The organism is Pseudomonas umsongensis, from assembly GCF_012647205.1.
Taxonomy (GTDB): Bacteria; Pseudomonadota; Gammaproteobacteria; order Pseudomonadales; family Pseudomonadaceae; genus Aquipseudomonas; species Aquipseudomonas umsongensis.
In genome coordinates this window covers 1246200-1361542 of sequence record NZ_CP051487.1, presented here as the reverse complement: position 1 = coordinate 1361542, position 115343 = coordinate 1246200, and the positions used below count along the sequence as shown (strand labels likewise).

Here is a 115343-nt window from a genome sequence, read left to right as displayed (position 1 = left end):
CGTTGATTTCGTTGCTCGAAGCCCATCAACCGCCGAATACAGCTGTTTGGGCGCTGTATCCGCAGCAGCGGCATTTGTCGCCGAAGGTGCGCAAGCTGGTGGATTATTTGAAGGAGGGGTTGGCCGAGAGGCCGGAGTATCGAACCTAAGATCAAAAGATCGCAGCCTGCGGCAGCTCCTACATTGAATGCGGTCTACTGTAGGAGCTGCCGCAGGCTGCGATCTTTTAGCGGCGGTTGGCCCAACGTTGTCTCAACCACTCGAGGTCTTCAGGGCGAGTAACCTTGAGGTTGTCCGACCGTCCTTCAATCAAGCGAGGAGCCAGCCCGGCCCACTCCATGGCGGAAGCCTCATCGGTAATCACGGCTTCAGCCACCAGGCTGTCCGCCAATGCCCGATGCAACGCACCGAGGCGAAACATCTGCGGCGTGTAGGCCTGCCAGATCACACTGCGATCCACGGTTTCGACCACACGACCGTGCTTGTCGACCCGTTTGAGCGTATCCCGCGCCGGAACCGCCAGCAGTCCACCGACAGGATCATCCGCCAACTCCGCCAGCAGCTTGTCCAGATCGTTCCGACTCAGGTTTGGCCGTGCGGCATCGTGAACCAACACCCAATCCTCATCATCGGCACCTTGGGCATGCAAATGCAGCAATGCGTTGAGCACCGATCCGGAACGCTCGGCGCCACCCTCGACCCGTGTTATACGCGGATCGCCGGCAAGCGTCAGGCTCGACCAATAAGGATCATCAACAGCAAGACTGACCACCAGGCCTTTCAGGCAAGGATGATCGAGAAAACAGCCAAGGCTGTGTTCGAGAATAGTGCGCCCGCCCAGTTGCAAGTATTGCTTGGGACGGTCCGCGGCCATACGGGCACCGACGCCCGCGGCAGGAATCACGGCCCAGAAGGCCGGCAGAGACAGGTTCATTGCGCCAACTGGTAAAGGGTTTCACCGTCCTTGACCATGCCCAACTCATGGCGAGCCCGCTCTTCAACGGTCTCCATGCCCTTTTTCAACTCACTGACTTCCGCGTCCATCACGCGATTACGCTCCAGCAATGTCTGGTTCTCGGCCTGCTGATCCGCAATCTGCTGCGTCAGCTCAGCCACTTGCGCCAGACTGCCATTACCCACCCACAGGCGGTATTGCAGGCCAGCCAGCAACAGGAGCAAGACGAGAAACAACCAATTGGGACTGCGCATCGAATATCAGGTATCCAGTGAAAAAAGACAGCCATACCAAAACGTGAAGCTACTGATAGCACGAAGCCTGGAAGAACCAGGCTTGTGCTTTCAAGGCATCAGATTAGTGGCAAAAGCGTCGCTGTTGCGATTTTTCCGACACAATCCGGTGTCTTTTTTACCAGCCAGTGCCGTGCCTCACCAATACGCTCCTTTTTGACGAGTGACTGTTGTTGTCAGACAAGGCGCCGCGACGAGTCATAGCTGGCTATGGCGAGGAGCGGCAACGCAGTATGACGACAACAGGCACCGTCAAAAATGAGCAGTATTGGCGAGGCACGGCACTCTATCAACCGCGGAATTCGCTGCGGCCGTTGTACTTGGCTTTACCGTTCAACTGCTCTTCGATACGCAGCAGTTGGTTGTACTTGGAAACGCGGTCGGAACGGCACAGGGAGCCGGTCTTGATCTGGCCAGCCGAAGTGCCCACGGCCAGGTCGGCAATGGTCGAATCTTCGGTTTCGCCCGAACGGTGCGAGATCACGGCGGTGTAACCGGCGGCCTTGGCCATCTGGATGGCTTCCAGGGTTTCGGTCAGGGTGCCGATCTGGTTGAACTTGATCAGGATCGAGTTGGCGATCTTCTTGTCGATGCCTTCTTTCAGGATCTTGGTGTTGGTTACGAACAGGTCATCGCCTACCAGCTGGGTCTTCTCGCCGATCTTGTCGGTGAGGATTTTCCAGCCAGCCCAGTCGGACTCGTCCAGGCCATCTTCGATGGAGATGATCGGGTAACGCTCGGTCAGGCCTTTCAGGTAGTCGGCGAAACCTTCAGCGGTGAACACCTGGCCTTCGCCGGACAGGTTGTACTTGCCGTCTTCGTAGAATTCGCTGGCTGCACAGTCCAGGGCCAGGGTCACGTCGGTGCCCAAGGTGTAACCGGCGTTGGCCACAGCTTCGGAGATCACTTTCAAAGCGTCTTCGTTGGAAGCCAGGTTAGGTGCGAAACCACCTTCGTCGCCCACTGCAGTGCTCAGGCCACGGGCCTTCAGAACAGCCTTGAGGTGATGGAAAATCTCGGTGCCCATGCGCAGGCCTTCCGAGAAAGACTTGGCGCCAACCGGCTGCACCATGAATTCCTGGATGTCGACGTTGTTATCGGCGTGCTCGCCACCGTTGATGATGTTCATCATCGGAACCGGCATCGAGTAAACACCCGGGGTGCCGTTCAGGTTGGCGATGTGCGCGTACAGCGGCAGGTCCTGGTCCTGTGCTGCTGCCTTGGCCGCGGCCAGGGAAACGGCGAGGATCGCGTTGGCGCCCAGGGAACCTTTGTTTTCAGTACCGTCGAGCTTGATCATCGCCAGGTCGAGGGCTTTCTGGTCGCTTGGGTCCATGCCTTTCAACAGGTCTTTGATCGGACCGTTGATGTTGGCCACGGCCTTGAGTACACCCTTGCCCAGGTAACGGCTCTTGTCGCCATCACGCAGCTCGAGCGCTTCACGCGAGCCAGTGGAAGCACCGGACGGCGCGCAAGCGCTGCCGATGATGCCGTTATCGAGAAGCACATCCGCTTCCACGGTGGGATTGCCACGGGAGTCGAGAACTTCACGACCTTTGATGTCGACGATTTTAGCCATTGTTGTAAACACTCCAAAGTTGACGAAAACGACGCAGCTAGAGGAAATCTTTTACCGTCGGCAAGTGAGTTGCAGCGGGCAGGCTTGCGGACGATAAGGATCAGGCCCGAGGGCCTGAGCATTAAATCGTGCGGTACTTTACCGGAGAATTGAGGATTACGCGGTTTCTACCGTCGGAAAACTCTTCACCAGTTCGTCCAGGGCTTTGAGCTGGGCCAGGAATGGCTCCAGTTTGTCCAGGCGCAAGGCGCAAGGACCGTCGCACTTGGCGTTGTCCGGATCCGGGTGGGCTTCGAGGAACAGGCCCGCCAGGGACTGGCTCATGCCGGCCTTGGCCAGGTCGGTGACCTGGGCGCGACGCCCACCGGCGGAGTCGGAACGACCGCCAGGCATTTGCAGCGCGTGGGTCACGTCGAAGAACACCGGGTATTCGAACTGCTTCATGATGCCGAAGCCGAGCATGTCGACGACCAGGTTGTTGTAGCCGAAGCTCGAACCACGCTCGCAGAGGATCAACTGATCGTTACCCGCTTCCACGCACTTACTCAGGATGTGTTTCATTTCATGAGGTGCGAGGAACTGGGCTTTCTTGATGTTGATCACCGCGCCGGTCTTGGCCATCGCGACCACGAGGTCGGTCTGGCGAGACAGGAAGGCCGGCAGCTGGATGATCTCACAGACTTCAGCGACGACCGCGGCCTGCTCCGGCTCGTGGACGTCGGTGATGATCGGCACGCCGAAGGCTTGCTTGATGTCCTGGAAAATCCGCATGCCCTCTTCCAGGCCGGGACCACGGTAAGAGGTCACGGAGGAACGGTTAGCCTTGTCGAAGCTGGCCTTGAACACGTAAGGGATACCCAGTTTCTGGGTAACCTTCACGTACTCTTCACAGACCTGCATCGCCATGTCGCGGCTTTCCAGCACGTTCATGCCACCGAACAAAACCATTGGCTTGTCGTTGGCAATCTCGATATCGCCTACGCGGATGATCTTCTGCGCCATGGGGTTCAAGCCTTCTTCTGGTGTTGAGCCAAAGCTGCTTTAACGAAACCGCTGAACAACGGGTGGCCGTCGCGAGGCGTCGAGGTGAACTCAGGGTGGAACTGGCAGGCGACGAACCATGGATGATCCGGGGCTTCAACCACTTCAACCAGAGCGCCATCGCCGGAACGGCCGGAGATTTTCAGGCCGGCTTCGATGATCTGCGGCAGCAGGTTGTTGTTCACTTCGTAGCGATGACGGTGACGCTCGACGATCACGTCCTTGCCGTAGCAGTCATGGACCAGGGAACCCGGCTCCAGCAGGCAATCCTGCGCGCCGAGGCGCATGGTGCCGCCCAGGTCCGAGGCTTCGGTACGGGTTTCGACGGCGCCGGTGGCATCTTCCCACTCGGTGATCAGGCCCACGACCGGGTGACCGCTGGCACGATCGAACTCGGTGGAGTTGGCGTCTTTCCAGCCCAACACGTTACGAGCGAACTCGATCACGGCCACCTGCATGCCCAGGCAGATGCCCAGGTATGGAACCTTGTTTTCGCGAGCGTACTGGACGGCAGTGATCTTGCCTTCCACGCCACGCAGGCCGAAGCCGCCAGGCACCAGGATCGCGTCGACGCCTTCGAGCAGAGCGGTGCCCTGGTTCTCGATGTCTTCGGAATCGATGTAGCGCAGGTTGACCTTGGTGCGGTTGCTGATACCGGCGTGGCTCATCGCTTCGATCAGCGATTTGTACGCATCCAGCAGCTCCATGTACTTGCCGACCATGGCGATGGTGACTTCGTGCTCAGGGTTGAGCTTGGCGTCGACCACGGCTTCCCATTCGGACAGGTCGGCACCGCCGCATTGCAGGCCGAAACGTTCGACGACGAAATCGTCCAGGCCCTGGGAGTGCAGGATGCCCGGGATCTTGTAGATGGTGTCGGCGTCTTCCAGCGCGATCACCGCACGTTCTTCAACGTTGGTGAACTGCGCGATCTTGCGACGCGAAGAAACATCGATCGGGTGATCGGAGCGGCACACCAGCACGTCTGGTTGCAGGCCGATGGAGCGCAGCTCCTTGACCGAGTGCTGGGTTGGCTTGGTTTTGGTTTCGCCAGCAGTGGCGATGTACGGCACCAGCGTCAGGTGCATCAGCATCGCGCGCTTGGCGCCGACTTCGAAACGCAACTGGCGGATGGCTTCGAGGAACGGTTGCGACTCGATGTCACCCACGGTGCCACCGATCTCGACCATCGCCACGTCGGCATCGCCGGCGCCCTTGATGATGCGGCGCTTGATTTCGTCGGTGATGTGCGGGATCACCTGGATGGTTGCACCCAGGTAGTCACCACGACGCTCCTTGCGCAGCACGTGTTCGTAGACACGGCCGGTGGTGAAGTTGTTGTTCTGGGTCATGGTCGTGCGGATGAACCGCTCGTAGTGGCCCAGGTCCAGGTCGGTCTCGGCGCCGTCGTGGGTGACGAACACTTCACCGTGCTGGAACGGGCTCATGGTGCCCGGGTCGACGTTGATGTACGGGTCCAGCTTCAGCATGGTGACCTTAAGTCCCCGCGCCTCCAGGATGGCCGCCAATGATGCCGATGCAATGCCTTTCCCCAATGAAGAAACAACACCGCCCGTGACGAATATGTAGCGCGTCATGAAAAACCCTAGAAGTCTGCGTTAAAGCGGTCCGAGCCGCCGGGGAAAGCGAAGGAAGGCCGAAGCCCCCGATCACCTGCATTAATCACAGTGCACCTTTCAAAAAAACCGCCGCGTTGGGACAGACCGGGAAATGAAACACCGGTTCGTTGCTCGCTACACATTTTTTGGAATCGCCCAGCAAAGACTGCTTGGTAATCGGCAACTCCTGCAATTCAGGCGAATCCACAGAAGTTGTATCAAGAAGGGAGCGTAGTCTACCGGAAAGCCCCTTTCAGCTCAAACCTTGATCTTCGCCTGGTGGTTGCCAATGTAAATGCCAGTCACCCTGGGCCTTGCCGTCCAACCCCGGCAGGTTCGCCACCGCCAGCAATTGCTCGCCCTTGTACAGCAGCGGCAATCTGCCGCGCACGAACTGCGGCACCGCGGTTTCATTGAGCAAACGCTTGAGATCGCGATGCCCACGACCCGGCAGAGCCATCACCTCGCCCCCCTCACGATAGCGGATCTGCAGTATGCCTGCGGGGATTTGTCCACTGAGCGTGAGTACGCCGTTATCGGGCAACACCAGCGGCTGCGCGGGTTCAAGCCATGCTCCAGGCGCGGGCACCGCGCGCAACCAGGCACCGGATAACCACCAGATACGCCCACCCGCCCGATGCAGCTGGCCATCGGCGAGGCGCCAGATCGGCCGGGCGTCGCCGGTGGCATCGCGTAAATCGACCCAACCCGACCAATGGTCACTGTCCGGCAGTCGGGTCAGGGGTTCGAGCCAATGGCTGAGCGCATTGCGCTGGCGAGCGGCGGAGAGTTTTTCCAAGGGAGCGAGGTCGAGCGACGGCAGACCCAGCCAATCGAAATCACTTGGCGTGTTCGCCTGGCTCAAGTCGATTTGCGCAAGATCATCGAGCAATCCCTGCGCCTCACTGAGATGCGCAGCACTGCGAGCCATGGTCACGAGTGCCTGTGGCCACCGCGCAGTCAATGCCGGGAACACCTGATGACGCAGGTAATTGCGCGAGAACTGCCGGTCTTGATTGGAAGGATCCTCGATCCAGCTCAGCTTGTGTTCCGATGCATAGGCTTCCAGCTCAGCGCGCGTAACATCGAGCATGGGTCGCAACAGATGCCCTTTTCCCAGAGGACGCTGGCGCGGCATCCCCGACAGACCCCTTACCCCGGCGCCGCGCAACAAGCGAAACAGCAAGGTTTCCGCCTGATCGTCACGGTGCTGGGCCGTCAGCAGCACTTCATCGGCTTGAGTGACCTCACTGAACGCCGCATATCGTGCATCGCGGGCGGCTCGCTCGAGGCTGGCGCCGGGTTGCACTTTCACGCGGACGACGTGCAGCGGCACGCCCAACGCACCACAGACCGACTGACAGTGATCCGGCCATGCGTCGGCCACAGCCTGAAGGCCGTGATGGACATGGATGGCGCTGAGCGCAGGCAGGGACTGGGTTTTCGCGAGGTGTGCGAGAAGGTGCAGGAGGACGGTGGAATCGAGACCACCGGAGAAGGCGATGCGCCAGGTTGTGGCGTTGCGCCACGGCTTTAGATTCAGCAGGAGCCTGGCAGATAGATCGATATTTGAAGGATTCATAGAGATCGATCACTTCACTAGATCCCTGTAGGAGCTGCCGCAGGCTGCGATCTTTTGATCTTGCTTTTTTAAAATCAAAAGATCGCAGCCTGCGGCAGCTCCTACAAGGGTACCGCGAGGTCTGTTACAGACCGTAGCTCATCAGACGCTCGTAACGACGATCCAACAGCGCCTTGTGGTCGAGCTTCTTCAGCATCGCCAGTTGCGTGCTCAGCTCGGCACGGATCGATGCAGCCGCAGCCGCCGGGTCACGGTGAGCGCCACCCAGGGGCTCGCCGATCACTTTATCCACGATACCCAGGCCTTTGAGGCGCTCGGCGGTGATGCCCATGGCTTCAGCGGCGTCCGGGGCTTTCTCGGCGGTTTTCCACAGGATCGATGCGCAACCTTCCGGCGAGATCACCGCGTAGGTCGAGTACTGCAGCATGTTCAGCTGATCGCAAACACCGATCGCCAGCGCACCACCGGAACCACCCTCACCGATCACGGTGGCGATGATTGGGGTTTTCAGGCGCGCCATCACGCGCAGGTTCCAGGCAATCGCTTCGCTCTGGTTACGCTCTTCGGCGTCGATGCCGGGGTAGGCGCCCGGGGTGTCGATGAAGGTCAGGATCGGCATCTTGAAACGCTCGGCCATTTCCATCAGGCGGCAAGCCTTGCGGTAGCCTTCCGGACGCGGCATGCCGAAGTTACGGCGAACTTTTTCGCGTACTTCGCGGCCTTTCTGGTGGCCGATGACCATCACAGGCTGGTCCTCCAGACGGGCAATACCACCGACGATGGCGGCGTCGTCGGAGAAGTGGCGGTCGCCGTGCAGCTCATCGAACTCGGTGAAGATGTGTTCGATGTAGTCCAGGGTATAGGGACGCTTCGGGTGACGCGCCAGACGCGCGATCTGCCAGCTGGTCAGCTTGCCGAAGATGTCTTCGGTCAACGTGCTGCTCTTGTCTTGCAGGCGGGAGATCTCATCGCCGATATTCAGCGAATTGTCATTACCGACCAAGCGCAACTCTTCGATCTTGGCTTGCAGGTCGGCGATCGGCTGTTCGAAATCCAGAAAATTCGGGTTCATAGGCGTCCGTCTTGGGTCGGCGTCCAAGGGAGCTTGGGCCGGCCGGTTGTCTATTCGCGCCCTACCATAAGGGAGAGGCGCGCTAAGGTCGAGATTAAAAATTCTGCTCAAGCCCAGGGTTGCGTAATGTCACCCTGACCTTAACGGTATTGGAGGAAGACGTTGTCTCGCCCGAACTGGTCACGCAGGGCTTGAATCAACGCATCCGCCGGGTCGATTCGCCAGCCTTCGCCGAACTGCAGCAAGGCTTTCGCATCGGGACTGGTGTAGTCCATGGTAATCGGGCACGCACCGCGGTGACGCTTCAACAGCTCACCCAGCCAGCGTAGCTGATCGCCCTTGAGATCCTTGGCATGCAGCTTCAGGCGCAGGCTTTCGGCCAGGTTGGTGCGCGCATCTTCCATGCTCATCACCCGCTTGACCCGTAACCGCAGGCCGCCGGAGAAGTCGTCGTTGCTGACTTCGCCTTCGACCACCACCATCGCATCGGTCTGCAACAGCGATTGCGCGGAATGGAACGCATCGGCAAACAGCGATGCTTCGATCCGCCCCGAACGGTCGTCGAGGGTGATGAAGCCCATCTTGTCACCCTTTTTATTCTTCATCACCCGCAGGGCGATGATCATGCCGGCAACGGTCTGGGTATCGCGCGCCGGCTTGAGGTCGATGATGCGCTGGCGGGCGAAACGGCGGATTTCGCCTTCGTATTCGTCGATCGGGTGACCGGTCAGGTACAGGCCCAGGGTGTCTTTCTCGCCCTTGAGACGTTCCTTGAGGGTCAGTTCCTTGGCTTTGCGATGATTGGCGTAGACGTCAGCGTCTTCTTCCACGAACAGCCCGCCAAACAGGTCGGCATGGCCGCTGTCGTGGGTCCGGGCAGTTTGCTCGGCGGCCTTGATTGCCTCTTCCATCGCGGTCAGCAAGACCGCGCGGTTACGGTCGATATTGGCCTGGTAGGCTTTGGCTTCGTCATGGAAGTACGGCCCCAGGCGATCCAGCGCACCGCTGCGGATCAAGCCGTCGAGGGTCCGTTTGTTGATGCGCTTGAGGTCAACCCGGGCGCAAAAATCGAACAGGTCCTTGAAGGGACCGTCCAGCCGCGCCTCGGTGATCGCCTCTACCGGGCCCTCGCCCACCCCCTTGATTGCGCCCAGGCCATAGATGATCCGACCTTCGTCGTTTACCGTGAACTTGAACTCGGAAGTGTTCACGTCCGGCGCGTCGAGACGCAGCTTCATCGTGCGCACTTCTTCGATCAAGGTCACGACCTTGTCGGTGTTGTGCATGTCCGCCGAGAGCACTGCGGCCATGAACGGTGCCGGGTAGTGCGCTTTCAGCCACGCGGTCTGGTATGACACCAGGCCATAGGCCGCGGAGTGGGATTTGTTGAAGCCATAACCGGCGAATTTTTCTACCAGGTCGAAAATGTTACCGGCAAGGTCCGCATCGATGTTGTTGGTGGCACAACCTTCAATGAAACCGCCGCGCTGCTTGGCCATTTCCTCGGGCTTTTTCTTACCCATCGCCCGACGCAGCATGTCCGCACCGCCGAGGGTGTAGCCGGCCATGACCTGGGCGATCTGCATCACCTGTTCCTGATACAGGATGATGCCGTAGGTCGGGGCCAATACGGGCTTGAGGCCTTCGTACTGATAGTCGGAGTGCGGGTACGCCAGCTCGGCGCGACCGTGCTTACGGTTGATGAAGTCGTCCACCATGCCCGATTGCAGCGGGCCCGGACGGAACAGGGCCACCAATGCGATAAGGTCTTCGAGGCAGTCGGGCTTGAGCTTTTTGATCAGCTCTTTCATGCCGCGCGATTCAAGCTGGAACACCGCGGTGGTTTCAGCTTTTTGCAGCAGCTGATAGGTCGGTTTGTCGTCCAGCGGGATGAACGCAATGTCCAGCGGCGGTTCGTTGACCTTGGCGCGGTCGCGGTTGATGGTCTTCAGCGCCCAGTCGATGATCGTCAGGGTTCGTAGGCCGAGGAAGTCGAACTTCACCAGGCCGGCCGCCTCCACGTCGTCCTTGTCGAACTGGGTTACCAGGCCATCGCCGGCTTCGTCGCAATAGATCGGCGAGAAGTCCGTCAGTTTGGTCGGCGCGATCACCACGCCACCGGCGTGCTTGCCGACGTTTCGCACAACGCCTTCAAGTTTGCGGGCCATCTCCCAGATTTCTGCGGCTTCTTCATCGACCTTGATGAAGTCACGCAGGATCTCTTCCTGTTCGTAGGCCTTTTCCAGGGTCATGCCAACTTCGAACGGGATCATCTTCGACAGGCGATCCGCCAGGCCGTAGGACTTGCCCTGCACCCGCGCCACGTCACGGACCACCGCTTTCGCCGCCATGGAACCGAAGGTGATGATCTGGCTTACGGCGTTACGGCCGTATTTTTCAGCCACGTAGTCGATCACCCGGTCGCGACCGTCCATGCAGAAGTCGACGTCGAAGTCGGGCATGGAGACCCGTTCCGGGTTAAGGAAACGTTCGAACAGCAGGTCATATTCCAGCGGGTCGAGGTCGGTGATCTTCTGCACGTAGGCCACCAGCGAGCCGGCACCCGACCCCCGGCCGGGGCCTACCGGCACGCCGTTGTTCTTGGCCCACTGGATAAAGTCCATCACGATCAGGAAGTAACCGGGGAAGCCCATCTGGATGATGATATCCAGCTCGAAATTCAACCGGTCGACGTAGACCTGACGCTTGGCCTCATAGTCTTCGGTGGTGTCCTTGGGCAGCAGGACGGAGAGCCGCTCTTCCAGGCCATCGAACGAAACTTTGCGGAAATACTCATCGATGGTCATGCCATCGGGGATTGGGAAATTGGGCAGGAAGTGCGTGCCCAGCTTGACCTCGATGTTGCAGCGCTTGGCGATCTCGACGGTGTTTTCCAGCGCCTCGGGAATGTCGCTGAACAGCTCGGCCATTTCCTCGGCGCTTTTGAGATACTGCTGATCGCTGTAGTTCTTCGATCGTCGCGGGTCGTCGAGGGCACGGCCCTCGCCGATGCACACGCGGGTTTCGTGGGCGGCGAAATCTTCCTGTTTGAGGAAACGCACGTCGTTGGTCGCGACCAGCGGTGCGCCGATTTTCTCGGCCAACGCCACGGCGCCATGCAGTTGTTCTTCATCGTTGGGGCGGTTGGTGCGCTGGATTTCCAGATAGAAGCGATCCGGAAACACGGCCATCCATTCACGCGCCAGGTTTTCCGCTTCTTGCGGGTTACCACTGAGCATGGCCTGGCCGATCTCGCCCTCTTTGGCCGCAGACAGCATGATCAGGCCATCGCTGGCCTCGGCCACCCATTCGCGCTCAATGATGATCGAGCCATTGCGCTGACCCTCGATGAACCCGCGAGAAATCAATTCGGTGAGGTTGCGATAACCCGCGGCGTTCATCACCAGCAGGCTGATCCGGCTCAGGGGGTTATCCGGGTCCTTGTTCGACAGCCACAGGTCAGCGCCGCAGATCGGCTTGATCCCGGCACCCATGGCGTTTTTATAGAATTTGACCAGGGAACACATGTTGTTCTGGTCAGTGACCGCTACGGCAGGCATGTTCATGCCGACCAGGGTCTTGACCAGCGGTTTGATCCGCACCAGACCGTCGACCAGGGAGTATTCAGTGTGCAGGCGTAGGTGAACGAATGAAGCCGGCATAGTGATCCTGCGTTAAGTCATGAAAACAACAAGGCCCGGATTGTACCGGGCCTTGGTAAAAAAAATCAGCCTTACAACTAACTCTCGATGAGACTCTCCCGAGCCTCATAAGCCAGCCGCACCGGGGCAAAGGAGCGTCGGTGAATCGGCGTCGGGCCCAGACGAGCCAGCGCTTCCAGATGAACGGGCGTCGGGTAGCCTTTGTGTCCGCCGATGCCGTAACCGGGGTAGATCAACTCGAAAGCCGCCATTTCACGGTCACGACTGACCTTGGCCAGAATCGATGCCGCGGCGATGGCCGGTACCTTGCCATCGCCCTGCACCACGGCTTCGGCGCGCATCGGTAATTTCGGGCAACGGTTGCCGTCGATCATCGCCAGTTTCGGCTGGATGTGCAGCCCGGCAACCGCGCGCTGCATGGCCAGCATGGTGGCGTGAAGGATGTTCAGCTCGTCGATCTCTTCGACTTCGGCGCGGGCAATGCACCAGCTCAGGGCTTTTTCGCAGATTTCGTCGAAGAGCTTTTCGCGGCGGGCTTCGGTGAGTTTCTTCGAGTCGTTGAGACCGAGGATCGGACGATTCGGATCAAGGATCACCGCCGCCGTCACCACCGCGCCACAGAGCGGCCCGCGACCGACTTCATCGACTCCGGCTACCAATTCTTCAACCTCCGCGACCAAGGTGAAATCCAGCCCCATCTGCATACTTTCTTTACTCATTTTACCGGGTCGATCAGGTTCAGCACTGCATCCGCAGCCTGGTTGGAGGCATCCAGACGAAGGGTCCGGTGAATTTCATCAAAACCGCGGGTTTGCTCTTCACCACCTTCGATCAGTGGCGACAAGGTTTGGGCCAGCGCTTCAACTGTCGCATCGTCCTGCAACAACTCAGGCACCAACAGGCGTTGGGCCAGCAGGTTCGGCAAGGACACGTAGGGGCTTTTCACCATGCGCTTTAGAATCCAGAACGTCAGCGGTGCCAGGCGATAGGCTACGACCATCGGTCGCTTGTACAACAACGCTTCAAGGGTTGCTGTACCGGAGGCAATCAGCACAGCGTTGCACGCCGCCAGCGCCAGATGGGACTTGCCGTCGAGCAAGGTCAGCGGCAAATCGCGACCGGCCAACAGCTCTTCAAGCTGTGCCCGGCGTTGCGGATTCGCGCAAGGCACGACAAACCGCACTCCGGGGCGCAGGGCCCGCAGGCGTTGGGCCGTATCGAGAAACAAGGCGCCGAGACGGCCGACTTCGCCGCCACGACTACCGGGCATCAACGCAACCAACGGCCCGTCAGGCAATCCCAGTTCGGCCCGCGCAGCAGCGCGGTCGGCTTCCAGCGGAATGGCATCGGCCAAGGTATGCCCGACAAACCGCACGGGCACGCCTTTCTCTTCGTAGAATTTCGCTTCGAACGGGAACAGCGTGAGCATCAGGTCGCAACCTTCGCGAATCTTCAGCACGCGCTTCTGGCGCCACGCCCAGACGGACGGGCTGACGTAATGCACAGTCTTGATCCCGGCCTGACGCAGCTTTAGTTCGATATTGAGGTTGAAGTCCGGGGCGTCGATACCGATGAAGACATCCGGCTTCGCGGCGATCAGGTCGGCTACCAGCTTTTTTCGGCGTTTGAGTAATTCACGCAACCGACCCAGCACTTCGACAAGGCCCATGACCGACAGGCGTTCCATGGGAAAATAGGACACCAGGCCTTCTGCCTGCATCAATGGGCCGCCGACACCGATGAATTCGACCACCGGATGGCGCGCCTTGAGCGCACGCATCAGACCCGCACCCAAAATGTCGCCGGAAGCCTCGCCCGCCACCAGCGCAATACGCAGATTGGCCATGATTAGCGGGTGATGCCGCGGGTCGAGGACTGTATGGAGTCGCGGAACACTGCCACTTCCGGGAACTGGGCAGAGGACTCGGCCAGTTCGGCGAGCGCTTGCTCAACCGTCAGCCCCTGGCGATAGACCACCTTGTAGGCACGACGCAGGGCGTGGATCGCGTCCTCGCTGAAACCGCGACGGCGCATGCCTTCAAAGTTCATGCTACGGGCTTCAGCCGGGTTGCCGAACACCGTGACATAGGCCGGGACGTCCTTGCCAATGGCGGTCCCCATGCCGGAAAAGCTGTGGGCGCCGATGTGGCAGTACTGGTGAACCAGGGTGAAACCGGACAGGATCGCCCAGTCATCCACGTGTACGTGGCCGGCCAGCGCCGTGTTGTTGACCAGGATGCAGTGGTTGCCGATAACGCTGTCGTGACCGATGTGCGCATAGGCCATGATCAGGTTGTGATCGCCCAGAGTCGTTTCTGAACGATCCTGGATGGTTCCACGGTGAATCGTCACGCCTTCGCGGATGACGTTGTGGTCACCGATCACCAGGCGGGTTTCCTCGCCTTTGTATTTCAGGTCGGGCGTGTCCTCACCTACCGAGGAAAACTGGTAGATACGGTTGTGCTTACCGATTCGGGTCGGGCCTTTGAGAATAACGTGTGGCCCGATGACCGTTCCCTCGCCGATTTCCACACCTGCGCCGACGATCGACCACGGGCCGACCTCGACACCGTCAGCCAGGACGGCTGTCGGATCGATGATTGCGCGAGGGTCGATCAAACTCATAGTTTGCGTTCCGCACAGATGATTTCAGCGGAGCAGACCGGCTTGCCATCGACCGAAGCCTGGCACTCGAACTTCCAGATCTGACGCTTGCAGCTGATGAACTTGGCCTCGAGGATCAGCTGATCGCCCGGCAATACAGGCTGGCGGAAGCGCAGCTTGTCGGAGCCGACGAAGTAGTAAAGGGTGCCATCGGCCGGTTTCACGTCGAGCATTTTGAAACCAAGGATCCCGGCAGCCTGAGCCATCGCTTCGATGATCAGAACGCCCGGCATGATTGGATGCGCGGGGAAGTGACCATTGAAGAACGGTTCGTTGATGCTGACATTCTTGTAGGCGCGAATGCGCTTGCCTTCCACATCCAGATCCACGACCCGGTCCACCAGCAGGAACGGGTAACGGTGAGGCAGGTATTCGCGAATCTCGTTGATGTCCATCATTTCGGGGGGAAGCCTATGTAAAGATTGGGAGCGCGCGACTGACGCACACTCCGCTAGCAAATCAAGGACGCAGTCTAGCGGCTGTGCACACTTGATATGGAAATGGTATCAGCCATCTGATGAAGCATTACCGCCAGGGGTCACTTCCCCTGTTTGCTTTTCCAGCTGTCGCAGACGTCGCGCGATGTCATCGAGCTGACGAATACGTGCCGCGCTTTTGCGCCATTCGGCGGCTGGCTGCATCGCCGTACCGGAGGAATAGGCACCCGGCTCGGTGATCGAGTGGGTCACCATGGTCATCCCGGTGATGAAAACGTTGTCGCAAATATCGATATGCCCCACCAGCCCTACGCCACCGGCGAGCATGCAGTGCTTGCCGATCTTGGTGCTGCCGGAAATACCCACGCACGCCGCCATGGCGGTGTGATCACCTACCTGGACGTTGTGGGCGATCTGAATCTGGTTGTCGAGCTTCACGCCGTTGCCAATGACGGTATCAGCCAGCGCACCGCGGTCAATGGCGGTGTTAACGCCAATTTCCACGTCGTCGCCGACCAGCACACCACCAATCTGGGCGATTTTTTGCCAAATGCCTTTCTCGTTGGCAAAGCCAAAGCCTTCACCACCAAGCACTGCACCTGACTGAATCACCACCCGCTTGCCGACGCGCACGTCGTGATACAGCGTGACGCGCGGGGCAAGCCAGCCTCCCTCGCCAATAACGCTACGGGCACCGATGAAGCAGTGCGCCCCCACGCTCGTACCGGCAGCAATATGCGCCCCGCTTTCGATGACCGCAAATGCACCGATACTCGCCGTCGGATCGACCACCGCATCCGCCGCAATCACCGCCGTCGGATGAATTCCGGCCGCCGCCTTGGGCTTTGGGTCGAACAGGTGGGAAATACGCGCGTACGCTGCGTAAGGGTCAGGCACCACCAATACATCGCCGGCAAAACCTTCGGCATCAGCGGTCTTGAGCAACAACGCTGCCGCCTGACTGCCTGCCAGGTATTTGCGGTATTGGGGGTTTGCGAGAAAGCTCAACTGAGTTGGGCCAGCCTCCTGCAAGGTGGCTAGCCCAGTAATTGCTTTCTCCGGGTCGCCACGTAGCGTGGCGCCGAGGAACTCGGCCAGCTGGCCGAGCTTAATGGTCACGGTCATGGATTACTTCAGCTGATTCATGCGCTCGATGACCTGGCGCGTGATGTCGTACTGAGGCTTGACATCAATCACTGCACCACGCTCGAAGACCAGGTCAAAAGCACCTTTCTTGATGACTTCTTCCACAGCGCTGTCCAGTTTCGGCTTGAGCTGCTTCAGCATTTCACGGTCGGCAACGGCTTTGGCTTCGTTCAGTTCCTTGGACTGGAACTGGAAGTCACGCGCCTTTTGCTTGAACTCAAGCTCCAGACGCTCACGCTCGCCTTGCTGCATTTTGTCGCCACCGGCCATCAGGCGATCCTGGATGCCCTTGGCGCTGCTTTCCAGCGTCTTGAGCTTGCTCAGCTGAGGGCCGAATTTCTTCTCGGCATCCACGGCGTATTTCTTGGCCGCATCCGACTCCAGCAGAGCCATCTGATAGTTCAGAACAGCGATTTTCATGTCGGCAAATGCCGGGCCTGCAACCAGTACGGAAGCCAGGAGAACCAATTGAGTCAACTTACGCACGATGCACTCCTACAAAATCCATTGTCGTTATCTTGGGGCAGACGCTTAGAACGTCTGGCCGAGGGAGAATTGGAACACTTGAGTTTCAGCGTCATCCGGTTTCTTGACTGGCATGGCCAGCGCAAAGCTCAGAGGACCCAGTGCGGTGACCCAGGTCACACCCACACCGACGGAACTGGCCATATTGCTCAGACTGATGTCGTTGCACTTGGTGTTGGACTTCGTGCCATCAGCGTTGGTGGTATCAGAGCACGACGAATCGAATACGTTACCCACATCCCAGAATACCGAAGTACGCAGGGAACGCTGGTCCTTGACGAACGGCAGCGGGAACAGAACTTCCACACCACCCTGGATCAACACGTTACCACCGAACGGCAGCGGATCCTGGTCCGGGTCGAACGCAGTGCCAGGGTTCTTGCCGGTACTTGGCGTACTGCGAGGACCCAAGGTGCTGTCCTTGAAGCCACGAACCGAGTTGAAACCACCAGCATAGTAGTTTTCATAGAATGGCAAGCCATCGGTCGAACCGTAGCCATCGCCATAACCCAACTCGGTGTGCAGGCGCATGGTGTAGTTGTCACTCAAAGGCTGGAACAGTTGGCCACGGTAATCGAGCTTGAAGAACGACAGGTCGCTGCCCGGCGTAGTGGTTTCCAGCACGAGGCTCTGGGAATGGCCACGCGTCGCCAGTACACCCTTGTTCAAGGTGGACTCGGACCAACCGGCCGAAGCCTTGAAGTTCAGGTACTTGTCGCCTTCCTTGTTAACGAAGTCGAAAATCTCGTCAACGGTATAGACACCGGTCTTGATCTCGTCCTGCTGGGCCGTCAGGCCGAAGGTCAGGCGCGAAGTCTCGCTGATCGGGTAGCCGACGCTCACGCCCGCACCCAGGCTGTCCACGGCATAGCTGGCAACGTCGACGTCGAGGTCGTCGTAGTCAGTTGTACGATAGAAGGCGTTGTAACCCAGGCTCACGCCGTCGGCAGTCCAGTAGGGGTCGACATAACCGAAGTTGTAGCGACTCTGGTATTCACTGCGGGTCAGGCCGATGCTGACCTTGTTACCGGTACCCAGGAAGTTGTTCTGGGTGATCGAACCACCGAGGATCAGGCCCGCGCTCTGGGCGAAACCGACGCTGGCGGTGATCGAACCGGATGCCTGCTCTTCAACGCTGTAGTTGACGTCTACCTGGTCATCGACACCCGGTACGGCCGGGGTTTCAACGTTGACTTCCTTGAAGAAGCCCAAGCGCTCCAGACGAGTCTTGGATTGGTCGATCAGGTAAGTCGACGCCCAGCCACCTTCCATCTGGCGCATTTCACGGCGCAGTACTTCGTCTTCCGACTTGGTGTTGCCACGGAAGTTGATGCGGTTCACGTAGGCACGCTTGCCTGGATCGACAGCGAAGGTGATGTCTACGGTGTGGTCGTCATCGTGGGGCTGAGGAACCCCGTTGACGTTGGCGAAGGTGTAGCCCTCGTTACCCAGGCGACGGGTGATCAGCTCGGACGTGGTGGTCATCAGCTTGCGCGAGAACACCTGGCCTTTCTGCACCAGCAACAGGGACTTGACCTGGTCTTCAGGGACTTTCAGGTCACCGCTGAGTTTCACGTCACGAACGGTGTACTTGTCACCTTCGTTGATGTTGACGGTGATGTAGACGTGCTTCTTGTCCGGGGTAATGGACACCTGGGTCGAAGCGATATCCATGTTGATGTAGCCACGGTCCAGGTAGTAGGAACGCAGGCGCTCCAGGTCACCGGAGAGTTTTTCACGGGCGTACTTGTCATCGTTCTTGAAGAACGACAGCCAGTTGGTGGTCTTGAGTTCGAACAGGTCGATCAGGTCTTCATCAGGGAAGACCGTGTTGCCTACCACGTTGATGTGCTGGATAGCTGCAACGGTGCCTTCGTTGATGTTGACCTTCAAACCAACGCGGTTGCGCGGCTGCGGCACCACTTCGGTGTCGACGGTAGCGGAGTAGCGACCCTGGGCGACGTACTGGCGCTGCAGCTCGTTACGTACGCCTTCGAGGGTGGCGCGCTGGAAGATCTCGCCTTCGGCCAGACCGGATTGCTTGAGGCCTTTCATCAGGTCTTCGGTGGAGATCGCCTTGTTGCCCTCGATCTCGATACTGGCAACCGACGGACGTTCGACTACCGTGATGACCAGGACGTTGCCATCGCGGCCCAGCTGGATATCTTGAAAGAACCCGGTTTTGAACAGCGCACGAGTGGATTCCACCAGGCGTCGATCATCCGCCTGTTCACCGACGTTCAACGGCAAAGCACCAAAGACGCTACCCGCGGAGACCCGCTGGAGGCCATTGACGCGAATATCAGAGATAGTGAAGGACTCGGCGTGAACTTCGGCGATCATCAATACGGTGAGAACCGCAGTTAGCAGCAGACGTTTCATGAAGTCCTTTCTTATTCCAACTGGCAATAAACAAACTGCCGCAAAATGCGGCAGATTCGCAATTCAGCGACGTTACAGACGACCCAGATCATTAACCAGAGCGAGCAACATCACTCCGATTACCAAACTGATGCCAATCTGTATCCCCCAACCTTGCACCCGATCCGACAAGGGACGACCACGCGCCCACTCAATCAGATAAAACAACAAATGCCCCCCATCCAGCACAGGAATGGGCAGCAGATTCAGAACCCCCAGGCTAATACTCAGATAAGCAAGGAAATTCAGGAAATCAGCGACGCCCGACTGGGCCGAAGCGCCCGCCACTTTAGCAATGGTTATCGGTCCACTCAAGTTTTTTACCGAGAGCTCGCCGAACAACATTTTCTTCAGCGAATCGAGGGTCAGCAGGCTCATCGTCCAAGTGCGTCGAGCCCCCTCCCCCACGGCTGCCAACGGCCCGTAACTGACTTCGCGAATCATCTCTGGTGGCCAATCGACCGCTTTCACCCCCGCCCCAAGGTAACCGGTGGGCGCCTTGCTTTCGCCACGGGCAGCCAACATCACGGGGATGTCGATTTGAGCACCGTCACGCTCAACCCGCAGCATGATTTTGGTATCAGGATGCATACGGACCGTATCGACGACCTGTTGCCAGTCATCTACCGCCTTGCCATCTACTGCCAACAGTCGGTCGCCGGTCTTCAGGCCAGCAGCCTTGGCCGGGCCTTTGGAATCCAGCTCAGCCAATACCGGCGGCAATGCCGGGCGCCATGGACGAATACCCAGTGAACGAATCGGGTCCGGCTCATCAGCACCCTTGAGCCACTTGTCCAACACCAGCTCACGAGGCGAATCCACGGTGGATCCCTGCTCACGAACCAGCAGTTGCAGGGAGCCGCTTTCACCCAGGCGACGGACCAATTGCAGATTGACTGCAGCCCAACCTGAAGTCGGCTCGCCGTCGATGGCAATGATTTCCTGGCCGGCGCCCAGGCCCGCCTTGGCAGCAAGGCTGCCGGATTCGACAGCACCGATGACCGGGCGAACCTGCTCGGTACCGAGCATCGCCAACGCCCAGAAAAACACCATCGCCAACAAAAAGTTGGCAATCGGCCCTGCCGCCACGATCGCAATGCGCTGGCGCACCGATTTACGGTTGAAGGATTGATCGAGCTGATCGGCCGGCACTTCACCTTCACGCTCGTCGAGCATTTTCACGTAGCCGCCCAGTGGAATGGCAGCCACCACGAATTCAGTGCCCTGCTTGTCGTGCCAGCGCAGCAGCGGCATGCCGAAGCCTACGGAGAAACGCAGCACCTTGACCCCACAGCGTCGCGCGACCCAGAAATGGCCGAACTCGTGGAAGGTGACCAGCACGCCCAAAGCTACCAGGGTGCCGACAATCATATAGAGCGCGCTCATTTATTTTCTCCGCATTCCTATCCAGGCCTGCAATCTTACCGCCCGTGACGACTCAACCATTGTTCGGCCAGCACACGCGCCTTGGCGTCCGCCGTGAACACCGCATCAAGATCATTCACTACAACCACCGGCTCGAGATTGAGTACTTCCTCGATGATACTCGCGATTTCCAGGTAACGAACCCGTCCGTCGAGAAAGGCCGCGACGGCGACTTCATTTGCCGCATTCAACATCGCCGGAGCGCTGTTGCCCGCCTCGGCTGCCTGCCGAGCCAGGCGCAGGCACGGGAATCGATCTTCATCAGGCGCCTGGAAGTCCAGGCGCGCGACGGCAAACAGGTCCAGCGGCGGCACGCCTGAGTCAATTCGCTCAGGCCATGCCAGCGCATTGGCGATCGGGGTTCGCATGTCCGGATTACCCAACTGGGCCAGTACCGAGCCATCGATGTAGTCGACCAGCGAATGAATCACACTTTGGGGGTGAATCACCACTTCAACCTGGGACGGCTTGGCATCGAACAGCCAGCAGGCCTCGATCAATTCAAGCCCTTTATTCATCATGCTGGCCGAATCGACCGAGATCTTGCGCCCCATGGACCAATTAGGGTGGGCACAGGCCTGCTCCGGCGAAACATGCGCCAGCTCGGCCATGGGCGTCTGCCGGAACGGACCGCCAGAAGCGGTCAGGAGAATGCGACGCACGCCGACCGCGTCCAGGCCTCGGGCTGAATCCCGGGGCATGCACTGGAAAATCGCGTTGTGCTCACTGTCGATCGGCAGCAATACCGATCCACTCTTGCGTACGGCCTGCATGAACAACGCGCCGGACATGACCAGCGCTTCCTTGTTGGCCAGGAGGATCTTCTTGCCAGCCTCAACGGCCGCCAGGGTCGGGCGCAAGCCCGCCGCGCCGACGATGGCCGCCATGACCGCATCGACTTCAGGGGCGGCAGCAACCTGACACAACCCCTCCTCCCCCACCAGAACCCGAGTCGACAGGCCCGCGGCGCGCAGATCATCCTGCAAACGGCGGGCAGCTGCGGTTTCAGGCACTACGGCAAACTGTGGGGCGTGACGCACGCACAGCGCCAGCAGTTCGCTCAGGCGGCTGAAACCGCTCAAGGCGAAGACTTGATAGCGCCCAGGGTGGCGGGCGATGACATCCAGGGTGCTCAAACCGATCGAGCCCGTGGCCCCCAGGACGGTAATCTGTTGAGGACGGCTCACGGCGCAGCCATCCACAACAGCACTGCGAACACCGGGATCGCCGCGGTCAGGCTGTCGATGCGGTCCAGCACGCCGCCGTGCCCCGGCAACAGATTACTGCTGTCCTTGATCCCGGACTGGCGCTTGAACATGCTTTCGGTGAGATCACCCACCACCGAGACGAACACGATCAGCGCAGCGCCGATCAAGCCCTTGAACAATTGCGCCACTGTCCAGTCACGCACCAGGGCAACCAGGGTGGTGATCACCAGGCTCAGGGCCAGGCCACCGTATACACCTTCCCAGCTTTTACCCGGGCTGACCTGCGGCGCCAGCTTGCGCTTGCCGAAAGCACGTCCCGAGAAGTAAGCACCGATATCGGCACCCCAGACCAGCACCATCACCGCCATGATCAGCCAGTTGCCCAACGGGTACTGCTTGATGTGCACCAGGCCTTGCCAGGCCGGCAACAGGATCAACAGGCCGATCACCAGCTTGCAGGCAGCGCTCGCCCAATGCTCGCTGGAGCGCGGGTAGGTCAGCACCAGATAGGTCGCCACCGCCCACCAGAGCACCGAAGCACCCAACACCCATGGCGCGAGGCCAGGCAGGATGTACATGACGAACAGCATCAATGCGACGGCGGCGGCATAGCCGGCACGAAACGCTTGAGCAGTGAAACCGGCCAGGCGCGCCCATTCCCAGGCACCCAGGGTCACGACCAGGCCGATGAACAGCGCAAAAGCGGAACCTTCCAGCAGAAAAAACCCACACAGGGCAATCGGCAGCAGGATCAGCGCGGTGATGATACGTTGTTTAAGCATTAAACCCGGGCTCCAGCCTCGACCTGCTCGCTCGTTTTACCGAAGCGGCGCTGGCGAGATGCGAAATCGGCCAGCGCATTGCGCATGGCGTCGTGTTTGAAGTCCGGCCAGAACAGGTCGGAGAAGTACAACTCGGCGTAGGCCAGTTGCCACAGCAGGAAGTTACTGATGCGATGTTCGCCACCGGTACGGATGCACAAGTCCGGCAATGGCAGGTCGCCTGTGGCCAGACAGGTTTGCAGCAGCTGCGGCGTGATGTCTTCCGGCCGCAGGTGCCCGGCCTGGACTTCACGCGCCAGGCGCTGCGCGGCTTGCGCGATATCCCACTGACCGCCGTAATTGGCGGCGATCTGCAGGACGAAGCGATTGGCGCCGGCCGTCATGGCTTCGGCTTCACGCATGGCAGCCTGGAGTTCCGGATGGAAGCGTGAACGGTCGCCAATAATGCGCAAGCTGATGTTGTTGTCGTTGAGGCGCTTGGCCTCTCGACGCAATGCCTTGAAGAACAGATCCATCAAGGCACTGACTTCATCGGCGGGACGCTGCCAGTTCTCACTGGAGAAGGCGAACAAGGTCAACACCTCGACCCCCGCCTCGGCGCACACCTCGATGACCGCGCGCACCGCATCCACACCCGCTTTATGCCCGGCAACACCCGGCATAAAGCGTTTTTTCGCCCAGCGATTATTACCATCCATGATGATCGCGACATGGCGCGGCACCGTGGACGGTGCAACCTGCTTGGTCTTTTCCATGAAAACGCGACCCTTATACGGCCATCAGGTCTTTTTCTTTCTGCGCCAGGTTCGCGTCGATTTGAGCCACGTACTTCTTGGTCAGATCATCGATTTCGCCGGTTGCGCGACGCTCTTCGTCTTCGCTGATTTCCTTTTCCTTGACCAGATCCTTGAGCTGGCTGTTGGCATCGCGACGGATGTTGCGCACGGCAACCCGGGCATCCTCAGCCACGTCACGCGCCTGCTTGGTGAAGCCCTTGCGGGTTTCCTCGGTCAGGGCCGGCATGGAGATCAGCAGCAACTCACCCAGGTTGGTCGGGTTGAGGTTCAGGCCGGCACTGCCGATGGCCTTGTCGACGGCGCCCAGCATGTTGCGCTCAAAGGCAACCACTTGCAGGGTACGCGCATCCTTGACGGTGATGTTCGCCACTTGCTTGATCGGGGTATCGGCACCGTAATACGGAACCATCACACCTTCCAGGATGCTTGGGTGCGCCTGGCCGGTACGAATACGACCAAAGTTGTGCGCCAGCGACTCCACGGACTTCTGCATGCGCTCTTGAGCGTCTTTCTTGATTTCGTTGATCATTGTTGGCCTTCCTCGATCAGGGTCCCTTCAGCGCCACCATGCACGATATTCAGCAGGGCGCCGGGCTTGTTCATGTTAAATACGCGCAACGGCATCTTGTGGTCGCGGCACAGGCAAATGGCCGTCAGATCCATCACGCCCAGCTTGCGATCCAGTACTTCATCGTAGGTCAGATGATCGAACTTCTCGGCATGCGGGTCTTTGAATGGGTCAGCGGTGTAGACGCCATCGACCTTGGTTGCCTTGAGCACGACATCGGCGTCGATTTCAATTGCACGCAGGCAGGCAGCCGAATCCGTGGTGAAGAACGGGTTGCCGGTGCCGGCCGCGAAAATCACCACATCCTTGGAATTCAAGTGGCGCATGGCCTTGCGGCGATCGTAGTGATCGGTCACGCCAACCATGGAGATGGCCGACATCACGATGGCCGAGATATTGGCACGTTCCAGCGCATCGCGCATGGCCAAGGCGTTCATCACAGTGGCCAGCATGCCCATGTGGTCGCCCGTGACCCGGTCCATGCCCGCCTTGCTCAACGCTTCGCCGCGGAACAGGTTACCGCCGCCGATCACCAGGCCGACCTGGACACCGATGCCAACCAACTGGCCGACTTCCAGCGCCATGCGATCCAGAACTTTCGGATCGATCCCGAACTCTTCCGAGCCCATCAGGGCCTCGCCGCTAAGCTTGAGTAGAATGCGTTTATAGCGAGCCTGATAACCACTGCCCTGCTGAGCCATTGCGAATCTCTCCTGCGGCGTATTTTAAAAAATTCTTTGCGAGCTGTTTTCAGCTGGCGTTCACTCTAGCGTGGCGCTGCTTCAGCGCCATCGGAACATGGCTTTGTAAGCCAGTTCCAAACGGAAACCAATAAAAATTGGTTACCCATCTGAAAAGAGGCTGCGCGCGTGAGCGGGCAGCCTCTTCAGGGCGACAGTTAAAAAAACTGTCTTATTGCTTGGCGGCAGCCAGCTGTGCGGCAACTTCTTCAGCGAAGTTGTCCACTGGCTTCTCGATGCCTTCGCCGACTTTGAAGTAGGTGAAGGAAACGATTTCAGCGCCAGCTTTCTTGGCCAGGGCACCCACGGTGAGCTCTGGGTTCATTACGAAAGCCTGCTCAACCAGGCTGGCTTCAGCCAGGAACTTGGTGATACGACCAGCAATCATCTTCTCGACGATTTCAGCAGGCTTGCCTTTCATCTTGTCTTCGTTCAGCTGCAGGAATACAGCTTTCTCGCGCTCGATGGCTTCGGCAGAAACCTGCGATGGCAGCAGGAATTCAGGGTTGCTTGCCGCCACGTGCATGGCGATCTCTTTGGCCAGCTGAACATCGCCGCCCTTGAGAACAACAGCAACACCGATCTTGTTACCGTGCAGGTAAGTACCCACCACGTCACCTTCAACGCGAACCAGGCGACGGATGTTGACGTTTTCGCCAACTTTGGCCACCAGGGCTTCACGAGCCGATTCCTGAGCGGCGATCAGCGGAGCTGCGTCGGTCAGTTTTTCAGCGAAGGCTTTTTCTACGCTGGCAGCTACGAAGTTCTTGAAGTCGTCTTGCAGGGCCAGGAAGTCGGTCTGCGAGTTCACTTCCAGCAGTACGGCGGACTTGTCGTCGGCCTTGATGGCGATTGCGCCTTCAGCGGCAACGTTGCCCGCTTTCTTGGCAGCCTTGATGGCGCCCGAAGCACGCATGTCATCAATGGCTTTCTCGATGTCGCCGCCGGCCTTGGTCAAGGCCTTTTTGCAATCCATCATGCCTTCGCCGGTACGCTCGCGCAGTTCTTTGACCAACGCTGCAGTAATCTCTGCCATTTCAAAATTCCTCTTGGATAGGTTATCAACCATTCCACCCGATCGAACGGGCGTTCAATTCTTCCCGAACCACCCTTGTTAGCTGCCGCACGTTACAGATAGAGCAGTGGGCGCCGACAAACGGTTTTCGAGGTGGCAAAAAGGGGGCCAAGCCCCCTTTTTGCTTACTGAGTCAACGCCAGGGCGTCAATTACTCAGCTGCAGCTGCCGGAGCTTCTTCAACGAAAACTTCGGTGCCGCCAGCAACGTTGTTGCGACCACGGATAACAGCGTCAGCCATCGAACCCATGTACAGCTGGATAGCGCGGATTGCGTCATCGTTGCCTGGGATGATGTAGTCAACGCCTTCCGGGCTGCTGTTGGTATCGACTACGCCGATAACCGGGATGCCCAGCTTGTTGGCTTCGGTGATCGCGATGCGCTCGTGATCAACGTCGATAACGAACAGAGCGTCTGGCAGACCGCCCATGTCCTTGATACCACCCAGGGAACGATCCAGCTTTTCCAGGTCACGGGAGCGCATCAGCGCTTCTTTCTTGGTCAGCTTGGCGAAAGTACCGTCTTCGGCTTGTACTTCAAGGTCACGCAGACGCTTGATGGAAGCACGGATGGTTTTGAAGTTGGTCAGCATGCCGCCCAACCAGCGGTGATCGACGTACGGCGAGCCGCAACGTGCTGCTTCTTCAGCAACGATCTTGCCAGCGGAACGCTTGGTGCCGACGAACAGAATCTTGTTTTTGCCCTGGGCCAGGCGCTCTACGAAAGTCAGAGCTTCGTTGAACATTGGCAGGGTTTTTTCAAGGTTGATAATGTGAATCTTGTTACGCGCGCCGAAAATGTATTTACCCATTTTCGGGTTCCAGTAACGGGTCTGGTGACCGAAGTGCACACCGGCCTTCAGCATATCGCGCATGTTGACTTGGGACATGATAGTTCCTTAATAAGTCGGGTTTGGCCTCCACGTATCCCAATGACCAACCACCAGCATTTCGCTTGCGGCACCCAGGTCATCGTGTCGACACGTGTGTGGATTTAGGCTTTTCGGGGCATCCCCGGAAAGCGGCGCATTTTATACCACAAGGCAGGAAAAAACGGAACCCGGATTCTGAAATCGAGGCGAATGCACAACACCATCCCTTGGAATCGGCCCAGAATGCACCATTCTATAGAGAGAAGCGATCTACAGAGCCGCGGATTCGCGTTGATCGTCTGTTAGAATCGCGTTTTTCAGGGCTGCGAAGATCGATCGCGCAACGCCCTTTTCGTCTGGAAAGCGCCATCGAGCGTAGAGAGAGCCTGTATGACCGTCACCCTCAAAACCCCAGAGGACATCGCTGGCATGCGTGTCGCCGGCAAACTGGCCGCCGACGTGCTGGAAATGATTGCCGAATATGTCAAACCGGGCGTCACCACCGATCAACTGAACCAGATCTGTCACGACTATATCGTCAACGAGCAGAAGGCCATCCCTGCCCCGCTGAACTACAAGGGCTATCCGAAGTCGATCTGCACCTCGATCAACCATGTGGTCTGCCACGGCATCCCGAACGACAAGCCGCTCAAGGATGGCGACACCCTGAACATCGACGTCACGGTCATCAAGGACGGCTACCACGGCGACACCAGCCGCATGTTCCACGTCGGCAACGTGCCGGTCTGGGCTGAGCGCCTGTCGCAAGTGACCCAGGAATGCATGTACAAGGCGATTGAAATCGTCAAGCCGGGGTGCCGCCTGGGCGACATCGGTGAAATCATCCAGAAGCACGCCGAGAAGAACGGCTTTTCGGTGGTTCGCGAGTTCTGCGGCCACGGCATCGGCAAGGTGTTCCATGAAGAGCCGCAGATCCTGCACTACGGCCGTGCCGGTACCGGCATGGAACTGAAGGCTGGCATGACCTTCACCATCGAGCCAATGATCAACCAGGGCCGCGCCGACACCAAGGTACTGGGCGATGGCTGGACCGCGATCACCAAGGACCGCAAGCTGTCGGCACAGTGGGAACACACCTTGCTGGTAACCGAAACCGGCTACGAGATCTTCACCCTGCGCAGCGATGACACCATCCCTCGCGTTTCGGCCTGATCCCGTCACCGTATCCAGCCTATAGAAAGGAAAGCAATCGATGCCGCAGGTGGATCCAGAACTCTTCGATCGCGGCCAGTTCCAGGCTGAACTGGCCCTGAAGGCCAGCCCGATCCCGGCCTTCAAGAAGGCGATCCGCCAGGCTCGCGAAGTGCTCGACGGGCGCTTTCGCAGTGGCCGGGAGATTCGCCGCTTGATCGAGGACCGTGCCTGGTTCGTCGATAACATCCTGCAAAAGGCCTGGGAGCAATTCAGCTGGAGCGAAGACGCCGACATCGCGCTGGTCGCGGTCGGCGGCTACGGTCGTGGCGAATTGCATCCTTATTCCGATATCGACCTGCTGATCCTGCTGGACAGTGCGGACCACGAAGTTTTCCGCGAGCCCATCGAGCGCTTCCTGACCCTGCTGTGGGACATTGGCCTGGAAGTCGGCCAGAGCGTTCGCTCGGTTGACGAGTGCGCCGTCGAGGCCCGCGCTGACCTCACGGTTGTCACCAACCTGATGGAAAGCCGCACCATCTGCGGTCCCGAACACCTGCGCCAGCGCATGCTGGACGTCACCAGCACCGCACACATGTGGCCGAGCAAGGAGTTTTTCCTGGCCAAGCGCGCCGAGCAGAAAGCCCGTCACCACAAGTACAACGACACCGAGTACAACCTGGAACCCAACGTCAAGGGCTCGCCCGGCGGCCTGCGGGATATCCAGACGATTCTCTGGGTGGCCCGTCGCGAGTACGGCACCCTGAACCTGCGGGCACTGGCCGGCGAAGGTTTCCTGGTCGAAAGCGAAAACGCCTTGCTGGCCTCCTCCCAGGAGTTCCTGTGGAAGGTGCGTTATGCGCTGCACATGCTCGCCGGACGCTCCGAAGACCGCCTGCTGTTCGATCACCAACGCACCATTGCCGGGCTGCTGGGATTTGAAGGGGACGACGCCAAGCAAGCCGTCGAGAACTTCATGCAACAGTATTTCCGCGTGGTCATGAGCATTGCCCAGCTCAGCGACCTGATCATCCAGCACTTCGAGGAAGTCATCCTCGCGCCTGAGGATGCGGCACCGCCACAACCGGTCAACTCACGATTCCAGTTGCACGACGGCTACATCGAGGCGCGTAACGACAATGTGTTCCGCCGCACGCCGTTCGCCATGCTCGAAATCTTCGTGCTGATGGCCCAGCAACCGGAAATCAAGGGTGTGCGCGCCGATACCATTCGCCTGCTGCGCGAAAACCGGCACCTGATCAACGACGATTTCCGCAACGACATACGCAACACCAGCCTGTTCATCGAGCTGTTCAAATGCAAGATCGGCATCCACCGCAACCTGCGCCGGATGAACCGCTACGGCATTCTCGGGCGTTATCTGCCGGAATTCGGTTTCATCGTCGGCCAGATGCAGCACGACCTTTTCCACATCTATACGGTTGACGCCCACACCCTGAACCTGATCAAGCACCTGCGTAAGTTGCAGTACACCCAGGTTTCGGAAAAATTCCCGTTGGCCAGCAAGCTCATGGCCAAGTTGCCCAAGCCTGAACTGATCTATCTCGCCGGCCTGTACCACGACATCGGCAAGGGCCGGCATGGCGATCACTCGGACATCGGCGCGGTGGACGCCGAGGCCTTCTGCCAGCGCCATCAGCTGCCGGTATGGGACAGCCGCCTGATCGTCTGGCTGGTGCAAAACCATCTGATGATGTCGACCACGGCCCAGCGCAAGGATTTGTCCGATCCCCAGGTGATCCATGATTTCGCCCAGACAGTGGGCGATGAAACACGCCTCGATTACCTGTATGTGCTGACGGTCGCCGACATCAACGCCACCAACCCGACCCTGTGGAACTCCTGGCGGGCCAGCCTGCTGCGCCAGCTCTACACCGAAACCAAGCGCGCCCTGCGTCGCGGCCTGGAAAACCCGGTGGACCGCGAAGAACAGATCCGCCAGACCCAGAGCGCCGCACTGGACATCCTGGTGCGCGGCGGCACCGACCCGGACGATGTCGAGCAGTTGTGGGCGCAACTGGGGGACGACTATTTCCTGCGCCACACCGCCGGCGATGTCGCCTGGCACAGCGATGCGATCCTCCAGCAGCCGGCCGACGGCGGGCCGCTGGTACTGATCAAGGAAACCACTCAACGCGAGTTCGAGGGCGGCACGCAAATCTTCATCTACGCGCCGGACCAGCACGATTTCTTCGCCGTAACCGTGGCCGCGATGGACCAGCTCAACCTGAACATCCATGACGCCCGGGTCATCACCTCCAGCAGCCAGTTCACCCTCGACACCTATATTGTGCTCGATACCGATGGCGACTCGATCGGTGATAATCCGGCACGGGTCAAGCAGATCCGTGACGGCCTGACCGAAGCCCTGCGCAATCCGGACAATTACCCGACCATCATCCAGCGCCGAGTGCCGCGCCAGCTCAAGCATTTCGCCTTCGCACCACAGGTGACGATCCACAACGACGCCCAGCGCCCGGTGACCGTCCTGGAACTGACTGCCCCTGATCGCCCTGGCCTGCTGGCACGGGTCGGCACGATCTTCCTGGAGTTCGACCTGTCGCTGCAGAACGCCAAGATCGCCACCCTCGGGGAGCGCGTGGAAGACGTGTTCTTCATCACCGACGCGAACAACCAACCGTTGTCCGACCCGTTGTTGTGCAGTCGCTTGCAGGATGCAATCGTCGAACAGTTGAGCGTCAACCAGGAACCCGATATCAAACTGTCGCGCATCAGCATTTGAATTAAGTATCTCCCCTCTGTAGGAGCCGGCTTGCTGGCTCCTACAGAGTGCAGGTCTTCACATTGAACGAGATCCATCGATGAACAACGCTCTGACCCAGCTCCAGCCCTACCCGTTCGAGAAGCTCCGCGCCCTGCTCGGCAGCGTCACGCCAAACCCGGACAAACGCCCTATCGCGTTGTCGATCGGCGAACCGAAACACCGCTCGCCAAGCTTCGTCGCCGAAGCCCTGGCCAGCAACCTGGATCAGATGGCCGTGTACCCGACCACCCTCGGCATCCCGGCCCTGCGTGAAGCCATCGCCGCCTGGTGCGAGCGCCGCTTCGGCGTTCCGAGCGGCTGGATCGACCCGGCGCGCAACGTGCTGCCAGTCAACGGCACCCGTGAAGCGCTGTTCGCGTTCACCCAGACCGTGGTCAACCGTAGTGACGACGCGCTGGTGGTCAGTCCGAACCCCTTTTATCAGATCTATGAAGGCGCCGCGTTCCTCGCCGGGGCCAAGCCGCACTACCTGCCGTGCCTGGACGAAAATGGCTTCAATCCGGATTTCGATGCCGTTTCGCCGGACATCTGGCAACGCTGCCAGATCCTGTTCCTGTGCTCGCCGGGCAACCCAACCGGCGCGCTGATCCCGGTCGAGACCTTGAAAAAGCTGATCGCCCTGGCTGACGAATACGACTTCGTGATCGCCGCGGACGAGTGCTACAGCGAGCTGTATTTCGACGAACAGACGCCGCCACCAGGCCTACTCAGCGCTTGCGTGGAACTGGGCCGCAAGGATTTCAAGCGCTGCGTGGTATTCCACAGCCTGTCCAAGCGCTCCAACCTGCCAGGCCTGCGTTCGGGCTTCGTGGCCGGTGACGCTGACGTCCTCAAGGGCTTCCTGCTCTACCGCACTTATCACGGCTGCGCGATGCCGGTTCAAACCCAACTGGCCAGCGTTGCCGCGTGGAACGACGAAGTGCATGTGCGCGCCAACCGTGCGCTGTATCGCGAGAAGTACGACGCGGTGCTGAAAATCCTCAGCCCGGTGATGGACGTGCAACGCCCGGACGGCGGTTTTTACCTGTGGCCGAATGTGGCCGGTGACGACGCAGCCTTCTGCCGCGACCTGTTCGAGCAGGAGCATGTGACCGTCGTGCCGGGTTCCTACCTGTCGCGGGATGTTGATGGCGTCAATCCGGGTGCCGGGCGCGTGCGCATGGCATTGGTTGCGCCGCTGGCGGAGTGTGTAGAGGCCGCAGAGCGAATTCGCAACTTCATTGATGCACGCAGTAAATAACAATGAGTTCCCCTGCACCGTGCAACGCGGTGCAGGCCAACTTAAACAACTTCACACCCAACAAACTAAACTTATACGCGCAACAAACTGAACAATTAACAATCTAGACAACCCCCTACCCACCCTTTAATTTGAGGCCTCACTCACAGACCACTAAGCACAACCAAATGAATCAACTTAAATGCTGCAAAACCATTGCAACTTCCAACCCGGCTGCCTCTTATCAAGCCGCCATCAATGAGCACCCCTCTAACGGAGTCACTCACGGCAATCGTAAAAAGCGCAGTATCAGCGACCACACCAAATATTGGAAGCCAGGGAAAACCCTGAGAATCCTGATCTTCGAATACAATGAACTCTCTTTTGCCGCGGTAAAAAACGCTGCAAGCAAATGGCTGCCGTACATCAATCTCAATTTCGAATTCATTGAAATGGATGAACAAGACATTTTTTCTTCGGAAGAATTCCTGGGTGACATTCGCATCGACTTTCAACCCTCGTTCGATAATAGCGGCGGTTCAAGAATCGGTACCGACGCGATTACCGGCGACCCCCAAGCGCCGTCCATGACCCTGGGAACCAAATTTTCCTCTCCCTATTTCGAATATACGGTTATTCATGAATTTGGGCATGCACTCGGATTGGGTCATGAGCATCAACATCCAGATGCAGGGATACCTTGGGACCGAGAAAAAACATACGCCCACATGATCAGCAGTACGTTTACCAGAGCTGAAGTTGATGCCAATGTCTTTCCCTTGGAGCGCAGTGCCTTTCAGGCTTTCACCCCCTATGACCGGCATTCCGTAATGCACTATGAAGTCCTCAACGAACTTACCGTGGGTGACTGGCATCAACCTCTAAACTTGCATATCAGCCAAGGCGACATTGCGGCCGTGCGCATGATTTACCCATAACCGCGCCAGCTCGACAATCCGCTTACTTTACCGCCCCCAGTTTAGCCTCACTCAAGTCCAGCTCACCCAATACCTCGCGCAACACGTCATCCCCAATCTGGTGATGACGACTAAGGCTATACAACTCCAGGCGCTGCGCTCGCAGGGCCTTCAAACGCAGGCGCCGTTCCAGCAAGTCCATTTGAAAGGCCAGTGCCTGGGCTTCGGCCGAGTCATTGAATACTTCAAGCTGATGCCGATACTCGGACATGATCCGCGCCTTGAGTTCTACCGCCAGCGCCGCTTGAGCGGCGTCCTGTGGGTTGACCTCTTCGGTTTCGAGGGCATGAATGGCCGCTTCGGCGGTTTTGCGCCAGGCGTCGCGCACTTCATTGCGGCGCTTGTCGTCCGGGCTTTTTTCGATGCCTCGCAGCAGCAACGGCAACGCCACGCACGCGGCGATCAACGACAGCAAAATCACCCCGGCAGCGATGAAGATCAGCAGGTCACGCTCGGGAAATGCCTCTGCCCCCATGAACATTGGCACCGACATCACACCCGCCAATGTTACCGCCCCGCGCACGCCACCAACGGTCAGTAACCAGCAGGAGCGCGCGCTCGGCACCCGGGTGATCTCATCCTTGCCGCGCCAGCGCCGCAGCACAATGGACAGGCGCCAGATGCTCTGCACCCAGACGAACCGCAACACCAGCAGCACCAGGAAAATCGCCAGCACATCGACACAGCGATAAAACAGCGTCGGCCACAGCGAAGCTTCATGGCTGGCCACGGCTTTGATGATGTCCGGCAACTGCAAGCCCAGCAGCAGGAAAATCAAGCCATTGAAGGCGAACTCCAGCAGTGACCAGACGCTGCGATTGAGCAACCGCGTGTTGGTCTGGCGCGGCAGCAGATCGAGCCAGCTTTGCATCATCCCCGCCGCTACCGCCGACAGAATGCCCGACGCTCCCACGCGTTCGGCGAGCACGTAGGCGGCAAATGGCAGCAACAACATGAAGACGACGTGGGTGGCCGGGTCATCCCAGCCACGGGCGATCATCCACGAGCGCAGGCGCCCTACCAGCCAGCTCAACGCCACGCCAATGGCCAGACCGCCGACCGCCACCAATACAAAGGTGACACTGGCGTTGGCCAGCGAAAATGCCCCGGTCACTGCCGCCACCAGGGCGAACTTGAACGTCACCAGACCCGAGGCATCGTTCATTAACGCCTCGCCCTGCAGCATGTGCATCAAGGGCGTCGGCAAGCGATTCTGAGAGATCGCCGACACCGCCACGGCGTCCGTGGGCGACAGCACCGCCGCCAATGCAAACGCCACCGGCAACGGGATAGTCGGCAGCAACCAGTGGATGAAATACCCGGCACCGACCACGGTAAACAGCACCAACCCCACGGCCAGGGTGAGGATCGGTCCACGCAAACGCCAGAATTCACGTTTGGGCATGCGCCAGCCATCGGAAAACAACAACGGTGGCAGGAACAGAAACAGAAACAATTCAGGATCCAGCGCCACATGCAGGCCGAGGGTCGGCCAGGCAAGCAAGGCACCCGCGGCAATTTGCACCAACGGCAACGGCAGCGGGATCACCCGTCCGAGCAGGCGCGAAACACCTACCAGCATCAACAGAATCAGAACGGTGTAGGCGGTTTGCATAAAGCGTGGTTCCCGGACAATCGACAGCATTGAAGTGCCATATTAGCCGCTTAGACTGTGCGCTTGCCCTTACACCTATGTCGCACCCTGTCACAACTGTATTCCCAGGGGTTTTGTCCTTCAGCCGCCGCGAAACCATCCGGCCATGGCATAATCCGGCACCTTTTATTTCCAACACCTGTAAAGGGGGCGATTCCTTGACCGTTTCAAGTAAAACGTTGCACCTTTTCGGCATCAAGGCGTGTGACACCATGAAAAAGGCGCGCACCTGGCTTGATGAACACGCTGTCAGCTATGACTTCCATGATTACAAAGCGGTCGGTATCGATCGTGAACACCTGACCCAATGGTGCAACGAGCACGGCTGGGAAGTGGTGTTAAACCGTGCAGGCACGACCTTTCGCAAGCTCGACGACGAACGCAAAGCCGATCTCGACCAGTCGAAAGCCATCGAACTGATGCTCGCACAACCTTCGATGATCAAGCGCCCGGTGCTCGATCTCGGTGACCGAACCCTGATTGGCTTCAAGCCAGATATCTACGCGGCCGCGCTCAAATAAGCAGCCCGTTTCAATTTGCTAGAGGTATCAACATGTCCACTACCCTGTTCAGCCTGGCCTTTGGTGTCGGCACCCAAAACCGTCAAGGCGCCTGGCTGGAAGTGTTCTACGCACAGCCATTGCTCAACCCGTCTGCCGAACTGGTCGCTGCCATTGCGCCGATCCTGGGCTACACCGAAGGCAACCAGGCCATCACCTTCACCACCGCGCAAGCTTCGCAACTGGCTGAAGCCGTGAAAGGTGTCGACGCTGCCCAGGCCGCCCTGCTGACCCGCCTGGCCGAGAGCCACAAGCCGCTGGTCGCCACTGTCCTGGCCGAAGACGCACAACTGACCTCCACGCCTGAGGCCTACCTCAAGCTGCACCTGCTGTCCCATCGCCTGGTCAAGCCACACGGCCTGAACCTGGCTGGCGTGTTCCCGCTGCTGCCAAACGTAGCCTGGACCAGCCAGGGCGCCATCGACCTGTCCGAACTGGCCGAGCATCAACTCGAAGCCCGCCTGCGCGGCGAGCTGCTGGAAGTGTTCTCGGTGGACAAGTTCCCGAAAATGACCGACTACGTCGTACCGGCCGGCGTCCGTATCGCTGACGCCGCGCGCCTGCGCCTGGGCGCCTACGTGGGCGAAGGCACCACCGTAATGCACGAAGGCTTCATCAACTTCAACGCCGGCACCGAAGGCCCGGGCATGATCGAAGGCCGCGTCTCCGCTGGCGTATTCGTCGGCAAGGGTTCGGACCTGGGCGGCGGCTGTTCGACCATGGGCACTCTCTCGGGTGGCGGCAACATCGTGATCAAGGTTGGCGAAGGCTGCCTGATCGGCGCCAACGCCGGTATCGGTATCCCGTTGGGCGACCGCAACACCGTTGAGTCGGGCCTGTATGTGACTGCCGGTACCAAGGTGGCGCTGCTGGACGAGAACAACGAGCTGGTGAAAGTTGTGAAGGCCCGTGAGCTGGCCGGCCAGGCCGACCTGCTGTTCCGTCGCAATTCGCAAACCGGTGCCGTGGAGTGCAAGACCCACAAATCGGCGATCGAATTGAACGAAGCGCTGCACGCTCACAACTAAGCGTCAGTCGATTCCTGTAGGAGCGAGCATGCTCGCGATGAACGTCAACGATAACGCGGGGCACCAGACACCCCGTGTCGTCCAGGCGTCCATCGCGAGCATGCTCGCTCCTACAAGGGTCAGGCGTAAAGGCCGAACAACATGACGATTCTCTCCCCCTGGCGCGCCGACTTTCCGGCCATCGCCGCCCTGCAACGGCAAGGTCAGACCTATCTGGACAACGCCGCCACCACGCAAAAACCGCAAGCCCTGCTCGATGCCCTGGCGCATTACTACGCCAACGGCGCGGCCAACGTGCATCGGGCACAACACCTGCCCGGCGCCCATGCGACCCAAGCATTCGAGGACAGTCGGCGCAAAGCCGCGCAATGGCTCAATGCCGGCGACCGCGGGCAAATCATCTTCACGCACGGTGCGACGTCCGCGCTGAACCTCCTGGCCTATGGCTTGGAGCATCTTTTCAATCCAGGCGATGAGATTGTCATCAGCGCCCTGGAACATCACGCCAACCTGCTGCCGTGGCAGCAACTGGCGCAGCGCCGCGAGCTGAAACTGGTGATCCTGCCACTGGATGCCGACGGTGTGATCGACCTTGACGCTGCCGGACGGTTGATCGGCCCACGCACGCGGCTGCTAGCGGTCAGCCAGCTGTCCAACGTCATCGGCGCCTGGCAACCCCTGCCCCCGCTGCTGGCGCTGGCCAAGGCGCATAACGCCTTGACCGTGATCGACGGCGCCCAGGGCGTGGTCCATGGTCGGCATGACGTGCAAGCGCTGGGGTGCGACTTCTATGCATTTTCCAGCCACAAGCTCTATGGCCCTGATGGCCTGGGCGTACTGTTTGGGCGCCATGAAGCGCTGCAACAGCTACGCCCCTGGCAGTTTGGCGGCGAAATGGTGCTGGACGCCAACTATCACGACGCCCGCTTCCGCCCTGCACCGCTGGGATTCGAAGCCGGCACGCCGCCGATTTCCAGCGTTATTGGACTGGGGGCAAGCCTGGATTACCTTGCCGGGCTCGATCAGCACGCTGTTTGCGCCCATGAATCGGCCCTGCATGACTATCTACTCAAGGGGCTCGCTGCACGTAATGGCATCCGCCTGTTGGGCAAGCCGCAAGTGGCACTGGCGAGCTTCACCATCGAAGGTGTACATAACTCGGATCTGGCGCACCTTCTGACCGAACAGGGCATTGCGGTCCGCGCCGGTCATCACTGCGCCATGCCGCTGCTCAAAAGCCTGCACCTGGCCGGAGCGATTCGGGTGTCGTTGGCGCTGTACAACGACTCCGAAGACCTGGAACGGTTCTTTGAAGCGCTGGATCAAGCACTGGAGTTATTGCGATGAGCCTTCCCGCTGAAGCCGTGGACGCGCTGCAAGCCTTTCAAGATCTGCCGGGCTGGGAACAACGGGCGCGCCTGCTGATGCAGTGGGGCGAGCGCCTGCCCGTACTGAACGAAGTAGAAATGTGTGACACCAACCGGGTGCACGGCTGCGAAAGCCAGGTGTGGCTGGTGGGCGAACTGAAGGATGGCCACTGGCAGTTCAGGGCCAACAGTGATGCACGGTTGATTCGCGGATTGGTGGCGTTGCTGCTGGCGCGGGTCAACGGGTTGTCGGCGAATGAGCTTCAGCAGGTGGACTTGGCGGACTGGTTCAATCAGCTGGGGTTGGGTCGCCAGTTGTCCCAGTCGCGCAGCAATGGCTTGAATGCGGTTTTACAACGGATGCGTGAACTCGCCGCCTGACTGATCATTCCCACGCTCTGCGTGGGAACGATCGGAGTCAGGAAGGTTTGACGCGCTCCGCCGGCCGCCGCACACCCGCCACGATCTTGTCCACCGCCTTGGTCGCCGCGACCATGCCGAAGGTCGCCGTCACCATCATCACCGCGCCAAAACCACCGGCGCAGTCAAGCTTCACACCATCACCGACGAAACTCTTCTGCAGGCAAATGCTGCCATCGGGTTTCGGGTAGCGAAGTTGCTCGGTGGAGAACACACACGGCACGCTGTAATGACGGGTCACGGTGCGCGAAAAGCCATAGTCGCGGCGCAAGGTGGAGCGCACTTTCGACGCCAGCGGATCATTGAACGTACGGTTGAGGTCGCAGACCTGGATCAGCGTCGGATCGATCTGCCCGCCCGCGCCGCCGGTGGTGATGATCTGGATCTTGCGCCGCTTACACCAGGCAATCAGCGCCGCCTTGGCGTTGACGCTGTCGATGCAGTCGATCACGCAGTCGATGTTCGGCGTGATGTACTCGGCCATGGTCTCGCGGGTGACGAAATCCGGCACCGCGTGCACCGTGCAATCCGGGTTGATCCCGCGCAAGCGCTCGGCCATCACTTCGACCTTGGGTTTGCCGACGGTGCTGTCCAATGCGTGTAACTGGCGGTTGGCGTTGCTGACACAGACATCGTCCAAGTCGAACAACGAGATCTCGCCGACACCGCAACGGGCCATGGCTTCCGCCGCCCAGGAGCCGACGCCACCGACGCCAACAATCGCCACATGCGCCGCGCGCAGGCGCTCAAGGCCCTCGATGCCATACAAACGGGCGATGCCTGCAAACCGCGGATCTTCTGTACTCATGACCATCACCTCAAAAACCGGCGCGCAGTATAGGGCTTCGTCGCACGAAATTTTAGGGTTCGAGCGGTTAGTGTAAGAACTTATGTGAAAGTGAATTGCCCAATGTCGGGTAATTCCCTGTCCGCTATAGGTTCAGAGAATGCCTAGTGTAGGATTCGCCCCCCTTGGCGGTCCGACCGTTCCTTCGTTCCACAGTCTTTGGAACCCGAAATAACTATGTCATCGCGTAAATTTGGACTCAACCTGGTGGTGGTGCTCGCCATCGCTGCCTTGTTTACCGGTTTCTGGGCGCTGATCAATCGCCCGGTAACCGCTCCCAACTGGCCCGAACAGATCTCCGGCTTCTCGTACTCACCTTTCCAGCAGGGTCAATTCCCACAGAAGGAGCAGTATCCAACCGACGATCAAATGCGTCGTGACCTGGAGATAATGAGCAAGCTGACGGACAACATCCGTACTTACTCGGTCGACGGTACGCTGGAAAACATTCCCAAGCTGGCGGAAGAGTTTGGCCTGCGGGTGACACTGGGGATCTGGATCAGCCCGGACCAGGAACGCAACGAGCGGGAAATCACCCGTGCCATCGAAATCGCCAATTCTTCGCGCAGCGTCGTGCGCGTCGTTGTAGGTAACGAAGCCATTTTCCGTAAGGAAATCACCGCTGCCGAACTGAGTGTGATCCTTGATCGCGTCCGCGCCGCTGTGAAGGTGCCGGTGACTACGTCCGAACAGTGGCACGTCTGGGAAGAACACCCCGAACTGGCCAAGCACGTCGACCTGATTGCCGCGCACGTGCTGCCTTACTGGGAGTTCATCCCGATGGACAAGGCGGGACAGTTCGTCCTCGACCGGGCCCGCGACCTGAAAAAGATGTTCCCGAAAAAACCGCTGCTACTTTCCGAAGTGGGCTGGCCAAGCAACGGCCGCATGCGCGGAGGCGCCGATGCGTCGCCGGCAGACCAGGCGATCTATCTGCGAACCCTGGTCAACAAGCTCAACCGCCAGGGCTTCAACTACTTCGTGATCGAAGCGTTCGACCAGCCGTGGAAGGCCAGTGACGAAGGTTCGGTAGGCGCCTACTGGGGTGTGTTCAACGCCGCACGCCAACAGAAATTCAACTTCGAAGGCCCGGTGGTCGCGATCCCGCAATGGCGCGTGCTGGCCATTGGCTCGGTGGTATTGGCGCTGCTGTCGCTGACCCTGCTGATGATCGACGGCTCGGCCCTGCGCCAACGTGGTCGCACCTTCCTGACTTTTATCGCGTTCCTTTGCGGTTCGGTGCTGGTGTGGATCGGTTATGACTACAGCCAGCAATACAGCACCTGGTTCAGCCTGACGGTGGGCTTCCTACTCGCCCTTGGTGCACTCGGGGTGTTCATCGTGTTGCTGACCGAGGCCCACGAACTGGCCGAAGCCGTGTGGATCCACAAACGGCGCCGGGAATTCCTGCCGGTGGTCGGTGATTCAAACTATCGACCGAAAGTCTCGATCCATGTGCCGTGCTACAACGAGCCTCCGGAGATGGTCAAGGAGACCCTCAACGCCTTGGCCAATCTCGACTATCCGGACTTCGAAGTCCTGATCATCGACAACAACACCAAGGACCCGGCGGTCTGGGAACCCGTGCGCGACTACTGTGAAACCCTCGGCCCACGCTTCAAGTTCTTCCACGTCGCACCCTTGGCCGGTTTCAAGGGCGGTGCGCTGAACTACCTGATCCCCCACACCGCCAAGGATGCCGAAGTGATCGCGGTGATCGACTCCGATTACTGCGTGCACCCCAACTGGCTCAAGCACATGGTGCCGCACTTCGCCGACCCGAAAATCGCCGTGGTGCAGTCGCCGCAGGATTACCGCGACCAGAACGAAAGCACCTTCAAGAAGCTCTGCTACGCGGAATACAAAGGCTTCTTCCACATCGGCATGGTTACCCGTAACGACCGTGACGCGATCATCCAGCACGGGACCATGACCATGACCCGGCGCTCGGTGCTCGAGGAACTGGGCTGGGCCGACTGGTGCATCTGCGAAGACGCCGAGCTTGGCCTGCGAGTGTTTGAAAAAGGCCTGTCGGCGGCGTATTACCACGACAGCTACGGCAAGGGCCTGATGCCCGACACCTTCATCGACTTCAAGAAACAGCGATTCCGCTGGGCCTATGGCGCGATCCAGATCATCAAGCGTCACACCCGCAGCCTGCTGCGCGGCAAGGACACCGAGCTGACCCGCGGCCAGCGCTACCACTTCCTTGCGGGCTGGTTGCCCTGGGTCGCCGATGGCATGAACATCTTCTTCACTGTCGGCGCGCTGTTGTGGTCGGCGGCGATGATCATCGTGCCGCAGCGGGTCGATCCGCCGTTGCTGATTTTCGCGATCCCGCCCCTGGCGCTGTTCGTGTTCAAGGTCGGCAAGATCATCTTCCTCTACCGACGGGCGGTGGGGGTGAACCTCAAGGATGCGTTCTGCGCGGCACTGGCGGGACTTGCGTTGTCGCACACCATCGCCAAGGCGGTGTTGTACGGTTTCTTCACCAGCAGCATTCCGTTCTTCCGCACGCCTAAGAATGCCGATAACCACGGCTTCTGGGTGGCGATTTCCGAGGCCCGCGAAGAGGTGTTCATCATGCTGCTGTTGTGGGGCGCGGCCCTGGGGATCTACCTGGTGAACGGCATGCCGAGCAACGACATGCGTTTCTGGGTAACCATGCTGCTGGTACAGTCGCTGCCGTACCTGGCGGCGCTGATCATGGCGTTCCTCTCCTCCCTGCCGAAGCCGACCGCCGAAACCGAAACGGCGCCAGCGGTCTAATTCTTCACCGATGCACTAAACGGCGGCCAATGGTCGCCGTTTTGCTTTAAGATAACCGCCATTTTGCAGGGGCTACGGCCCAATGGCCGGACCTGATCCCTGTGGGAGCGAGCCTGCTCGCGAAGGCGTTGTAACAATCAACGTTTATGTTGACTGACACGCCGCCTTCGCGAGCAGGCTCGCTCCCACAGTGGGTCCGCGCCCACATTCATGATTTCCGGAGTTTCCCATGACGGCCCACGCCGACCTTTCGCCGACCCTTCAACTCGCCATCGACCTGATCCGCCGTCCGTCCGTGACGCCGGTCGACGCCGATTGCCAGAAGCAGATGATGCAGCGCCTGGGCGATGCCGGTTTCATGCTGGAACCGATGCGCATCGAAGATGTGGATAACTTCTGGGCCACCCACGGCAAACACGACGGCCCGGTACTCTGCTTCGCCGGTCACACCGACGTGGTGCCGACAGGTCCCGTGACCGCCTGGCAAATCGATCCGTTCAACGCAGTCATCGACGAACACGGCATGCTCTGCGGCCGTGGCGCGGCAGACATGAAAGGCAGCCTGGCATCCATGACCGTGGCCGCCGAGCGTTTCGTCGCCGATTACCCGGATCACAAGGGCAAGGTCGCCTTCCTGATCACCAGCGACGAAGAAGGCCCGGCGCACCATGGCACCAAGGCCGTGATTGAACGCCTGGTCGCACGCAAGGAGCGCCTGGACTGGTGCATCGTCGGCGAACCGTCGAGCACCACCCTGGTCGGTGACGTGGTCAAGAACGGCCGTCGCGGTTCCCTCGGCGCCAAGCTGACCGTGCGTGGTGTACAGGGCCACGTGGCCTACCCGCACCTGGCCAAGAACCCGATCCACTTGGCCGCTCCAGCGCTGGCGGAACTTGCCGCCGAGCATTGGGACCACGGCAACGATTTCTTCCCGCCGACCAGTTTCCAGATTTCCAACGTCAACTCCGGCACCGGCGCGACCAACGTCATCCCGGGTGACCTGGTCGCCGTATTCAACTTCCGCTTCTCCACCGAGTCGACCGTCGAAGGCCTGCAAAAGCGTGTCGCCGACATTCTCGACAAGCATGCCCTGGACTGGCACATCGACTGGGCACTGTCCGGCCTGCCGTTCCTCACCGAACCGGGCGCGCTGCTCGACGCCGTGTCCTCGAGCATCAAGGACATCACCGGTCGTGAAACCCAGGCTTCCACCAGCGGTGGCACTTCCGACGGCCGTTTCATTGCGACCATGGGCACGCAAGTGGTCGAGTTGGGGCCGGTCAACGCGACCATCCACCAGGTCAACGAGCGCGTGCTGGCGGCCGACCTCGATGTGTTGACCGAAATCTACTACCAGACCCTGATCAAGTTGCTCGCCTGATGCTCGCTTGCCCGATCTGCAGTGAACCGCTGAGCGCGGTGGACAACGGCGTGGCCTGCCCCGCCGGGCATCGTTTCGACCGTGCGCGCCAGGGTTACCTGAACCTGTTGCCGGTGCAGCACAAGAACAGCCGCGATCCTGGGGATAACCAGGCGATGGTCGAAGCCCGCCGCGACTTCCTCAACGCCGGCCATTACGCGCCGGTGGCCAAGCGCCTGGCGGAACTGGCGGCAAGTTACGCGCCACAGCGCTGGATCGATATCGGTTGTGGCGAGGGCTATTACACCGCGCAAATCGCCGACGCCTTGCCGGACGCCGACGGCTACGCCCTGGACATTTCCCGGGAAGCGGTCAAGCGCGCCTGTAAACGCAACCCCAAGCTCACCTGGTTGATCGCCAGCATGGCCCGCGTGCCGCTGGCATCGGGCAGCTGTCAGTTCCTGGCCAGCGTCTTCAGCCCGCTGGATTGGGACGAAGCCAAGCGCCTGCTCAGCCCCGGCGGCGGCCTGATGAAAGTCGGTCCGACCAGCGGCCACCTGATGGAGCTGCGTGAGCGGCTGTACGACGAAGTCCGCGAGTACATCGACGACAAGCACCTGGACCTGGTGCCTGAAGGCATGGCGCTGGCTCACAGCGAGACCCTGACGTTCAAACTGACGCTTGCCAGTGGTCAGGACCGGGCGAACCTGTTGGCCATGACCCCCCACGGCTGGCGCGCCAGTGCCGAGCGCCGGGCAGCAGTCATTGAGCAGGTCGAGCCTTTCGAAGTCACCGTATCGATGCGCTACGATTACTTCGTACTTCAATAACTTCAACCATTTTTGGTCTTGGGCAACGGCTCAAGACCGGCTAAATCCGCGAATGGATTTTTCAGACACGCAGTGAGGACATCCATGCGCCAACCCGATATCGAGATTTACCTGAAAGACGCCGACGTCGACCACAAGGCCATCTCGGCCTGGCTCGGCGCGGCATTGGGCCCGTGCACCGACTGGGTCCAGAAAGGCCAGACCTACAAGTGCAAGGCCGGCAACGTGCCGGTGACCTGGTTGCCCAAGGCCGTAGGAAAGTGGAACAGCCTGTATCTGGAAAGCGATCAGACGCCGTGGGAAGACGACATCGCCTGCGCCCGCGCCGCCTTTGCAGCGTTGAACGTCGAAGTGCGCTGCGCACCGGGTAGCTGGGTCGAGGAAGAAGGTGAAGAGACGGCGGATCGCTGGATTCGCATCAGCGCCGACGGTGAAGAAGAGATCACCTGGAAAACTGCTTAACCGCCAAAGATCGCAGCCTGCGGCAGCTCCTACAGGGTTATGTGTACACCTGTAGGAGCTACCGCAGGCTGCGATCTTTTGATCTCAGGATTACAGCCCCACCACATCCTCAGCCTGCAAACCCTTCTCGCCGGTCACCACCCCGTACTCGACCTGCTGGCCTTCAGTCAGCGAACGGTGTCCCTCGCCGCGAATCGCGCGGTAATGCACGAACACGTCCACCCCGTCCTCGCGTTGAATAAAACCGTAGCCCTTGGCGTCGTTGAACCACTTCACATTGCCGGTTTCGCGCGTTGCCATGTCAGTACCCCCTTGTTTTTATTTTGAGCGCCCGAGTATATGACAGGCGCAGAAACTCTCAACTACAGATTGGTTGAGCGCTTTTTTGCCGATTTTCGACGAATCCGGCACACTGTCTCCCGCCCGAGCAAACGCTCGGTTTTATTCACTCACGCAGAAGCCGTATGACCCGCTCCCCGTTCCGCCGTCTTGTGTTTGGCACCCTGCGCCGACTGTTGTACCTCTGGGTTCGCTCGGAGACGATCAACCAGTCGTCGTTCACCCTCAACCTCGACCGCAGTCGCCCGGTGTTCTACGTCCTGCAAAATCCTTCGTTGACCGACCTGGCCGTGGTCGACACCGAATGCACCAAGGCCGGCCTGCCGCGTCCGGTGCTGCCGGTATCGGTGGGCAACCTGTTGGAACCGGCCGCGTTCTTCTACCTGACACCGGACCCGGACTGGCTCGGGCGCCAGGACAAGCGCGGCGCACCGCCCACCTTGACCCGCCTGGTCAGTGCCTTGAGCCAAAACGCCGCCGAAGATGCGCAGATCATTCCGGTCAGCGTGTTCTGGGGGCAGTCGCCGGACAGCGAAAACAGCCCGTGGAAACTGTTGTTCGCCGACAGTTGGGCGGTCACCGGGCGCTTGCGCCGCCTGCTGAGCATCATCGTGCTGGGGCGCAAGACCCGCGTGCAGTTCTCCGCGCCGATCCACCTGCGTGAACTGATCGAGCACGACAAAGGTCACGAGCGCACCGTGCGCATGGCCCAACGAATTCTGCGGGTGCACTTTCGCAACCTGAAAGCCGCGGTCATCGGTCCGGATATTTCCCACCGTCGCAACCTGGTCAAGGGTCTGGTCAACCAGCCGCTGGTAAAGCAGGCGATCCTCGGCGAAGCCGAGCGCGAGAACATCTCGCCGGAGAAAGCCAAGGCCCAGGCCCTGCGGTACGGCAACGAGATCGCCTCGGACTACACCTACACCGCCATCCGCTTCATGGAAGTGGTGCTGAGCTGGTTCTGGAACAAAATCTACGATGGCATCAAGGTCAACAACATCGAAGGCGTACAAAAGGTTGCCCCGGGTTACGAAGTGATCTATGTACCCTGCCATCGCAGCCACATCGACTACCTGCTGCTGTCCTACCTGCTGTTTCGCAATGGCTTGACCCCGCCGCACATCGCCGCCGGGATCAACCTCAACATGCCCGGGATTGGCGGCCTGCTGCGCCGTGGCGGCGCCTTCTTCATGCGCCGCACCTTCAAGGGCAATCCGCTGTACACCTCGGTGTTCAACGAATACCTGCACACCCTGTTCACCAAGGGCTTCCCGGTGGAGTACTTCGTCGAGGGCGGCCGTTCGCGCACCGGGCGCATGCTGCAACCGAAAACCGGGATGCTGGCAATCACCCTGCGCAGCTTCCTGCGTTCGTCACGCATGCCCATTGTCTTCGTGCCGGTTTACATCGGCTACGAGCGCGTGCTGGAAGGCCGGACCTACCTGGGCGAGTTGCGTGGCGCGAGCAAGAAGAAAGAATCGATCTTCGACATCTTCAAGGTCATCGGCGCGCTCAAGCAGCGCTTCGGTCAAGTCGCGGTGAACTTTGGTGAGCCGATCAAACTGGCGCAATTTCTCGACAGCGAGCAGCCGGACTGGCGCGAGCAGGAACTGGGTCCCCAGTTCAAACCCGCCTGGCTCAACGAAACCACCAACCGCCTTGGTCAAAAAGTCGCGCAGCACCTGAACGAAGCGGCGGCGATCAATCCGGTCAACCTGGTCGCGCTGGCGCTGCTGTCCACAAGCCGCCTGGCCCTGGATGATCGCGCCATGGCGCGGGTTCTCGACCTGTACCTGGCGCTGTTGCGCAAAGTCCCGTACTCGCCGCACACCACCCTGCCCGAAGGTGATGGCCGAGCGTTGATCGAGCATGTAAAGGACATGGACCTGCTCTCGGAACAAAGCGATGCGTTGGGCAAGATTCTCTATCTGGACGAGCAAAACGCCGTCCTGATGACCTACTACCGCAACAACGTACTGCACATCTTCGCGCTGCCGGCGCTGCTGGCGAGCTTCTTCCAGAGCGCCTCGCGCATGAGCCGCGAACAGATCCTGCGCTACACCCGTGCGCTGTACCCCTACCTGCAAGCGGAACTGTTCATTCGCTGGCCGCTGGACGAGTTGGACGGGGTGATCGACCAATGGCTGCAAGCGTTCGTCGAACAAGGCCTGCTGCGTTTCGAGAATGACGTCTACCTGCGTCCGGCCCCAAGTTCACGGCATTTCGTGCTGTTGACGCTGCTATCGAAAAGCATTGCCCAGACCTTGCAGCGCTTCTACATGACGGTGTCCCTGCTGCTCAACAGCGGCCAGAACAGCATCAGCGCCGAAGAACTGGAAGACCTGTGCACGGTCATGGCCCAGCGCCTGTCGATCCTGCATGGCCTGAACGCCCCGGAGTTCTTCGACAAGAGCCTGTTCCGCCATTTCATCCAGACTTTGCTGGACCTGGACGTGCTCAAGCGCGATGAAGCCGGCAAGCTGAGCTATCACGAGCTGCTGGGGGAGTTGGCCGAAGGTGCGGCGAAGCGGGTGCTGTCGGCGGAGATTCGCTTGTCGATCCGTCAGGTGGCGCTGCATCGCAGTGAAGATGCCGCCGACCAACCCGCTACGCCCGAACAAACCGTCTAGATTGATCAAGGCGCCAGTCGGTCCTGGTGCCGTCGATACGGAGATCTGCCAATGAAAAAACTTTCCCTGATCGCAGCCGCAGTGCTGCTGACAGCCTGCCAGCACCCGACTCCCGCGCCCAAGGCATCCCTCGATGGCGAAGTCTTCTACCTGCAACGTATCGCACTGCCACCGACGGCAATCCTGAGTGTCAGCCTGCAAGACATCTCACTCGCCGACGCCCCGGCCAAGGTCATCGACGAACAACGTGGCCCGGTCAAAGGCCAGGTGCCGCTACCGTTCCACCTGAGCTACGACCCGCTGAAGATCGAGCCCAACCACCGTTACTCGATCAACGCACGCATCGAAGTCGATGGCAAACTGCTGTTTATCACCACCGAAAATCACGCCGTGCGCCTGGACGGCTCCGATCCGCAGCCCGTGAAGGTCCGCGTTGACGCGGCCCGCTAGAGCTTATTCAAATAAGTGTCTTTGAAAAAGGAAGTTGCCATGCTCCGCCCTACCCTCCGTTTTGCCGGCCTGTGCGCAGGCTTGATGATCTCTGCCAGCGTCCTGGCACTGTCTCTGAGCGACCTGTCGCAAAAAGACGCCACCGGCGGTCTCAAGGACGCCCTGACCCAAGGCGCGCAACTGGCGGTGAAACAACTCGGCACCCCGGGCGGCTTCAGCAACAACCCGGACGTGAAGATCGAACTGCCGGGCAAACTGGGCAAAGTTGCCAGCAAAATGAAACAGTTCGGCATGGGCGATCAGGTCGATCAACTGGAAGCCAGCATGAACAAAGCGGCGGAAACCGCCGTGGTCCAGGCCCAACCGATCCTCGTCGACGCCGTGAAGAAGATGACGGTCGACGATGCCAAGGGCATTCTCAGCGGCGGCAATGACTCGGCCACCCAGTACCTGAACAAGACCAGCCGCGAACAAATCCGCGCCAAATTCCTGCCCATCGTCAAGCAAGCCACCGACCAGGTTGGCCTGGCCCAGCAGTACAACTCATTCGCCGGGCAGGCCGCGACCATGGGCGTGATCGACGCGAAGAGTGCCAACGTCGAAAACTACGTGACCGAGAAGGCGTTGAACGGTTTGTTCGAAATGATCGGCAAACAGGAAGAAACCATCCGCCAGAACCCGACGGCGGCGGCGACCAGTTTGGCGAAGAAGGTGTTTGGTACGCTCTAAGCCACCACCCTGATCGTTCCCACGCCCGCGTGGGAATGCATCCCGTGACGCTCCGCGTCACAGCGCAGGACTCAAGCCTTGCGTCGACAGCGGAACGCGGAGCGTCCCCGGCGGCATTCCCACGCAGAGCGTGGGAACGATCAAGATGCAGGTCGGCTGGCAGGCCGCCTTCGCGGGCAAGCCCGCTCCCACAGGGGATCAGGTACATCCGCCAGATGCAGGTCGGCCAGCAGGCCGCCTTCGCGAGCAAGCCCGCTCCCACAGGGTATACACCCTCCGCTCTTCACCACTCATCAGGCCGAGCGTTAGCTCGCCTTCAGCTGTTGATCTTGATCCACCCGTCCCTTCGGGAGGCTGAGCGGAGGTGTTCATCCGGGGAGTGGCGCGCAGCGCCGTTCGACGCAGTCGAACACGCTGCATGTAGGTGCCAGCGAAGCCAACCGGAGGGGTTTGAAAAAAAGTGAGTCGCCGTAAGGGCGAAACCGTCAGCCGCCCTTACCGCAGAAACGGATATGTACTCGAAAACCAGAGCTTGGTCGGCCCAAAGGCCGCCAAGTCCAACGAACTCAGGCCGTTTCTTTCTTGACCCGGAACCAAGCCGCATACAACGCAGGCAAAAACAACAACGTCAACGCCGTCGCCACGATCAAACCGCCCATGATCGCCACCGCCATCGGCCCGAAAAACACACTGCGCGACAATGGAATCATCGCCAGAACAGCAGCCAGCGCCGTCAGCACAATCGGCCTGAACCGCCGCACGGTCGCCTCAATAATCGCCTGCCACGGCTTCAACCCGGCCGCGATATCCTGCTCGATCTGATCCACCAGGATCACCGAGTTGCGCATGATCATCCCCGACAACGCGATGGTCCCAAGCATGGCCACAAACCCGAACGGCTGGCGGAACACCATCAGGAACAGCGTCACCCCGATCAACCCCAGGGGCGCCGTCAGGAACACCATCGCCGTGCGGGAGAAGCTGCGCAACTGCAGCATCAGCAACGTCAACACCACCACGATGAACAACGGCACGCCCGCCTTCACCGAGTTCTGCCCGCGAGCGGAATCCTCGACCGTACCGCCGACATCCAGTAGATAGCCATCCGGCAATTCGGCGCGGATCGGATCGAGGGTCGGCATGATCTGCTGCACCAGGGTCGCCGGTTGTTCCTTGCCATAGATGTCGGCGCGAACCGTCACGTTGGGCAGGCGATTACGGTGCCAGATCACGCCTTCTTCAAAGCCGTATTCCAGGGTCGCGATCTGCGACAGCGCAACGCTGCGACCATTGTCGGTCGGCACCGCCAGGCTTGGCAGCAGCGACAGTTCGGTGCGCTCATGCACGGTGCCGCGCAACAGGATCTCGATCAACTCGTTGTCTTCGCGGTACTGGCTGACGCTGGAACCGGTCAGCGAGCTCTGCAGGAACTTCGACAGGTTTGCCGTGCTCACGCCCAATGCCCGTGCACGGTCCTGATCGATATTCAGATAGACGACCTTGCTGGGCTCTTCCCAGTCCAGGTGGACGTTGACCACATGCGGGTTTTCGCGAACCTTGGCCGCGACCTTTCGGGCCAGTGCGCGGACTTCCTCGATGTGCTCACCGGTCACCCGGAATTGCACCGGATAGCCAACCGGCGGACCGTTCTCCAGGCGCGTGACCCGCGAGCGCAAGGCCGGAAATTGTTCGTTGAGGGTCGTGATCAGCCAGGTGCGCAAGGGTTCGCGATCTTCGATGGTTTTTGCCAGGACGACGAACTGGGCGAAGCTCGCTGCTGGCAATTGCTGATCAAGCGGCAGGTAAAAACGCGGTGAGCCGGTCCCGACGTAGGCCACGTAGTTGTCGATGCCGGCTTTGTCCTTGAGCAACGCTTCGAGGCGCTTGACCTCCTCGGCCGTATTGCTCAGGGACGCGCCTTCGGCCAGCTTCAGGTCGACCATCAACTCCAGTCGGCCCGAGGCCGGGAAGAACTGTTGAGGCACAAATCGAAACAGCACGATGGAGGCAATGAACAGCACCACAGTCGCCGTGATCACGGTCTTGCGCCAGCGCACGCACCACTCCACCAGGCGCCGTACGCGTTGATAAAACGGCGTGCCATAGGGATCGAGTTGATCAGTGCCATGTTTGGCCGCGTGAATTTTCGCCAGGTCCGGCAGGAGCTTTTCCCCCAGATAAGGCACGAAGAGCACCGCCGCCACCCAGGACGCCACCAGTGCAATGGTCACCACTTCAAAGATCGAACGGGTGTATTCGCCGGTGCCCGATTGCGCGGTAGCGATGGGCAGGAAACCGGCGGCGGTGATCAGCGTACCGGTGAGCATCGGGAACGCGGTGCTGGTCCAGGCATAACTCGCCGCCTTGATCCGGTCGAAGCCCTGCTCCATTTTGATCGCCATCATTTCCACGGCGATGATGGCGTCGTCCACCAGCAAGCCCAGCGCCAGCACCAGGGCGCCGAGGGAGATCTTGTGCAGGCCTATCCCGAGGTAATACATGCAGGCGAACGTCATCGCCAATACCAGCGGGATGGCCAGGGCCACCACCATGCCGGTGCGCACCCCGAGGGAGAAGAAGCTCACCAGCAAGACGATGGCCAGCGCTTCGACCAGCACCTGGACGAATTCGCCGACGCCGGTTTTCACGGCGGCCGGTTGGTCCGAGACCTTGCGCAACTGCATGCCGGCCGGGAGGTTCTTCTGGATACGGGCAAACTCGATTTCCAGGGCCTTGCCCAGCACCAGAATGTCGCCGCCGTCCTTCATGGCCACGGCCAGGCCAATGGCGTCTTCACCCATGAAGCGCATGCGCGGCGCCGGTGGATCGTTGAAACCGCGGCGCACGTTGGCGACATCGGCGATGCGGAACGTACGATCGCCGACACGAATCGGGAAGTTCTTGATCTCTTCGACCGTCTGGAAATTCCCCGAGACCCGTAGCTGCAATCGTTCGCTGGTGGTTTCGAAGAAGCCGGCGGTGGACACCGCATTCTGTTCTTCAAGGGCTTGCTGCACCGACGCCAGCGGCAATCCGAGGGTGGCGAGCTTGACGTTGGACAGCTCGATCCAGATCTTTTCGTCCTGCAAACCGAGCAGGTCGACCTTGCCCACATCCTTGACCCGCTGCAGCTGGATCTGGATGCGGTCGGCGTAGTCCTTGAGCACGGCGTAATCGAAACCTTCGCCTGTCAGGGCGTAGATATTGCCGAAGGTGGTGCCGAATTCATCGTTGAAGAACGGCCCCTGGATACCTGGCGGCAGGGTATGACGAATATCGCTGACCTTCTTGCGCACCTGATACCAGAGGTCCGGTATCTCCACCGAGTGCATGGAGTCTCGGGCGATGAAGGTCACCTGTGATTCACCCGGGCGCGAGAACGACACGATGCGCTCGTACTCGCCGGTTTCCATCAGCTTCTTTTCAATGCGTTCGGTGACCTGGCGCGAGACTTCCTGTGCGGTCGCCCCCGGCCAGTTGGTACGGATCACCATGGCCTTGAAGGTGAACGGCGGGTCTTCGCTTTGACCCAGCTTGGTGTAGGACAGTGCGCCGACAATCGCCAGCAAGAGCATCAGGAACAGGACGATCTGGCGATTGCGCAGCGCCCAGGCAGAAAGATTGAAACCCATCGGGGACTACTCCTTGCCAGCCAGATTGACCACGCGGTTGGAGCGATCCACCGGGCGCACGGACTGCCCGTCGAGAAGCACATGGACGCCGGCGGCCACCACCCAGTCGCTGGCATTGAGGCCTTCGAGTACCGGGACGGTTTTCTCACCGAAGGCACCGACCCGAACCGGGGTCTTTTTCAAGGTGTTGTTGGCGCTGACGACCCAGACGTAGGTCACGCCGTTCTCCGCGGTCAGCGCCGACAGTGGCACTGACAACGGCACGGATTGGGCGCTCTGAACGAAGACACGGGCGCTCTGGCCGAGTTCGGCCGGTACCGTGCCCGCATTGAAGGCGATACGCGCGGCGAAGGTGCGCGACTTTGGATCAGCGGCCGGCGACAGTTCGCGGATGTGCCCGGCGAAGCGCTGATCCGGTTGCGTCCACAGTTCAACCGAAACCGGTTGACCCACCTTGAAGCGGCCGAAGCTTGCCTCCGGCAAGCTGATCAACACTTCACGCTCACCATCGGTGGCCAGGGTAAACACCGTTTGCCCCGCCGCGACCACTTGCCCGACTTCCACGGCTCGCTTGGCCACAACGCCATCTTGCGGCGCCCGCAGCACCGCGTAACTGGCCTGATTGGTGGAGACGTTGAACTCGGCCTTGATCTGTTTAAGACGCGCTTCACCGGACCGGTACAGGTTTTCGTGATTGTCATACTGCGAGCGACTGACCAGCTGGCGCTCCATCAGCGTTTTATAGCGATCACGCTCGGCACGCACCATGTTCAGGTTGGCCTCGGCGGCCGCGACCTGGGCACGGGTGGCCTCCAGTTGCAGGCGCACGTCCTGGGGATCGAGTTCCGCCAGTGGCTGGTCGGCCTTGACCCGCTGCCCTTCGTCGACCAGTCGTCGGCTGACTTTTCCGCCAATGCGGAACGCCAGCTCCGGTTCAAAGCGGGCACGGACTTCACCGGGATAACTTTCCATCGCCTGGGTTGAAGGCTCTGGCTGGACCACCATGGCCGGTCGAACGCTGACTTGAGGCGCCTCTTCGTGACCGCACGCGGTCAATAAAAACGCCAGGGTGACTGGCAACGCGAGGGGCAAGGCATAGCGGAACATGGTGAAGGACCTTTCGCCAATGGTGCTTGGAATAATTATACTGACGAGTATGTTATTAATAGCAAACTCACCAGTCCAGTAATAAAAGCGAATATGCCGAACAATCTTTCAGCACCCAATGGCCCGGGCCGCCCCAAGGATCTGGCCAAGCGCCAGGCGATCCTCGATGCAGCGAAAACGCTGTTTCTGACCAAGGGATATGCCAACACCAGCATGGATGCTGTCGCTACGCAGGCCGGTGTGTCGAAGCTCACGGTCTACAGCCACTTCAACGACAAGGAGACGCTGTTCTCCGCTGCCGTGGTGGCCAAGTGCGAGGAACAGTTGCCGTCACTGTTCTTTGAATTGCCCGAAGGCGTGGCAGTGGAAACCGTACTGCTGAACATCGCCCGCGGCTTTCACCAGTTGATCAACAGCGACGAGTCGGTGAACCTGCATCGACTGATCATGGCCCTGGGTAGCCAGGACCCGAAACTCTCGCAAATCTTCTTTGAGGCGGGCCCGCAACGCATGCTGCATGGCATGGAGCGTTTGCTGACCCGGATCGACGAAAGTGGCGCGTTGAGTATCGACAAACCGCACAATGCGGCTGAGCACTTCTTCTGCCTGCTCAAGGGCGCGGGGAATTTTCGGTTGTTGTATGGCTGTGGCGAGCCGCTGACCGGGGACGCGGCGGAGAGCCATGTGCGGGAGGTTGTGGGGTTGTTTATGCGGGCTTATCGGCCGGAGTAGGCCTGACAGATATTGGTTGGCTGATCTGACGCCATCGCGGGCAAGCCCGCTCCCACAGGGTTCGAGGTATTCATAGAAATTGTGTTCAACACAAATCCTGTGGGAGCGTGGCTTGCCCGCGATGAAGGCGACTCGGTCTTAGGGCTTGAGCGCTTTCTTCGGGTAGATGTCATACCGGCTGGACTTGCCATCCAGTGCATGGCTCGGCTTGGGCCCCTCAATGCACGGCGCCTTGCGCGGACGCTTGACCACCACCCGGTGGCTGGCCAGGGCCAGGGCGGCTTCAAGCAAAGCCGGCGCATCCGGATCATCCCCAACCAGTGGCCGGAACAGGCGCATTTCCTTTTTCACCAGCGCGGTTTTCTCACGATGGGGGAACATCGGGTCGAGGTAGATCACCTGCGGCGGTTCGCCCTGCCAATTGCGCATCACCTCGATCGAGTTGCCCTTGAGCAAGCGCATGCGCGCCACGATGGGTGCTACGTCAAAATCTTCCGCGCCACGGGCCAGGCCATCTTCAAGCAAGGCACCAATCAACGGCTGACGCTCGATCAGGCTCATCTCGCAACCCAGGCTAGCCAGCACGAACGCATCCTTGCCCAGCCCCGCGGTGGCATCCAGCACACGCGGACGCACGCCTTGGGCGACGCCGACGGCCTTGGCGATCATCTGCCCACTGCCGCCACCGTACAACCGGCGATGCGCCGCGCCACCCTCGACGAAATCCACCCGCACTGGTCCGGGCGCGTCCGGCCCCAGCTGTTGCAGCTGCAGACCCTGGTCACCCACCTGCAACGCGAACTCGCCATCAGTCACTTGCAGCGGCAGGCCCAGACGCTCGGCCCATTGCTCGGCCTGGGGCTCGAAGGCCGCGCTCAGCGCCTCGACATGGATGCGGCAGGCCGCAGGTTGATCAATCATGGGAAAACACGCTCAAAAAATTAATGATCGGCAAAAACGGCCGATAACAAAACTATCGAGCATTTTGCCAGAGCTGAGCGTCGACCGAGAGAAATGTCAGACATTCAACCCACAATCACAGGCTTTATCTCGCCCTACGGCGATTACAACCTGCGAAATACCCAGGTACTGGGCGGCGTCAGTCACATATGGCAGGATTTCTTTGCCCGTGCACTGGCCGAACAGTCGGGTGAAGTGCTTCCGCAATCGCTGAATTTTCCACCGGTCGATTTGCAAAGCCCGGTTGAACCTACCGTGGGCAGTGACCTGCTGGCGCACATCGTTTCCCAGCGCGAATGCGACGTGAAAGACAACGAAGTTCGCCCGCCCGAACCGCTGTTCCTGCCAATTGCCGAGTTCGAAATGGAACTGGCCGACAAACCATTCCCACCGTTCCCCGCCGAAGAAATCGTTGCCCAGCAGCAACAGCAAAACTTCGAGAGCGGCTGGGTACGCCCGATCGTGCTCACCGCCGGTCAGCCGTTGCCGCAAGCCGGTCCCGCACCGCAACCGCGTCCACTGCATTTGCCGATCGCCGAGTTCGAGCTCGATCTGCTGGACAAGCCGTTCCCGCCGTTCTCGCCGGAAGAACTGCTGGAGCAACAGAAACAACTCGATTTCGACAACGGCTGGGCACGCCCGATCATCCTGCAGAACCTGCGCCTCGCCGCCTAAGCATCACCGACAGACCCACCAAGGCCCGACATCCAGATGAAAGTGATTGCGATGGGCCGCGTTGTAATCCGGGCTCAGCACCACGCTGAACAGGCCACAGGCGCCATCGCGCACCTGCCTTAAAAATCTTCCATCCTGATTATCCTTCGACCAATCCTTGAGCACATTGACGGTCCGGCCATCCGCCAGTCGAAAACCGGCGATATCCAGTGCATTGGCCGACGCGTGCTGGCTGAGCCTGCCATTCTCGCGACTGTAGACATTGCGGCAGGCAAAGCTGCCAAGGTGATCGACCCGCGTGACCGCTTGCCCGTAGATCGCCTGCGCCGCAGGTTGCAGCGCGTGATGCTCGAACAGGGCAAACGACACGGCGAGTCGGCAGCTGGCAAGGAAACTGCTGCTCAGGGCCACGTCCCCGCCCTGCACACGCAGGGCATTGGTCAGCGGACATTTGGCGTCCGGGCTGTCGGCCTGACGGGTCACGCGCAATCCGGAGCTGCTCAACGCCTGATCGCACAGCTGCGAATCAGCGCGCAGACGCATCAGTTTGTAGCGGGTCAGCAGGTTGGGCTCCGCCTTGACGTCCAGCGGCGCCCAGGGATTCCACTGCGGCGGCAGGGAGATCCAATCGCGCCAGACGCCCACTCCCGCAGCTGCGATGATCAACAGGATCAGCAGCAGCCACCCGCGAAACCGCACCGTCAGCCTTTGAAAAACTGATTGGCCTGGGCGTAGGGCATGGAGCGCGACGTGAAGCCGAACGTGCCCGCCGTCTTGATCTCTTCGGCGGCGCGGTAGAACTCACCCAGCGCCGCCAGGGCCAGCGCCGAGCCGACACTGATGCGCTTGACGCCCATTTCGCCCAACTGCTCGACCGTCAGCTTCAAGCCGCCGGACATCAACACGTTGACCGGTTTCGGCGCCACGGCGCGAACCACCGCCAATACCTCTTCAGCGCTGCGCAACCCTGGCGCATACAACACGTCGGCACCCGCTTCGGCGAACGCCTGCAAGCGGCGGATCGTGTCGGCCAGATCCGGATTGCCATGCAGATAGTTCTCGGCACGGGCTGTCAGCGTGAACGCGAAAGGCAAGCTGCGAGCGGCAGCGACGGCGGCCTCGATGCGCGCCACGGCATGTTCGAAGCAATAAATCGGAGCGTCCGGTCGGCCCGTGAAGTCCTCGATCGAACCGCCGACGGCACCCGCGGCCGCCGCCGCCAGAATGCTTTGCGCGCATTCGGCGGGATCATCGGCGAATCCGTTTTCCAGATCGACCGCGACCGGCAGGTCGGTGGCGGCGACAATCGCCCGGACGTTGGCCAGGGTGTCGTCAAGCGTCAGGCCGCCATCAGGGCGACCCTGGGAAAAAGCGTAACCGGCGCTGGTGGTCGCCAGCGCCTCGAAACCCAGGCTGGCGAGCATCTTGGCCGAACCAGCATCCCACGGGTTGGGAATCACAAAAACCCCGTCGCGTTCGTGCAAGGCTCTGAACGCTTGGGCTCGAAGGGTTTGCGCATCCATTGGCAGGCTCCTCTGAAGGGAAACGAGTCCGCTTCAGAGCAAGCCAAGTTGCTCCGCCGCGGGCTCTCTGTATAGCTCAGGCAGCGCCGGCAAGCCAGGCAGACGCAGCATCAGGCGCGCGTGGAAACGTTGTGCCAGTTTGGCCGCGAGCACATTGTCGGCGGTGTGCAGGAAGATGTAGGGCGTACGACCTTCTTCGATCCACAGGGCGATTTTCTCCACCCACGGCAACAGGAACGGTTCATTGGCCTCAAGCTGCGGATGACCGATGAAACGCACCTGCGGGAACTGCGTGAACGCTGCAGGGCGCGGCGGCACACGGGGTTTCTTCGATTGGGCGTGCAGCACCGAAGGGTCGGTGGAGGTACAGCTGAACAAAGCACGGGGATCAAGGCAAATGCGCTCGACCCCACGATCGAGCAACAGGCGATTGAGCATCCGCTCGTTCTCGCCCTTGGCAAAGAACTCGTCATGCCGCACTTCAACGGCCAGCGGGCGCTGCAGCGCGTCGATGAATCCGGCCAGCTCGGGCAAGCGTTGCGGCGTAAAGCCCTTGGATAATTGCAGCCACAACGGCGCTATCCGCTCGCCCAGCGGGCTGAGCAATCGGGTGAAGGTTTCGGCGGCAGTCAGTTGTTCTCGCAGGTCCCCGCCGTGACTGATCTCGCGGGGAAACTTCGCGGTGAAGCGAAAGTGTGCGGGCATGACCTCGGCCCATCGCTGCACGGTACTGGCAGAGGGACTCGCGTAGAAGGTCGTATTGCCTTCCACGGCGTTGAACACTTGGGAATAGAGACCCAGAAAATCGGCGGGCCTGGCCGCTGCCGGGTAGAGGTAATCACGCCAGGCGTTTTCGCTCCAGGACGGGCAACCAAGGTAGTAAGGCAACATCAGATGTACAGGTCGAGGCCCAGCACTTGTGCATCCCATTCGACGAAACTGGCGGTGCTCAGGTAACTGGCCAGCGCCATTGCCACGCTTTTGTTCATCGCGCGGTGATAAAGCATGTCCTGCTGGCGGGCGGGAAGATTGCTCAGCTTCTGCGCAGCGGCTTTGGCAGCACGGGCAGCCAGCTGTTCTTCAGTCGCAAATGCAAGTTCGCCTTCGATATCGACGGACTCGTCTTCCACTCGCGGGTCTTTGCGAGGCTTGCGCTTGATGGGGTAGGACTGAGAGGAAACGCCGTCTATACGCATAGGTGCATGCTCGGTATCAGTAATGGCAGTCTAGTGGCACATAACCCACATCGCAAACTGCCTAGTGATAACTAGAACACATAAAAGGCAAAAGGTTTAAAACCCGGGGTTAGAAAACGACGATTGGCTTCGCCAGGCATGATCGTCTTCGCGAGCAGGCTCGCTCCCACAGGGATTGGCATAACTCCTGTGGGAGCGAGCCTGCTCGCGAAGCGGACACCTGGGACCAAGGGATTAACGCGCTTTCGGCGTCGCCACTTTATCGCGCAGATAAACCGGCTGCGCCTCATCCGCCACGATCGCCTCGCCACGTTCCCAAGCGAAACGCGCCAGGGTCAGCAAATCTTCAGCATGGGGCAACATGCCCGCATCCTGCCCGCTCAGGCTGACGCCAATGCGTTCGGCATAGCCCCAACCGGTGCCCGCGCCGAACCACTCACCGCTGGCATCGGCCGGCAATGCAGCGACTTCCGGTGGCAATACCGCTTCGGAGCCGACCAGGCGCATCTCCCCTGCGGTTTCTCGGTAGCAGCCCCAATACACCTCGTCCATCCGCGCATCGATGGCCGCCGCGACCTGGCTGGCACCGTGTTCGCGATAGGCGCGTTGGGCCAGCACCGCCAGGTTCGACACCGGCAAGACTGGGCGATCGAGTGCAAAGGCCAGGCCTTGCACCACACCGATGGCAATCCGCACGCCGGTGAATGCACCCGGCCCGCGACCGAAGGCGATGGCATCGACCGCTTGCAGGGTGGTACCGGCATCGGCAAGCAACTGCTGGATCATCGGCAGCAGCTTCTGTGCATGCAGGCGCGGAATCACCTCGTAATGGCTCGTCACTTTGCCGTCATGCAGCAAGGCAACGGAGCAAGCTTCAGTCGCGGTGTCCAGGGCCAGCAAGGTGCTCATCGATGTTTCCACAAGAGAGGTCAGAAAAAAGTCCGTCAGTATAAACAACTACGGCCCGCAAGCGGGCCGTAGAAGATCAAGCTATTTTCAGCTCAGGGCAGCCAGCACCTTGTCGGTGATCGCTTCAACCGAGCCGACGCCTTCGATATGGCTGTACTTCGGCTTGCCGTTGGCAGCAGACAGCTTCTGGTAGAAGTCCACCAGCGGTTTGGTCTGCGAATGGTAGACGGACAGGCGATGACGCACGGTTTCTTCAGTGTCGTCCTTGCGCTGTACCAGCTCTTCGCCGGTGATGTCGTCCTTGCCAGCAATTTTCGGCGGGTTGTAGACGATGTGGTAGACACGACCGCTGGCCTCGTGAACACGGCGACCGGCGATACGCTGCACGATCTCTTCGTCTTCAACGGCGATTTCAACCACCGCGTCGAGCTCGACACCGGCAGTCACCAGGGCTTCAGCCTGTGGAATGGTGCGCGGGAAACCGTCGAACAGGAAACCGTTGGCGCAGTCGGACTGGGCGATACGGTCCTTGACCAGGGCGATGATCAAGTCATCGGACACCAGGCCACCGGCATCCATGATGCTCTTGGCCTTGATGCCCAGCTCGGTGCCAGCCTTGACCGCGGCACGCAGCATGTCGCCGGTGGAGATTTGCGGAATACCGAATTTTTCGGTGATGAACTTAGCCTGAGTACCTTTACCGGCCCCGGGAGCTCCCAGCAGAATGACGCGCATCGATGTGCTCCTCAATTTTTTATATGGATAACGTCAGATTCGCCTCGTGGGGCCAATCTCAAAAATAGGGTCGTGACCGCCCAAACGGCCAAAGGCTGATCAAGATACACAGCAGGCTTCGCCCACACAAGCCGCCAAAAGTCGGAGAAACCACTGCCTGTCGTGACCGAGCAACCGGGTTCCCCAAGTCGCAACCCCATCATTAACTGTCGCCTGGCAGCACTTTTTAACCCGCCTTGGAACCGCATCCGGCGCCCCCGCCGGATGCCCAAAAGCATGGCAAAAATCCTCAGCCGGTGTTGCGCAAACCGGCGGCAATCCCTGCTACAGACACCAGCAACGCCTGTTCTACCGGGCTGTCCTGGGCCACATCCGGTTGCCGCGATCGTGCCAGCAACTCTGCCTGCAATAGATGAAGCGGGTCGAGGTAAGTGTTGCGCAAGCGGATGAATTCCAGGGTGGCTGGGCTATGTGCCAGCAGCTGCGACTGACCGGTCAAGCCGAGAACGATGGCGCATGCCTGCGACAATAGGTCGCGTAAATGCGCGCCCAAAGGTAGCAAGTCCGGCTCGACCAGACGCTCGTCGTAGGAGCGGGCGATATCCGCGTCGGCCTTGGCCAGGACCATTTCCAGCATGTCGATGCGCGTGCGGAAAAACGGCCACTGCTCGCGCATCTGCTGCAGCAGTTCGCCCTCACCGCGCTCCAGCGCTTTGCTCAGGGCCGCTTCCCAGCCCAACCAGGCGGGCAGCATCAACCGGGTCTGGGTCCAGCCGAAGATCCACGGGATGGCCCGCAGGCTTTCGATCCCGCCAGCACGGCGCTTGGCCGGGCGACTGCCCAGCGGCAGGCGCCCAAGCTCCTGTTCCGGGGTGGACTGGCGGAAATATTCCACGAACTGCGGATTTTCCCGCACCACCGCACGGTAGGCGCTGACCCCATCGGCGGCCAGTTCGTCCATCAGATGGCGCCACTCAGGTGTCGGCGGCGGCGGTGGCAGCAAGGTCGCTTCGAGCACCGCGGCCAGATACAGATTGAGGTTTTGCTCGGCGATGTCCGGCAGGCCGAACTTGAATCGAATCATTTCTCCCTGCTCGGTGGTGCGGAAACGTCCGGCGACCGAACCCGGCGGCTGCGACAGAATCGCCGCGTGCGCCGGGCCGCCACCCCGCCCCACGGTGCCGCCGCGACCATGGAACAACAGCAGTTCCACGTCGTGCGAGCGGCAGATATCCACCAGTTGTTCCTGCGCCCGGTACTGGGCCCAGGCGGCTGCCGTGGTCCCTGCGTCCTTGGCCGAGTCGGAATAACCGATCATCACTTCCTGCGGGCCTTGCAGGCGCGAGCGATAGCCCGGCAGCAACAAGAGCTTCTCGATCACCGGACCTGCGTTATCGAGGTCGGCAAGGGTTTCGAACAGCGGCACCACGCGCATCGGCCGCAATACCCCGGACTCCTTGAGCAGCAGCTGCACGGCCAGCACATCGGAAGCGGCACCGGCCATGGAAATCACGTAGGAGCCCAGCGACGCTCCTGGCGCCGCAGCGATTTCCCGGCAAGTCGCCAGCACTTCGGCGGTATCGGCCGAAGGCTTGTAGTAGGCCGGCAACAAGGGTCGACGGTTATTCAGTTCGCGCGTCAGGAAGGCGATGCGCTCTTCTTCGCTCCAGTCTTCATAGCGACCCAGGCCAAGGTAGTCGGTGATTTCGGTCATGGCCGCGGTATGGCGCGACGAGTCCTGGCGTACATCGAGGCGCACCAGGAACAGGCCGAACGTCACGGCCCGGCGCAGGCAATCGAGCAAGGGACCGTCGGCGATGACGCCCATGCCGCACTCATGCAGCGAGTGGTAGCACAGCTCCAGTGGGTCGAGCAGGTCGCGATTGTCTTGCAGCACATCGGCCGGTGCAGGCGTCGGCGTCGACAACGCGGTGTGCGCCCAGCTTCGCGTGGCGCGCAGGCGTTCGCGTAGCTGCTTGAGCACAGCGCGATAAGGTTCGGCGCTGTCGCCAGCCTTGGCCTTCAATTCTTCACTGGCCTGCTGCATCGACAACTCGGCAGCCAGATGATCGACATCGCGCAGGTACAAATCGGCCGCCATCCAGCGCGCCAGCAGCAGTACTTCACGGGTCACGGCCGCCGTCACGTTGGGGTTGCCGTCGCGGTCGCCACCCATCCACGAGGCAAAACGAATCGGCGCCGCTTCCAATGGCAAATGCAGTCCCGTGGCGGCATGCAGGGCTTGGTCGGCCTTGCGCAAGTAGTTGGGGATCGCTTGCCACAGTGAATGCTCGATCACCGCGAAGCCCCATTTGGCTTCGTCGACCGGCGTCGGGCGCGTGCGGCGGATTTCTTCGGTGTGCCAGGCTTCGGCGATCAGGCGCTGCAATGTCGACTTGATCTGCTCGCGCTCGGCGCTGGTCAGGTCGCGATGGTCCTGCGCCGCCAGTTGCGCAGCGATGGCGTCGTATTTCTGGATCAGCGTGCGGCGCGCGACTTCGGTCGGGTGCGCCGTCAGCACCAGCTCAATTTCCAGCCGTCCCAACTGACGGGCCAGGGACTCGGCGCCATGACCTTCGGCGCGCAGGCGGGCGAGCAGCTCCGGCAGTACCCGCGCCTCGAATGGCGCGGGCTGGGATTCTTCGCGACGATGAATCAGTTGGTACTGCTCGGCGATGTTGGCCAGGTTGAGAAACTGGTTGAACGCCCGCGCCACCGGCAGCAGTTCGTCCTCCGTCAACTGGTTGAGGCTGGCGCTGAGCTCGGCATCCATGGAACCGCGACGGTCAGCCTTCGCACCCTTGCGGATCTGCTCGATCTTGTCGAGAAAGCCGTCCCCATACTGTTCCCGAATGGTGTTGCCCAACAACTCACCGAGCAGGTGAACGTCTTCGCGCAAGCGTGCATCAATATCGGTCATCAACAGTTCTCCAGCGAAAAATCCGGTCGACCAGGAACCTTAAGAGTGCCGCTCCAGACCGGTTCTTACAAGCAAGACGACGAAGGGCCTTTAAACCTTTGGCGTAAAAGCTAGTCTCAAGAGTAAGCCGTACAACGGCTGTCGCCGGCATCTGCCGGACATTCCCCGCCTGCCGGGAGCAGGAGTGCAATGAGGTCATTATGAAAATCCGCGAGCTTGCCAACCACTGGGAAGAAAACGCCAAGGGTCGCCTGACCGACACAGGCTATTCGATTCATCTGGACGTGGAGGCTGCCGCACGGCTTGCGGCGATTATCGAGATGTACCCCAAGCGGCATCCTGAAGAACTGCTGGGCGAACTGATCGGGGCTGCCCTGGAAGAACTGGAAAAAAGCTTTCCCTATGTGAAAGGTTCCACCGTAGTCGCCACTGATGAAGAGGGCGATCCGTTGTACGAAGACATCGGCCCGACCCCACGTTTCCTCGCTTTGTCCCGTCGTCATTTGCATGACCTGTCGGCCGCTGGCGACAAGCAAAAGCACTGATTTTTTTTGTATTTGTCCCTCCTGAAAATCACTGTTCGCACCCCCTTCGAGGGGTGTGATCAGCTGTGTTCATCGCCACATTCCTCGATATAGAGCCCTTCGCGCTGCGTCGAAATTTTTTCGATAGCCAGCTAAATTTCTGAACTTTCAAAAAAAGCCTCGGGTCAACCCAGTAACCACGCCTGGGACGGCCGTTTCAAAAAGCCTTGTGAAATACGGTTTCGGCTCATTGCCCAGGATGGATATTCACGTTGCTCAGGAGTTAGCCCAATGGAGTTGAAAACGATGAAAACCCGAACTGGCAAATCCTCTTCCCTGCACGGACTGAAAATGGCGGCACTGGCCATCGGCACAGGCCTCGTGCTGGCCGGTTGCGCGGGTAACCCACCCACCGAGCAATTCGCCGTCACCGAGTCAGCGGTCAATAGCGCCGTCAGTGCCGGTGGTACCGAATTCGCTGCAGTGGAAATGAAGGCTGCACAAGACAAACTCAAGCAAGCCGAAATTGCCATGCACGACAAGAAGTTCGATCAAGCCAAGACCTTGGCCGAACAGGCTGAGTGGGACGCTCGTGTAGCCGAGCGCAAAGCCCAGGCGATGAAAGCCGAACAATCTGTGAAGGACTCTCAGAAAGGGGTTCAGGAACTGCGTCAGGAAAGCCAGCGCACCGTTCAGTAACAGCGCTGCACGACGTATTTCTTACTCGATTGAAAAGGACTAAAACCATGAATTCAAAAAATTTGATGATCCCTGCCCTGCTGGCCGCCAGCGTTACTTTGGCCGCATGCTCAACGCCACCGAACGCCAATCTGGAACAGGCCCGCACCAATTATTCCGGCCTGCAAGCCAACCCGCAGGCGAGCAAAGTCGCGGCGCTGGAAACCAAGGACGCCAGCGATTACCTGGACAAGGCCGACAAGGCCTACCTGGATAAGGAAGACCCGGCCAAGGTTGACCAGTTGGCCTACCTGACCAACCAGCGTGTCGAAGTGGCGAAACAGACCATCGCCCTGCGCACCGCCGAAGCCAATCTGAAAAACGCTTCTGCACAACGGGCCCAGGCGCGTCTTGACGCCCGCGACCAGCAGATCAAGCAGCTGCAGGACAGCCTCAATGCCAAACAGACCGATCGCGGCACGTTGGTGACCTTCGGTGATGTGCTGTTCGCCACCGACAAGGCCGAGCTGAAATCCAACGGCATGATGAACATCAACAAACTGGCCCAGTACCTTCAGGAGAATCCGGACCGCAAGGTGATTGTCGAGGGTTACACCGACAGCACCGGTACCGCCTCGCACAACCAGTCACTGTCGGAACGCCGCGCCAGCTCCGTGCGCATGGCGCTGGTGAAGATGGGTGTTGATCCAACCCGCATCGTCGCCCAGGGTTATGGCAAGGAATATCCCGTGGCGGAAAATACCAGTGTCTCGGGCCGGGCACAGAATCGTCGGGTGGAAGTGACGATTTCCAATGACAACCAGCCGGTGATTCCGCGTTCGGCGGTGAGCTCGAATTAAGCATCACGCAATAATCCAAAAGCCCCACCTGATCTGATCAGGCGGGGCTTTTAGTTTTCAAGATCAAAAGATCGCAGCCTTCGGCAGCTCCTACTGTTCCAGCTTCTGCGGGGTTTCCTGCCCCATGCAACGCACCGCTTTCTTCTTGTTGTTGACCAGCACGCCGGTCAGGCCTTTCTGTTCGGTGTCGAACAGCACCAACACGCCATCAATGCACTGCGCCACTTGCGCCGCCGGTTCCAGGGAGACCTTGTAGTCTTCGCCCGGCACGGTCTTGAGCATGGTGAATTCGTTGAGCAGCAACGCATCCTCTGGCTTGGCGAAGTGCAGGTAGCCGTACCACCACAAGGCCGCGACGGTGCCGAGGATGCTGCAGATACCGGTGATGATCAGCGGGATGGCGTTACGTTCTTCACTCATTGCGGGCTCTCTGGTGGTTCATTTTCAGAATGTTCGGGTGCCGGGTAATTGGGGATTTCGCCCAAGCGGCGCAGGCCGTTGAAATGCTGCGGGTCATCGAGATAACGCAACATGACTTTGCGCCAGACCGGGTCGGCGAATGTCTGCACGTGACCGCCACGGGTCAGTTGCAGCACCCTGGGCGGCGGCGCAGCTTGATACAGACGGATGCCGTTGGAAAGAGGCACGAGCGGATCGTCGATGCTGTGGTAGATCAGTTTCGGCACGCCATTGAGCTGAGCCATGGAATTGATCGCACTGTCGCCATCAGGCACCAGCCAGGACAGCGGCACCTGGAACGCCCAGAACACCCATGAATTGCTCAGCGCATAACGACCGACACTGCGGTAACTGGCAGGCACACCATCGAGCACAACCGCCTTCAGTTGTTTTTGCCGCTCGGGGTGTTGCACGAGGTAGTGAACCGCCATCGAACCGCCAAGGCTCTGTCCCAGCAAGATCAGCGGCTTGCCCTTGACCTCCGGGGCCTGGTCGAGCCATTGGAACGCGGCGTCGATGTCCTGATAGATCGCCGGCAAGCTCGGTTCGCCCTCGGACAAGCCGTAGCCGCGATAGTCCACCAGCAACACCTGGTAACCCTCTTTAGGCAGCCACCAACTCCCGCCCAGGTGCATGGGCAGGTTGCCACCGTTGCCGTGCAGGTGCAAAACGGTGCCTTTGACCTCGACACCTTTTTTTGCCGGCAGCCACCAGCCGTGCAGCTTGAGGCCGTCGGCGGTGGTCAGGGTGACATCGCGGTATTCGAGCTTGGCTTTTTCCGGGGTGAACAACTGGCCGGGTTCGGGGTAGAACAGCAGTGAGCTGCAACCGCTCAGGGCCAGGAGAAGGCAGAAGATGCCGAGGATTCTCATCCGGTGAAACCTCAATGTGGGTGATCGTTCCCATGCTCCGCGTGGGAATGCATAACGTGACGCTCCGCGTCACAGTGGACGCGGAGCGTCCATGGCGGCATTCCCACGCAGAGCGTGGGAACGATCTGATCAAAGGATATTGGAGTAATCCGCCTCGATCCGGTCCAGGCTCAGGTGATTGAGGAAGTTGGAGAAACACATCCACGCCGACAACGCGTTCATGTCGCGAAACTGTTCAGGCAGGTACTTGGGCGGCACCACCAGGCCTTCATCCACCAGCAGGCGCAAGGTGCGCATGTCTTCCAGGGTAGTCTTGCCGCAGAACAACAGCGGTATCTGCTCCAGCTTGCCTTTACGCACGGCCAGTTGAATGTAGTTGTAAATCATGATGAAGCCCTTGAGGTAGGACAAGTCTTTGGTGAATGGCAGACCTGTCGGCACCGAGCCGCGGAAAACGCGACTGGCGTTGCTGTAGCTCTCGGGCATCTCGAAGCCTTGTTCGCGGAAGAACTCGAACACCTGCAGGAAATCCGCGCCCTCCTCAACCATGTGAATGGCCCGCGTGCGGTTGGTCAGCTTGCGCAGGCGGCTCGGGTAGGAGGCAAAGGTGATGATTTCCATCAGGATCGCCAGGCCTTCCTGGGTCACCGTCGACGAGGGCGGCCCCTTGGACAGGAAGGTGCAGATCGGCTGGTTCAAACCGTTGAGGGTGGTACCGACATGCACCAGCCCTTCGTGGACCTCCAGGGCGCGCACATCGCGCTGATTGAACATCGCATCGGAGCGGATCTTGATGTAGTCAGCGCCGGCAGCCGCATCGGCGACGATGCCGTCAGACTCGAACACGCGGATGGTTTCCTCGGCTTCGCCAAATACTTTGTTCAAGCGATGTTGCAACAGGTCGACCGCTTCCTTGGCCGTCAGCGTCTTCGGTTCATCCTTGAGGTCGCCACGACCGTCGATGTTGTTCAGGTACTCGGACAGCATCATGCCCAGGTCGGACAGGGTCGGGTCGCCAGCATGAAAGGCGTCCGAGGCAGCGCCATACAACTCCTGGGAAATCAGGCCGAAATCCTCGGTGCCACGCGCTTCGAGCATGCGCACCACCATCCGGTATTCCTTGCACATGCGGCGCATGATTTGCCCGACCGGGTTGAACTGGCCAAGTTGACGGGTGATGTCGCGCTCGATGTTCTGGAATTCCAGCTTCACCTTGCTGGAATCGAAGGCCAGCGGACGGTTGAGATAGTAATCACGGTCCACCGCGGGCATTTCCTTGCCCTTGGCCTTGAGGAAGCCCTTGCGGATGTTGTCGTCCCATTTCACCGCATCGAGGACGCGAATCGGCGTCTGTGCCAGCACAATGCGATCGGACAAAATGCGTATCGACTGCTGGTAATCGTCCACCCGGAACTCCTGTTGAAACCTGTTGGTTATTGGGCCTTGGCCTGGCGCTGGTAGCGGACCGCTTCGACGAATACATCGGAGTTGGCGGGATCGTCGAGGTAGGCCGATACCTGGTCCATCTTGCTGTCGATCAACACGCCCTCGCCGTCGTCGGTCTGGAAGACTTCGCCACTGAGAATTTTCTGCCCAAGCGCCTGCTTGATTTGCTCGAGGTCGAGGTTGTACACCACCAGTTCGCGCTTGTCGGTGAGTTCGAAGCCGGCAATCGTGAAATGCCCGCCGAACCGGGCCGGCGCTTTCGCAGAGAGATACCAGCGGCTACCGTGGTGAGACACGGTAAATGGATAGGCCTCGCGTTCCTTGGGCCTGGCCTTGAAATAGCTGACTGCCTGATAGCGATTGTCGCCGATGCGCGTCAACTCAAGATTCAGCGGTTCACCCCAGGCATTGGTGCTGGTCCATTTTCCCAATAAACCTTTTGGTGCGGGCTCGCTCGTGGGCAGCGGCTCCTTGAAGGTCACCAGGCAGCCGCTGAGCAGCAGGAACGACAAGGCGATTACTACGGCGCACCAAGCTTTCATTCAACACTCCCTATCGACACACGATGACTTGTCCACGCTGATCGTTCCCACGCTCCGCGTGGGAACGATCGGTACGGGGGGCGCGTTATACCGAAGCCAGCACCAAATGCATATAACGCGTCAGTATGCCCAGCATCTCCTCTTCGGCGTCCGGCTCAGCGTCGTTGAGCAGGCCCTGATATTCCATCCGTCCGATTATCGCCGTCAACACTTTGGCGTCCTGCTGTGGTTCGCGAGAACCCAGCACCTGGAAAAGCTGGCAGGAACCCTGCAACAGGATTTGCTGATGGGAGCGCACCAACTCGGCCAGGCGCGGGTTCAGCAGCGCTTCCTGGCGGAACGCCTGCTCGGCCATCAAGTGCTCACGACGGGTGATCAGTTGCCGGTGCACATAGTCGGTCATCAACCGCGCAATGTCGTCCGCCAGTTTTGAACGAGCCTGCGCACTGCCGTCGCCACTGGCGATCATGTCGCGCAGCAGGCCCTCGTTATTCACCCACAGCTTGGCCATGTAGGCCGCGCTGCGCTCCACATACTGGGCGAAGGTATCGGTGAGCAGGTCATCGATATCCTTGAAGTAGTAAGTGGTCGCCGATAACGGCACTTGTGCCTCGGCAGCCACCGCGCGATGCCTTACGGCCCGTACGCCATCGCGCACGACAATGCGCATCGCGGCATCGAGAATGTCCTGTCGACGTTGCTCGCTGCCCTGCCGGCTGGCCTTGCGGCCCTGGTACTGAACACTTTCAGCAACCGCAGTGGCGATACCCGCTGCACCTTCTTGAGCCATTGCACGATTCACGACAGGTCTTTCCTCTCAGATGAAACTAACAAGTTGATACGTTTGTACCAGACAGGCAATAAAAAGCCGCCTGAAGAGGCGGCTTTTTATTGAAACACTTACGCTTGTGGCCGCATGTGCGGGAACAGGATCACGTCGCGGATCGACGGGGAGTTGGTCAACAACATCACCAGGCGGTCGATGCCGATGCCTTCACCGGCCGTCGGAGGCATGCCGTACTCCAGCGCGCGCACGAAGTCGGCGTCGTAGTGCATGGCTTCGTCGTCGCCGGCGTCCTTGTCGGCCACCTGGGCCATGAAACGCTCGGCCTGGTCTTCCGCGTCGTTCAACTCGGAGTAGGCGTTGGCGATTTCACGACCACCGATGAACAGCTCGAAGCGGTCGGTGACATTCGGGTTCTCGTCGTTGCGGCGAGCCAACGGCGATACTTCGAACGGGTACTGGGTAATGAAGTGCGGCTGCTCCAGCTTGTGCTCGACCAGCTCTTCGAAAATCATCACCTGCAGCTTGCCCAGGCCTTCGAAGCCCAGCACCTTGGCGCCGGCCTTCTTGGCGATGGCGCGAGCCTTGTCGATGTCGTTCAGGTCATCGGCGGTCAGCTCAGGGTTGTACTTGAGGATCGAGTCGAACACCGACAGGCGCACGAACGGCTCGCCGAAGTGGAACACCTTGTCGCCGTACGGCACGTCGGTGCTGCCCAGGACCAGCTGTGCCAGCTCACGGAACAGTTCTTCGGTCAGGTCCATGTTGTCTTCGTAGTCGGCGTAGGCCTGGTAGAACTCCAACATGGTGAATTCAGGGTTGTGACGAGTCGAAACGCCTTCGTTACGGAAGTTGCGGTTGATCTCGAACACTTTTTCGAAGCCACCAACCACCAGACGCTTCAGGTACAGCTCTGGCGCGATACGCAGGAACATTTCCATGTCCAGCGCGTTGTGGTGGGTTTCGAACGGCTTGGCCGCGGCACCGCCAGGAATGGTCTGCAGCATCGGCGTTTCGACTTCGAGGAAGTCGCGCTTCATCAGGAAGCTGCGAATGTGCGCGATCACTTGCGAACGTACGCGGAACGTCTGGCGCACGTCTTCGTTGACGATCAGGTCAACGTAACGCTGGCGATAGCGCTGTTCGGTGTCGGTCAGGCCATGGTGCTTGTCCGGCAGCGGGCGCAGGGACTTGGTCAGCAGGCGCACGTTGGTCATTTCAACGTACAGGTCACCTTTGCCGGAACGGGCCAGGGTGCCCTCGGCAGCAATGATGTCGCCCATGTCCCAGGTTTTCACCGCGGCCAGGGTGTCTTCGGACAGGGTCTTGCGGTTGACGTAGACCTGGATGCGACCGGTCATGTCCTGGATCACCATGAACGAGCCACGGTTGAGCATGATGCGACCGGCAACCTTGACCGGGATTGCAGCCTCTGCCAGCTCTTCCTTGGTCTTGTCCGCGTACTGTTTCTGCAAGTCATTGCAGTAGTTTTCGCGGCGGAAGTCGTTGGGGAAGGCATTGCCCTTGGCGCGCTCGGCAGCAAGCTTTTCCTTGCGCAGGGCGATCAGGGAGTTTTCTTCCTGTTGCAGGGCTTGCGGGTCGAGTTCTAGGTCGCTCATGTCTTTAAATATTCCATCACAGGTTCGTTGCCCCCGGGCCTGCGGCCCGGGGATCGCCAGCAAGCCGGCTCCTACAGGGATCGGGACCGATCCCGTATTGCATGTCTTACAGCCCTGATTTCAGGCTGGCTTCCAGGTATTCGTCGATATCGCCGTCGAGCACCTTGTCGCAGTCGCTGCGTTCGATGTTGGTACGTAGATCCTTGATCCGCGACGCATCGAGCACATAAGAACGGATCTGGTGACCCCAGCCGATATCCGACTTGGTGTCTTCCAGCGCCTGGGACGCGGCGTTGCGTTTCTGCATTTCCTGCTCATACAACTTGGCCCGCAGCATTTTCATGGCGGTGTCCTTGTTGGCATGCTGGGAACGTTCGTTCTGGCAGCTGACCACGGTATTGGTCGGTACGTGGGTGATACGTACGGCCGAGTCGGTGGTGTTTACGTGCTGACCACCGGCACCGGAGGAACGATAGGTGTCGATCCGCAAGTCCGCCGGGTTGATCTCGATTTCCACCTTGTCATCGATCTCTGGCGAGACAAAAACCGCCGAGAACGAAGTGTGACGACGGTTGCCAGAGTCGAACGGGCTCTTGCGAACCAGGCGATGTACGCCGATCTCGGTACGCAGCCAGCCAAAGGCGTATTCACCCTTGATGTGCACGGTCGCGCCCTTGATGCCAGCGACTTCACCGGCCGACAGTTCCATGATGGTGGCGTCGAAACCGCGTTTGTCAGCCCAGCGCAGATACATGCGCAGCAGGATGTTGGCCCAGTCCTGGGCCTCGGTGCCACCGGAGCCGGCCTGGATATCCAGGTAGGCGTTGTTCGGGTCCATTTCATGGCTGAACATGCGGCGGAATTCAAGCTTGGCGAGGTTTTCCTCAAGACGGGCCAGCTCGGCGACGACATCGCCCACTGCGCCTTCGTCGTTTTCTTCGACAGCCATGTCCAGCAGGTCGCGGCAATCGGCCAGACCCGTGTTCAGTTCGTCGAGGGTCTCGACGATCTGCGCCAGCGCAGCGCGCTCGCGGCCCAGTTCCTGGGCGTATTCAGGTTTGTTCCAGACACTCGGATCTTCAAGCTCGCGATTGACCTCGGTCAGGCGCTCATGCTTTTGATCGTAGTCAAAGATACCCCCGAATAGTTTCGGAGCGCTCGGACAGGTCCTTGATGGTGTTAAGGATCGGGTTGATTTCCATGGCGGGCAGCACTCGTTGGCGAACTTTTGAAAGCCGGCGAGTATAACGGTAAACGGCCGGAAACGGCAGTCCGCTTGGCCGAAAAGGCGGGGTTCACCTACGCCCTCTGCAACTGTGGAGATCACCTGTGGCGAGGGGATTTATCCCCGTTGGACTGCGCAGCAGTCCCGTTGTTGGGGCCCCTTCGCAGCCCAGCGGGGATAAATCCCCTCGCCACAGGGTGTTTTGTGTCGGTCAGCCTATGCCCACCTGATTACGCCCGTTGTTCTTCGCCTGGTACAACCCCTTGTCCGCCGCCGAGATCAATTCACGACAATTGCTGCCAGATGTCGGGATGATGGTAGACAGGCCGATGCTGATGGTCAGGCTCGATCCTTCGGTCGGGGCTATATGCGGGATCTTCAGCGCGGCCACGGTCATGCGCAGTTTTTCCGCCACCAGCCGCGCGCCGCCCTGCGAGGTGTTGGGCAGTACCAGGGCGAATTCTTCGCCGCCGTAGCGGGCCGGGAGGTCGGAAGGTCGGGAGCTGGCGTCGCGGATCGCCGCGGCGACCTGGCGCAGGGCTTCGTCGCCTTCCAGATGGCCGAAGGTGTCGTTGTAGGTCTTGAAGTAGTCCACATCGATCATCAGCAACGACAATTGGGTCTGCTCACGCAGCGAGCGGCGCCATTCGAGTTCCAGGTATTCATCGAAATGCCGACGGTTCGACAGCCCGGTCAGGCCGTCGGAGTTCATCAGGCGTTGCAACACCAGGTTGGTGTCGAGCAACTGTTGCTGGCTGACCCGCAAAGCGCGGTAGGCCGCATCACGCTGCAGCAGCGTCATGTAGGAGCGCGAGTGATAGCGAATGCGCGCCACCAGCTCGATGTTGTCCGGCAGCTTGACCAGGTAGTCGTTGGCCCCGGCCGCGAACGCCGCGCTCTTGATCAGCGGGTCTTCCTTGGTCGACAGGACGATGATCGGAATGTCCCTGGTCGCCGGGTGGTTGCGGTATTCGCGCACCAGGCTCAGGCCATCGAGGCCGGGCATGACCAGGTCCTGCAGGATCACCGTCGGCTTGATGCGCACGGCATGGGCGATGGCCTGGTGCGGGTCGGCGCAAAAGTGGAAGTCGATGTTTTCTTCGTTCGACAAACCGCGTCGTACGGCCTCGCCGATCATCGCCTGATCGTCCACCAACAACACCATGGCGGCATTTTCGTCAGTCTTGAAGTCGTCGAGCTGTAAATCATTCATGTGCGTTCACCTGAATACTACTTGGGCCAGGAATGCGGTTGAAAGGGTCACTTGGGGAATATCTCCAGCAATCGTGGCGCTATCTGTTCCAGCGGGCGTATTTCCACGGCGGCATCGATGGCGGCTGCCGCCTTCGGCATGCCATACACCGCACTGCTTTGTTGATCTTGTGCGATGGTCAGGTAGCCATGCTGGCGCATGAGTTTAAGCCCTTGCGCCCCATCGCGCCCCATGCCGGTCAACAAAACGCCAACCGCATCGCCATTCCAGTAACTGGCCACGCTCTCGAAAAACACATCGATAGAGGGCCTGTAGATCTCGTTGACCGGTTCGGCCGTGTAGGCCAGCTTGCCGTTTTTCAACAAACGAATATGGTGGTTGGTGCCCGCCAGCAGCACGGTGCCGCTTTGCGGCGGCTCGCCCTCCTGGGCCAGGCGCACGTTCAGGCCGCTGGCGCTGCCGAGCCATTCGGCCATGCCAGCGGCAAATACCTGGTCAACGTGTTGGACCAAGACGATGGCCGGGGAAAAATCCCGCGGCAATCCCTTGAGCAGGCATTCCAAAGCCGCCGGCCCGCCAGCGGATGAACCGATGGCGATCAGGCTCTGGCGTGGGCCCGAACTGCGCGTCGGATCCGGTGCCAATCGTTCCCGATTGCCCTTGTCGCCGATCAGCCAGCCGATATTCATGATTTTGCGTAACAGCGGTGCCGCCGCTTCCTGGGCATTACCCGCACCGAGGGCCGGCGTGTCGACCACATCCAGGGCGCCATGGCCCATGGCCTCGAAGACCCGATGCACGTTCTGCTGGCGATCGACGGTGACGATGACGATCGCGCAGGGCGTTTCAGCCATGATGCGCCGGGTGGCCTCCACTCCGTCCATCACCGGCATGATCAAATCCATCAGGATCAGGTCTGGCGTCTGTTCGGCACACTTTTGCACCGCCTCGCGGCCGTTGCCCGCCACCCAGATCACCTGGTGGGTCGGCTCGAAAGCCAATGCCCGGCGCAAGGCTTCCACGGCCATTGGCATGTCATTGACGATTGCGATCTTCATGCCCGTGCTCCTCCTATGAGCTCAACCACTGCATCGAGCAAGGCATCGTCGTGAAAACTGGCTTTGGCTAGATAATAGTCGGCCCCGGCGTCCAGTCCACGACGACGGTCTTCTTCACGATCCTTGTAGGACACCACCATCACCGGCAGCGATTGCAGACGATTGTCCCGGCGCAACAACGACACCAGCTCGATGCCGTCCATGCGCGGCATGTCGATGTCGGTGATCAGCAGGTCGAAATCTTCGGAACGCAAGGCATTCCAGCCATCCATGCCGTCGACCGCCACGGCCACGTCATAACCTCGATTTAGCAGCAGTTTGCGCTGCAGCTCACGCACGGTCAGGGAGTCATCGACGACCAGGACTCGCTTGCGGGCTGCTGCGACGACCTGGTTGCTGTGGCGCGCAATGCGCTCCAGGCGCCCGGTGTTGAGCAATTTATCCACCGAACGCAGCATGTCTTCGACGTCGACGATCAACACCACCGAACCGTCGTCGAGCAGAGCGCCGGCGGAGATATCCTGGACCTTGCCGAGGCGCTCATCCAGGGGCAATACAACCAATGTCCGCTCGCCGATAAAGCGTTCTACCGCAATGCCATATATCGCATCACGCTCGCGGATCACCACGACTTTCAGGGTTTGCTGGCTGCCTTGACTGGCCGGACGCTGCAACAGTTGACTGGCGGCGACCAGCCCGACATGCCGGCCTTCATGCCAAAAATGCTGGCGGCCCTCGACCTGAACGATATCCGCCGGCTCCAGATCACACATGCGTTCAATGTGGGCCAGCGGGAAGGCATAAGCCTCTTCACCGACTTCCACCACCAGGCTGCGCACCACGGACAGGGTCAGGGGCACCTCGAGATGGAAACGACTGCCCTCGCCCGCCGTCTGCTCCAGCACCACCGCACCGCGCAACTGGCGAACCATGTGCTGCACCGCATCCAGGCCAACGCCGCGCCCGGAGACTTCGGTGACAGTGTCGCGCAGACTGAAGCCGGGCAGGAAAAGGAAGGTCAGCAGTTCCTCTTCACTCAATTGCGCGGCGGTATCGGCCGGGGATAACTGGCGTTCGACGATGCTGCGACGGACCTTTTCCAGATCGACCCCGTTACCGTCATCGCTCAGTTGCAGCACCAGCAACCCGGCCTGATGGGACGCGCGCAGACGAATCAGGCCCTCTGCTGGCTTACCCGCCAACAGCCTTTGTTCCGGGCTTTCGATACCGTGATCGACGGCATTGCGCAGCAAGTGAGTCAGTGGCGCTTCGAGTTTTTCCAGGACGTCGCGATCGACCTGGGTCTTTTCGCCCTCGATCTCCAGCCGCACTTGCTTGCCGAGGCTACGACCGAGGTCGCGGACCATCCGCACCTGCCCCGTCAAGACATCGGCGAACGGCCGCATGCGACAAGCCAGGGCGGTGTCGTACAACACCTGCGCGCGCTGGCTGGCCTGCCAGGCAAACTCATCCAGTTCGGCGTTTTTTTCCAGCAGCAATTGCTGGGACTCCGCCAGGAGCCGGCGTGCATCGTCGAGGGCTTCCCGGGCTTCGAGGCTCAGGACTTGCTCCTTGAGATGGACGTTGAGGTTTTCCAGCGCCCGCTGACTGTTGCTCTGCATGCGCTTGAGCCGCTGCATGGTGGCCAGGTGCGGTTTGAGCCGCAGGGTTTCCACCAGGGATTTACTCGACAGATCGAGCAGACTGTTCAAGCGCTCGGCAGTCACGCGCAGTACGCGCTCGCCGTTTTCGGTGGTGCGCCTGGCCAGTTTCGGCGATACCGCCAGCGATTCGACGGGCGCCGCCGGCTCTTCGATCGTGGGTGCGGGCGCTTCAACTTGCAGCTCGGCCATCACCAGCGCGGCGGGGGTCATGCTCGGTATCGCAGCAGCCATTGGATCGAGCAAGCGCCCCATCAATACGACATACGCTTCGATGTCCGCAGCGCCCGGCGCATTGTTCGGTGTCGCGATGCGCATCAGCAGGTCGGTGCCTTGCAGCAACGCATCAATGTGTTCCGGGCGCAGGTACAAGCGCCCTTCCTGGGCACTGACCAGGCAATCTTCCATGACATGGGCAACGCTGACGCCAGCATCGACGCCGACGATCCGGGCCGCGCCTTTTAGCGAATGTGCCGCACGCATGCACGATTCGAGATGATCAGCCTGGGTCGGATCACGTTCCAGCGCCAACAAACCTGCGCTCAGCACCTGGGTCTGGGCCTCGGCTTCCAGGCTGAACAGCTCCAGCAACGAAGAGTCGCGCATTTGCTCGGGGGTCATGTGAGGCTCCGGGTCACGGCGGACATCAGCTGATCTTCATCCAGCCAGCGCAGGCTGCGACCTTTGAATTGCATCACGCCACGGGTGTACTTGGCACTGGCCTGCGCGCCAGTGCGGGACGCCGCTTCGAGGATGCGTTCGTCGATGGCATGTATTCCGTCCACTTCGTCTACCGGCACCACCACGGGACCGCCGTGGGCGGCGATGATCAGCATGCGCGGCACGACTCGCGCGCCGCTGGCAACGCTGCTGGTGCTATCGAGACCCAGCAACTCGACCAGAGAGAGGCACGCCACCAACGCACCCCGTACATTCGCCACCCCTAGCAAGGCCCGGGAGCGTTGATGGGGCAATGAATGAATGGTTTGCAACGGCGCCACTTCGACCAGGCTGCGAGTGGAAAGCGCCAGCCATTCTTCGCCGAGGCGGAACATCAGCAGCGAACGGGTTTTCACCTCGCTTTCGACGGCAATGGACGCTGATGCGCGTTCCTCCTGCTGCAACGCGTAGCGATCCAGCAAGCGCGTGGCGGCCGCCGAATACACCGCGCAATTGCGGCAGTGAATGTGTTCGCTCAGCAGTGGGCAGGACTTGTCGCCGTGAATGCCAATGCGATTCCAGCAGTCGTCGATGGACTGGGCATCTTCATGGGTGACGTTCAAGGAGTCGGAGGCGATCATCGTTTACGCTCACTGTCGGCGGCGCGCTCGCTGCGGGCGGCGCGATCCTGCAATCGTCTGGCTCCCGCGGTATCCCCCTGGGATTGCAGCAAGGCGGCCAAGTGCATCAATGCGTCGGCATGTTGCGGGTCGAGGTACAACGCCTTGCGATAAAAGCCCTGGGCTTCAAGGACGCTGCCGGCGACATCGCTGAGCAGCCCCAGCCAATAAAACACCTGGGCCACCGGTTCGTGGTGGCGTAGATAGTTATCACAAGCGGCACGAGCTTCGGCGCTTTTGCCTTCGTTGGCCAGCGCGGCGACGTTCGCCAGCAGCGCGGCGGCGTCGGATGTGCTTGGTGCGACCGGGTGCGATACCTGCTTGACGCTGGCGAACGGGCGCCGTTGAGTCGGTACCGGCGCAACCCTGCGCACGGGTTGCGGCACTGGCAACGGTGTGGGTACGAATGCCGGCAGCGGCTCGGGTTCCGGAGCGCTATGGCGACTGAAGGCAAAGGATTGTGGGATGCCAATCGAACGCATGCCCAGGCGCCCCAGCAGACTGCCCTCCGCCGGGCCGATAAACAGTACCCCATCAACATGGGTCAAGCGCTTGAGTACCTCGAAAACCTGTTTCTGTGTTGGCAGATCGAAGTAGATCAGCAGATTGCGGCAGAACACGAAGTCAAAGGGTGGCTCGCTGGCGAGCAAGGTCGGATCGAGCAGATTGCCGACCTGCAGGCGCACTTGCTCCAGTACCGGGGCGCTGAGTCGATAGCCGTCGTTTTCGGCGCTGAAATGGCGGTCACGAAACGCAATGTCCTGACCGCGAAACGAATTTTTGCCGTATAGCGCTCGTCGGGCTTTTTCCACCGACAAAGGGCTGACGTCCATGCCATCGACCTTGAACTGGTGCGGCTTGAACCCGGCATCCAGCAGCGCCATGGCAATGGAATAAGGCTCTTCGCCGGTGGAGCACGGCAGGCTCAGAATCCGCAGGGCGCGCATGTTGTTGAGCTCGGCCAGGCGCCTGGTCGCCAGTTTCGCCAGGGTGGTGAAAGATTCCGGGTAACGGAAAAACCAGGTTTCAGGGACGATCACCGCTTCGATCAACGCCTGCTGCTCGTCGCTTGAACACTGCAAGGTGCACCAATATTCGTCGGCCGTCTGCGCTTGGGACGCGGCACTGCGTTGGCGTACCGCACGCTCGATGATCGCCGGGCCGACCGACGTCACGTCGAGGCCGATACGCTCCTTGAGAAAATCGAAAAACCGCTGGTCGCTGCTCATTGCCACTGCTCCAGCAATGCCAGGTCCAGGGGTGGCGTCGGGTACAACAGCGCACGGACCTGATCGTCCAGCAGGTCGGCCACCCGCACCCATTGCAACAAACCCTGGGCATCTTCACGTACGGGCCCCAGGTACGGTGCCTGTGGATTGTCCAGGCCATAGGGCTGAAATTCCGCTGGGTTGCAACGCACGGTGTCGGTGGCCCGTTCCAGAATCAGACCGAGTAATTGCGCCTGGGCGGTTGCATCCGGCCGGTAATGCACCAGCACCAGGCGCGTGCTGGTGCGCGCCTGCGCGGGCGTGCCGAAGGTCAATGCACTGAGGTCGATGACCGGCACCACCGCGCCACGATAGGCCAATACCCCGGCGACCCAGTGCGGCGCCTGGGCAATCGGCTTCAATGGCAGGCGCGACAGCACTTCCGCCACCTCGATCGCCTGCAAGGCATACCGCTCGTGACCGATGCGAAACACCAGGAATAACGCGTGCGCCGCCTGTTTCACGGCAGAGCGCTTGGCCGTGAGTTCGCTCATCAGACTTTGAATCGCGAGACGCCGCTACGCAGCCCTACCGCCACCTGGCTCAGCTCGTCGATGGCGAAGCTGGCCTGGCGCAGGGATTCGACGGTCTGGCTGCTGGCATCACCCAATTGCACCAGCGCGTGGTTGATCTGCTCGGCGCCGGTGGCCTGGGCCTGCATGCCTTCGTTGACCATCAACACCCGCGGCGCCAGCGCCTGGACCTGATGGATGATCTGCGACAACTGCTCGCCCACCTGCTGCACCTCGAACATGCCGCGGCGCACTTCCTCGGAGAATTTGTCCATGCCCATCACACCGGCCGACACCGCCGATTGAATTTCGCGCACCATCTGCTCGATGTCGTAGGTGGCGACGGCGGTCTGGTCCGCCAGACGCCGGACTTCAGTCGCAACCACGGCAAAACCTCGACCGTATTCGCCGGCCTTCTCGGCTTCGATAGCCGCGTTGAGCGACAACAGGTTGGTCTGATCGGCGACCTTGACGATGGTGACCACCACCTGGTTAATGTTGCCGGCCTTCTCGTTGAGGATCGCCAGCTTGGCGTTGACCAGGTCGGCCGCGCCCATCACCGAATGCATGGTCTCTTCCATGCGCGCCAGGCCCTGTTGCCCGGAACCGGCGGCCACCGAAGCCTGGTCGGCGGCGGTGGACACTTCGGTCATGGTGCGTACCAGGTCACGAGACGTAGCGGCGATTTCCCGGGAAGTCGCGCCGATTTCAGTGGTGGTCGCGGCCGTTTCGGTGGCGGTGGCCTGCTGTTGCTTGGACGTCGCGGCGATCTCGGTGACCGATGTGGTCACTTGCACCGACGAGCGCTGGGCCTGGGACACCAGGGCGGTCAGCTCGGTCATCATGTCGTTGAAGCCGGTTTCCACGGCACCGAATTCGTCCTTGCGCTCAAGATTGAGACGCGAGCTCAGATCGCCCGTGCGCATGATTTCGAGGATTTGCACGATACGATTCATCGGCGCCATGATGGCGCGCATCAGCAGCAGGCCGCAAAGGCCGGCGGCCAATACCGCGAACACCAGGGAAATACCCATGATGATCTTGGCGGTGAGTACCGCATCGTCGATGGCCGCCACAGCCTGGTCTGCCACTGCTTTGTTGTGGCGCAGAATATCACTGAGCTTCATTCGACCCGCTGTCCAGACGGGGGTCAGCTCTTCGTTGAACATCCTGATGGCTTCGGCGTCCTGGTTGCGTTTATGCAAATCCGTAACGGCGAGCAGGATGCGGTGGTAGTCCGCGTGGAGTTTTTCAAACGCGGCATATTCGACCTTGTCTTCATCCGTCGTCACCGTGGCGCGATAAAGCTCCATCTGCTCTTGCAAGCGCGCGGAGAAATCCTTGAAATCCGAGGCATCCTTGGCGGTGAAGCCCTGTCCCTGCTCCAGCCCGAGCATCTCCAACATCCGCAAGTAACTGTCGGACCAGGCGCCGCGGACCATCGAGCTGTAATACAAGCCCGGCAGCGCATCCTCACGAACGCTGGCTTCGCTGGTCTCGATCTTCAACAAGCGCGAATACGAGACGACCACCATCAGCAACATGATGGCGATAATTACCGCAAAGCTCGCCAAAATGCGTTGGCGCAACGTCCAGTTCTTCACAGTCAATCCTCGGGGCCATTTTGAAATGCGGGGAGTATAGCCGAGGGCGCTGTTTCATTTATAAGACGGTTGCGCCACTTCTCATCTCTTGGCAAAAAAAATCGAAGTGGTCGGTTTATAGTCAAAAGATCGCAGCCTGCGGCAGCTCCTACAGGTGCACGCCGATCCCTTGTAGGAGCTGCCGCAGGCTGCGATCTTTGAAGGCTTACATCGAAGCCTGGCGCACCTGCTTCTCCAGTTCGACCTTCAACCCTGGCGCCAACTTGAGTTGCCGCGCCAGCTCATCGAGGTAGGACTTCTCCATGAAGCTCTCCTCATCCACCAGCATCACACTGGCGATGTACATCTCGGCAGCCATTTCCGGGGTGCTGGCGGCGCGGGCGACATCGGTCGGATCCAGTGGCTTGTTCAGTTCCGCGTGAAGCCAGTGTTGCAGCTCCTGATCGTTGTCGAGCTTGCTGAACTCACCTTCGATCAGCTCGCGTTCGCGCGCGTCAATATGACCGTCTGCCTTGGCTGCGGCCACCAGGGCCTTGAGAATCGCCTGGCTGTGCTGCTCGGCTTGCGCCATTGGCAGGCGATCCAGGGTTTGCGGTTCGGTCTTCGGGGCCGTGCCCTGCTGGGCTTGCCAGTTGCCGTAGGCTTTGTAGGCCAGCACGCCCAATGCGGCGAGGCCGCCATAAACCGCGACCTTGCCTCCGACCTTGCGCGCCTTCTTGTTACCCAGCAGCAGGCCCATGGCCCCAGCGGCGAGGGCCCCGCCGCCCGCACCGGAGAGCAAGCTGCCGATGCCACTGCTCGCCCCCTTGTTCTGCGCCGCACCGGTATTTTTTTGCAACAGATCCTGGCCAGACTTGAGCAGTTGGTCGAGCAATCCACGGGTGATCATTTTCCGCCTCCACAAAAGGGTTTAACCGGACACTAAGGCCATCAGCCTAAATCGAAAGTGCCCGGCGCCCCCGGTGAGTTTGCTTCCAGATGTTGCTGGGAAAGAGCTCCTGCCAGTGCTTGTCCCATTACTGCCCAGAAGCCCATCGAAAAAAAAGATATACACTGCATAAAATCTATAAAAACCGCTTACCTGGTACGGCCTCATGATGACCCTGCGTCAAATCCGGCACTTCATTGCGGTGGCCGAGACCGGTTCGATCTCTGCCGCCGCGCAAACCGCGTTCATTTCACAATCCACCCTGACCCTGGCGATCCAGCAGCTCGAACAGGAGATCGGCGTTGGCCTGTTCAATCGCCACGCCAAGGGCATGACCCTGACCCATCAGGGGCATCAGTTCCTGCGCCAGGCGCATTTGATCCTGGCCACCGTGGACAATGCCAAGCGCAGCCTGCAACAAAGCACCGACCAGGTGGCCGGGCAATTGATCGTCGGCGTGACCAGCCTGGTCGCCGGTTACTACCTGGCGGACCTGCTCACGCGCTTCCAGCGCGCCTACCCCAACGTCGAAATCCGCGTGATGGAAGACGAACGCCCCTACATCGAACATTTGCTGGTCAGCGGCGAGATCGATGTAGGGGTGCTGATCCTTTCCAACCTTGAAGACCGTCACGCCTTGCAGACCGAAGTGCTGACCCATTCACCCCATCGACTGTGGTTGCCGGCCCAGCATCCGCTGCTGGAACACGACAGCATCAACCTCGCCGACGTGGCCCGCGAGCCGCTGATTCAATTGAACGTCGATGAAATGGATCGCAACGCCCAGCGCATGTGGACAGCCGCTTCCCTGCAACCACGCATCACCCTGCGCACGGCCTCGACCGAAGCGGTGCGTAGCCTGGTGGCGGCCGGGCTGGGTGTTTCGATCCAGCCCGACATGACTTATCGCCCGTGGTCGCTGGAGGGCGACATCATTGAAGCGCGGCCGATTGCCGACCTGAGCCAGACCCTCGATGTCGGCCTGGCCTGGCGCCGCGGCACTGCGCGCCCGGCCTTGGTGGACCCGTTCCTGACCGTCGCTCGCGAGCAACCCCACGGCGGGCGCAAGCCATCTATTTAATCGAACGCCACCTTCAGTATTTAGAATTTGTCGACCTCGGGTCTGCGCACTAGTCTTGTCATATGTATATAAGACGGCCAGCCCCAGTCACAGGGAGCAGCATGGCCACACAAGAAAAGAGAACCCGAAGAATGGCTGGCGCACAGACCCCGTTGTTCACCGTATTGTTGATCGAAGGTGAATTAGTCGCAGGGCAAGGCCGTGTCGAGGCGATCCTCAACCCGGCCACCGGCGAAGTGTTGACGCACATCGCCGAAGCCAGCACCGAACAAGTCGAAGCCGCTATTCTCGCCGCGCACCGCGCCTTCGCCGGCTGGTCGCGGACCACGCCGCAGCAACGCTCGAACCTGTTGCTCGATATCGCCAACGCCATCGAAAAAAACGCCGACCTGCTCGCCCGCCTCGAATCCCTCAATTGTGGCAAGCCGTTGCATCTGGCGCGTCAGGACGACCTGAGCGCCACGGTCGATGTGTTCCGTTTTTTCGCTGGCGCCGTGCGCTGCCAGACCGGCCAGCTCAGCGGCGAGTACCTGCCGGGCTACACCAGCATGGTGCGGCGCGATCCGATTGGCGTGGTTGCATCGATTGCGCCGTGGAATTACCCGATCATGATGGCGGCGTGGAAAATCGCCCCGGCCCTGGCCGCCGGCAATACCTTGGTGTTCAAGCCCTCGGAGCACACGCCCCTGTCGATCCTGGCGTTGGCCCCGGCGCTGGCCGAGATCCTGCCGCCCGGCGTGATCAACATTGTTTGCGGTGGCGGCGAAGGCGTCGGCAGTCATCTGGTCAGCCACCCCAAGGTGCGCATGGTGTCGCTGACCGGCGATATCGTCACCGGGCAGAAAATCCTCCAGGCCGCGGCAAAGACCCTCAAGCGTACGCACCTCGAACTGGGCGGCAAAGCCCCCGTGATTGTCTGCAACGATGCCGACATCCAGGCGGTGGTCGAAGGCGTGCGCACCTACGGCTACTACAACGCCGGGCAGGATTGCACCGCCGCTTGCCGGGTGTACGCCCAGGCCGGCATTCACGATCGCCTGGTGGCCGAACTCGGCGCGGCGGTCAGCAGCCTGCGTTTCGCCGGTAAACGCGATGCCGACAACGAAATCGGCCCGTTGATCAGCACCCGCCAGCGCGACCGCGTGGCCAGTTTCGTCGAACGCGCCCTCGGCCAGCCGCATATCGAACGGGTGACCGGCGCGGCGGTGCATTCCGGCGCCGGCTTCTATTACCAACCGACGTTGCTCGCCGGTTGCAAGCAAGGCGATGAAATCGTCCAGCGCGAAGTGTTCGGGCCGGTGGTCACCGTGACCCGATTCGATCAGCTGGAACAGGCGGTGGATTGGGCCAACGACTCGGAATACGGCCTGGCCTCGTCGGTCTGGACGCAGAACCTGGATAAGGCGATGCAGGTTGCCGCGCGGTTGCAGTATGGCTGCACCTGGATCAACAGCCATTTCATGCTGGTCAGCGAGATGCCCCACGGCGGGCTCAAGCGTTCGGGTTATGGCAAGGACCTGTCCAGCGATTCACTCCAGGACTACAGCGTGGTGCGGCACATCATGGCACGCCACGGGCAGCATCTCTGACTACGCTAATAACAAGCCGTTAACGGCATGCTTCACCACGTTCACCACTGCCCCGACCATAATTTGAAGAAGAGGGAAACCCCATGTTCGTGCACAAGACCGCACTGCTCAGTGCCATCACCCCCTTACTGCTGGCCAGTGGCGTGTTTGTCCAGGCCGCCGAGCCATTGAAGGCCGTCGGTGCCGGCGAAGGCCAGCTGGATATCGTCGCGTGGCCTGGCTACATCGAACGTGGCGAAAGCGACAAGGCCTACGACTGGGTGACCGGTTTCGAGAAAGAAACCGGCTGCAAGGTCAACGTGAAAACCGCTGCGACCTCCGATGAGATGGTCAGCCTGATGGCCAAGGGCGGTTATGACCTGGTGACCGCGTCGGGCGATGCCTCGCTGCGCCTGATCGTCGGCAAGCGCGTGCAGCCGATCAACACGGCGTTGATCCCGAACTGGAAGAACCTCGATCCGCGCCTGAAGGATGCGCCGTGGTATGTGGTCAACAAGCAGACCTACGGCACCCCGTACCAGTGGGGGCCGAACGTGTTGATGTACAACACAAACGTCTTCAAGACCGCGCCCGACAGCTGGGGCGTGTTGTTCAACGCGCAGAACCTGCCGGACGGCAAGCCGAACAAGGGCCGCGTGCAGGCCTATGACGGTCCGATCTACATCGCCGACGCAGCGCTGTACCTGAAATCCGCCAAGCCGGAACTGGGGATCCAGAACCCCTACGAACTGACCGAAGCGCAATACAAGGCCGTGCTCGATCTATTGCGCGCCCAGCAGCCGTTGATCCACCGCTACTGGCACGACACCACCGTACAGATGAGTGACTTCAAGAATGAAGGTGTGGTGGCGTCCGGGGCCTGGCCGTATCAGGTCAACGGCCTGATCAATGAGAAACAGCCGATCGCCTCGACCATCCCCAAAGAAGGCGCCACCGGGTGGGCCGACACCACCATGATGCACACCGATGCCAAGCACCCGAACTGTGCCTATAAGTGGATGGACTGGTCGCTGCAACCGAAAGTCCAGGGTGACGTGGCGGCTTGGTTCGGTTCGTTGCCGGCGGTACCGGCAGCGTGCAAAGAGAGCGAACTGCTTGGCGCCGAAGGCTGCAAGACCAACGGCTTCGACAACTTCGACAAGATCGCCTTCTGGAAAACCCCGCAGGCCGAGGGCGGCAAATTCGTGCCGTACAGCCGCTGGACCCAGGACTACATCGCGATCATGGGCGGCAGGTAAGCCCTCTTAAGATCAAAAGATCGCAGCCTGCGGCAGCTCCTACCGCGACCGCAGGCACCGCAGATTCGGCGCCTTCTGCAAATCCTGTAGGAGCTGCCGAAGGCTGCGATCTTTTCGACGCCACAACCGATTCAGATTTTTTAGAAAGCGCGCCTTTTTGGAGCACCGCACCATGACGCTTGCAGTCCAGTTCACCAACGTTTCCCGTCAGTTCGGCGAAGTGAAAGCCGTTGACCGGGTTTCCATCGACATCCAGGACGGCGAGTTTTTCTCCATGCTGGGGCCTTCCGGCTCAGGCAAAACCACTTGCCTGCGCCTGATCGCCGGTTTTGAACAACCGAGCGCGGGTTCCATTCGTATTCATGGCGAGGAAGCCGCCGGCCTTCCGCCTTACCAGCGTGATGTGAACACCGTGTTCCAGGATTACGCGCTGTTCCCCCACATGAACGTTCGCGACAACGTCGCCTACGGCTTGAAAGTCAAAGGCGTCGCCAAGGCCGAACGCTTGAAGCGCGCCGAAGAAGCCCTCGACATGGTTGCCCTCGGCGGCTACGGCGAGCGCAAGCCGGTGCAACTTTCCGGTGGCCAGCGCCAGCGTGTGGCCCTGGCCCGTGCCCTGGTCAATCGCCCACGGGTGTTGCTGCTGGACGAACCGCTCGGCGCGCTGGACCTGAAGTTGCGCGAGCAGATGCAAGGCGAATTGAAGAAGCTGCAACGCCAGCTGGGCATCACCTTCATCTTCGTCACCCACGACCAGACCGAAGCGCTGTCCATGTCCGACCGCGTCGCCGTGTTCAACAAGGGTCGCATTGAACAGGTCGATTCGCCGCGCAACCTGTACATGAAACCTTCGACCACCTTCGTCGCCGAATTCGTCGGCACTTCCAATGTGATTCGCGGCGACCTGGCGAAGCAGTTGAGCGGCAATCCCCAGCCGTTCTCGATTCGCCCGGAACACGTGCGCTTCGCCGAAGGCCCGTTGGCCAGCCATGAGATCGAAGTCAGCGGCCTGCTGCACGATATCCAATACCAGGGCAGCGCCACCCGCTACGAATTGAAGCTGGAAAACGGCCAGACCTTGAATATCAGCCAGGCCAACAATCAATGGCTCGACACCAGTGCCCAGCACCAGACCGGGCAACGCCTGAGCGCACGCTGGGCCCGTGAAGCGATGATCCCGCTGCACGACACCCTGACAGGCGGGGTGTGACATGAGCACCCTGGCTGTTCCTCATTCCTCGTCGGGCGGCTCGGCGTTGCGCAAGTTTTCCAACCTGCTGTACCGCCGGCCAAACCTGTACCTGTCGATGCTGTTGGTGCCGCCGTTGCTGTGGTTCGGCGCCATTTACCTGGGTTCGTTGCTGACGTTGCTGTGGCAAGGTTTCTACACCTTCGATGACTTCACCATGGCGGTCACCCCTGACCTGACCCTGGCGAACTTCGCCGCGCTGTTCCAGCCATCGAACTTCGACATCATCCTGCGCACCCTGAGCATGGCGATTGTCGTGTCCATCGCCAGCGCCATCGTCGCCTTCCCGATTGCCTACTACATGGCGCGCTACACCTCGGGTAAAACCAAGGCATTTTTCTACATCGCCGTAATGATGCCGATGTGGGCCAGCTACATCGTCAAGGCCTACGCCTGGACGCTGCTGCTGGCCAAAGGCGGCGTAGCACAGTGGTTCGTGCAGAACCTGGGGCTTGAATCGTTATTGCAGTTTGTGCTGGGCATCCCGGGGGTCGGCGGCAGTACCTTGTCGACCTCGCACCTGGGGCGCTTCATGGTGTTCGTCTACATCTGGCTGCCCTTCATGATCCTGCCGATCCAGGCCTCGCTGGAACGCCTGCCACCGTCACTGCTGCAAGCGTCCGCCGACCTCGGCGCCAAGCCGCGCCAGACCTTCATGCAGGTGATCCTGCCGCTGTCGGTGCCGGGTATTGCGGCAGGCTCCATCTTCACGTTCTCCCTGACCCTGGGCGATTTCATCGTGCCACAACTGGTCGGCCCGCCCGGTTACTTCGTCGGCAGCATGGTGTATGCCCAACAAGGTGCGATCGGCAACATGCCAATGGCTGCAGCCTTCACCCTGGTGCCGATCGTGCTGATCGCCATCTACCTGTCCATCGTCAAACGACTGGGGGCCTTCGATGCACTCTGACAAAGCATCCCTGGGCTTGCGTATCGCCGCCTGGGGCGGGCTGGTGTTCCTGCACTTCCCGATCCTGATCATCTTCCTGTATGCCTTCAACACCGAAGACGCGGCGTTCAGTTTCCCGCCCAAGGGTTTCACCCTGAAGTGGATCGGCGTGGCGTTCTCACGGCCCGACGTACTGGAAGCGATCAAGTTGTCGCTGCAGATCGCGGCCATTGCCACGTTGATTGCCATGGTGCTTGGCACGCTGGCGTCGGCGGCGCTGTACCGACGGGACTTTTTCGGCAAGCAAGGTATCTCGTTGATGCTGATCCTGCCGATTGCCCTGCCGGGGATCATCACCGGTATCGCATTGCTGGCGACGTTCAAGACACTGGGCATCGAGCCGGGGATGTTCACCATCATCGTCGGCCACGCGACCTTCTGCGTGGTGATCGTCTACAACAACGTCATCGCCCGCTTGCGCCGTACCTCCCACAGCCTGATCGAAGCCTCGATGGACCTCGGCGCCGATGGCTGGCAGACCTTCCGCTACATCATCCTGCCGAACCTCGGCTCGGCGCTGCTGGCCGGCGGCATGTTGGCGTTCGCGCTGTCGTTCGACGAGATCATCGTCACCACCTTCACCGCCGGCCATGAACGCACCCTGCCGCTATGGCTGCTCAACCAGCTCAGCCGCCCACGGGACGTGCCGGTGACCAACGTCGTGGCGATGCTAGTGATGATGGTGACGATGCTGCCGATCCTCGGTGCCTATTACCTGACCCGGGGGGGTGAGAGCGTGGCCGGTAGCGGCGGGAAGTAACTGATTACAAACCTGTAGGAGCTGCCGCAGGCTGCGATCCTTTGATCTTGCTTTTGAAGATCAAGATCAAAGGATCGCAGCCTGCGGCAGCTCCTACAGGGGCCGGTTTCTGCAGATAAAAATAATTAGCTTTGAAGAGGACGATGTCATGCAAACCCAACTTTTGATCAACGGCCAACTGGTCAATGGCGAAGGCCCCGCCCAACCGGTGTTCAACCCGGCGCTAGGGCGCGTGCTGGTGGAAATCAACGAGGCCAGCGAAGCCCAGGTCGATGCCGCCGTGCGCGCCGCCGATGCCGCGTTCGATAGCTGGTCGCAGACCCCGCCCAAGGAACGTTCGCTGCTGCTGCTCAAACTCGCCGACGCCATCGAGGCCCACGGCGAAGAGCTGGCCAAGCTCGAATCGGACAACTGCGGCAAGCCCTACAGCGCCGCGCTCAACGACGAGATCCCGGCGATTGCCGACGTGTTCCGTTTCTTCGCCGGCGCCAGCCGTTGCATGAGCGGCTCGGCCGGCGGCGAATACCTGCCCGGCCACACCTCGATGATCCGCCGCGACCCGGTCGGGGTGATCGCCTCCATCGCGCCGTGGAACTACCCGCTGATGATGGTCGCCTGGAAAATCGCCCCGGCCCTGGCCGCCGGCAATACCGTGGTGCTCAAGCCCTCGGAACAGACGCCGTTGACCGCGTTGCGCCTGGCGCAACTGGCAGCGGAAATCTTCCCGGCTGGCGTGCTCAACCTGGTGTTCGGCCGCGGCCCTACGGTTGGCAGCCCGCTGGTCACCCATCCGAAAGTGCGCATGGTGTCGCTGACAGGTTCGATCGCCACTGGCGCGAACATCATTTCCAGCACCGCCGACAGCGTCAAGCGCATGCACATGGAACTGGGCGGCAAGGCCCCGGTGATCATCTTCGACGACGCCGACATCGACGCCGCGGTCGACGGCATTCGCACCTTCGGTTTCTACAACGCCGGTCAAGACTGCACCGCCGCCTGCCGCATCTATGCCCAGGCAGGCATCTACGAGAAATTCGTCGAGAAGCTCGGCGCCGCCGTGAGCAGCATCAAGTACGGCTTGCAGGACGATCCATCGACCGAACTCGGCCCGCTGATCACCGCGCAACACCGCGACCGCGTCGCCGGCTTCGTCGAGCGCGCCATCGCACAGCCGCACATCCGCCTGGTCACCGGCGGCAAGGCCGTGGAAGGCAACGGTTTCTTCTTCGAACCAACGGTGCTGGCCGATGCGCAGCAGGACGACGAGATCGTGCGCCGCGAAGTGTTCGGGCCGGTGGTGTCGGTGACCAAATTCAGTGACGAGGCACAGGTGCTGGGCTGGGCCAACGATTCCGACTACGGCCTGGCGTCCTCGGTGTGGACCGCCGATGTCGGCCGCGCGCATCGCCTGTCGGCGCGCTTGCAGTACGGCTGCACTTGGGTCAACACGCACTTCATGCTGGTCAGCGAAATGCCCCATGGCGGGCAGAAGTTGTCGGGGTATGGCAAGGACATGTCGATGTATGGGCTGGAGGATTACACCGTTGTGCGGCATGTGATGTTCAAACACTAACCCCTTGTAGGAGCGAGCATGCTCCGGGCGGCGTTCCGACGATGGAGGTCAACGATAACGCGGGGAACCTGACGCCCCGCGGTGCCCTCCGGTTTCTCGCGAGCATGCTCGCTCCTACAGTACAGCGATGATTTCACCACGGTTTCGAGGTCGAAACCGGCATTACGCACCACTGGTTTCAAACACAACAATAACCACTGATCCGGGCAGCGCCTCCACGGCCCTGCCACGGCTTCGGACATCCGAAATCTGCCGATTTTCCGGAGAAACACACATGACTGCATCACCCGATCTCTCTACCGCCGTCGTCGACAGCGACGCCGAGCAACTGCGAAAACTGGGTTACACCTCCAACTTCAATCGCAGCATGAGCTTGTGGGAAAACTTCGCCCTGGGCTTCACTTATCTCTCGCCGGTCGTAGGGGTTTATACCCTCTTCGGCCTGTGCCTCGCCGCTGGCGGGCCGCCGATGTTCTGGGCCTATCTGCTGGTCGGTTGCGGCCAGTTGCTGGTGTGCCTGATCTTTGGTGAAGTGGTGTCGCAGTTCCCGATTTCCGGTGGCGTGTACCCGTGGGCGCGTCGCCTGGTGGGCAAGCGCTGGGCGTGGATGGTCGGCTGGATCTACTCCATCGCCCTGTGCGTCACGATTGCCGCCGTAGCCGTCGGCGCCGGCCCGTACCTGGCTGCCATGCTCGGTTTTGAACCGAGCAACAACACCAATATCGTCATTGCCCTGGTGCTGACGCTGTTTGCCACCCTGATCAACCTCAGCGGCACCAAGGTACTGGCGCGCATTGCCATGTTCGGCTTCCTCTGTGAACTGGTGGGTGCAGTGATCGTCGGCGTTTACCTGCTGGTCTTCGAGCGCCATCAATCAATTGGCGTGCTGTTCAACACCTTCGACATCAGCGTCGATGGTTCATACCTGCCGGCCTTCCTCACCGCCTCGCTGGCGGGTATGTTCCTCTACTACGGCTTCGAGGCCTGCGGCGACGTGGCCGAAGAAACCCCGAACCCGAGCAAGAAGATCCCGGTGGCCATGCGCATGACCATCTACATCGGCGGCATTGCGGCAATGTTCGCCTGCCTGGCACTGATCCTCGCCGTGCCAGACATGCAAGCGGTGATCGACGGCACCGACAAGGACCCGGTCGGCACCATCCTCAACAACGCTTTCGGCCCCGTGGGCTCGAAGATGGTGATGGGCGTGGTGATGATTTCCTTCATCTCCTGTGTCATCAGCCTGCAAGCGGCGGCGAGCCGCCTGTTGTACTCCTACGCCCGAGATGAAATGGTCATCGGCAGCCGACTGCTGAAGAAGATATCTCCGACCACCCAGGTTCCGGTTGCGGCGCTGTTCGTGTCCGGCGTCCTGCCAGCGCTGATCATCATCCTCGGCTTCTTCCTGCAGGATGCAGTCGCCACCATCGTCAGCTTCGCCGCCATCGGCATCTACCTGGCCTTCCAGATGATCGTGCTTGCGGCGCTGTATGCCCGCCTCAAAGGCTGGAAGCCCAGCGGCCAATTCACCCTCGGCGCCTGGGGCTGGCCGGTGAACATCTGCGCGCTGGTCTATGGCGTCGGCGCAATCGTCAACATGGCCTGGCCACGGACGCCGGATGCGGCGTGGTACATCAACTACGCCATGGTCTTGAGCACCACCATCGTCATTGGCCTGGGGTTGCTCTACATGTGGATCGCCAAGCCGTATGACCACGGCACAGCGCCTGCGGGGGATGCGTGGAAGGTTAGTCGCTAATGGAAATTGCCCCGGTGCCAAAAGACACCGGGGCAACCAAACGCTTTTAGCGGTCAAGCATTTCGAAACAGTTCCTGGCATCCCGTGGATGTATCCCCAGCTAGAGTTTCCCCACCACGCAAGTGGTACTGGTTGACGATAATCGCTGCAAGGCCTAGGGTGTTTACGTCGTTTACAGAGTATACATCTTTAGGAGAGCCACCATGGCCTCGCCCGTTTTGTCGTTTCGTGTCGAAGAACTCCTGGCCCAACAACTGGATCAGCTAGCGGCTGCCACCGACCGCGACCGTCAGTACCACCTCAAGCGTGCATTGGTTCGATATGTAGAAGCCGAGTCATGGCATCTGCAAGCCATAAGCGACGGCATATCCGATGCCGATGCTGGAAAACTGACCGACCTGGACGCCGTGAAGGCTAAGTGGGAAAAACGTGCCGAGCGTAGTACTGACTGAGAAAGCCGAAAGCGACCTGGACGCCATCCATGAACATTACCGAGAGGTCGTAGGCGCGGGTACTGCCATCGAGATCATTTCCACCATGCTGCAATGTTTCCGGCAGTTGGAACAGTTCCCCGGCTCAGGCAGGCCTTCTATCATGCCTGATGTACGAGAATTGGTACTTGGTCGTTATCCCTTCATTGCGCCGTATCGATTTGCCAATGGCCAGGTACAGGTGTTGAGGGTGCTGCATCAGCGTTCTGAACGTTCTCAGGATTGGTAAAGGGAGAACGTCCAGCCGCGACAGGATTGCCGCGACTGGATGTTCCATTTCTTCAAAACCGCGAAACACTGCGCATCGCATCCACCAGATAACGCATCGCAATGCGATCACTCTCCGACAACTCGCGATAGCGCTCCACCAACTTCATCTCCTCGTTATTGAGCCGACGTCTCCGCCGGCCAGTAGATAGGCACGCAAAGATTCCCAGGATTTCGGTGATGCCTTGTACTTTCGACATGGACGATGTCCTTCTCTACGTCAAAGAAAACTTCAGATATTGCATCGCCCTACCCTTTTCAGTAGCACCCTGTGTCCACTGAAGCCCACCGGCCCGAAGGGCAGAAACCGGTCATGCCCATAGAATAGAAACTATCCGGGCGCTGAAAAGTACTTTTTAGAGTAATTAGTCGAAAAAAGCAGAAATGCCCTTTAAATCAGAACTTACTGTCGGAAACGTTAACCGACATCTCTTGTTTCATTGCCGCGCTATCGTCACGCCATCAATCATTTTTGCTGCGCAACCGAACGGTTTAAGCTATTCGTTATATGTTTTAAAGGCAGTTGCGTTTGGCCGAAGGCATGTCCGAACCGATATTTTTGATCCAGCAGTGCCAGGAACGGCGCGGGATCGTTCACGACAGGTTGTACTTATGCATCGCAGGAATTTGCTAAAAGCCTCCATGGCCATCGCCGCCTACTCCGGTTTGTCGGCCACCGGCCTGCTCGCTGCCGGTGCCTGGGCAAGCAATGGCACAGCGGACGGCGAAGCCCAGGCGTTCGACTTCGAAGCGCTGAAGGTCCAGGCCAAGCAACTGGCCAGCAACCGCTACCAGGATACCAAGCAGGTGCTGCCGCCCACCCTGGCGACCATGACCCCGCAGAATTTCAATGCCATTCGCTATGACGGCAAGCATTCGCTGTGGAATGACTTGAATGGTCAGTTGGATGTGCAGTTTTTCCATGTCGGCATGGGTTTCCGCCAGCCGGTGCGCATGTACAGCGTCGATCCCAAGACCCACATGGCCCGCGAAGTGCATTTCCGCCCTTCGTTGTTCAATTATGAGAATACGTCCGTCGACACCCAGCAGCTCAAGGGCGACCTGGGCTTTTCCGGGTTCAAGCTGTTCAAGGCGCCGGAACTGGACAAACACGACGTGGTGTCTTTCCTCGGCGCCAGCTATTTCCGAGCGGTAGACGCCACTGGCCAGTACGGCTTGTCGGCCCGCGGGCTGGCAATCGACACCTATGCGAAGAAGCGCGAAGAATTCCCCGACTTCACCAAGTTCTGGTTCGAGACGCCAGACAAGGACAGCACGCGCTTCGTGGTCTACGCCTTGCTCGATTCTCCGAGCGCGACCGGCGCCTACCGTTTTGACATCGATTGCCAGGCCGAACGCGTGGTGATGGAGGTCGACGCCCATGTCAACGCGCGCACCGCCATCGAACAACTGGGCATCGCGCCGATGACCAGCATGTTCAGCTGCGGTACCCACGAGCGCCGTATGTGCGACACCATTCACCCGCAAATCCACGACTCCGATCGCCTGGCGATGTGGCGCGGCAATGGCGAGTGGATCTGCCGCCCGCTGAACAATCCGGCCACCCTGCAATTCAACGCCTTCACCGACAAGGACCCGAAAGGTTTCGGCCTGGTGCAGACCGATCATGAATTCGCCAGCTATCAGGACACCGTCGATTGGTACAGCAGACGCCCGAGCCTGTGGGTAGAACCGACGACCGCGTGGGGCGAAGGCTCTATCGATCTGCTGGAAATTCCTACCACCGGCGAGACACTCGATAACATCGTTGCCTTCTGGACCCCGAAAAAACCGGTCGCCGCCGGCGATTCACTGAACTATGGCTACAAACTCTACTGGAGCGCCCTGCCGCCTGTCGGCACGCCCTTGGCACGGGTCAACGCAACCCGTTCAGGCATGGGCGGTTTCACTGAAGGCTGGGCGCCGGGCGAACACTACCCGAAGGTCTGGGCCCGACGCTTCGCCGTGGATTTCAACGGTGGCGGCCTGGATCGCCTGCCGCCAGGCACGGGCATCGAACCGGTGGTCACCTGTTCCAACGGCGAGGTGAAGGACTTCAACGTGCTGGTGCTCGATGACATCAAGGGCTACCGCATCACCTTTGACTGGTATCCGACCAACGACAGTGTCGAGCCAGTGGAGCTGCGCCTGTTCATTCGCACCAATGACCGGACGCTGAGTGAAACCTGGTTGTACCAGTACTTCCCGCCGGCACCGGACAAGCGCAAGTACAGCTGACGGAGAAAACAAAGCCCCGGTCAAATCGACCGGGGCTTTTGGTTTGCGACCTCACTCAATCCCGCAAATCCGACTCATGAATGGGTTGGTCACGATGGGTCGCGCGGTGATATTGCGCCGGCCAAATGGCTTTGCGCCCACCCAGGTCATCGTCGGCATGCAATGCCCAATAAGGATCACGCAACAGCTCACGAGCGAGGAAGATGATGTCGGCCTGGCAGGTGCGCAGGATATGTTCGGCCTGTGCAGGCTCAGTGATCATTCCTACCGTACCGGTAGCGATGCCTGACTCCTTGCGCACACGTTCGGCGAAGCGGGTCTGATAACCCGGACCCGTGGGGATTTCCGCGTTGACGGCCGTACCGCCTGACGACACGTCGATGAGGTCCACACCCAAGTCCTTAAGGCGTCGCGCCAGCTCGACGGTTTCATCCGGGTTCCAGCCATCCTCCACCCAGTCGGTGGCGGACACCCGCACGAACAGCGGTAATTCTTCGGGCCAGACCTTGCGCACCGCTTCGGTGACCTGCAAGACCAGGCGAATTCGGTTTTCGAATGAACCGCCGTACTGGTCACGCCGCTGATTACTCAGGGGCGAAAGAAACTGGTGCAGCAGATAGCCATGAGCCGCATGCACTTCGACCACCTTGAAACCGGCGGTCAACGCGCGCTTCGCCGAGTCGACAAAGGCCTGGATGACGTCAGCGATCTCGCCTTCGTCCAGCTGCTTGGGTTGTGTGTGTTGCGGATCAAAGGCGATTGGCGACGGGCCAACCGGCAACCAGCCGCCCTCGTCAATCTTTACGCTGCCATGCTTGCCGAGCCAGGGTCGATAGGTACTGGCCTTACGCCCTGCGTGGGCCAGCTGGATGCCAGCAACGGCGCCTTGAGCGGCAATGAAACGGGTGATGCGTTGCAAGGGTTCGATTTGTTCATCGTTCCACAGGCCAAGGTCCTGGGCGGTGATTCGCCCGTCGGCCGTGACTGCCGTGGCTTCCGTAAAGACCAGTCCGGCGCCGCCGACGGCGCGACTACCGAGGTGGACCAGGTGCCAGTCATTGGCCAGGCCATCGACGCTCGAATACTGGCACATTGGCGATACCGCAATGCGGTTGAGCAGGGTCAATTGACGAAGAGTGTAGGGTTCAAGCAGCAGACTCATGGGGCACCTCTCAAATCAGTGGGCAGGCTCCAGGGTTCTGTTTGAATAGTCGACGAGTGACATGAAAGGGATGCAGCACCCGCCCCCGCGGGCAAAAAATTGACAAGACGTCACAAGGATAATCAAGCAGTGCTTTAGAGCCTAGTCGACATCGGGGGATGTCGCCCCTCCCTGTAGGAGCGAGCATGCTCGCGATGGGGTCCCAGTCACCGCGGGGTGTCAGGTAGCCAGCGTCATCGTTGGCGACCATCGCGAGCATGCTCGCTCCTACAGTGCCAGGGGTTCAACGCGGTTCAATGTGGGCGATCATCAGTTGCACGGTCTCATTGCCGCGAAACTCGTTGACGTCGAGTTTGTAAGCCAGCTCCACCCACTTGATGGTCGGGTTTGGCCAGACCTCACGGTCGATCCCGAAGGCAATGCCATCGAGCTTGACCGAGCCGCACTCGCTCCTGAGCACCACCTTGAGGTGGCGTTCACCGACGACACGCTGCTCGACCAACTGAAACACGCCATGAAACAGTGGCTCCGGGAAGTGCTGGCCCCAAGGCCCGGCGTGGCGTAATGCACGGGCCAGTTCGAGGTGGAATTCTTCGACCGCCAGAACCCCGTCCGACAGCAAACGCCCGGTCAAGTCTTCGTCGCGCAGTTGCCGACGCACTTCGGCGTCGAAAGCTTCAGCGAACAGTGGAAAATTCGCCTCCGGCAGCGTCAGGCCAGCGGCCATGGCATGACCACCGTACTTGGTGATCAGGTTCGGATGCTGCGCCGCCACCACGCTCAGGGCATCGCGAATATGAAAGCCCTGCACCGAACGCCCCGAGCCCTTGAGCAACCCGTCGCCGGCATCGGCGAAGGCGATGGTCGGACGGAAATAACGCTCTTTCATGCGCGAGGCCAGGATGCCGATGACGCCCTGATGCCATTCGGGATCGAACAGGCACAAACCAAATGGCATCGATTCCACCGGCAAATCCTTGAGCTGGGCCAACGCTTCACGCTGCATGCCCTGCTCGATGGATTTACGGTCCTGGTTCATCCCGTCCAACTGCGCCGCCATTTCCCGCGCCAGCGCCACGTCTTCGGTCAGCAGGCATTCGATGCCCAGGCTCATGTCATCCAGTCGCCCGGCGGCGTTGAGGCGTGGACCGACGATAAACCCCAGGTCGGTGGAGGTGATGCGCGCATGATCACGCTTGGCCACTTCGAGAATCGCCTTGATCCCCGGCCGGGCACGTCCGGCGCGTATGCGTTCCAGGCCTTGATGCACCAGGATGCGGTTATTGGCATCCAGCGGCACCACGTCGGCCACGCTGCCCAGCGCCACCAAATCGAGCAATTCGCCGATGTTCGGCTGCGGCTTGCTGGCGTACCAGCCGAGTTCGCGCAAACGCGCGCGCAAGGCCATCAGCACATAGAAAATCACCCCGACGCCGGCCAGCGCCTTGCTCGGGAACGTGCAACCGGGCTGGTTCGGATTGACGATGGCATCGGCCAGCGGCAGGTCATCGCCCGGCAAATGGTGGTCAGTGACCAACACGTTGAGCCCGGCCTTTTTCGCCGCGGCCACGCCTTCGACACTGGAAATGCCATTGTCCACGGTAATCAGCAACTGCGGCTGACGCTCCAGGGCCACCGCAACGATTTCCGGGGTCAGGCCGTAGCCGTAGTCGAATCGGTTGGGCACCAGATAGTCGACATGCGCCGCACCCAACAGGCGCAAGCCCAAAGTGCCCACGGTACTGGCGGTGGCACCGTCGGCATCGAAGTCGCCAACGATCAGGATCCTCTGGCGCTGCTCGAGCGCGGTCACCAGCAGATCCACCGCTGCCTCGATGCCCTTGAGCTGCTGGAACGGAATCAGCCGTGCCAGGCTTTTGTCCAGTTCGGCTTCGGATTGCACGCCCCGCGCTGCGTACAGCCGGGTCAGCAGCGGTGGAATATCACCGAGAAATGGCAGGGTGTCGGGCAGCTGGCGAGGTTCGATGCGCATGGGGTGACAGGGGCTTCTCTTCAATACGTAGGATAAAACCGGTGAGGCAACGACTGATCAGCCGCGTTCGCCCAACAGCCACTGCAACTGGACTTCATGCTGGCCGCGGTCGTCGGTGACGAAAATCGTCCCTTCGCTGATCATCACGTCCCACTTGATCACCCGGGGCATGTCTTTGGCCAGGGTTTCCAGGACTTCCTGAGGGACCGCCGCGATGTTGACGTTTTTCAGGTTCTTGATCGCCGGGATCACCTTGCCTTCCCACACGCGCAGGCTGCCGTAGGCCAGCAGGCTGGTGCGCTCGGTGCGGCGCGAGCACCAGGTCAGGCGATCGGCGTCCGGTTGGCCGACTTCGATCCAGTGCAGGACGCGGTCATCCAGGCTCTTTTCCCACAACGCTGGTTCATCCACGTCCGACAGGCCACGGCCAAACGAAAGTTGCTCGTTGTACCAGAGGGCGTAGGCCAACAGGCGCACGGTCATGCGCTCTTCGGTTTCCGAAGGGTGGCGGGCGATGGTCTGCTTGACGGACTCGTAGACGCTGCGATCGAGGTCGGTGAGGTTCAGTTCAAACTTGTAGGTCGTGGACGGCTGGGCCATGAACGGGCTTCTTGATACGTGGAAAGGCGGCAAGTCTAACCGATGCAGCCACCAATCAACGAATAGAAGGCGATCTCCCTTGGGCGCCTGACAGTCGGCTATGTTAAAACTCTGTACTCGCTCAACCTTTGTCCAACAGGAGCCCGCATGCCGTCCTCTGCCAAACCGCTCTCAGGTCTGAAAGTCATCGAATTGGGTACCTTGATCGCCGGCCCGTTCGCCTCGCGCATTTGCGCTGAATTCGGTGCCGATGTGGTCAAGGTCGAATCGCCGGACGGCGGCGATCCATTGCGCAAATGGCGCAAATTGTACGAGGGCACCTCGCTGTGGTGGTTCGTCCAGGCTCGCAATAAAAAATCGCTGACGCTCAACCTCAAGCATCCGGACGGCCTGGCGGTCCTGAAGAAACTGCTCAGTGAAGCGGACATCCTGATCGAGAACTTCCGCCCCGGTGTACTGGAAAAGCTTGGCCTGGGCTGGGACGTCCTGCATGCATTGAATCCAAATCTGGTCATGGTGCGGCTCTCGGGCTTCGGCCAGACCGGCCCGATGAAGGATCAACCCGGGTTTGGCGCGGTCGGCGAATCCATGGGCGGCCTGCGCTACATCACCGGGTTCGAGGATCGGCCGCCGGTGCGCACCGGGATTTCCATCGGTGATTCGATTGCCGCGCTGTGGGGCGTGATCGGTGCCCTCATGGCCCTGCGTCACCGCGAGGTCAATGGCGGTCAGGGGCAAGTAGTGGACGTGGCGCTGTACGAGGCGATCTTCGCCATGATGGAAAGCATGGTGCCGGAGTTCGACGTGTTTGGTTTCATCCGCGAGCGCACCGGCAATATCATGCCGGGTATTACGCCTTCATCGATCCACACCAGTGCCGATGGCAAGCATGTGCAGATCGGCGCCAATGGCGATGCGATCTTCAAGCGCTTCATGCTGCTCATTGGTCGGGAAGACCTGGCCAACGATCCGCTGCTGGCCAGCAACGACGGCCGCGACAGCCGTCGCGACGAAATTTATGGGGTCATTGATCGCTGGGTCAATTCGCTGCCCCTGGACACCGTCATCGAGCGCTTGAACCAAGCCGACGTACCGGCCAGCCGGATCTTCAGCGCCGAAGACATGTTCAGCGATCCTCAGTACCTCGCCCGGGAAATGTTCCTGCAGGCCAAGCTGCCCGATGGCAAGGACTTCAAGATGCCAGGGATCGTGCCGAAACTCTCAGAGACACCCGGTGATTGTGAATGGGTCGGGCCGCAACTGGGTGAGCACAATGCCCAGGTACTCCAGGAACTTGGCTATGACGCGTCGCAGATCACACAACTGCGCAAAGACGGAGCCATCTGAGCTCAAGCGTTTGTTTGCGCGACTCATCAAGCCCGGCCTGCTGTTGGCCGGGCAGCGCCTGGGCGCGTTGGCGAGCCTGGCCCTGATCGTTACGCTGGCCTCGCCGGTGTCGGCGCAGCCCAAGGAATCCCTGGTCTGGCTGAAACGCGATCTACCGCCGCTGTTCATTTTCAACGGGCCGGAAAAAGGCCAGGGGGTCATCGATCAATTGCTGCGGCAGCTGATCGCCGGCATGCCGCAGTACCGGCACAGCGTGATGAAGGTCAATCGTGCCCGTGGCTTGCAAATGCTTCACGAACCGTCCCTCACCTGCGATGCAGCGTTGAACTGGAGCAAGGAACGCGAAAGCTGGATCGCATTTTCGCTGCCGGTCTTTCGCGCCATGAGCAATGGCCTGGCCGTGCGCAGCAACGAGCGGGAGGTACTGACGCCGTTCCTCAAGGATGGCGAGGTGGACCTGGCGGCCCTGTTGGCCACCGGCAACGTGACCTTGGGCATTGTTGCCGAACGCAACTATGGCGAATACCTTGACGCCCTGCTCAAACAGGCGCCGGGCAAGGCGCTGACCCTTCATTACGGCAACGACGCCTTAGGCAGCCTGCTGCAAATGCAACGCCTGGGACGCCTGCAGTTGCTGTTGGGCTATCGCCCGGAAATTCGCTATCAGGCGCGACAACAAGGGATCGCCGAAGAGGAGCTGCAGTTCTATCCGGTTCGTGGCACCGGCAGATACCTGTCCGGCTACATCGGCTGCACCAATACGCCCCAGGGGCGGCAGGCGATCATCGAGATCAACCAATTGCTGCGTGCCCTGCCCCGAGACCATTTGAGCGAGGCGTATGCCGGCTGGCTCGACCCGCAAAGCCGCACCGACTACCTGCGAGCAGCCCGGGAATTTTTCGAGCATCAGGACGGCTACTGACAATTGCCAGGCAAAAAGAAACCCCGAGAAGTGGGGAGACGACTCGGGGTTAAACGTGGTCTTTCAAAGACCAGTAACAGCAAGCGGCAAGCACCGGAGCACAATGCTTGATCCCGCTGTTACTGAATCTGACTGATAAGGATGCAGGAAGGTTCCCACAACCGGCCATTCAATTTCGGCTAGCCACCAACTTGTCCTGTGCCGCATTGCGCAACGCTGCGATAACACAGGGCTCCAGGCGTCCTTCAGCAATCAGCACATCGCGGTGCAGGCCGTCGACGACATCCGTCAACTGACGCTTGTCGGCCAACTGCGCCTGATTGAACACCCGATCGACCACTATGGCACCGATAGCATTCTTCAAGGTCACCCGGCATTCGCCATGTATGCCTGACGGGGTTAACGTCACCTGGTACGGGCTCAGAGCCTCACCGAGCAATAGACTGATACTTTCCATCCGATCACCACTCAATAGTCCGAAAACAAAGTGCCTGGGGCGTGTGTACTGTAAATGACCGCTGGGCCGAGTAGAAAGTTCTGAAAACCGCGTGCAGGTGAGCCTGCGCCTGCGGTCGATAGAGCATGCACGGCGAAGATGACAGGGAAAAAACATCAGCCTCACGCCTGTCCGGCCAAACGGCACCTCCAGAGTAGCGAGAGCAAGCCAGACAGGCTGGCGGCCAAAAGGCCCCAGCCAGCCCATGGGGCAAATTGTTGCCAGGCTGTCGGGAGTGGATCGCCATCGAGCCACTTCGAACGCAAGGCACGTAGTTCAGCGGGAGGAAAAGCCTCGAGGGCCTTGTTGAGGATACAGAGCAGTTGCGATTGGCCTTTGCGCACCGTCAGGTAGTCCGGGTCCCACTGGCCTTCCACGATTTGCCCCACCTGAAGCTGGCCCAAGGGTAAGAGTCGTGCGCCTGTTTCGCTTTCGATGGTGGCATGGGCCTCCCCGCTTTCCACCAGCGCGCGGGCTTGCGCGTAGGTCTTGACCGAACGCAAATCGATGGTGGGGTGGTCACGACGAATCACCGCTTCCAGCACATGCCGGGTCGGCAGTACCAACACGTGCTTGGCCAACTGCTGCAGTGACTCGACCTGCGGTGCCCCGGCCCGCCCGACAAACACCCAGCCAGAGCCGCCATAGGAATGGCTGAAATCCAGGAACACCTTGCGCTCGTCATTCATTGCCAGCGTGGTGCTCATGTCCGCTTCTGCGCGCTCCAGGCTTTGAAGCATATGCTCGATGGAGAATGACTCGACATGGACAAAACGCAGCCCCGTCATGGCGCTGATGCGATCGAGCATGTCCCTGTTAAGGCCGCTCCACTGGCCATGTTCATTCTTGAACAGGTAGCGCGGGTATTCCAGCGACGCTACCTTGACGGGCGGGTGCCCGGCAATCCATTCAAGTTCCCGGGCATCCAGCGCGATCCGGACACCGGCGCCCGCCTTTGCCGGTTCACGAGCCGGATCAGGCGCGGCGATTGCCCACTGGGCCAAGATGAACAGGACACTGAGCAATAGCAGCCAGCACGCCGCTGGCCTGGATCGTCTGTAAACCGGCATTGCCACATCCTTGCAGATCCGTTCGTCCCTCTCCGTGGACGAATCCTGTTGGCAAGTGTGGCATGCAAAAACAACAAAGCCCGTCAGTAGACGGGCTTTGTTGTGTGACAGGGTTTGCCCGTTACAAAGGCTTACCGCGGTTACCGTGCTGGCTGACAAAGGCCTGCACGGCCTTCAGGTCATTCGGCAATACGGTGCAGCGCTCGTCTCTTTCAAACAAATCAGAAAGATGTGCAGGCAGCTCGAGGGCTTTTCCTACACCGGCTTTCTCCACGGCGTCCGGGAATTTGACCGGATGGGCCGTGCCCAGGATCACCATCGGGATATCCAGGCTGCGACGGCATTCGCGGGCGGCCTTGACGCCAATCGCGGTGTGCGGGTCCAGCACTTCACCGGTCTGTTCAAAGACCTCGGCGATGGTTTCGCAGGTTTGCTCATCGTCAACGGCCAGTGAGTCGAACAGTTTGCGCGCTTCAGTCCAGCGCTCCTGCTCGACGCTGAAACCGCCGCCCTGCTTGAAGCTGTCCATCAGCCCGGCAATCGCCGCGCCATTGCGACCGTGCAGGTCGAACAGTAGGCGTTCGAAGTTCGAGGACACCATGATGTCCATCGACGGCGACAGGGTCGCGTGCAGGGTTTCCTTGACGTACTGGTTGCCGCTCATGAAGCGGTGCAGGATGTCGTTGCGGTTGGTGGCGACGATCAACTGGTTGATTGGCAGGCCCATGTTGCGTGCCAGGTAACCGGCGAAGATGTCGCCGAAGTTACCGGTCGGCACCGAGAACGCCACCGAGCGCGCCGGACCGCCCAGTTGCAGGGCTGCGTGGAAGTAGTAGACGATCTGGGCCATGATCCGCGCCCAGTTGATCGAGTTTACCGCCACCAGGCGCGTGCCCTTGAGGAAGCGCTGGTCGGCGAAGCTCGCCTTGACCATTTCCTGGCAGTCATCGAAGTTGCCTTCGATGGCGATGTTGTGGATGTTCTCGCCGAAAATGGTCGTCATCTGCCGACGCTGCACTTCGGACACACGGTTGTGTGGGTGCAGGATGAAGATGTCGACGTTTTCGCAGTGCTTGCAACCTTCGATGGCCGCCGAGCCGGTATCGCCGGAAGTGGCGCCAACGATCACCACGCGCTCGCCGCGTTTTTCCAGCACGTAGTCGAGCAGGCGACCGAGCAGTTGCAGGGCGAAGTCCTTGAACGCCAGGGTCGGGCCATGGAACAGCTCCAGCACCCATTCGTTGCCGTTCAGCTGACGCAGCGGCGCGACGGCGCTGTGGGCAAACACACCGTAGGTTTCTTCAAGGATCTTTTTGAAATCGGCATCCGGGATGCTGCCGGTGACGAACGGACGCATAACGCGGAAGGCCAGCTCGTGATACGGCAGGCCGGCCCAGGAAGCGATTTCTTCCTGGGTGAAACGTGGCAGGTTTTCCGGGACGTACAGACCGCCGTCGGTGGCAAGGCCTGCCAGCAGGACGTCTTCGAAATTCAGGGCCGGTGCCTGGCCGCGGGTACTGATGTAACGCATGACTGACTCCATTGGGACAGTGTTCGCAATGCCGGGCGCCGGTCACGGCGCCCGGTAATCGATAACGGCTTAGTTCAGGTGCTCGACGCGAATCCGCACGACCGGGCCAACCACGCCCTGGAGCGCTTCCAGTGCCTTGATGGCGTCGTTGATACGCTGTTCCACCACACGGTGGGTCAGCAGGATCATCGGTACCAGGCCATCGTGCTCCTCGGCTTCCTTCTGCATGATCGATTCGATGTTGATGCCACGCTCGGACAGGATGCTGCCAACCTGGGCGAGGACGCCCGGATGATCCTTGGCCTGGATCCGCAGGTAGTACGCGCTTTCGCAGGCATCGATTGGCAGGATCGGGTGCGCCGACAGCGAATCCGGCTGGAAGGCCAGGTGCGGTACGCGGTTTTCCGGGTCCGAGGTCATGGCGCGAACCACGTCCACCAGGTCGGCAATCACCGACGAAGCGGTCGGTTCCATGCCAGCACCCGCACCGTAGAACAGGGTCGAACCGGCGGCGTCGCCGTTGACCATCACCGCGTTCATCACGCCGTTGACGTTGGCGATCAGGCGATCGGCCGGGATCAGCGTCGGGTGCACGCGCAGCTCGATACCGGCCGCGGTGCTGCGCGCCACGCCCAGGTGCTTGATGCGGTAGCCCAACGCTTCGGCGTAGTTCACGTCAGCGGTGGTCAGCTTGGTGATGCCTTCGGTGTAGGCCTTGTCGAACTGCAACGGGATGCCGAAGGCAATGGACGCCAGGATCGTCAGCTTGTGCGCCGCATCGATGCCTTCGACGTCGAAGGTCGGGTCGGCTTCGGCGTAGCCCAGGGCTTGCGCTTCGGCCAACACGTCTTCGAAGGTACGGCCTTTCTCGCGCATCTCGGTGAGAATGAAGTTGCCGGTGCCGTTGATGATGCCAGCCACCCAGTTGATGCGGTTGGCGGACAGGCCTTCACGGATCGCCTTGATCACCGGGATGCCACCAGCCACGGCTGCTTCGAACGCAACGATCACGCCCTTCTCGCGTGCCTTGGCGAAAATTTCATTACCGTGAACGGCGATAAGCGCCTTGTTCGCGGTGACCACATGCTTGCCATTCTCGATGGCCTTGAGTACCAGCTCGCGGGCAACGGTGTAGCCGCCCATCAGCTCTATGACGATGTCGATCTCAGGGTTCGTGGCCACTTCGAAGACATCGGTGGTAATCGCAATACCGGTCGTTTGGAACTGAGGCTTTGGCGTGCGCGTGGCAATTTGTGCCACTTCGATTCCACGCCCGGCACGACGAGCAATTTCCTCGGCGTTGCGCTGAAGTACGTTGAAGGTACCGCCACCGACGGTCCCTAACCCACAGATGCCTACTTTGACCGGTTTCACTGTGAACTCCCCATAAAACGGCCGACTCGAGGCCGGCCGTGAAAACAGCCGCATGCTCGCGGCTCACTATTGATGGCCCGACTGAGCTGCCGTCGGACCACACGCGTCAAAGGCTGACTCGAATTACTTGGCGCCCAGCGCCAGTTTGGCGACTTGTGGCGCTGGCTGGTAGCCCGGAATGACCTGACCGTCCGCCAAAACGATGGCCGGTGTGCCGTTCACACCAATCGACTGGCCGAGGGCGAACTGCTTGGACACCGGGTTATCGCACTTGGCGGCCTTGATTTCCTTGCCGTCGACCATCTTGTCCATGGCCGCTTTCTTGTCTTTGGAGCACCAGACCGCCTGCAACTGCTCGTCACCCGGCGAACCCAGGCCCTGGCGCGGAAACGCAACATAGCGCACTTCGATGCCGCGCTTGTTCAGTTCAGGCACTTCGGCGTGCAGTTTATGGCAGTACGGGCAGGTGGTGTCGGTGAACACGGTGATGTGCGACTTGGTTTCACCAATGGCCGGGTACACCACGGTTTCCGCGACAGGGATTGCGTTGACCAGCTTGGAAACGCCCAGGCGTTCGGTCTTCTCGGTCAGGTTGACCGGCTTGCCGTCCTTGAGCTGGAACATGTAGCCCTGGACGACGTACTGGCCGTCGGCACTGGCGTACAGCACACGGCTGCCCTGGAGCTTGACTTCATACAGGCCCGGCAGCGGGCTGGCGGAGATACTTTCTACCGGAACTTCGAGCTGGAGGTTTTCCAGGCTTTTACGAATGGCTTTATCGGCCGCGTCATCGGCGACGGCAAAGGTGCTGACCAACGCAATGGCGGCGGCGGCGAAAATCTGGGTCAGACGCATGAGAACTCCTGAAGGCGGACAAATGAGACGCTCGGAACGCCCGTGCCGAAACACCGGGTCATAAACGCCCATCGTGCAAACCGGCAAAGCCTACCACATAAGGCTCGTGTGGCCGACTCCCGGTGATACAAGGCATCGCAGACCGTTTTTCTGTGGGAGCGAGCCTGCTCGCGAAAGCAGTGTGGCAGCCAAAGATGGTGCAGCTGGTCCACCGCATTCGCGAGCAGGCTCGCTCCCACAGGGGACAACATTAGCCTCGAGGATGGTGTTTGGCGTGCAGGTCCTGCAACCGCGCCCGGGCGACGTGGGTATAGATCTGCGTGGTCGACAGGTCGCTGTGGCCGAGCAGCATCTGCACCACCCGCAGGTCCGCACCGTGATTGAGCAAGTGCGTGGCGAACGCATGGCGCAAGGTGTGCGGCGACAGCGACTTGCCGATCCCGGCTACCTTGGCCTGGTGCTTGATCCGGTGCCAGAACGTCTGGCGGGTCATCTGCTCGCCGCGCTGGCTGGGGAACAACACATCGCTGGGCCGCCCGCCGAGCAACTCACCACGACCATCGCGCAGATATCGTTCGACCCAGACAATCGCCTCCTCGCCCATCGGCACCAGCCGCTCCTTGCTGCCCTTGCCCATCACCCGCAACACGCCCTGGCGCAGGTTGACCTGCTCCAGCGTCAGGCTGATCAGCTCTGTCACTCGCAGGCCACAGGCATAGAGCACTTCGAGCATGGCGCGGTCGCGCTGGCCGATGGCCTCGCTCAGGTCCGGCGCCTTCAGCAGCGCTTCCACGTCAGCTTCCGACAAGGATTTGGGCAATGGCCGACCCAGCTGGGGCATATCGATGCGCAATGTCGGATCGACCGCGATCAGCTTTTCCCGCAGCAGGTAACGATAAAAGCCACGCACACCAGAGAGAAATCTTGCCGTAGAACGGGGTTTATAGTTTTGCTCCAGGCGCCAGGCCAGGTGATCAAGGATCAATTCGCGTCCGGCGTTGAGCAGCTCCAGGCCCTTTTCCTGCAGCCAGCCGTTGAACAGTGCCAGGTCGCTGCGATAGGCGTCGCGGGTGTTGTCGGACAGGCCTTTTTCCAGCCAGAGAGCGTCGAGGAATTGGTCTATCAAGGGGTGATCGATGGCGGGCATAAAGGCTCAGGCGGGACCGGCAACACGGTCAAAGAAGATAAATCGCAGGCAACAAAAAAGCAGCCCGTAGGCTGCTTTTTTCTGCATCGGAAGCTGGACTTAAGCCAGTTTTTCCTTGATGCGAGCTGCTTTACCCGACAGGTCACGCAGGTAGTACAGCTTGGCTTTACGTACGTCACCGCGACGCTTGACAGCCATGCTGTCGATTTGCGGGGAGTAGGTCTGGAAAGTACGCTCTACGCCAACACCGTTGGAGATCTTACGCACGGTGAATGCACTGTTAACGCCGCGGTTACGCTTGGCGATTACAACGCCTTCGAACGCTTGCAGACGCGAACGGTCGCCTTCCTTCACTTTCACCTGAACGACAATGGTGTCGCCCGGGGCAAAGGTAGGGATCTCTTTGGTCATCTGCTCTGCTTCGAGTGCAAGGATGATTTTGTTAGTCATGCTGTGCTCCTAAGGTAAATCGTCGGATCTACCATCGATACGTTGTTAACTATCGTCCCGCTCGCGGATGTATTCCTCGAGCAGCTTCTTCTCTTCTCCAGAAAGCGAGCGGCTTTCCAGAAGATCGGCGCGTCGTTCATAGGTCCGACCAAGGGACTGCTGTAAACGCCAACGCCGGATGTGCGCGTGATTGCCACTTAGCAATACGTCGGGAACACGCTGATCCGCATACACCTCCGGTCGGGTGTAGTGCGGGCAATCCAGCAAACCATCCGTAAAGGAATCTTCCTCGGCGGAGTCCGCATGCCCTAAAGCTCCAGGCAGCAGTCGTGTAACCGCATCGATCAGGACCATCGCCGGCAGCTCGCCGCCAGACAGTACATAGTCGCCAATCGACCACTCTTCATCGACATGAGCATCAATAAAACGCTCGTCAATGCCTTCATAACGACCGGCAATCAGGATCAGTGCATCCAGATTCGCCAACTCGCGTACCGCCGACTGAGTCAGTTGACGGCCTTGGGGGGACAGGTAAATCACCTTCGCTCCCTCCCCGGCGACTGCCTTGGCCTCGACCAGAGCATCTTCCAGGGGCTTGATCTTCATCACCATGCCCGGACCACCGCCAAAAGGGCGATCATCCACAGTGTGATGTCGATCCGTCGTGTAGTCTCGCGGGTTCCAACAGGTGAGCTGCAACAGCCCCTGTTTCACCGCCCGACTGGTGATGCCGTACTCGCTGATGGCGGAGAACATCTCGGGAAACAAACTGATCACTTCTACGCGCAAGTTAGCCACGCTTAGAAATCCGCATCCCAATCCACCTTCATCTCACCCGCGGCCAGATCGACGGCCAACACGCATTGCTCGGTATAGGGCAACAGGCGTTCGCGATCATCCAGGCTGCCAGCGCAAGGCTTGACCACCATTACATCATTGGCGCCGGTTTCCAGAAGATGATCGATTTTCCCGAACAGTTGCCCGTGAGTATCGATGACCTTCAGACCTTCCAGCTGGTACCAGTAGTACTCGCCGTCGGTCAGTTCAGGGAACAGGTTGCGCGGCACGCAGATCTCATAACCGGCCAGAAGACGCGCTTCTTCACGATCATCAAGACCCTTGAGCTTTGCGACCAGGAACTTGTCGTTCCCGCGTCCGCTGACCAGCTCTACCTGCTTTACATTGCCGTCACGCTTAAGCGTCCAGGTTTTGTAATCCAGCAGGTTCTTAATCGGATCAGTAAAGGAATACACCTTCACTTCGCCGCGAACGCCGTGAACCGAGTAAATCTTGCCGATAACGATCAAATCATCAGCAGCAGCTGGCGTCGCGTTCATATTGCTCAGGCCGCAGCCTTAGCAGATTCCTTCAACAACTGAGCAACGCGCTCAGAAGGTTGTGCACCAACGCTCAGCCAGTAGGCTACGCGCTCTTGGTTCACGGACAGACGAACTTCTTGACCACGAGCAACAGGGTTGAAGAAACCAACCTGTTCCTTGTGCGAACCGTCGCGCGGGTTGCGGCTGTCGGTTACGGTCAAGTGGTAAAACGGGCGCTTTTTGGAGCCGCCAAGGGCAAGACGGATTGTTAGCATGTGAACATCGTTCCTGTAGTCGGTGCTGCAAATCTAAAGGCACAGCGGGCATGGGTGCCCGAAAGGCCGCATATTCTAAGGAATATCCGGACTTTTGCAAATGACTTTTTCCGACTGCCTTTCGGCCGCCATCAAGATTTGCTATAGAGCCGTCGGTAAAAACGGCCGGTCAGCTCCCGCCAAGTGCGGGTTTGCTGTGAATCCCACGTCCGTGTGGGCTGCGCAAGAGCAAGCCCTTGCGCGAATTCTTTACATTTTTGGCATGCCGCCGCCGGGCAACATACCGCCCATGCCGCGCATCATCTTGGCCATTCCGCCTTTCGCGGTGAATTTCTTCATCATCTTCTGCATCTGCTTGTGCTGCTTGATCAAGCGACCGATGTCCTGCACCTGGGTGCCGGAACCCATGGCGATACGACGCTTGCGCGAACCACTGATCAGCTCAGGGTCACGGCGCTCGGCCGGGGTCATGGAGTTGATGATGGCTTCCATTTGCTTGAACTGTTTCTCTGCCGCGCTCTGGGCATTGCCCATCTGCGCCAGGTTCACACCGCCCATGTTCGGCAGTTTGTCCATGAGGCCGCCGAGGCCGCCCATGTTCTTCATCTGTTGCAGCTGGTCACGGAAGTCTTCGAGGTCGAAGCCCTTGCCCTTCTTCAGCTTCTTGGCCAGCTTGTCGGCCTTGTCCTTGTCGAGGGTCGCTTCCGCCTGCTCGATGAGGCTGAGCACGTCGCCCATGCCGAGGATGCGCGAGGCAATACGCTCTGGGTGGAACGGGTCGAGCGCTTCGCTCTTCTCGCCCATACCGATGAACTTGATCGGCTTGCCGGTGATGGCACGCACCGACAGGGCGGCACCGCCACGGGCGTCGCCGTCTACCTTGGTCAGGATCACGCCGGTCAATGGCAGCGCATCGCCGAAGGCCTTGGCCGTGTTGGCGGCGTCCTGGCCGGTCATGGCATCGACCACGAACAATGTTTCGACCGGATTGATCGCGGCGTGCAACGCCTTGATCTCGCCCATCATCTCTTCATCGATGTGCAGGCGACCGGCGGTATCGACGATGACCACGTCGATGAATTTGAGTTTTGCTTCCTTGATAGCCGCTTGCGCGATCGCGACCGGCTTCTGGCTCAGGTCGGACGGGAAGAAGGTAACGCCAACTTCACCCGCGAGCATTTCCAGCTGCTTGATCGCCGCTGGGCGATAAACGTCCGCGGACACAACCATGACCGACTTTTTCTTGCGCTCTTTAAGGAAGCGCGCAAGTTTGCCGGCGGTGGTGGTTTTACCAGCACCTTGCAAACCGGCCATCAGGATGACCGCTGGCGGCACGGCGCTCAGGTTCAGGTCTTCGTTGGCCGCGCCCATCAGGCTTTCGAGCTCGGCCTGGACGATCTTCACGAAGGCCTGGCCCGGCGTAAGGCTGCGCGACACCTCGGTGCCGACAGCGCGTTCCTTGACCGAATTGACGAAGTCCTTGACCACCGGCAGGGCGACGTCGGCTTCGAGCAACGCCATGCGCACTTCGCGCAGGGTGTCTTTGATGTTGTCTTCGGTCAGCTTGGCCTTGCCGGTGACATGGCGCAGCGTCTGCGAGAGACGGTCGGTTAAGTTTTCAAACATTGCGCGATCCTTTCAGGCCCTGTGTAGACCGGGATAATGGCGGCCCAGACCGGACTAAACGTGTGCTCGGCGAGCCTGCGGCGTGGGCAGGTCGCGGATTATAGCGAAGACTGCGTCTGGCGGACACCTCGCACTTTCGTGTCGCGTGGGTTCTATGCCAAACTCAGCGCCTTTCGGGCTTGCCTAACAGGACTTATGCTCCCCTTGTCACCCAGTTTGCTTGCTACCCTCGCCGCCGCCTGCCTATACGCCGCTGCGACCTTCTATCAAGGCACTCGCCTGGCCACCGGAGCCAAGGCCAACAAGCGCCTGCTGGTTACGCTCGGCGTGCTTGCGGTGCTGGCCCACAGCGCCAGCCTGGTGACCCACCTGCTGACCCCGATTGGCCTGGGCCTGGATTTTTTCAGCGCCGCCAGCCTGATTGCCGTCGCGGTCATCGCCCTGACGCTGCTGGCCTGCTCACGGATTCCGGTGGAAAACCTGCTGTTGCTGCTGTTCCCCCTGGGTGCATTGACCGTGCTGCTGGCGCAGTTCGCCCCCGCCGGTACTGTGCAAATCATCGACGAGGAGCCAGGCATTCTCGCCCACATCCTGTTGTCTATCCTCGCCTATGGCATGTTCACCATTGCAGTGTTCCAGTCGCTACTGCTGCTGCTCCAGGATCATCAACTCAAGCACAAGCACCCGTCCGGGCTGATCAAGAACTTCCCGCCGCTGCAAACCATGGAAAGCCTGCTGTTCGGCTTCCTTTGGGCCGGCTGGACACTGTTGTCGCTGTCGCTGATCTCCGGCTGGCTGTTTGTCGACAACCTGTTCGCCCAGCACCTGGTGCACAAGACCTTGCTGGCCTGCCTGGCCTGGATCGTCTTCAGCGTGCTGCTCTGGGGCCGTAACCGCCTTGGCTGGCGAGGTCACAAGGCCATCCGCTGGACCCTGGCCGGTTTCTGCCTGTTGATGCTGGCGTATTTCGGCAGCAAGCTGGTTCGTGAATACATCCTGCACATCTGACGGGCGGCAATAATGGACGACTTGCCCATAGGGCCGATGCTTGCAGTAGTGGCCTTGCTGATATTGTGGTCGGGCCTGTTTACTGCCATAGAAGCCGCGCAGCAGCACTTGCTGGCCCAGCGCAATGCCTCGCGCGCCAGCGACAAACCGCTGGCCAGGTTGAGCTTCCCCCTCGTCAGCCTGATTTTCTGCAATACCCTGTGCCGCGCCCTGGTAATGGTCATCTGTACCTTGCTGGCGATTTTCACCTGGGCTGAAAACGGCCCGTGGCTGGCATGTGCAGGCGCCGGTGCCCTTCTCTTGATCCTGGCCGACTACCTGCCGCGAGCCCTCGCCACCCGTCATCCGGATGCGATCCTGGCCCTGGGCAACAACTTGCTGGCCATCCCCCTGAAGCTTGTATATCCGGCAGCTTGGCTGCTCAACGCCATCAGCCAGTTTCTGTTGCGCCCGTTCGCTCGCAAAGCCAATGTCGTGCAACAGAGCGAAGACGAGCCCATACCGCTGCGGCACGACCCTCACGGCCATCAAGAGCATGCTGTCAGCCGCACGCACGCGCTGCCGGGCATCCATGCACTGGATAACATCACGGTCAACGACATCCTGGTACCGCGCAGCGAGGTCGACGGGATCAACCTCGACGACCCGATCGAAGAGATCATCGAGCAACTGCGCCATAACCAGCGTACCCGCCTGCCGGTGTTCCACAGCGACATCAACCAAGTGGAAGCGGTGCTCAATACCCGGCAAATCGGCCATTTGCTTCCCGACGGCAGCCTGACCCTGGAAGCCTTGCTGGCGGCCTGTCGCGAACCCTATTTCGTCCCTGAAAGCACCCCGCTGCAATTGCAACTGCTGAACTTCCACAAGCAACAGCGGCGTTTGGGCATGGTGGTCGACGAATACGGCGAAGTCCTGGGTATCGTCACCCTCGAAGATATTCTCGAAGAAATCGTCGGTGAATTCGAAAGCCAGCAAAGCCAGGACAACCCGCACATCCATCCACAGGCCGATGGCCGCCTGGTGATCGACGGTGCCGCCTCGATCCGCGACCTGAACAAGAGCCTCGGCTGGCACCTGCCCAGCGACGGCCCGAAAACCCTGAACGGCCTGGTGACCGAAGCGCTGGAAACCATCCCGGACTGCCCGGTATGCCTGAAAATCGGCCGCTATCGACTGGAAATTCTCGAGACCGAGGATAACCGTGTCACGCGGGTGCTGATCTGGCACAACAGTTCTGTACCGGCAGTTGCATCAGTCCAATAGACCGGTAAAAGATCGTCCGAAGGCTCGGGCCGCGTTCGGACGATCTTTTTTGCACTTGTTGAATCGTTAGCCACCTTCCTATAATCGAGCGGCTTACCCGAGCCTCGCCGTCCCGTGCTTACCCTGCACACCGCAAGTTCCGGCCTGACCATCAGACACGCCCGCTACAAACCGACGCCTGCTCCCACCTGGAACGGCGACTCGCGCCTGCACCCACATCCCTGGGTAATCGACCATAATAATTCGCTCCACTGGGGCACATGACAGTCAGGGATTACCGCATGACAACCAGCACGACCTACAACGACGCCACACCCGCACAACCGGTGAACTCCGCTACCCGCGTGGCCACCGCGAGCTTCATCGGCACGGCCATCGAGTTCTACGACTTCTACGTATATGCCACCGCAGCCGCGCTGGTGATTGGCCCGGTGTTCTTTCCGCAGACCTCCGGCACGGCCCAGATGCTCTCGGCCTTCCTCACATTCGGCATCGCATTCCTGGCACGACCACTGGGTTCAGCGCTGTTCGGGCACTTTGGCGATCGCATCGGCCGCAAATCGACCTTGGTCGCGTCCCTATTGTTGATGGGTGTGTGCACCACGCTGATCGGCGTGCTCCCGGGTTACGACAGCATTGGGGCCTGGGCACCAATCCTGCTGTGCGTGCTGCGCTTCGGCCAGGGCCTGGGACTGGGCGGCGAATGGGGCGGTGCCGCCTTGCTCGCCACGGAAAATGCCCCTAAGGGCAAGCGCGCCTGGTTCGGCATGTTCCCTCAATTGGGCCCCTCCATCGGCTTCCTCGCGGCCAACGGCCTGTTCCTGACCTTGGCCATGACGCTGGATGATCAACAGTTCCGCTCCTGGGGCTGGCGGATTCCTTTCCTGCTCAGCGCGGCGCTGGTGATGGTCGGTTTGTATGTGCGCCTCAAACTCCACGAAACACCGGTGTTCGCCAACGCCATGGCGCGCCAGGAACGGGTGAAGATCCCGCTGGTGGAACTGTTCAGCCAATACTGGGTACCGGTATTGCTGGGGGCCGGTTCGATGGTGGTGTGCTATGCGCTGTTCTACATCTCGACCGTTTTCTCGTTGAGTTACGGTGTGGCGACGCTCGGCTACAGTCGCGAAACCTTCCTCGGCCTGCTGTGCTTCGCGGTGCTGTTCATGGCCGCGGCCACGCCGCTCTCAGCCTTGGCCAGCGACCGTTTCGGACGCAAACCCGTGCTGATCATCGGCGGCGTGTTGGCAATCCTGTCGGGCTTCCTGATGGAACCGCTGCTGACGCAAGGTTCGACCTGGAGCGTGGCGCTGTTCCTGTGCATCGAACTGTTTCTGATGGGTGTGACCTTCGCGCCGATGGGCGCGCTGCTGCCAGAGCTGTTCCCGACCCACGTGCGATACACCGGCGCCTCGGCAGCGTACAACCTGGGCGGGATCGTCGGCGCTTCGGCGGCACCGTTCTTTGCGCAGAAACTGGTGGCAATGGGCGGACTGAGTTACGTCGGCGGGTATGTGTCGGGGGCGGCGGTGCTGAGTTTGATTGCTGTGCTGTGCCTGAAGGAAACACGCAATAACGACCTGAATCGAGTCTCATAAGAGCGTAGGAACGATCAGAAGCTTCGCGAGCAGGCTCGCTCCCACATGGTTCTGGTGTACACCGATCCAATGTGGGAGCGAGCCTGCTCGCGAATGCCGCGCCGCGGTTACAGCTCTACAACAACAGCCTGGGATGCGCGGGTCGCCTTGGCACGAGCCGCCTCGATCGACTCATCCCGCGCCAGCGTCACACCCATCCGGCGCTGGCCATTCACTTCAGGCTTGCCAAACAGACGCAATGCCGTATCCGGCTCGCTCAACGCTGCACCCAGGTTGGCAAACGCGGTCTGGGTCGACTGCCCTTCCACCAGGATCACCGACGAAGCCGATGGGCCGAACTGACGGATCAGCGGAATCGGCAGCCCCAGGATCGCCCGTGCATGCAGGGCGAATTGCGACAGGTCCTGTGAAATCAACGTCACCAGACCAGTGTCGTGCGGACGCGGCGATACTTCGCTGAACCACACCTGATCACCCTTGATGAACAGCTCGACGCCAAACAGGCCACGACCACCCAATGCCTCGGTCACCGCCTTGGCCACGCGCTCGGATTCCGCCAGCGCCACTGGACTCATGGCTTGAGGCTGCCAGCTTTCCTGGTAATCGCCCTTCTCCTGGCGATGCCCGACCGGCGCGCAAAAGGTAGTGCCGCCGACGTGACGCACGGTCAGCAAGGTAATCTCATAATCGAAATCGATGAAACCTTCGATGATCACCCGGCCTTTACCGGCACGTCCGCCTTCCTGTGCGTAATCCCACGCTGTCTTCACGTCATCGACGCTGCGCAGCAGGCTCTGGCCCTTGCCCGACGAGCTCATGACCGGCTTGACCACGCACGGGAAACCGAGATCCTCGACGGCCTTGCTGTAATCCTCGAAGGTGTCGGCGAAGTGGTAAGGCGAGGTCGGCAGGTCCAGGTCTTCGGCGGCCAGGCGACGGATGCCTTCGCGGTTCATGGTCAGCTGTGCAGCCCGCGCAGTGGGGATCACGGTGAAGCCTTCGGACTCCAGCTCCACCAGGGTCGCGGTGGCAATGGCTTCGATTTCCGGCACGATGAAGTGCGGCTG

The 115343-nt window shown here is 60.2% G+C and carries 103 protein-coding genes and 1 pseudogene (2 of these 104 cut by a window edge); 37 read left to right on the top strand and 67 right to left on the bottom strand.

Annotated features, from left to right (window positions below):
• Positions 1-149, top strand: the 3' end of a protein-coding gene (locus HGP31_RS06045) for a LysR family transcriptional regulator (protein WP_020795986.1). Its footprint begins 748 nt before the window's first position; 149 of the gene's 897 nt are visible here — the last part of the coding sequence; the start codon falls outside the window, past its left edge; its stop codon occupies positions 147-149.
• A 77-nt stretch (positions 150-226) separates the two neighbouring features.
• On the opposite strand, the gene ispD is transcribed toward HGP31_RS06045, so the two are convergent.
• The 23 genes from ispD to rpsB all read right to left on the bottom strand — a co-directional run bounded on the left by ispD (position 227) and on the right by rpsB (position 26480).
• A complete protein-coding gene (ispD, locus tag HGP31_RS06040; protein WP_168757321.1) occupies positions 227-934 on the bottom strand; it encodes a 2-C-methyl-D-erythritol 4-phosphate cytidylyltransferase in 708 nt (235 codons plus the stop codon).
• Positions 931-1209, bottom strand: a complete 279-nt coding sequence (ftsB, locus tag HGP31_RS06035) for a cell division protein FtsB (RefSeq protein ID WP_008057335.1) — start codon at positions 1207-1209, stop codon at positions 931-933. Before ftsB ends, ispD begins: the two co-directional genes overlap by 4 nt.
• Before the next feature lie 328 nt (positions 1210-1537).
• On the bottom strand, positions 1538-2827 hold the full coding sequence (gene eno, locus HGP31_RS06030) for a phosphopyruvate hydratase (RefSeq protein WP_008057334.1): 1290 nt from the start codon (positions 2825-2827) through the stop codon (positions 1538-1540).
• 156 nt (positions 2828-2983) lie between these two features.
• Entirely contained in the window at positions 2984-3829 is an 846-nt protein-coding gene (gene kdsA / locus HGP31_RS06025) for a 3-deoxy-8-phosphooctulonate synthase (protein ID WP_020795984.1), read from the bottom strand.
• A gap of 5 nt (positions 3830-3834) precedes the next feature.
• Positions 3835-5466, bottom strand: coding sequence for a CTP synthase (locus HGP31_RS06020; RefSeq protein ID WP_020795983.1), 1632 nt, complete (start codon positions 5464-5466; stop codon positions 3835-3837).
• A gap of 274 nt (positions 5467-5740) precedes the next feature.
• Positions 5741-7069, bottom strand: coding sequence for a tRNA lysidine(34) synthetase TilS (gene tilS, locus HGP31_RS06015; RefSeq protein ID WP_168757320.1), 1329 nt, complete (start codon positions 7067-7069; stop codon positions 5741-5743).
• A gap of 124 nt (positions 7070-7193) precedes the next feature.
• Positions 7194-8141: an acetyl-CoA carboxylase carboxyltransferase subunit alpha gene (locus HGP31_RS06010; RefSeq protein ID WP_008057327.1), complete on the bottom strand. Its 948-nt coding sequence runs from the start codon at positions 8139-8141 to the stop codon at positions 7194-7196.
• Positions 8142-8281: 140 nt separating this feature from the next.
• Entirely contained in the window at positions 8282-11803 is a 3522-nt protein-coding gene (gene dnaE / locus HGP31_RS06005; RefSeq protein ID WP_020799856.1) for a DNA polymerase III subunit alpha, read from the bottom strand.
• 77 nt (positions 11804-11880) lie between these two features.
• Entirely contained in the window at positions 11881-12507 is a 627-nt protein-coding gene (rnhB, locus tag HGP31_RS06000; RefSeq protein ID WP_033041566.1) for a ribonuclease HII, read from the bottom strand.
• Positions 12508-12518: 11 nt separating this feature from the next.
• Entirely contained in the window at positions 12519-13649 is a 1131-nt protein-coding gene (gene lpxB / locus HGP31_RS05995) for a lipid-A-disaccharide synthase (RefSeq protein WP_020799858.1), read from the bottom strand.
• Between the two features lie 2 nt (positions 13650-13651).
• Positions 13652-14428: an acyl-ACP--UDP-N-acetylglucosamine O-acyltransferase gene (gene lpxA, locus HGP31_RS05990; RefSeq protein WP_020799859.1), complete on the bottom strand. Its 777-nt coding sequence runs from the start codon at positions 14426-14428 to the stop codon at positions 13652-13654.
• Complete coding sequence (fabZ, locus tag HGP31_RS05985) at positions 14425-14865, bottom strand: 3-hydroxyacyl-ACP dehydratase FabZ (protein WP_007940511.1); 441 nt, start codon at positions 14863-14865, stop codon at positions 14425-14427. Before fabZ ends, lpxA begins: the two co-directional genes overlap by 4 nt.
• Positions 14866-14973: 108 nt before the next feature.
• The gene (gene lpxD / locus HGP31_RS05980) at positions 14974-16029 is read right to left on the bottom strand and encodes a UDP-3-O-(3-hydroxymyristoyl)glucosamine N-acyltransferase (RefSeq protein ID WP_020799860.1); all 1056 of its coding nucleotides are present in this window, start codon (positions 16027-16029) and stop codon (positions 14974-14976) included.
• 3 nt (positions 16030-16032) lie between these two features.
• Positions 16033-16536, bottom strand: a complete 504-nt coding sequence (locus HGP31_RS05975) for an OmpH/Skp family outer membrane protein (RefSeq protein WP_008057318.1) — start codon at positions 16534-16536, stop codon at positions 16033-16035.
• A gap of 45 nt (positions 16537-16581) precedes the next feature.
• Complete coding sequence (gene bamA, locus HGP31_RS05970; RefSeq protein ID WP_020799861.1) at positions 16582-18957, bottom strand: outer membrane protein assembly factor BamA; 2376 nt, start codon at positions 18955-18957, stop codon at positions 16582-16584.
• Between the two features lie 72 nt (positions 18958-19029).
• Positions 19030-20382 (bottom strand): RIP metalloprotease RseP, encoded by a 1353-nt coding sequence (rseP, locus tag HGP31_RS05965; RefSeq protein ID WP_033041570.1) that lies wholly within the window; start codon positions 20380-20382, stop codon positions 19030-19032.
• Between the two features lie 35 nt (positions 20383-20417).
• Positions 20418-21608: a 1-deoxy-D-xylulose-5-phosphate reductoisomerase gene (gene ispC / locus HGP31_RS05960; protein ID WP_020799863.1), complete on the bottom strand. Its 1191-nt coding sequence runs from the start codon at positions 21606-21608 to the stop codon at positions 20418-20420.
• The gene (locus HGP31_RS05955; RefSeq protein ID WP_020799864.1) at positions 21605-22411 is read right to left on the bottom strand and encodes a phosphatidate cytidylyltransferase; all 807 of its coding nucleotides are present in this window, start codon (positions 22409-22411) and stop codon (positions 21605-21607) included. Before HGP31_RS05955 ends, ispC begins: the two co-directional genes overlap by 4 nt.
• Positions 22411-23166 (bottom strand): polyprenyl diphosphate synthase, encoded by a 756-nt coding sequence (gene uppS, locus HGP31_RS05950; protein WP_020799865.1) that lies wholly within the window; start codon positions 23164-23166, stop codon positions 22411-22413. Before uppS ends, HGP31_RS05955 begins: the two co-directional genes overlap by 1 nt.
• A 13-nt stretch (positions 23167-23179) precedes the next feature.
• Positions 23180-23737 carry a ribosome recycling factor gene (frr, locus tag HGP31_RS05945; RefSeq protein ID WP_008057309.1) on the bottom strand — a complete coding sequence of 186 codons (558 nt, stop codon included), beginning with the start codon at positions 23735-23737 and terminating at the stop codon, positions 23180-23182.
• Positions 23734-24477: a UMP kinase gene (pyrH, locus tag HGP31_RS05940; RefSeq protein ID WP_003222124.1), complete on the bottom strand. Its 744-nt coding sequence runs from the start codon at positions 24475-24477 to the stop codon at positions 23734-23736. The genes frr and pyrH overlap by 4 nt, the downstream gene beginning before the upstream one ends.
• Positions 24478-24688: 211 nt before the next feature.
• Positions 24689-25552, bottom strand: coding sequence for a translation elongation factor Ts (tsf, locus tag HGP31_RS05935; protein WP_008019553.1), 864 nt, complete (start codon positions 25550-25552; stop codon positions 24689-24691).
• Positions 25553-25742: 190 nt separating this feature from the next.
• Entirely contained in the window at positions 25743-26480 is a 738-nt protein-coding gene (rpsB, locus tag HGP31_RS05930) for a 30S ribosomal protein S2 (RefSeq protein WP_008057307.1), read from the bottom strand.
• 372 nt (positions 26481-26852) lie between these two features.
• Between rpsB and map the strand changes: the two genes are divergently transcribed.
• From map to HGP31_RS05910, 4 genes are all read left to right on the top strand, one after another.
• Complete coding sequence (gene map / locus HGP31_RS05925; protein ID WP_020799866.1) at positions 26853-27635, top strand: type I methionyl aminopeptidase; 783 nt, start codon at positions 26853-26855, stop codon at positions 27633-27635.
• Between the two features lie 40 nt (positions 27636-27675).
• Positions 27676-30378: a [protein-PII] uridylyltransferase gene (locus tag HGP31_RS05920; protein ID WP_110748691.1), complete on the top strand. Its 2703-nt coding sequence runs from the start codon at positions 27676-27678 to the stop codon at positions 30376-30378.
• A 79-nt stretch (positions 30379-30457) separates the two neighbouring features.
• A complete protein-coding gene (dapC, locus tag HGP31_RS05915) occupies positions 30458-31660 on the top strand; it encodes a succinyldiaminopimelate transaminase (protein WP_020799868.1) in 1203 nt (400 codons plus the stop codon).
• Positions 31661-31827: 167 nt separating this feature from the next.
• Positions 31828-32577: a M12 family metallopeptidase gene (locus HGP31_RS05910; protein WP_168757319.1), complete on the top strand. Its 750-nt coding sequence runs from the start codon at positions 31828-31830 to the stop codon at positions 32575-32577.
• A gap of 22 nt (positions 32578-32599) precedes the next feature.
• Here the strand turns inward: HGP31_RS05910 and HGP31_RS05905 are convergent, their stop codons facing one another.
• A complete protein-coding gene (locus HGP31_RS05905) occupies positions 32600-34231 on the bottom strand; it encodes a Na+/H+ antiporter (RefSeq protein ID WP_168757318.1) in 1632 nt (543 codons plus the stop codon).
• 197 nt (positions 34232-34428) lie between these two features.
• Here HGP31_RS05905 and HGP31_RS05900 point away from each other — a divergent pair, with 197 nt between their 5' ends.
• The 4 genes from HGP31_RS05900 to HGP31_RS05885 all read left to right on the top strand — a co-directional run bounded on the left by HGP31_RS05900 (position 34429) and on the right by HGP31_RS05885 (position 37606).
• Complete coding sequence (locus HGP31_RS05900) at positions 34429-34791, top strand: ArsC family reductase (protein WP_008057297.1); 363 nt, start codon at positions 34429-34431, stop codon at positions 34789-34791.
• A gap of 32 nt (positions 34792-34823) precedes the next feature.
• Positions 34824-35858, top strand: a complete 1035-nt coding sequence (gene dapD, locus HGP31_RS05895; protein WP_020799872.1) for a 2,3,4,5-tetrahydropyridine-2,6-dicarboxylate N-succinyltransferase — start codon at positions 34824-34826, stop codon at positions 35856-35858.
• 141 nt (positions 35859-35999) lie between these two features.
• Positions 36000-37205, top strand: a complete 1206-nt coding sequence (locus tag HGP31_RS05890) for an aminotransferase class V-fold PLP-dependent enzyme (RefSeq protein ID WP_168757317.1) — start codon at positions 36000-36002, stop codon at positions 37203-37205.
• Positions 37202-37606 carry a SufE family protein gene (locus HGP31_RS05885; RefSeq protein ID WP_020799875.1) on the top strand — a complete coding sequence of 135 codons (405 nt, stop codon included), beginning with the start codon at positions 37202-37204 and terminating at the stop codon, positions 37604-37606. The genes HGP31_RS05890 and HGP31_RS05885 overlap by 4 nt, the downstream gene beginning before the upstream one ends.
• Positions 37607-37643: 37 nt before the next feature.
• Here the strand turns inward: HGP31_RS05885 and tcdA are convergent, their stop codons facing one another.
• The gene (tcdA, locus tag HGP31_RS05880; protein WP_020799876.1) at positions 37644-38453 is read right to left on the bottom strand and encodes a tRNA cyclic N6-threonylcarbamoyladenosine(37) synthase TcdA; all 810 of its coding nucleotides are present in this window, start codon (positions 38451-38453) and stop codon (positions 37644-37646) included.
• Between the two features lie 216 nt (positions 38454-38669).
• Here tcdA and HGP31_RS05875 point away from each other — a divergent pair, with 216 nt between their 5' ends.
• The 4 genes from HGP31_RS05875 to HGP31_RS05860 all read left to right on the top strand — a co-directional run bounded on the left by HGP31_RS05875 (position 38670) and on the right by HGP31_RS05860 (position 43913).
• Positions 38670-41261, top strand: coding sequence for a glycosyltransferase (locus HGP31_RS05875; protein ID WP_083348322.1), 2592 nt, complete (start codon positions 38670-38672; stop codon positions 41259-41261).
• A gap of 229 nt (positions 41262-41490) precedes the next feature.
• Entirely contained in the window at positions 41491-42642 is a 1152-nt protein-coding gene (gene dapE / locus HGP31_RS05870) for a succinyl-diaminopimelate desuccinylase (protein WP_020799878.1), read from the top strand.
• Positions 42642-43451: a putative RNA methyltransferase gene (locus HGP31_RS05865; protein ID WP_020799879.1), complete on the top strand. Its 810-nt coding sequence runs from the start codon at positions 42642-42644 to the stop codon at positions 43449-43451. The genes dapE and HGP31_RS05865 overlap by 1 nt, the downstream gene beginning before the upstream one ends.
• A gap of 84 nt (positions 43452-43535) precedes the next feature.
• Positions 43536-43913, top strand: a complete 378-nt coding sequence (locus tag HGP31_RS05860; RefSeq protein ID WP_020799880.1) for a hypothetical protein — start codon at positions 43536-43538, stop codon at positions 43911-43913.
• A 90-nt stretch (positions 43914-44003) separates the two neighbouring features.
• Here HGP31_RS05860 and HGP31_RS05855 read toward each other — a convergent pair whose 3' ends face one another.
• Positions 44004-44213 (bottom strand): cold-shock protein, encoded by a 210-nt coding sequence (locus HGP31_RS05855; protein WP_008035470.1) that lies wholly within the window; start codon positions 44211-44213, stop codon positions 44004-44006.
• A 164-nt stretch (positions 44214-44377) separates the two neighbouring features.
• On the opposite strand from HGP31_RS05855, the gene plsB reads away from it, so the two are divergent.
• From plsB to HGP31_RS05840, 3 genes are read left to right on the top strand one after another with little or no spacing between them, the layout of a single operon-like run.
• On the top strand, positions 44378-46882 hold the full coding sequence (plsB, locus tag HGP31_RS05850; protein ID WP_168757316.1) for a glycerol-3-phosphate 1-O-acyltransferase PlsB: 2505 nt from the start codon (positions 44378-44380) through the stop codon (positions 46880-46882).
• A gap of 51 nt (positions 46883-46933) precedes the next feature.
• Complete coding sequence (locus HGP31_RS05845) at positions 46934-47332, top strand: YbaY family lipoprotein (protein ID WP_008058778.1); 399 nt, start codon at positions 46934-46936, stop codon at positions 47330-47332.
• A gap of 39 nt (positions 47333-47371) precedes the next feature.
• Complete coding sequence (locus tag HGP31_RS05840) at positions 47372-48061, top strand: DUF4197 domain-containing protein (RefSeq protein ID WP_168757315.1); 690 nt, start codon at positions 47372-47374, stop codon at positions 48059-48061.
• A 566-nt stretch (positions 48062-48627) separates the two neighbouring features.
• Here HGP31_RS05840 and HGP31_RS05835 read toward each other — a convergent pair.
• Positions 48628-51693, bottom strand: coding sequence for an efflux RND transporter permease subunit (locus HGP31_RS05835; RefSeq protein ID WP_168757314.1), 3066 nt, complete (start codon positions 51691-51693; stop codon positions 48628-48630).
• 6 nt (positions 51694-51699) lie between these two features.
• Positions 51700-52800 carry an efflux RND transporter periplasmic adaptor subunit gene (locus tag HGP31_RS05830; protein WP_020799636.1) on the bottom strand — a complete coding sequence of 367 codons (1101 nt, stop codon included), beginning with the start codon at positions 52798-52800 and terminating at the stop codon, positions 51700-51702.
• Between the two features lie 93 nt (positions 52801-52893).
• Between HGP31_RS05830 and HGP31_RS05825 the strand changes: the two genes are divergently transcribed.
• A complete protein-coding gene (locus tag HGP31_RS05825) occupies positions 52894-53532 on the top strand; it encodes a TetR/AcrR family transcriptional regulator (RefSeq protein ID WP_168757313.1) in 639 nt (212 codons plus the stop codon).
• A 138-nt stretch (positions 53533-53670) separates the two neighbouring features.
• Here the strand turns inward: HGP31_RS05825 and HGP31_RS05820 are convergent, their stop codons facing one another.
• Positions 53671-54453 (bottom strand): class I SAM-dependent methyltransferase, encoded by a 783-nt coding sequence (locus tag HGP31_RS05820; protein WP_020799638.1) that lies wholly within the window; start codon positions 54451-54453, stop codon positions 53671-53673.
• A gap of 93 nt (positions 54454-54546) precedes the next feature.
• Here HGP31_RS05820 and HGP31_RS05815 point away from each other — a divergent pair, with 93 nt between their 5' ends.
• The gene (locus HGP31_RS05815) at positions 54547-55167 is read left to right on the top strand and encodes a hypothetical protein (protein ID WP_020799639.1); all 621 of its coding nucleotides are present in this window, start codon (positions 54547-54549) and stop codon (positions 55165-55167) included.
• Positions 55168-55170: 3 nt separating this feature from the next.
• Here HGP31_RS05815 and HGP31_RS05810 read toward each other — a convergent pair whose 3' ends face one another.
• The 7 genes from HGP31_RS05810 to ppc form a co-directional block, all read right to left on the bottom strand.
• Positions 55171-55866, bottom strand: coding sequence for an extensin-like domain-containing protein (locus HGP31_RS05810; protein ID WP_168757312.1), 696 nt, complete (start codon positions 55864-55866; stop codon positions 55171-55173).
• Between the two features lie 2 nt (positions 55867-55868).
• A complete protein-coding gene (locus tag HGP31_RS05805) occupies positions 55869-56690 on the bottom strand; it encodes an isocitrate lyase/PEP mutase family protein (protein WP_033043309.1) in 822 nt (273 codons plus the stop codon).
• Between the two features lie 33 nt (positions 56691-56723).
• On the bottom strand, positions 56724-57584 hold the full coding sequence (locus HGP31_RS05800; RefSeq protein ID WP_173667173.1) for a DUF72 domain-containing protein: 861 nt from the start codon (positions 57582-57584) through the stop codon (positions 56724-56726).
• Positions 57581-57886 (bottom strand): hypothetical protein, encoded by a 306-nt coding sequence (locus HGP31_RS05795; RefSeq protein ID WP_168757311.1) that lies wholly within the window; start codon positions 57884-57886, stop codon positions 57581-57583. The genes HGP31_RS05800 and HGP31_RS05795 overlap by 4 nt, the downstream gene beginning before the upstream one ends.
• Positions 57887-58120: 234 nt before the next feature.
• Positions 58121-58795, bottom strand: a complete 675-nt coding sequence (gene tsaB, locus HGP31_RS05790; protein ID WP_151140608.1) for a tRNA (adenosine(37)-N6)-threonylcarbamoyltransferase complex dimerization subunit type 1 TsaB — start codon at positions 58793-58795, stop codon at positions 58121-58123.
• A gap of 87 nt (positions 58796-58882) precedes the next feature.
• Positions 58883-59530, bottom strand: a complete 648-nt coding sequence (adk, locus tag HGP31_RS05785; protein ID WP_020799645.1) for an adenylate kinase — start codon at positions 59528-59530, stop codon at positions 58883-58885.
• Positions 59531-59819: 289 nt separating this feature from the next.
• The gene (gene ppc / locus HGP31_RS05780; RefSeq protein ID WP_020799646.1) at positions 59820-62450 is read right to left on the bottom strand and encodes a phosphoenolpyruvate carboxylase; all 2631 of its coding nucleotides are present in this window, start codon (positions 62448-62450) and stop codon (positions 59820-59822) included.
• Between the two features lie 200 nt (positions 62451-62650).
• Here ppc and HGP31_RS05775 point away from each other — a divergent pair, with 200 nt between their 5' ends.
• From HGP31_RS05775 to lptF, 3 genes are all read left to right on the top strand, one after another.
• Positions 62651-62995: a hypothetical protein gene (locus HGP31_RS05775; RefSeq protein ID WP_020799647.1), complete on the top strand. Its 345-nt coding sequence runs from the start codon at positions 62651-62653 to the stop codon at positions 62993-62995.
• Between the two features lie 270 nt (positions 62996-63265).
• Positions 63266-63673 carry a DUF4398 domain-containing protein gene (locus HGP31_RS05770; RefSeq protein ID WP_020799648.1) on the top strand — a complete coding sequence of 136 codons (408 nt, stop codon included), beginning with the start codon at positions 63266-63268 and terminating at the stop codon, positions 63671-63673.
• Between the two features lie 47 nt (positions 63674-63720).
• Positions 63721-64512, top strand: a complete 792-nt coding sequence (lptF, locus tag HGP31_RS05765) for a lipotoxin F family OmpA-related lipoprotein LptF (protein ID WP_020799649.1) — start codon at positions 63721-63723, stop codon at positions 64510-64512.
• A 90-nt stretch (positions 64513-64602) separates the two neighbouring features.
• On the opposite strand, the gene HGP31_RS05760 is transcribed toward lptF, so the two are convergent.
• The 15 genes from HGP31_RS05760 to HGP31_RS05690 form a co-directional block, all read right to left on the bottom strand.
• On the bottom strand, positions 64603-64932 hold the full coding sequence (locus HGP31_RS05760) for a PA3694 family proteiin (protein ID WP_020799650.1): 330 nt from the start codon (positions 64930-64932) through the stop codon (positions 64603-64605).
• Positions 64929-65843 (bottom strand): alpha/beta hydrolase, encoded by a 915-nt coding sequence (locus HGP31_RS05755; RefSeq protein WP_168757310.1) that lies wholly within the window; start codon positions 65841-65843, stop codon positions 64929-64931. The genes HGP31_RS05760 and HGP31_RS05755 overlap by 4 nt, the downstream gene beginning before the upstream one ends.
• A gap of 129 nt (positions 65844-65972) precedes the next feature.
• Complete coding sequence (locus tag HGP31_RS05750) at positions 65973-67250, bottom strand: flavohemoglobin expression-modulating QEGLA motif protein (protein WP_020799652.1); 1278 nt, start codon at positions 67248-67250, stop codon at positions 65973-65975.
• Positions 67251-67276: 26 nt separating this feature from the next.
• Positions 67277-67831: a hypothetical protein gene (locus HGP31_RS05745; protein WP_168757309.1), complete on the bottom strand. Its 555-nt coding sequence runs from the start codon at positions 67829-67831 to the stop codon at positions 67277-67279.
• Between the two features lie 85 nt (positions 67832-67916).
• Positions 67917-68633 carry a TetR/AcrR family transcriptional regulator gene (locus tag HGP31_RS05740; RefSeq protein ID WP_020799654.1) on the bottom strand — a complete coding sequence of 239 codons (717 nt, stop codon included), beginning with the start codon at positions 68631-68633 and terminating at the stop codon, positions 67917-67919.
• 98 nt (positions 68634-68731) lie between these two features.
• Positions 68732-70234: a lysine--tRNA ligase gene (gene lysS, locus HGP31_RS05735; protein WP_033043263.1), complete on the bottom strand. Its 1503-nt coding sequence runs from the start codon at positions 70232-70234 to the stop codon at positions 68732-68734.
• Between the two features lie 106 nt (positions 70235-70340).
• Positions 70341-71436, bottom strand: a protein-coding gene (gene prfB / locus HGP31_RS05730; RefSeq protein ID WP_103394385.1) for a peptide chain release factor 2 whose coding sequence is annotated in 2 segments (ribosomal slippage) — positions 70341-71363 and positions 71365-71436 — 1095 coding nt in all. Because the reading frame shifts where the segments join, the coding sequence is not laid out codon by codon here.
• A 234-nt stretch (positions 71437-71670) separates the two neighbouring features.
• The gene (locus tag HGP31_RS05725) at positions 71671-72672 is read right to left on the bottom strand and encodes a response regulator (RefSeq protein ID WP_168757308.1); all 1002 of its coding nucleotides are present in this window, start codon (positions 72670-72672) and stop codon (positions 71671-71673) included.
• A gap of 47 nt (positions 72673-72719) precedes the next feature.
• Complete coding sequence (gene cheB, locus HGP31_RS05720) at positions 72720-73730, bottom strand: chemotaxis response regulator protein-glutamate methylesterase (RefSeq protein ID WP_168757307.1); 1011 nt, start codon at positions 73728-73730, stop codon at positions 72720-72722.
• The gene (locus tag HGP31_RS05715) at positions 73727-76012 is read right to left on the bottom strand and encodes a hybrid sensor histidine kinase/response regulator (RefSeq protein WP_168757306.1); all 2286 of its coding nucleotides are present in this window, start codon (positions 76010-76012) and stop codon (positions 73727-73729) included. The genes cheB and HGP31_RS05715 overlap by 4 nt, the downstream gene beginning before the upstream one ends.
• Positions 76009-76692, bottom strand: a complete 684-nt coding sequence (locus HGP31_RS05710) for a chemotaxis protein CheW (protein ID WP_168757305.1) — start codon at positions 76690-76692, stop codon at positions 76009-76011. Before HGP31_RS05710 ends, HGP31_RS05715 begins: the two co-directional genes overlap by 4 nt.
• Complete coding sequence (locus HGP31_RS05705) at positions 76689-77960, bottom strand: CheR family methyltransferase (protein ID WP_168757304.1); 1272 nt, start codon at positions 77958-77960, stop codon at positions 76689-76691. The genes HGP31_RS05710 and HGP31_RS05705 overlap by 4 nt, the downstream gene beginning before the upstream one ends.
• Complete coding sequence (locus HGP31_RS05700) at positions 77957-78493, bottom strand: chemotaxis protein CheW (RefSeq protein ID WP_033043254.1); 537 nt, start codon at positions 78491-78493, stop codon at positions 77957-77959. The genes HGP31_RS05705 and HGP31_RS05700 overlap by 4 nt, the downstream gene beginning before the upstream one ends.
• Positions 78493-80115, bottom strand: a complete 1623-nt coding sequence (locus tag HGP31_RS05695; protein WP_083348309.1) for a methyl-accepting chemotaxis protein — start codon at positions 80113-80115, stop codon at positions 78493-78495. Before HGP31_RS05695 ends, HGP31_RS05700 begins: the two co-directional genes overlap by 1 nt.
• A 205-nt stretch (positions 80116-80320) precedes the next feature.
• Positions 80321-81004, bottom strand: coding sequence for a tellurite resistance TerB family protein (locus tag HGP31_RS05690; protein ID WP_168757303.1), 684 nt, complete (start codon positions 81002-81004; stop codon positions 80321-80323).
• 205 nt (positions 81005-81209) lie between these two features.
• On the opposite strand from HGP31_RS05690, the gene HGP31_RS05685 reads away from it, so the two are divergent.
• From HGP31_RS05685 to HGP31_RS05640, 10 genes are all read left to right on the top strand, one after another.
• Complete coding sequence (locus tag HGP31_RS05685) at positions 81210-82124, top strand: LysR family transcriptional regulator (RefSeq protein ID WP_020799666.1); 915 nt, start codon at positions 81210-81212, stop codon at positions 82122-82124.
• A 131-nt stretch (positions 82125-82255) separates the two neighbouring features.
• Positions 82256-83713, top strand: a complete 1458-nt coding sequence (locus HGP31_RS05680) for a gamma-aminobutyraldehyde dehydrogenase (protein ID WP_168757302.1) — start codon at positions 82256-82258, stop codon at positions 83711-83713.
• A gap of 83 nt (positions 83714-83796) precedes the next feature.
• A complete protein-coding gene (gene ydcS, locus HGP31_RS05675; protein WP_020799667.1) occupies positions 83797-84951 on the top strand; it encodes a putative ABC transporter substrate-binding protein YdcS in 1155 nt (384 codons plus the stop codon).
• A gap of 172 nt (positions 84952-85123) precedes the next feature.
• Positions 85124-86161 (top strand): ABC transporter ATP-binding protein, encoded by a 1038-nt coding sequence (locus HGP31_RS05670; protein ID WP_083348306.1) that lies wholly within the window; start codon positions 85124-85126, stop codon positions 86159-86161.
• A gap of 1 nt (position 86162) precedes the next feature.
• Positions 86163-87110, top strand: coding sequence for an ABC transporter permease (locus HGP31_RS05665; RefSeq protein ID WP_168757301.1), 948 nt, complete (start codon positions 86163-86165; stop codon positions 87108-87110).
• Positions 87100-87909 carry an ABC transporter permease gene (locus tag HGP31_RS05660; protein WP_020799670.1) on the top strand — a complete coding sequence of 270 codons (810 nt, stop codon included), beginning with the start codon at positions 87100-87102 and terminating at the stop codon, positions 87907-87909. The genes HGP31_RS05665 and HGP31_RS05660 overlap by 11 nt, the downstream gene beginning before the upstream one ends.
• Positions 87910-88057: 148 nt before the next feature.
• Positions 88058-89482, top strand: a complete 1425-nt coding sequence (locus HGP31_RS05655; RefSeq protein ID WP_168757300.1) for a gamma-aminobutyraldehyde dehydrogenase — start codon at positions 88058-88060, stop codon at positions 89480-89482.
• Positions 89483-89756: 274 nt separating this feature from the next.
• On the top strand, positions 89757-91241 hold the full coding sequence (locus HGP31_RS05650; protein ID WP_020795661.1) for an APC family permease: 1485 nt from the start codon (positions 89757-89759) through the stop codon (positions 91239-91241).
• A 203-nt stretch (positions 91242-91444) separates the two neighbouring features.
• Positions 91445-91693, top strand: coding sequence for a CopG family ribbon-helix-helix protein (locus HGP31_RS05645; RefSeq protein WP_020795660.1), 249 nt, complete (start codon positions 91445-91447; stop codon positions 91691-91693).
• Positions 91671-91961 carry a type II toxin-antitoxin system RelE/ParE family toxin gene (locus tag HGP31_RS05640; protein ID WP_020795659.1) on the top strand — a complete coding sequence of 97 codons (291 nt, stop codon included), beginning with the start codon at positions 91671-91673 and terminating at the stop codon, positions 91959-91961. The genes HGP31_RS05645 and HGP31_RS05640 overlap by 23 nt, the downstream gene beginning before the upstream one ends.
• 52 nt (positions 91962-92013) lie before the next feature.
• On the opposite strand, the gene HGP31_RS05635 is transcribed toward HGP31_RS05640, so the two are convergent.
• Positions 92014-92199 (bottom strand): hypothetical protein, encoded by a 186-nt coding sequence (locus HGP31_RS05635; protein ID WP_020795658.1) that lies wholly within the window; start codon positions 92197-92199, stop codon positions 92014-92016.
• Between the two features lie 412 nt (positions 92200-92611).
• On the opposite strand from HGP31_RS05635, the gene HGP31_RS05630 reads away from it, so the two are divergent.
• Positions 92612-94237 (top strand): glucan biosynthesis protein D, encoded by a 1626-nt coding sequence (locus HGP31_RS05630; RefSeq protein WP_020795656.1) that lies wholly within the window; start codon positions 92612-92614, stop codon positions 94235-94237.
• Between the two features lie 55 nt (positions 94238-94292).
• Here the strand turns inward: HGP31_RS05630 and HGP31_RS05625 are convergent, their stop codons facing one another.
• The 3 genes from HGP31_RS05625 to HGP31_RS05615 form a co-directional block, all read right to left on the bottom strand.
• Complete coding sequence (locus tag HGP31_RS05625; RefSeq protein ID WP_020795655.1) at positions 94293-95399, bottom strand: NADH:flavin oxidoreductase/NADH oxidase; 1107 nt, start codon at positions 95397-95399, stop codon at positions 94293-94295.
• Between the two features lie 283 nt (positions 95400-95682).
• Positions 95683-97392 carry a single-stranded-DNA-specific exonuclease RecJ gene (recJ, locus tag HGP31_RS05620; protein WP_168757299.1) on the bottom strand — a complete coding sequence of 570 codons (1710 nt, stop codon included), beginning with the start codon at positions 97390-97392 and terminating at the stop codon, positions 95683-95685.
• Between the two features lie 57 nt (positions 97393-97449).
• A complete protein-coding gene (locus HGP31_RS05615) occupies positions 97450-97992 on the bottom strand; it encodes a YaeQ family protein (RefSeq protein WP_008057823.1) in 543 nt (180 codons plus the stop codon).
• A 147-nt stretch (positions 97993-98139) separates the two neighbouring features.
• Here HGP31_RS05615 and HGP31_RS05610 point away from each other — a divergent pair, with 147 nt between their 5' ends.
• Both HGP31_RS05610 and HGP31_RS05605 read left to right on the top strand, forming a co-directional pair.
• Positions 98140-99339 carry a CaiB/BaiF CoA transferase family protein gene (locus HGP31_RS05610; RefSeq protein ID WP_168757298.1) on the top strand — a complete coding sequence of 400 codons (1200 nt, stop codon included), beginning with the start codon at positions 98140-98142 and terminating at the stop codon, positions 99337-99339.
• Positions 99293-100261: a TIGR02285 family protein gene (locus tag HGP31_RS05605; protein ID WP_168757297.1), complete on the top strand. Its 969-nt coding sequence runs from the start codon at positions 99293-99295 to the stop codon at positions 100259-100261. The genes HGP31_RS05610 and HGP31_RS05605 overlap by 47 nt, the downstream gene beginning before the upstream one ends.
• Before the next feature lie 169 nt (positions 100262-100430).
• On the opposite strand, the gene HGP31_RS05600 is transcribed toward HGP31_RS05605, so the two are convergent.
• From HGP31_RS05600 to ffh, 11 genes and pseudogenes are all read right to left on the bottom strand, one after another.
• Positions 100431-100718, bottom strand: a complete 288-nt coding sequence (locus tag HGP31_RS05600; RefSeq protein WP_020795651.1) for a DUF3509 domain-containing protein — start codon at positions 100716-100718, stop codon at positions 100431-100433.
• A 173-nt stretch (positions 100719-100891) separates the two neighbouring features.
• A pseudogene (locus HGP31_RS05595) lies at positions 100892-101827 on the bottom strand (transporter substrate-binding domain-containing protein); the annotation flags it as partial.
• A 121-nt stretch (positions 101828-101948) separates the two neighbouring features.
• The gene (gene thrC, locus HGP31_RS05590) at positions 101949-103358 is read right to left on the bottom strand and encodes a threonine synthase (RefSeq protein WP_168757296.1); all 1410 of its coding nucleotides are present in this window, start codon (positions 103356-103358) and stop codon (positions 101949-101951) included.
• A gap of 69 nt (positions 103359-103427) precedes the next feature.
• The gene (locus HGP31_RS05585; protein ID WP_168757295.1) at positions 103428-104732 is read right to left on the bottom strand and encodes a homoserine dehydrogenase; all 1305 of its coding nucleotides are present in this window, start codon (positions 104730-104732) and stop codon (positions 103428-103430) included.
• A 123-nt stretch (positions 104733-104855) separates the two neighbouring features.
• Positions 104856-105587 (bottom strand): bifunctional protein-disulfide isomerase/oxidoreductase DsbC, encoded by a 732-nt coding sequence (gene dsbC, locus HGP31_RS05580; protein ID WP_034149004.1) that lies wholly within the window; start codon positions 105585-105587, stop codon positions 104856-104858.
• Between the two features lie 250 nt (positions 105588-105837).
• On the bottom strand, positions 105838-106734 hold the full coding sequence (xerD, locus tag HGP31_RS05575) for a site-specific tyrosine recombinase XerD (RefSeq protein ID WP_168757294.1): 897 nt from the start codon (positions 106732-106734) through the stop codon (positions 105838-105840).
• Positions 106735-106833: 99 nt separating this feature from the next.
• Positions 106834-107184: a 50S ribosomal protein L19 gene (gene rplS / locus HGP31_RS05570; RefSeq protein WP_003175895.1), complete on the bottom strand. Its 351-nt coding sequence runs from the start codon at positions 107182-107184 to the stop codon at positions 106834-106836.
• A gap of 45 nt (positions 107185-107229) precedes the next feature.
• A complete protein-coding gene (gene trmD, locus HGP31_RS05565; RefSeq protein ID WP_020795644.1) occupies positions 107230-107982 on the bottom strand; it encodes a tRNA (guanosine(37)-N1)-methyltransferase TrmD in 753 nt (250 codons plus the stop codon).
• Positions 107983-107984: 2 nt separating this feature from the next.
• Positions 107985-108521 carry a ribosome maturation factor RimM gene (gene rimM, locus HGP31_RS05560; RefSeq protein ID WP_020795643.1) on the bottom strand — a complete coding sequence of 179 codons (537 nt, stop codon included), beginning with the start codon at positions 108519-108521 and terminating at the stop codon, positions 107985-107987.
• Between the two features lie 5 nt (positions 108522-108526).
• Positions 108527-108778 (bottom strand): 30S ribosomal protein S16, encoded by a 252-nt coding sequence (gene rpsP / locus HGP31_RS05555; RefSeq protein ID WP_003198088.1) that lies wholly within the window; start codon positions 108776-108778, stop codon positions 108527-108529.
• A 249-nt stretch (positions 108779-109027) separates the two neighbouring features.
• Entirely contained in the window at positions 109028-110404 is a 1377-nt protein-coding gene (gene ffh, locus HGP31_RS05550; RefSeq protein ID WP_020795642.1) for a signal recognition particle protein, read from the bottom strand.
• A gap of 195 nt (positions 110405-110599) precedes the next feature.
• On the opposite strand from ffh, the gene HGP31_RS05545 reads away from it, so the two are divergent.
• The 3 genes from HGP31_RS05545 to HGP31_RS05535 all read left to right on the top strand — a co-directional run bounded on the left by HGP31_RS05545 (position 110600) and on the right by HGP31_RS05535 (position 114276).
• Positions 110600-111412, top strand: coding sequence for a cytochrome C assembly family protein (locus HGP31_RS05545; RefSeq protein WP_020795641.1), 813 nt, complete (start codon positions 110600-110602; stop codon positions 111410-111412).
• A 12-nt stretch (positions 111413-111424) separates the two neighbouring features.
• Positions 111425-112678, top strand: coding sequence for an HlyC/CorC family transporter (locus tag HGP31_RS05540; protein WP_033042711.1), 1254 nt, complete (start codon positions 111425-111427; stop codon positions 112676-112678).
• Between the two features lie 281 nt (positions 112679-112959).
• Positions 112960-114276: an MFS transporter gene (locus HGP31_RS05535; protein WP_020795639.1), complete on the top strand. Its 1317-nt coding sequence runs from the start codon at positions 112960-112962 to the stop codon at positions 114274-114276.
• A gap of 107 nt (positions 114277-114383) precedes the next feature.
• Here HGP31_RS05535 and purT read toward each other — a convergent pair whose 3' ends face one another.
• Positions 114384-115343 carry the 3' portion of a formate-dependent phosphoribosylglycinamide formyltransferase gene (purT, locus tag HGP31_RS05530; RefSeq protein WP_168757293.1) on the bottom strand. The gene runs 222 nt beyond the window's last position, so 960 of the gene's 1182 nt are visible here — the last part of the coding sequence; its start codon lies beyond the right edge, outside the window; it ends in the stop codon at positions 114384-114386.

Bases quoted from the DNA above. Each gene is read 5' to 3' on its own strand.
- HGP31_RS05755 (WP_168757310.1), bottom strand. From the start codon at position 65,843: ATGAGAATCCTCGGCATCTTCTGCCTTCTCCTGGCCCTGAGCGGTTGC.
- adk (WP_020799645.1), bottom strand. From the start codon at position 59,530: ATGCGCGTCATTCTGCTGGGAGCTCCCGGGGCCGGTAAAGGTACTCAG.
- HGP31_RS05860 (WP_020799880.1), top strand. From the start codon at position 43,536: ATGCGCCAACCCGATATCGAGATTTACCTGAAAGACGCCGACGTCGAC.
- HGP31_RS05670 (WP_083348306.1), top strand. From the start codon at position 85,124: ATGACGCTTGCAGTCCAGTTCACCAACGTTTCCCGTCAGTTCGGCGAA.
- ftsB (WP_008057335.1), bottom strand. From the start codon at position 1,209: ATGCGCAGTCCCAATTGGTTGTTTCTCGTCTTGCTCCTGTTGCTGGCT.
- pyrH (WP_003222124.1), bottom strand. From the start codon at position 24,477: ATGGCTCAGCAGGGCAGTGGTTATCAGGCTCGCTATAAACGCATTCTA.
- ppc (WP_020799646.1), bottom strand. From the start codon at position 62,450: ATGACCGATATTGATGCACGCTTGCGCGAAGACGTTCACCTGCTCGGT.
- HGP31_RS05725 (WP_168757308.1), bottom strand. From the start codon at position 72,672: ATGAATGATTTACAGCTCGACGACTTCAAGACTGACGAAAATGCCGCC.
- HGP31_RS05535 (WP_020795639.1), top strand. From the start codon at position 112,960: ATGACAACCAGCACGACCTACAACGACGCCACACCCGCACAACCGGTG.
- HGP31_RS05770 (WP_020799648.1), top strand. From the start codon at position 63,266: ATGGAGTTGAAAACGATGAAAACCCGAACTGGCAAATCCTCTTCCCTG.
- HGP31_RS05820 (WP_020799638.1), bottom strand. From the start codon at position 54,453: ATGATTGATCAACCTGCGGCCTGCCGCATCCATGTCGAGGCGCTGAGC.
- lpxB (WP_020799858.1), bottom strand. From the start codon at position 13,649: ATGGCCAATCTGCGTATTGCGCTGGTGGCGGGCGAGGCTTCCGGCGAC.
- bamA (WP_020799861.1), bottom strand. From the start codon at position 18,957: ATGAAACGTCTGCTGCTAACTGCGGTTCTCACCGTATTGATGATCGCC.
- HGP31_RS05690 (WP_168757303.1), bottom strand. From the start codon at position 81,004: ATGATCACCCGTGGATTGCTCGACCAACTGCTCAAGTCTGGCCAGGAT.
- thrC (WP_168757296.1), bottom strand. From the start codon at position 103,358: ATGCGTTACATCAGTACCCGCGGCCAGGCACCGGCCCTGAATTTCGAA.
- map (WP_020799866.1), top strand. From the start codon at position 26,853: ATGACCGTCACCCTCAAAACCCCAGAGGACATCGCTGGCATGCGTGTC.
- dnaE (WP_020799856.1), bottom strand. From the start codon at position 11,803: ATGCCGGCTTCATTCGTTCACCTACGCCTGCACACTGAATACTCCCTG.
- HGP31_RS05955 (WP_020799864.1), bottom strand. From the start codon at position 22,411: ATGCTTAAACAACGTATCATCACCGCGCTGATCCTGCTGCCGATTGCC.
- HGP31_RS05885 (WP_020799875.1), top strand. From the start codon at position 37,202: ATGAGCCTTCCCGCTGAAGCCGTGGACGCGCTGCAAGCCTTTCAAGAT.
- HGP31_RS05600 (WP_020795651.1), bottom strand. From the start codon at position 100,718: ATGGAAAGTATCAGTCTATTGCTCGGTGAGGCTCTGAGCCCGTACCAG.
- fabZ (WP_007940511.1), bottom strand. From the start codon at position 14,865: ATGATGGACATCAACGAGATTCGCGAATACCTGCCTCACCGTTACCCG.
- HGP31_RS05680 (WP_168757302.1), top strand. From the start codon at position 82,256: ATGGCTGGCGCACAGACCCCGTTGTTCACCGTATTGTTGATCGAAGGT.
- ffh (WP_020795642.1), bottom strand. From the start codon at position 110,404: ATGTTTGAAAACTTAACCGACCGTCTCTCGCAGACGCTGCGCCATGTC.
- HGP31_RS05650 (WP_020795661.1), top strand. From the start codon at position 89,757: ATGACTGCATCACCCGATCTCTCTACCGCCGTCGTCGACAGCGACGCC.
- HGP31_RS05890 (WP_168757317.1), top strand. From the start codon at position 36,000: ATGACGATTCTCTCCCCCTGGCGCGCCGACTTTCCGGCCATCGCCGCC.
- HGP31_RS05910 (WP_168757319.1), top strand. From the start codon at position 31,828: ATGAATCAACTTAAATGCTGCAAAACCATTGCAACTTCCAACCCGGCT.
- lpxA (WP_020799859.1), bottom strand. From the start codon at position 14,428: ATGAGTTTGATCGACCCTCGCGCAATCATCGATCCGACAGCCGTCCTG.
- HGP31_RS05835 (WP_168757314.1), bottom strand. From the start codon at position 51,693: ATGGGTTTCAATCTTTCTGCCTGGGCGCTGCGCAATCGCCAGATCGTC.
- HGP31_RS05795 (WP_168757311.1), bottom strand. From the start codon at position 57,886: ATGCGTATAGACGGCGTTTCCTCTCAGTCCTACCCCATCAAGCGCAAG.
- rpsP (WP_003198088.1), bottom strand. From the start codon at position 108,778: ATGCTAACAATCCGTCTTGCCCTTGGCGGCTCCAAAAAGCGCCCGTTT.
- lpxD (WP_020799860.1), bottom strand. From the start codon at position 16,029: ATGACCGTGACCATTAAGCTCGGCCAGCTGGCCGAGTTCCTCGGCGCC.
- rimM (WP_020795643.1), bottom strand. From the start codon at position 108,521: ATGAACGCGACGCCAGCTGCTGCTGATGATTTGATCGTTATCGGCAAG.
- rpsB (WP_008057307.1), bottom strand. From the start codon at position 26,480: ATGTCCCAAGTCAACATGCGCGATATGCTGAAGGCCGGTGTGCACTTC.
- lptF (WP_020799649.1), top strand. From the start codon at position 63,721: ATGAATTCAAAAAATTTGATGATCCCTGCCCTGCTGGCCGCCAGCGTT.
- HGP31_RS05865 (WP_020799879.1), top strand. From the start codon at position 42,642: ATGCTCGCTTGCCCGATCTGCAGTGAACCGCTGAGCGCGGTGGACAAC.
- dapC (WP_020799868.1), top strand. From the start codon at position 30,458: ATGAACAACGCTCTGACCCAGCTCCAGCCCTACCCGTTCGAGAAGCTC.
- HGP31_RS06010 (WP_008057327.1), bottom strand. From the start codon at position 8,141: ATGAACCCGAATTTTCTGGATTTCGAACAGCCGATCGCCGACCTGCAA.
- tsaB (WP_151140608.1), bottom strand. From the start codon at position 58,795: ATGAGCACCTTGCTGGCCCTGGACACCGCGACTGAAGCTTGCTCCGTT.
- HGP31_RS05775 (WP_020799647.1), top strand. From the start codon at position 62,651: ATGAAAATCCGCGAGCTTGCCAACCACTGGGAAGAAAACGCCAAGGGT.
- recJ (WP_168757299.1), bottom strand. From the start codon at position 97,392: ATGCGCATCGAACCTCGCCAGCTGCCCGACACCCTGCCATTTCTCGGT.
- tilS (WP_168757320.1), bottom strand. From the start codon at position 7,069: ATGAATCCTTCAAATATCGATCTATCTGCCAGGCTCCTGCTGAATCTA.
- plsB (WP_168757316.1), top strand. From the start codon at position 44,378: ATGACCCGCTCCCCGTTCCGCCGTCTTGTGTTTGGCACCCTGCGCCGA.
- HGP31_RS05610 (WP_168757298.1), top strand. From the start codon at position 98,140: ATGCCGTCCTCTGCCAAACCGCTCTCAGGTCTGAAAGTCATCGAATTG.
- HGP31_RS05665 (WP_168757301.1), top strand. From the start codon at position 86,163: ATGAGCACCCTGGCTGTTCCTCATTCCTCGTCGGGCGGCTCGGCGTTG.
- HGP31_RS05855 (WP_008035470.1), bottom strand. From the start codon at position 44,213: ATGGCAACGCGCGAAACCGGCAATGTGAAGTGGTTCAACGACGCCAAG.
- HGP31_RS05815 (WP_020799639.1), top strand. From the start codon at position 54,547: ATGTCAGACATTCAACCCACAATCACAGGCTTTATCTCGCCCTACGGC.
- HGP31_RS05705 (WP_168757304.1), bottom strand. From the start codon at position 77,960: ATGAGCAGCGACCAGCGGTTTTTCGATTTTCTCAAGGAGCGTATCGGC.
- HGP31_RS05700 (WP_033043254.1), bottom strand. From the start codon at position 78,493: ATGAGCGAACTCACGGCCAAGCGCTCTGCCGTGAAACAGGCGGCGCAC.
- HGP31_RS05545 (WP_020795641.1), top strand. From the start codon at position 110,600: ATGCTCCCCTTGTCACCCAGTTTGCTTGCTACCCTCGCCGCCGCCTGC.
- rseP (WP_033041570.1), bottom strand. From the start codon at position 20,382: ATGAGCGCGCTCTATATGATTGTCGGCACCCTGGTAGCTTTGGGCGTG.
- HGP31_RS05825 (WP_168757313.1), top strand. From the start codon at position 52,894: ATGCCGAACAATCTTTCAGCACCCAATGGCCCGGGCCGCCCCAAGGAT.
- dsbC (WP_034149004.1), bottom strand. From the start codon at position 105,587: ATGCGTCTGACCCAGATTTTCGCCGCCGCCGCCATTGCGTTGGTCAGC.
- HGP31_RS05635 (WP_020795658.1), bottom strand. From the start codon at position 92,199: ATGTCGAAAGTACAAGGCATCACCGAAATCCTGGGAATCTTTGCGTGC.
- HGP31_RS05830 (WP_020799636.1), bottom strand. From the start codon at position 52,800: ATGTTCCGCTATGCCTTGCCCCTCGCGTTGCCAGTCACCCTGGCGTTT.
- HGP31_RS05905 (WP_168757318.1), bottom strand. From the start codon at position 34,231: ATGCAAACCGCCTACACCGTTCTGATTCTGTTGATGCTGGTAGGTGTT.
- HGP31_RS05615 (WP_008057823.1), bottom strand. From the start codon at position 97,992: ATGGCCCAGCCGTCCACGACCTACAAGTTTGAACTGAACCTCACCGAC.
- dapD (WP_020799872.1), top strand. From the start codon at position 34,824: ATGTCCACTACCCTGTTCAGCCTGGCCTTTGGTGTCGGCACCCAAAAC.
- HGP31_RS05645 (WP_020795660.1), top strand. From the start codon at position 91,445: ATGGCCTCGCCCGTTTTGTCGTTTCGTGTCGAAGAACTCCTGGCCCAA.
- HGP31_RS05605 (WP_168757297.1), top strand. From the start codon at position 99,293: ATGACGCGTCGCAGATCACACAACTGCGCAAAGACGGAGCCATCTGAG.
- HGP31_RS05710 (WP_168757305.1), bottom strand. From the start codon at position 76,692: ATGATCGCCTCCGACTCCTTGAACGTCACCCATGAAGATGCCCAGTCC.
- HGP31_RS05920 (WP_110748691.1), top strand. From the start codon at position 27,676: ATGCCGCAGGTGGATCCAGAACTCTTCGATCGCGGCCAGTTCCAGGCT.
- HGP31_RS05745 (WP_168757309.1), bottom strand. From the start codon at position 67,831: ATGAAAGCTTGGTGCGCCGTAGTAATCGCCTTGTCGTTCCTGCTGCTC.
- HGP31_RS05760 (WP_020799650.1), bottom strand. From the start codon at position 64,932: ATGAGTGAAGAACGTAACGCCATCCCGCTGATCATCACCGGTATCTGC.
- HGP31_RS05715 (WP_168757306.1), bottom strand. From the start codon at position 76,012: ATGACCCCCGAGCAAATGCGCGACTCTTCGTTGCTGGAGCTGTTCAGC.
- HGP31_RS05875 (WP_083348322.1), top strand. From the start codon at position 38,670: ATGTCATCGCGTAAATTTGGACTCAACCTGGTGGTGGTGCTCGCCATC.
- HGP31_RS05655 (WP_168757300.1), top strand. From the start codon at position 88,058: ATGCAAACCCAACTTTTGATCAACGGCCAACTGGTCAATGGCGAAGGC.
- HGP31_RS05625 (WP_020795655.1), bottom strand. From the start codon at position 95,399: ATGAGTCTGCTGCTTGAACCCTACACTCTTCGTCAATTGACCCTGCTC.
- HGP31_RS05685 (WP_020799666.1), top strand. From the start codon at position 81,210: ATGATGACCCTGCGTCAAATCCGGCACTTCATTGCGGTGGCCGAGACC.
- cheB (WP_168757307.1), bottom strand. From the start codon at position 73,730: ATGAAGATCGCAATCGTCAATGACATGCCAATGGCCGTGGAAGCCTTG.
- tsf (WP_008019553.1), bottom strand. From the start codon at position 25,552: ATGGCAGAGATTACTGCAGCGTTGGTCAAAGAACTGCGCGAGCGTACC.
- HGP31_RS05805 (WP_033043309.1), bottom strand. From the start codon at position 56,690: ATGGATGCGCAAACCCTTCGAGCCCAAGCGTTCAGAGCCTTGCACGAA.
- HGP31_RS05840 (WP_168757315.1), top strand. From the start codon at position 47,372: ATGCTCCGCCCTACCCTCCGTTTTGCCGGCCTGTGCGCAGGCTTGATG.
- HGP31_RS06020 (WP_020795983.1), bottom strand. From the start codon at position 5,466: ATGACGCGCTACATATTCGTCACGGGCGGTGTTGTTTCTTCATTGGGG.
- HGP31_RS05630 (WP_020795656.1), top strand. From the start codon at position 92,612: ATGCATCGCAGGAATTTGCTAAAAGCCTCCATGGCCATCGCCGCCTAC.
- HGP31_RS05845 (WP_008058778.1), top strand. From the start codon at position 46,934: ATGAAAAAACTTTCCCTGATCGCAGCCGCAGTGCTGCTGACAGCCTGC.
- uppS (WP_020799865.1), bottom strand. From the start codon at position 23,166: ATGGAAAAGACCAAGCAGGTTGCACCGTCCACGGTGCCGCGCCATGTC.
- lysS (WP_033043263.1), bottom strand. From the start codon at position 70,234: ATGAGCGACCTAGAACTCGACCCGCAAGCCCTGCAACAGGAAGAAAAC.
- ispD (WP_168757321.1), bottom strand. From the start codon at position 934: ATGAACCTGTCTCTGCCGGCCTTCTGGGCCGTGATTCCTGCCGCGGGC.
- xerD (WP_168757294.1), bottom strand. From the start codon at position 106,734: ATGCCCGCCATCGATCACCCCTTGATAGACCAATTCCTCGACGCTCTC.
- dapE (WP_020799878.1), top strand. From the start codon at position 41,491: ATGACGGCCCACGCCGACCTTTCGCCGACCCTTCAACTCGCCATCGAC.
- rnhB (WP_033041566.1), bottom strand. From the start codon at position 12,507: ATGCAGATGGGGCTGGATTTCACCTTGGTCGCGGAGGTTGAAGAATTG.
- kdsA (WP_020795984.1), bottom strand. From the start codon at position 3,829: ATGGCGCAGAAGATCATCCGCGTAGGCGATATCGAGATTGCCAACGAC.
- HGP31_RS05540 (WP_033042711.1), top strand. From the start codon at position 111,425: ATGGACGACTTGCCCATAGGGCCGATGCTTGCAGTAGTGGCCTTGCTG.
- tcdA (WP_020799876.1), bottom strand. From the start codon at position 38,453: ATGAGTACAGAAGATCCGCGGTTTGCAGGCATCGCCCGTTTGTATGGC.
- eno (WP_008057334.1), bottom strand. From the start codon at position 2,827: ATGGCTAAAATCGTCGACATCAAAGGTCGTGAAGTTCTCGACTCCCGT.
- HGP31_RS05660 (WP_020799670.1), top strand. From the start codon at position 87,100: ATGCACTCTGACAAAGCATCCCTGGGCTTGCGTATCGCCGCCTGGGGC.
- frr (WP_008057309.1), bottom strand. From the start codon at position 23,737: ATGATCAACGAAATCAAGAAAGACGCTCAAGAGCGCATGCAGAAGTCC.
- ydcS (WP_020799667.1), top strand. From the start codon at position 83,797: ATGTTCGTGCACAAGACCGCACTGCTCAGTGCCATCACCCCCTTACTG.
- rplS (WP_003175895.1), bottom strand. From the start codon at position 107,184: ATGACTAACAAAATCATCCTTGCACTCGAAGCAGAGCAGATGACCAAA.